At 35.1% G+C, this 115343-nt stretch carries 105 protein-coding genes, 1 tRNA gene and 1 pseudogene (1 of these 107 running past the window's edge); 48 read left to right on the forward strand and 59 right to left on the reverse strand.

What is annotated here, in order from left to right; translation table 11 throughout:
* The 12 genes from EZ428_RS09795 to EZ428_RS09850 form a co-directional block, all read right to left on the reverse strand.
* A complete protein-coding gene (locus EZ428_RS09795; RefSeq protein WP_131552961.1) occupies positions 1 to 1407 on the reverse strand; it encodes a glycogen synthase in 1407 nt (468 codons plus the stop codon).
* Between the two features lie 190 nt (positions 1408 to 1597).
* Entirely contained in the window at positions 1598 to 2395 is a 798-nt protein-coding gene (gene cobA, locus EZ428_RS09800) for a uroporphyrinogen-III C-methyltransferase (protein ID WP_131552962.1), read from the reverse strand.
* 343 nt (positions 2396 to 2738) lie between these two features.
* The gene (locus EZ428_RS09805) at positions 2739 to 3989 is read right to left on the reverse strand and encodes a sulfate adenylyltransferase subunit 1 (RefSeq protein WP_131552963.1); all 1251 of its coding nucleotides are present in this window, start codon (positions 3987 to 3989) and stop codon (positions 2739 to 2741) included.
* Between the two features lie 118 nt (positions 3990 to 4107).
* Positions 4108 to 5013, reverse strand: a complete 906-nt coding sequence (cysD, locus tag EZ428_RS09810) for a sulfate adenylyltransferase subunit CysD (protein ID WP_131552964.1) — start codon at positions 5011 to 5013, stop codon at positions 4108 to 4110.
* 81 nt (positions 5014 to 5094) lie between these two features.
* Positions 5095 to 5820 (reverse strand): phosphoadenylyl-sulfate reductase, encoded by a 726-nt coding sequence (locus EZ428_RS09815; RefSeq protein WP_131552965.1) that lies wholly within the window; start codon positions 5818 to 5820, stop codon positions 5095 to 5097.
* Positions 5821 to 5822: 2 nt separating this feature from the next.
* Positions 5823 to 7334 (reverse strand): TSUP family transporter, encoded by a 1512-nt coding sequence (locus tag EZ428_RS09820; RefSeq protein WP_131552966.1) that lies wholly within the window; start codon positions 7332 to 7334, stop codon positions 5823 to 5825.
* A complete protein-coding gene (cobA, locus tag EZ428_RS09825) occupies positions 7318 to 8094 on the reverse strand; it encodes a uroporphyrinogen-III C-methyltransferase (protein WP_131552967.1) in 777 nt (258 codons plus the stop codon). Before cobA (EZ428_RS09825) ends, EZ428_RS09820 begins: the two co-directional genes overlap by 17 nt.
* Entirely contained in the window at positions 8094 to 10178 is a 2085-nt protein-coding gene (locus tag EZ428_RS09830; RefSeq protein ID WP_131552968.1) for a HEPN domain-containing protein, read from the reverse strand. The genes cobA (EZ428_RS09825) and EZ428_RS09830 overlap by 1 nt, the downstream gene beginning before the upstream one ends.
* 572 nt (positions 10179 to 10750) lie before the next feature.
* Positions 10751 to 11194, reverse strand: coding sequence for an RrF2 family transcriptional regulator (locus EZ428_RS09835; RefSeq protein ID WP_131552969.1), 444 nt, complete (start codon positions 11192 to 11194; stop codon positions 10751 to 10753).
* Positions 11195 to 11322: 128 nt separating this feature from the next.
* Positions 11323 to 14484 carry a glycoside hydrolase family 2 TIM barrel-domain containing protein gene (locus EZ428_RS09840; RefSeq protein WP_131552970.1) on the reverse strand — a complete coding sequence of 1054 codons (3162 nt, stop codon included), beginning with the start codon at positions 14482 to 14484 and terminating at the stop codon, positions 11323 to 11325.
* 1591 nt (positions 14485 to 16075) lie between these two features.
* On the reverse strand, positions 16076 to 16537 hold the full coding sequence (locus EZ428_RS09845) for a hypothetical protein (RefSeq protein ID WP_131552971.1): 462 nt from the start codon (positions 16535 to 16537) through the stop codon (positions 16076 to 16078).
* A gap of 715 nt (positions 16538 to 17252) precedes the next feature.
* Positions 17253 to 17984 (reverse strand): arylesterase, encoded by a 732-nt coding sequence (locus EZ428_RS09850; RefSeq protein ID WP_225871032.1) that lies wholly within the window; start codon positions 17982 to 17984, stop codon positions 17253 to 17255.
* Between the two features lie 43 nt (positions 17985 to 18027).
* Between EZ428_RS09850 and EZ428_RS09855 the strand changes: the two genes are divergently transcribed.
* From EZ428_RS09855 to EZ428_RS09865, 3 genes are all read left to right on the forward strand, one after another.
* Entirely contained in the window at positions 18028 to 18717 is a 690-nt protein-coding gene (locus tag EZ428_RS09855) for an ABC transporter ATP-binding protein (RefSeq protein WP_131552972.1), read from the forward strand.
* The gene (locus EZ428_RS09860; RefSeq protein ID WP_205945659.1) at positions 18710 to 21247 is read left to right on the forward strand and encodes an ABC transporter permease; all 2538 of its coding nucleotides are present in this window, start codon (positions 18710 to 18712) and stop codon (positions 21245 to 21247) included. Before EZ428_RS09855 ends, EZ428_RS09860 begins: the two co-directional genes overlap by 8 nt.
* 242 nt (positions 21248 to 21489) lie before the next feature.
* Complete coding sequence (locus EZ428_RS09865; RefSeq protein WP_131552973.1) at positions 21490 to 21906, forward strand: hypothetical protein; 417 nt, start codon at positions 21490 to 21492, stop codon at positions 21904 to 21906.
* A 76-nt stretch (positions 21907 to 21982) separates the two neighbouring features.
* On the opposite strand, the gene EZ428_RS09870 is transcribed toward EZ428_RS09865, so the two are convergent.
* Entirely contained in the window at positions 21983 to 22480 is a 498-nt protein-coding gene (locus EZ428_RS09870; protein ID WP_131552974.1) for a very short patch repair endonuclease, read from the reverse strand.
* A 212-nt stretch (positions 22481 to 22692) separates the two neighbouring features.
* Here EZ428_RS09870 and EZ428_RS09875 point away from each other — a divergent pair, with 212 nt between their 5' ends.
* Together EZ428_RS09875 and EZ428_RS09880 are read left to right on the forward strand one after the other, a co-directional pair.
* A complete protein-coding gene (locus tag EZ428_RS09875) occupies positions 22693 to 23094 on the forward strand; it encodes a caspase family protein (protein ID WP_131552975.1) in 402 nt (133 codons plus the stop codon).
* Entirely contained in the window at positions 23088 to 25490 is a 2403-nt protein-coding gene (locus tag EZ428_RS09880; protein ID WP_131552976.1) for a tetratricopeptide repeat protein, read from the forward strand. The genes EZ428_RS09875 and EZ428_RS09880 overlap by 7 nt, the downstream gene beginning before the upstream one ends.
* 26 nt (positions 25491 to 25516) lie before the next feature.
* Here EZ428_RS09880 and EZ428_RS09885 read toward each other — a convergent pair whose 3' ends face one another.
* Positions 25517 to 26599, reverse strand: a complete 1083-nt coding sequence (locus EZ428_RS09885) for a glycoside hydrolase family 88/105 protein (protein ID WP_131552977.1) — start codon at positions 26597 to 26599, stop codon at positions 25517 to 25519.
* A gap of 130 nt (positions 26600 to 26729) precedes the next feature.
* Between EZ428_RS09885 and ku the strand changes: the two genes are divergently transcribed.
* Positions 26730 to 27503: a non-homologous end joining protein Ku gene (ku, locus tag EZ428_RS09890; RefSeq protein WP_131552978.1), complete on the forward strand. Its 774-nt coding sequence runs from the start codon at positions 26730 to 26732 to the stop codon at positions 27501 to 27503.
* 272 nt (positions 27504 to 27775) lie between these two features.
* Here the strand turns inward: ku and ligD are convergent, their stop codons facing one another.
* The gene (ligD, locus tag EZ428_RS09895; RefSeq protein ID WP_131552979.1) at positions 27776 to 30457 is read right to left on the reverse strand and encodes a DNA ligase D; all 2682 of its coding nucleotides are present in this window, start codon (positions 30455 to 30457) and stop codon (positions 27776 to 27778) included.
* A gap of 153 nt (positions 30458 to 30610) precedes the next feature.
* Here ligD and EZ428_RS09900 point away from each other — a divergent pair, with 153 nt between their 5' ends.
* Positions 30611 to 31513, forward strand: coding sequence for an SDR family oxidoreductase (locus EZ428_RS09900; protein ID WP_131552980.1), 903 nt, complete (start codon positions 30611 to 30613; stop codon positions 31511 to 31513).
* 96 nt (positions 31514 to 31609) lie between these two features.
* On the forward strand, positions 31610 to 31774 hold the full coding sequence (locus EZ428_RS23980; RefSeq protein ID WP_165501748.1) for a hypothetical protein: 165 nt from the start codon (positions 31610 to 31612) through the stop codon (positions 31772 to 31774).
* A gap of 3 nt (positions 31775 to 31777) precedes the next feature.
* Here EZ428_RS23980 and EZ428_RS09905 read toward each other — a convergent pair whose 3' ends face one another.
* Positions 31778 to 32137, reverse strand: coding sequence for a response regulator transcription factor (locus EZ428_RS09905; RefSeq protein WP_131552981.1), 360 nt, complete (start codon positions 32135 to 32137; stop codon positions 31778 to 31780).
* Between the two features lie 103 nt (positions 32138 to 32240).
* On the opposite strand from EZ428_RS09905, the gene EZ428_RS09910 reads away from it, so the two are divergent.
* The 4 genes from EZ428_RS09910 (at position 32241) to EZ428_RS09925 (ending at position 35433) form a co-directional block, all read left to right on the forward strand.
* Positions 32241 to 32435 carry a KTSC domain-containing protein gene (locus EZ428_RS09910; RefSeq protein ID WP_131552982.1) on the forward strand — a complete coding sequence of 65 codons (195 nt, stop codon included), beginning with the start codon at positions 32241 to 32243 and terminating at the stop codon, positions 32433 to 32435.
* A gap of 154 nt (positions 32436 to 32589) precedes the next feature.
* Positions 32590 to 33126, forward strand: a complete 537-nt coding sequence (locus EZ428_RS09915; protein ID WP_131552983.1) for a YciE/YciF ferroxidase family protein — start codon at positions 32590 to 32592, stop codon at positions 33124 to 33126.
* Positions 33127 to 33297: 171 nt separating this feature from the next.
* Positions 33298 to 33858 carry a pyridoxamine 5'-phosphate oxidase family protein gene (locus EZ428_RS09920; RefSeq protein WP_131552984.1) on the forward strand — a complete coding sequence of 187 codons (561 nt, stop codon included), beginning with the start codon at positions 33298 to 33300 and terminating at the stop codon, positions 33856 to 33858.
* Positions 33859 to 33960: 102 nt separating this feature from the next.
* A complete protein-coding gene (locus EZ428_RS09925; RefSeq protein WP_131553388.1) occupies positions 33961 to 35433 on the forward strand; it encodes a glycoside hydrolase family 130 protein in 1473 nt (490 codons plus the stop codon).
* 14 nt (positions 35434 to 35447) lie between these two features.
* On the opposite strand, the gene EZ428_RS09930 is transcribed toward EZ428_RS09925, so the two are convergent.
* Complete coding sequence (locus EZ428_RS09930; protein ID WP_131552985.1) at positions 35448 to 37727, reverse strand: glycosyltransferase family 4 protein; 2280 nt, start codon at positions 37725 to 37727, stop codon at positions 35448 to 35450.
* Between the two features lie 225 nt (positions 37728 to 37952).
* Here EZ428_RS09930 and EZ428_RS09935 point away from each other — a divergent pair.
* From EZ428_RS09935 to EZ428_RS09950, 4 genes are all read left to right on the forward strand, one after another.
* Positions 37953 to 38032, forward strand: a tRNA-Leu gene (locus EZ428_RS09935).
* Positions 38033 to 38535: 503 nt separating this feature from the next.
* Positions 38536 to 42072, forward strand: coding sequence for a chemotaxis protein CheB (locus EZ428_RS09940; RefSeq protein WP_131552986.1), 3537 nt, complete (start codon positions 38536 to 38538; stop codon positions 42070 to 42072).
* 395 nt (positions 42073 to 42467) lie between these two features.
* Complete coding sequence (locus EZ428_RS09945) at positions 42468 to 44015, forward strand: glycoside hydrolase family 28 protein (protein ID WP_131552987.1); 1548 nt, start codon at positions 42468 to 42470, stop codon at positions 44013 to 44015.
* Between the two features lie 426 nt (positions 44016 to 44441).
* The gene (locus EZ428_RS09950; protein ID WP_131552988.1) at positions 44442 to 45470 is read left to right on the forward strand and encodes a LacI family DNA-binding transcriptional regulator; all 1029 of its coding nucleotides are present in this window, start codon (positions 44442 to 44444) and stop codon (positions 45468 to 45470) included.
* 362 nt (positions 45471 to 45832) lie between these two features.
* Here EZ428_RS09950 and EZ428_RS09955 read toward each other — a convergent pair whose 3' ends face one another.
* From EZ428_RS09955 to EZ428_RS10020, 14 genes are all read right to left on the reverse strand, one after another.
* Positions 45833 to 46123: a DUF3817 domain-containing protein gene (locus EZ428_RS09955; RefSeq protein ID WP_131552989.1), complete on the reverse strand. Its 291-nt coding sequence runs from the start codon at positions 46121 to 46123 to the stop codon at positions 45833 to 45835.
* 83 nt (positions 46124 to 46206) lie between these two features.
* Positions 46207 to 47370 carry a threonine synthase gene (locus tag EZ428_RS09960; protein ID WP_131552990.1) on the reverse strand — a complete coding sequence of 388 codons (1164 nt, stop codon included), beginning with the start codon at positions 47368 to 47370 and terminating at the stop codon, positions 46207 to 46209.
* Between the two features lie 77 nt (positions 47371 to 47447).
* Entirely contained in the window at positions 47448 to 48323 is an 876-nt protein-coding gene (locus EZ428_RS09965) for a LysR family transcriptional regulator (RefSeq protein WP_262711785.1), read from the reverse strand.
* An 83-nt stretch (positions 48324 to 48406) separates the two neighbouring features.
* Positions 48407 to 48955: a Fe-S protein assembly co-chaperone HscB gene (gene hscB / locus EZ428_RS09970; RefSeq protein ID WP_131552992.1), complete on the reverse strand. Its 549-nt coding sequence runs from the start codon at positions 48953 to 48955 to the stop codon at positions 48407 to 48409.
* 12 nt (positions 48956 to 48967) lie between these two features.
* Positions 48968 to 50350: an RIP metalloprotease RseP gene (rseP, locus tag EZ428_RS09975; RefSeq protein ID WP_131552993.1), complete on the reverse strand. Its 1383-nt coding sequence runs from the start codon at positions 50348 to 50350 to the stop codon at positions 48968 to 48970.
* A 39-nt stretch (positions 50351 to 50389) separates the two neighbouring features.
* Positions 50390 to 51535: a 1-deoxy-D-xylulose-5-phosphate reductoisomerase gene (locus EZ428_RS09980; protein ID WP_131552994.1), complete on the reverse strand. Its 1146-nt coding sequence runs from the start codon at positions 51533 to 51535 to the stop codon at positions 50390 to 50392.
* Positions 51536 to 51549: 14 nt separating this feature from the next.
* Entirely contained in the window at positions 51550 to 53058 is a 1509-nt protein-coding gene (locus EZ428_RS09985; protein WP_131552995.1) for a GH3 auxin-responsive promoter family protein, read from the reverse strand.
* A 115-nt stretch (positions 53059 to 53173) separates the two neighbouring features.
* Entirely contained in the window at positions 53174 to 54049 is an 876-nt protein-coding gene (locus EZ428_RS09990; protein ID WP_131552996.1) for a hypothetical protein, read from the reverse strand.
* The gene (locus tag EZ428_RS09995; protein ID WP_131552997.1) at positions 54046 to 55014 is read right to left on the reverse strand and encodes a glycosyltransferase; all 969 of its coding nucleotides are present in this window, start codon (positions 55012 to 55014) and stop codon (positions 54046 to 54048) included. The genes EZ428_RS09990 and EZ428_RS09995 overlap by 4 nt, the downstream gene beginning before the upstream one ends.
* Positions 55015 to 55090: 76 nt before the next feature.
* Entirely contained in the window at positions 55091 to 56041 is a 951-nt protein-coding gene (locus EZ428_RS10000; protein ID WP_131552998.1) for a glycosyltransferase family 2 protein, read from the reverse strand.
* Positions 56042 to 56180: 139 nt separating this feature from the next.
* On the reverse strand, positions 56181 to 56732 hold the full coding sequence (locus EZ428_RS10005) for a DUF4199 domain-containing protein (RefSeq protein WP_131552999.1): 552 nt from the start codon (positions 56730 to 56732) through the stop codon (positions 56181 to 56183).
* Positions 56733 to 56749: 17 nt separating this feature from the next.
* Positions 56750 to 57424 carry a hypothetical protein gene (locus EZ428_RS10010; protein WP_131553000.1) on the reverse strand — a complete coding sequence of 225 codons (675 nt, stop codon included), beginning with the start codon at positions 57422 to 57424 and terminating at the stop codon, positions 56750 to 56752.
* Positions 57414 to 58679: a dihydroorotase gene (locus EZ428_RS10015; RefSeq protein WP_131553001.1), complete on the reverse strand. Its 1266-nt coding sequence runs from the start codon at positions 58677 to 58679 to the stop codon at positions 57414 to 57416. The genes EZ428_RS10010 and EZ428_RS10015 overlap by 11 nt, the downstream gene beginning before the upstream one ends.
* Before the next feature lie 29 nt (positions 58680 to 58708).
* Positions 58709 to 60769, reverse strand: coding sequence for a BatA domain-containing protein (locus EZ428_RS10020; protein ID WP_131553002.1), 2061 nt, complete (start codon positions 60767 to 60769; stop codon positions 58709 to 58711).
* Positions 60770 to 61108: 339 nt separating this feature from the next.
* On the opposite strand from EZ428_RS10020, the gene EZ428_RS10025 reads away from it, so the two are divergent.
* Positions 61109 to 61879, forward strand: coding sequence for a murein L,D-transpeptidase catalytic domain family protein (locus EZ428_RS10025; protein WP_131553003.1), 771 nt, complete (start codon positions 61109 to 61111; stop codon positions 61877 to 61879).
* A gap of 50 nt (positions 61880 to 61929) precedes the next feature.
* Here the strand turns inward: EZ428_RS10025 and EZ428_RS10030 are convergent, their stop codons facing one another.
* Positions 61930 to 63465, reverse strand: a complete 1536-nt coding sequence (locus tag EZ428_RS10030) for a L,D-transpeptidase scaffold domain-containing protein (protein ID WP_131553004.1) — start codon at positions 63463 to 63465, stop codon at positions 61930 to 61932.
* A 38-nt stretch (positions 63466 to 63503) separates the two neighbouring features.
* The gene (locus EZ428_RS10035; protein WP_131553005.1) at positions 63504 to 65081 is read right to left on the reverse strand and encodes a L,D-transpeptidase scaffold domain-containing protein; all 1578 of its coding nucleotides are present in this window, start codon (positions 65079 to 65081) and stop codon (positions 63504 to 63506) included.
* Between the two features lie 272 nt (positions 65082 to 65353).
* Between EZ428_RS10035 and hisG the strand changes: the two genes are divergently transcribed.
* From hisG to EZ428_RS10080, 10 genes and pseudogenes are all read left to right on the forward strand, one after another.
* A complete protein-coding gene (gene hisG, locus EZ428_RS10040; protein ID WP_131553006.1) occupies positions 65354 to 66205 on the forward strand; it encodes an ATP phosphoribosyltransferase in 852 nt (283 codons plus the stop codon).
* Between the two features lie 67 nt (positions 66206 to 66272).
* Entirely contained in the window at positions 66273 to 67556 is a 1284-nt protein-coding gene (hisD, locus tag EZ428_RS10045; RefSeq protein ID WP_205945660.1) for a histidinol dehydrogenase, read from the forward strand.
* 79 nt (positions 67557 to 67635) lie between these two features.
* Entirely contained in the window at positions 67636 to 68706 is a 1071-nt protein-coding gene (hisC, locus tag EZ428_RS10050) for a histidinol-phosphate transaminase (protein WP_131553389.1), read from the forward strand.
* A 3-nt stretch (positions 68707 to 68709) separates the two neighbouring features.
* Positions 68710 to 69897, forward strand: a complete 1188-nt coding sequence (hisB, locus tag EZ428_RS10055; protein WP_131553008.1) for a bifunctional histidinol-phosphatase/imidazoleglycerol-phosphate dehydratase HisB — start codon at positions 68710 to 68712, stop codon at positions 69895 to 69897.
* Between the two features lie 82 nt (positions 69898 to 69979).
* Positions 69980 to 70573, forward strand: coding sequence for an imidazole glycerol phosphate synthase subunit HisH (gene hisH / locus EZ428_RS10060; RefSeq protein ID WP_131553009.1), 594 nt, complete (start codon positions 69980 to 69982; stop codon positions 70571 to 70573).
* Position 70574: 1 nt separating this feature from the next.
* Positions 70575 to 71324: a 1-(5-phosphoribosyl)-5-[(5-phosphoribosylamino)methylideneamino]imidazole-4-carboxamide isomerase gene (gene hisA, locus EZ428_RS10065; protein ID WP_131553010.1), complete on the forward strand. Its 750-nt coding sequence runs from the start codon at positions 70575 to 70577 to the stop codon at positions 71322 to 71324.
* A 116-nt stretch (positions 71325 to 71440) separates the two neighbouring features.
* Positions 71441 to 71773 (forward strand): annotated as a pseudogene (locus EZ428_RS24220) (endonuclease domain-containing protein); the annotation flags it as partial.
* A gap of 48 nt (positions 71774 to 71821) precedes the next feature.
* Complete coding sequence (gene hisF / locus EZ428_RS24225; RefSeq protein WP_225871045.1) at positions 71822 to 72583, forward strand: imidazole glycerol phosphate synthase subunit HisF; 762 nt, start codon at positions 71822 to 71824, stop codon at positions 72581 to 72583.
* On the forward strand, positions 72580 to 73167 hold the full coding sequence (gene hisIE / locus EZ428_RS10075) for a bifunctional phosphoribosyl-AMP cyclohydrolase/phosphoribosyl-ATP diphosphatase HisIE (protein WP_131553012.1): 588 nt from the start codon (positions 72580 to 72582) through the stop codon (positions 73165 to 73167). The genes hisF and hisIE overlap by 4 nt, the downstream gene beginning before the upstream one ends.
* A 68-nt stretch (positions 73168 to 73235) precedes the next feature.
* Positions 73236 to 74141 carry a WD40 repeat domain-containing protein gene (locus tag EZ428_RS10080; RefSeq protein WP_131553013.1) on the forward strand — a complete coding sequence of 302 codons (906 nt, stop codon included), beginning with the start codon at positions 73236 to 73238 and terminating at the stop codon, positions 74139 to 74141.
* Here the strand turns inward: EZ428_RS10080 and EZ428_RS10085 are convergent.
* Positions 74125 to 74925 (reverse strand): carboxypeptidase-like regulatory domain-containing protein, encoded by an 801-nt coding sequence (locus EZ428_RS10085; RefSeq protein ID WP_131553014.1) that lies wholly within the window; start codon positions 74923 to 74925, stop codon positions 74125 to 74127. The two genes, EZ428_RS10080 and EZ428_RS10085, sit on opposite strands and share 17 nt — an antisense overlap.
* A 41-nt stretch (positions 74926 to 74966) precedes the next feature.
* Between EZ428_RS10085 and EZ428_RS10090 the strand changes: the two genes are divergently transcribed.
* Entirely contained in the window at positions 74967 to 75620 is a 654-nt protein-coding gene (locus tag EZ428_RS10090; protein WP_131553015.1) for a YceH family protein, read from the forward strand.
* A 46-nt stretch (positions 75621 to 75666) separates the two neighbouring features.
* Here the strand turns inward: EZ428_RS10090 and EZ428_RS10095 are convergent, their stop codons facing one another.
* Together EZ428_RS10095 and EZ428_RS10100 are read right to left on the reverse strand one after the other, a co-directional pair.
* Positions 75667 to 76071: a GxxExxY protein gene (locus EZ428_RS10095; protein ID WP_131553016.1), complete on the reverse strand. Its 405-nt coding sequence runs from the start codon at positions 76069 to 76071 to the stop codon at positions 75667 to 75669.
* Between the two features lie 195 nt (positions 76072 to 76266).
* Positions 76267 to 77046 (reverse strand): C40 family peptidase, encoded by a 780-nt coding sequence (locus EZ428_RS10100; RefSeq protein WP_131553017.1) that lies wholly within the window; start codon positions 77044 to 77046, stop codon positions 76267 to 76269.
* Between the two features lie 98 nt (positions 77047 to 77144).
* On the opposite strand from EZ428_RS10100, the gene EZ428_RS10105 reads away from it, so the two are divergent.
* Positions 77145 to 77588: a universal stress protein gene (locus tag EZ428_RS10105; RefSeq protein ID WP_131553018.1), complete on the forward strand. Its 444-nt coding sequence runs from the start codon at positions 77145 to 77147 to the stop codon at positions 77586 to 77588.
* A 112-nt stretch (positions 77589 to 77700) separates the two neighbouring features.
* On the opposite strand, the gene EZ428_RS10110 is transcribed toward EZ428_RS10105, so the two are convergent.
* Positions 77701 to 78051, reverse strand: coding sequence for a 4Fe-4S dicluster domain-containing protein (locus EZ428_RS10110; RefSeq protein ID WP_131553019.1), 351 nt, complete (start codon positions 78049 to 78051; stop codon positions 77701 to 77703).
* A gap of 77 nt (positions 78052 to 78128) precedes the next feature.
* Here EZ428_RS10110 and EZ428_RS10115 point away from each other — a divergent pair, with 77 nt between their 5' ends.
* From EZ428_RS10115 to dnaJ, 6 genes are all read left to right on the forward strand, one after another.
* Positions 78129 to 79148: an acyl-CoA reductase gene (locus EZ428_RS10115; protein WP_131553020.1), complete on the forward strand. Its 1020-nt coding sequence runs from the start codon at positions 78129 to 78131 to the stop codon at positions 79146 to 79148.
* A gap of 126 nt (positions 79149 to 79274) precedes the next feature.
* Entirely contained in the window at positions 79275 to 81173 is a 1899-nt protein-coding gene (locus tag EZ428_RS10120; protein ID WP_131553021.1) for a T9SS type B sorting domain-containing protein, read from the forward strand.
* Positions 81174 to 81789: 616 nt separating this feature from the next.
* Positions 81790 to 81993 carry a fructose-6-phosphate aldolase gene (locus EZ428_RS10125; protein WP_131553022.1) on the forward strand — a complete coding sequence of 68 codons (204 nt, stop codon included), beginning with the start codon at positions 81790 to 81792 and terminating at the stop codon, positions 81991 to 81993.
* A 2-nt stretch (positions 81994 to 81995) separates the two neighbouring features.
* Entirely contained in the window at positions 81996 to 82679 is a 684-nt protein-coding gene (locus EZ428_RS10130; RefSeq protein WP_131553023.1) for a cell division ATP-binding protein FtsE, read from the forward strand.
* A 128-nt stretch (positions 82680 to 82807) separates the two neighbouring features.
* On the forward strand, positions 82808 to 83389 hold the full coding sequence (locus tag EZ428_RS10135; RefSeq protein ID WP_131553024.1) for a nucleotide exchange factor GrpE: 582 nt from the start codon (positions 82808 to 82810) through the stop codon (positions 83387 to 83389).
* Positions 83390 to 83392: 3 nt separating this feature from the next.
* Positions 83393 to 84562 (forward strand): molecular chaperone DnaJ, encoded by a 1170-nt coding sequence (gene dnaJ, locus EZ428_RS10140; RefSeq protein WP_131553025.1) that lies wholly within the window; start codon positions 83393 to 83395, stop codon positions 84560 to 84562.
* 219 nt (positions 84563 to 84781) lie between these two features.
* On the opposite strand, the gene EZ428_RS10145 is transcribed toward dnaJ, so the two are convergent.
* Positions 84782 to 86158: a DUF3472 domain-containing protein gene (locus tag EZ428_RS10145; protein ID WP_131553026.1), complete on the reverse strand. Its 1377-nt coding sequence runs from the start codon at positions 86156 to 86158 to the stop codon at positions 84782 to 84784.
* A gap of 143 nt (positions 86159 to 86301) precedes the next feature.
* Complete coding sequence (locus EZ428_RS10150; protein ID WP_131553027.1) at positions 86302 to 86814, reverse strand: hypothetical protein; 513 nt, start codon at positions 86812 to 86814, stop codon at positions 86302 to 86304.
* A gap of 293 nt (positions 86815 to 87107) precedes the next feature.
* On the opposite strand from EZ428_RS10150, the gene EZ428_RS10155 reads away from it, so the two are divergent.
* The 4 genes from EZ428_RS10155 to EZ428_RS10170 all read left to right on the forward strand — a co-directional run bounded on the left by EZ428_RS10155 (position 87108) and on the right by EZ428_RS10170 (position 91141).
* A complete protein-coding gene (locus EZ428_RS10155) occupies positions 87108 to 88019 on the forward strand; it encodes an ABC transporter ATP-binding protein (RefSeq protein ID WP_131553028.1) in 912 nt (303 codons plus the stop codon).
* Positions 88012 to 89343, forward strand: a complete 1332-nt coding sequence (locus EZ428_RS10160) for an ABC transporter permease (protein WP_131553029.1) — start codon at positions 88012 to 88014, stop codon at positions 89341 to 89343. The genes EZ428_RS10155 and EZ428_RS10160 overlap by 8 nt, the downstream gene beginning before the upstream one ends.
* A gap of 177 nt (positions 89344 to 89520) precedes the next feature.
* On the forward strand, positions 89521 to 90234 hold the full coding sequence (locus EZ428_RS10165; RefSeq protein ID WP_131553030.1) for an SDR family NAD(P)-dependent oxidoreductase: 714 nt from the start codon (positions 89521 to 89523) through the stop codon (positions 90232 to 90234).
* Position 90235: 1 nt separating this feature from the next.
* Positions 90236 to 91141 carry a Ppx/GppA phosphatase family protein gene (locus EZ428_RS10170; RefSeq protein WP_131553031.1) on the forward strand — a complete coding sequence of 302 codons (906 nt, stop codon included), beginning with the start codon at positions 90236 to 90238 and terminating at the stop codon, positions 91139 to 91141.
* Here EZ428_RS10170 and EZ428_RS10175 read toward each other — a convergent pair.
* From EZ428_RS10175 to msrA, 10 genes are all read right to left on the reverse strand, one after another.
* Positions 91138 to 91806: a carboxypeptidase-like regulatory domain-containing protein gene (locus EZ428_RS10175; protein WP_131553032.1), complete on the reverse strand. Its 669-nt coding sequence runs from the start codon at positions 91804 to 91806 to the stop codon at positions 91138 to 91140. The genes EZ428_RS10170 and EZ428_RS10175 overlap by 4 nt on opposite strands.
* 59 nt (positions 91807 to 91865) lie before the next feature.
* On the reverse strand, positions 91866 to 92432 hold the full coding sequence (locus EZ428_RS10180) for a Maf family nucleotide pyrophosphatase (protein WP_131553033.1): 567 nt from the start codon (positions 92430 to 92432) through the stop codon (positions 91866 to 91868).
* Between the two features lie 70 nt (positions 92433 to 92502).
* Positions 92503 to 92916, reverse strand: a complete 414-nt coding sequence (locus EZ428_RS10185) for a Spy/CpxP family protein refolding chaperone (RefSeq protein WP_131553034.1) — start codon at positions 92914 to 92916, stop codon at positions 92503 to 92505.
* Positions 92917 to 93156: 240 nt separating this feature from the next.
* On the reverse strand, positions 93157 to 93684 hold the full coding sequence (locus tag EZ428_RS10190) for a KdsC family phosphatase (protein ID WP_131553035.1): 528 nt from the start codon (positions 93682 to 93684) through the stop codon (positions 93157 to 93159).
* A gap of 65 nt (positions 93685 to 93749) precedes the next feature.
* The gene (gene iscX, locus EZ428_RS10195) at positions 93750 to 93995 is read right to left on the reverse strand and encodes a Fe-S cluster assembly protein IscX (RefSeq protein ID WP_131553036.1); all 246 of its coding nucleotides are present in this window, start codon (positions 93993 to 93995) and stop codon (positions 93750 to 93752) included.
* A 95-nt stretch (positions 93996 to 94090) separates the two neighbouring features.
* Complete coding sequence (locus EZ428_RS10200; protein ID WP_131553037.1) at positions 94091 to 94423, reverse strand: 2Fe-2S iron-sulfur cluster-binding protein; 333 nt, start codon at positions 94421 to 94423, stop codon at positions 94091 to 94093.
* A 41-nt stretch (positions 94424 to 94464) separates the two neighbouring features.
* Complete coding sequence (locus EZ428_RS10205) at positions 94465 to 95226, reverse strand: Rossmann-like and DUF2520 domain-containing protein (protein ID WP_131553038.1); 762 nt, start codon at positions 95224 to 95226, stop codon at positions 94465 to 94467.
* Positions 95226 to 97691, reverse strand: coding sequence for a heme lyase CcmF/NrfE family subunit (locus tag EZ428_RS10210; protein ID WP_131553039.1), 2466 nt, complete (start codon positions 97689 to 97691; stop codon positions 95226 to 95228). Before EZ428_RS10210 ends, EZ428_RS10205 begins: the two co-directional genes overlap by 1 nt.
* Positions 97691 to 98107 carry a cytochrome c maturation protein CcmE domain-containing protein gene (locus tag EZ428_RS10215; protein ID WP_131553040.1) on the reverse strand — a complete coding sequence of 139 codons (417 nt, stop codon included), beginning with the start codon at positions 98105 to 98107 and terminating at the stop codon, positions 97691 to 97693. Before EZ428_RS10215 ends, EZ428_RS10210 begins: the two co-directional genes overlap by 1 nt.
* 221 nt (positions 98108 to 98328) lie before the next feature.
* Positions 98329 to 98970: a peptide-methionine (S)-S-oxide reductase MsrA gene (gene msrA / locus EZ428_RS10220; RefSeq protein WP_131553041.1), complete on the reverse strand. Its 642-nt coding sequence runs from the start codon at positions 98968 to 98970 to the stop codon at positions 98329 to 98331.
* A 151-nt stretch (positions 98971 to 99121) separates the two neighbouring features.
* Between msrA and EZ428_RS10225 the strand changes: the two genes are divergently transcribed.
* On the forward strand, positions 99122 to 99577 hold the full coding sequence (locus tag EZ428_RS10225; protein WP_131553042.1) for a hypothetical protein: 456 nt from the start codon (positions 99122 to 99124) through the stop codon (positions 99575 to 99577).
* Positions 99578 to 100004: 427 nt separating this feature from the next.
* Here EZ428_RS10225 and EZ428_RS10230 read toward each other — a convergent pair whose 3' ends face one another.
* The 4 genes from EZ428_RS10230 to EZ428_RS10245 all read right to left on the reverse strand — a co-directional run bounded on the left by EZ428_RS10230 (position 100005) and on the right by EZ428_RS10245 (position 103136).
* The gene (locus tag EZ428_RS10230) at positions 100005 to 101426 is read right to left on the reverse strand and encodes a Glu/Leu/Phe/Val family dehydrogenase (protein ID WP_131553043.1); all 1422 of its coding nucleotides are present in this window, start codon (positions 101424 to 101426) and stop codon (positions 100005 to 100007) included.
* 144 nt (positions 101427 to 101570) lie between these two features.
* Positions 101571 to 101792: a CcmD family protein gene (locus EZ428_RS10235; RefSeq protein ID WP_317126452.1), complete on the reverse strand. Its 222-nt coding sequence runs from the start codon at positions 101790 to 101792 to the stop codon at positions 101571 to 101573.
* Positions 101792 to 102451 (reverse strand): cytochrome c biogenesis protein, encoded by a 660-nt coding sequence (locus tag EZ428_RS10240; protein ID WP_131553044.1) that lies wholly within the window; start codon positions 102449 to 102451, stop codon positions 101792 to 101794. The genes EZ428_RS10235 and EZ428_RS10240 overlap by 1 nt, the downstream gene beginning before the upstream one ends.
* A 22-nt stretch (positions 102452 to 102473) precedes the next feature.
* Complete coding sequence (locus EZ428_RS10245; protein ID WP_131553045.1) at positions 102474 to 103136, reverse strand: heme exporter protein CcmB; 663 nt, start codon at positions 103134 to 103136, stop codon at positions 102474 to 102476.
* Positions 103137 to 103285: 149 nt separating this feature from the next.
* Between EZ428_RS10245 and EZ428_RS10250 the strand changes: the two genes are divergently transcribed.
* The 3 genes from EZ428_RS10250 (at position 103286) to EZ428_RS10260 (ending at position 104965) form a co-directional block, all read left to right on the forward strand.
* On the forward strand, positions 103286 to 103768 hold the full coding sequence (locus EZ428_RS10250) for a methylated-DNA--[protein]-cysteine S-methyltransferase (RefSeq protein WP_131553046.1): 483 nt from the start codon (positions 103286 to 103288) through the stop codon (positions 103766 to 103768).
* Positions 103769 to 103895: 127 nt separating this feature from the next.
* Positions 103896 to 104411 (forward strand): DUF421 domain-containing protein, encoded by a 516-nt coding sequence (locus tag EZ428_RS10255; RefSeq protein ID WP_131553047.1) that lies wholly within the window; start codon positions 103896 to 103898, stop codon positions 104409 to 104411.
* Positions 104412 to 104464: 53 nt separating this feature from the next.
* Positions 104465 to 104965, forward strand: coding sequence for a lipocalin family protein (locus EZ428_RS10260; protein ID WP_131553048.1), 501 nt, complete (start codon positions 104465 to 104467; stop codon positions 104963 to 104965).
* 1 nt (position 104966) lies between these two features.
* On the opposite strand, the gene EZ428_RS10265 is transcribed toward EZ428_RS10260, so the two are convergent.
* From EZ428_RS10265 to EZ428_RS10280, 4 genes are all read right to left on the reverse strand, one after another.
* A complete protein-coding gene (locus EZ428_RS10265; protein ID WP_131553049.1) occupies positions 104967 to 105374 on the reverse strand; it encodes a hypothetical protein in 408 nt (135 codons plus the stop codon).
* Positions 105375 to 105441: 67 nt separating this feature from the next.
* Positions 105442 to 105777, reverse strand: coding sequence for a gliding motility protein GldC (gene gldC / locus EZ428_RS10270; RefSeq protein ID WP_131553050.1), 336 nt, complete (start codon positions 105775 to 105777; stop codon positions 105442 to 105444).
* A 64-nt stretch (positions 105778 to 105841) separates the two neighbouring features.
* On the reverse strand, positions 105842 to 106111 hold the full coding sequence (locus tag EZ428_RS10275) for a hypothetical protein (RefSeq protein WP_131553051.1): 270 nt from the start codon (positions 106109 to 106111) through the stop codon (positions 105842 to 105844).
* On the reverse strand, positions 106111 to 107454 hold the full coding sequence (locus tag EZ428_RS10280) for a DEAD/DEAH box helicase (protein WP_131553052.1): 1344 nt from the start codon (positions 107452 to 107454) through the stop codon (positions 106111 to 106113). The genes EZ428_RS10275 and EZ428_RS10280 overlap by 1 nt, the downstream gene beginning before the upstream one ends.
* A gap of 318 nt (positions 107455 to 107772) precedes the next feature.
* Between EZ428_RS10280 and EZ428_RS10285 the strand changes: the two genes are divergently transcribed.
* Positions 107773 to 109107 (forward strand): dihydroorotase, encoded by a 1335-nt coding sequence (locus tag EZ428_RS10285; RefSeq protein WP_131553053.1) that lies wholly within the window; start codon positions 107773 to 107775, stop codon positions 109105 to 109107.
* A gap of 3 nt (positions 109108 to 109110) precedes the next feature.
* On the forward strand, positions 109111 to 110211 hold the full coding sequence (locus EZ428_RS10290) for a DUF3810 domain-containing protein (protein ID WP_131553054.1): 1101 nt from the start codon (positions 109111 to 109113) through the stop codon (positions 110209 to 110211).
* Between the two features lie 36 nt (positions 110212 to 110247).
* On the opposite strand, the gene miaE is transcribed toward EZ428_RS10290, so the two are convergent.
* Positions 110248 to 110829: a tRNA-(ms[2]io[6]A)-hydroxylase gene (gene miaE / locus EZ428_RS10295; RefSeq protein WP_131553055.1), complete on the reverse strand. Its 582-nt coding sequence runs from the start codon at positions 110827 to 110829 to the stop codon at positions 110248 to 110250.
* Between the two features lie 450 nt (positions 110830 to 111279).
* On the opposite strand from miaE, the gene hscA reads away from it, so the two are divergent.
* Complete coding sequence (gene hscA / locus EZ428_RS10300; RefSeq protein WP_131553056.1) at positions 111280 to 113142, forward strand: Fe-S protein assembly chaperone HscA; 1863 nt, start codon at positions 111280 to 111282, stop codon at positions 113140 to 113142.
* A gap of 59 nt (positions 113143 to 113201) precedes the next feature.
* Here the strand turns inward: hscA and EZ428_RS10305 are convergent, their stop codons facing one another.
* The gene (locus EZ428_RS10305) at positions 113202 to 113639 is read right to left on the reverse strand and encodes a DUF4395 domain-containing protein (RefSeq protein WP_165501749.1); all 438 of its coding nucleotides are present in this window, start codon (positions 113637 to 113639) and stop codon (positions 113202 to 113204) included.
* 54 nt (positions 113640 to 113693) lie between these two features.
* On the opposite strand from EZ428_RS10305, the gene EZ428_RS10310 reads away from it, so the two are divergent.
* Both EZ428_RS10310 and EZ428_RS10315 read left to right on the forward strand, forming a co-directional pair.
* Positions 113694 to 114128, forward strand: coding sequence for a hypothetical protein (locus EZ428_RS10310; protein ID WP_131553058.1), 435 nt, complete (start codon positions 113694 to 113696; stop codon positions 114126 to 114128).
* Positions 114129 to 114236: 108 nt separating this feature from the next.
* On the forward strand, positions 114237 to 115343 hold the 5' end (the start) of the coding sequence (locus EZ428_RS10315) for a DUF2339 domain-containing protein (protein WP_131553059.1). The gene runs 1263 nt beyond the window's last position; only the first 1107 of its 2370 coding nucleotides appear in the window; it begins with the start codon at positions 114237 to 114239; the stop codon falls past the right edge of the window.

A 115343-nucleotide genomic window follows, 5' to 3' on the forward strand; every position in this document is an offset into this window, starting at 1 on the left:
TTACATTTGGTATAAATCAATGTACTGTTGTGCCGCTCTATCCCAAGAGTGATCCAAAGTCATTATAAACTTACGAATTTCTTTTACCTTTTTTTGGTCTAGGTACAAGTCATAAGCTCTGCCTATGGCATGACCAACATCCCAAATGCTGGTTTGATCATGGCAAATTCCAAACCCCCCATCTCCAATGTCAGTTACCGTATCTTTTAATCCACCAATGCGCCTTACAATTGGAATTGTTCCATAACGTAAAGCATACATTTGGTTTAAACCACAAGGTTCTACTCTCGATGGCATTAACAGAAAATCTGCACCTGCATAAATTTGATGTGACAATACCTCATTATAACCAATATAGGCATTATACTTGCCAGGATGATAATGAGTTATTTCATTTAATCTATCTTCAACAGCTGGGTCTCCAGAACCTAATACCAAAATATTAATCTCTCCCTCACTTTGTTCTAGTGCGTTCCAAAAAATATCAGGTAATAAATCAGCTCCCTTTTCTCCTACCAGTCTACCAATAAATGTATATAAAGGTTTAGTTTTATCTAAATTAAAAACATCACAAAGTGCGTCTTTGTTTGCTTTTTTTCCACTTTCTACAGTTCTATTTGCAAAAGCTTTGGTAAGCATTGGGTCTTTCTGCGGATTCCAAACTTCGTTGTCTATTCCGTTTAAAATTCCGAATGACTTTCCTCTCTCTTGGGCTAACAAACTTTCTAAGCCATTTGCCTTATAACTTATTTCATCTAAATAACTTGGCGAAACCGTTGTTACTCTCCAAGCACATTTTATAGCAGATGCTAACGGATTAATCGAATTACTCCAATCCAATTTACTCGAATTACGCAAATCATAAGCTGGCAAATAATGTAATTTATCCCAGCCAAATTGACCTTGATATTGTGCGTTATGAATGGTTAAAACAGTCGGAATGTAACTTAAATGACGATAGTTATTACAATTACCAATCATAAAAGGAATTAACCCGGTATGGTGATCATGACAATGTATAACGTTAGGTTTATGTTCCCATTGAGCAATCCAATCTAAACTTGCAATTTGAAATGCCATGAAACGTTCCACATCATCATCATAACCATAAACTTTTTCACGGTCCAATAATCCTGCAATATGAACTAGGAATAAATCAAAACCTAACTTATTTGTTCGTTCTCTAAATATCCTAACGGTATGATTATTATATCCCAATCTTACCCAACCATCATATACAACCTCAAATTCGTTTTGATGAAGGAACTTTGTATCATAAGCAGGCATAACCACTTTTGCAACATGACCTAGTTTATTTTGATATTTAGGCAGTGCGCCTACCACATCGCCCAAACCGCCAACTTTTGCTACTGGATAACATTCTGCACTGAAGTGTATTATTTCCATACGATACCTTTGAAAAACTTACTTAAATTAGGCATTAGATTGAGTAATGCAAACATTTAGTAAAAAATAATTTTGATTATTTAATTGTGTTCAAATAATTCTTATCCTAAGAAAATTTATTTCTATAAAAGAAAAGGTTGGATATTGCTACCCAACCTTTTGCTCCAAAATAAAAAATAAAATATGGTTACTAATATTCTTCCTGAGCCATAATTGCATAAAACTCTTTTATGGTATTAAATTGAGGATGCAATGATACAACATTACCAAAAACAAGTAAAGCTGGAGAACTCAATTTCTTTTCTTCTATTAATTCTTCAATGGTATCTACAATACCAACTACTACATTCTCTTCTTTAGACGAACCATTTTCGATTACCGCAACAGGCAAATTATCTTTACCCTCGGTTCTGAAAATCGTTGCTATTTCTTTAATTTTTTCGATTCCCATTAACACCACAATCGTAGCATTAGATTTAGCGGCAACATATAAATCTGGCGAAATTTCTCCTTGTGAATTTGTACCGGTAACTACCCAAAAGCTTTCGCTTAAGTTACCATAAACCATAGGGATTTTTTGCAAACCTGGCACACCTAATGCGCTTGATACACCTGGAACAATTTCTGTTGGTATACTATAAGATTCTGCTACATCAATTTCTTCGAAACCACGAGCAAAAACAAATGGGTCGCCGCTTTTTAAACGCACAACGTGACCATAGTTTAAAGCGTAATCAATCATTAACTTATTAACTAAGTCTTGAGAGAATGATTCGTCTCCTGAACGTTTACCCACATAAACCTTAATAGCATTCTCTGGTGCGTGATTTAATAAAGCTTCATTTACCAAAGCATCATAAAGAACCACATCTGCTGTCTGCAAGGCTTTAACACCTTTTAAAGTCAACAAATCTGGGTCGCCCGGACCTGCACCTACTAATGTAATTTTTGGTTCTACTTGAGTTTTCTCTATCTTATTTAAAATCATCGCTCAGGGTATTAAGTATATCAACAAAACAAATTTATATAAAATCTATAGAAATAGTAGAATTTATTTTAAAATAAATTTAAAACACTGTCTGGATTAAGATTTAAGCGATTTGAGGATGGCAGGATTCATCTGGAATCAAAATATTGCGTAATAATAGTTTTGAGATTTGCTGTTTGTCTCCTGCACAGCTTTAAGTTCTCCAAACCCGATTGAAGTGAGCACGAAGCTGAGGAACGATAGCGAAGTAAAACGAAAAGCGGGGCTATCGTAACCGACGCCCCGCTGAAATTGCTTTACTAGTTTATTCTAAAATAATGAACTATTGAACCAATGAACTAACCTATTCTACCGAAGCTCTAAACATCAATGCTCCTACAGTTAAGTTGGTACGACTATCAATTAATATTGCTGAACCATTTGCCCTATTATCTCCATATAAATCGAATGCCAAAGCATCTGCAGTTTTAATGATTACACGACCAATATCATTCAGTTTAAACTCATCGGCAGCGTGTTTTTCTAACGTATTGATATCTACCTTGTACAAAATCTCGTTGATTTTACATTTGGTCGTTTTGCTGTTATGTTGAATTAAATACATAATTGATGGGTCTAATGCTCTCCCATCCATCCAACATAAATCTGCTTCGATTAACTTAGATTCCATTGGCAAGGCCGATGAATTAACCAAGGTATCGCCCCTACTGATATCGATGTTATCTTTTAAATGGATGGTAACCGATTGACCAGCTAAAGCTTGGTCTAGTTCATTTTCGAAGAATTCTATTTTACTAATGGTAGAACTTGTTCCCGCAGGCAAAACCGTAACGTTATCGTTAACCTTAAAAGTCCCACTTAAAACCCTACCTGCATAACCTCTGTAATCGTGAAGTTCATCTGTCTGTGGCCTGATTACCCATTGCACAGGCATACGAGCTTGTGTGGTTTTATCTTGCAAATCTGTATCTACTTTTTCTAAGAAGTGCAGCAAACTTTCTCCTTCGTACCAATCCATATTTGCTGATGGTTGTACAATATTATCTCCTTTAAGTGCGCTTACAGGAATATAGGTTACATCTTTTAAACCTAGATTAAGTGCTAAAGCCTTATACTTCTCTTTAATAGCAGAAAAAACAGTTTCGCTATAATCCATCATATCCATTTTGTTAACTGCAACAACAATGTGTTTAATGCCCAATAAAGAAACCAAATAAGAATGGCGAATGGTTTGCTCTACAACACCATTTCTAGCATCGATTAAAATGATGGCTAAATTTGCTGTAGACGCACCTGTAACCATATTTCTGGTATATTGAATGTGACCCGGAGTATCGGCTATAATAAATTTTCTCTTCTCGGTCTGAAAGTATTTATAGGCCACATCAATAGTAATTCCCTGTTCTCGTTCGGCTCTTAAACCATCGGTTAAAATGGCCAAGTCTATTGTTCCATCATCGTTTTTTCTGTTAGAGCTTTGCAAAGCTTCCAACTGGTCTGCCAAAATAGAATCGGTATCATATAACAAACGACCAATGAGGGTACTTTTACCGTCATCTACACTGCCCGCTGTGAAAAATTTTAATATGTTCATTTTTTTATATTTAGATATTAGTAGTTAGATGTCAAATCGTCTAAAACCAAATACTTCATTTAATAATCTGTAGTTAAGCATATGTCTAAATACTATATACTAACTACTCTGTACTTCCTTAAAAGTATCCCCCTTTTTTTCTGTCTTCCATTGCAGCTTCAGAAACCTTATCGTCCATACGAGCGCCACGTTCTGATATTTTCGAATCGCTGATTTCCTGAATAATATCATCAATTAAATCGGCATCAGATTCTACTGCAGCTGTACAAGACATATCTCCTACCGTACGGAAACGAACTTTTTTGCTTTCTACAATATCATCACTATCCATATTTAAAAATGGTGAAGCTGCCATTAATTGTCCGTTTCTAGTAATACAATCGCGTTGGTGTGCAAAATAAATGCTTGGCAAAGCGATGTTTTCCCGACGGATGTAATTCCAAACATCAAGCTCGGTCCAGTTACTTATTGGAAATACCCTAACATTTTCGCCTTTGTGGATTTTACCATTATAAATGTTCCATAATTCTGGGCGTTGGCGTTTTGGATCCCACTGGCCAAACTCATCTCTAACCGAAAAAATACGTTCTTTAGCACGAGCTTTTTCTTCATCTCTTCTGGCACCACCAATACAGGCATCGAACTTATTTTCTAAAATAGTATCTAAAAGCGTAACCGTTTGTAAGGCATTACGACTAGCATTTTTGCCTGTTTGTTCAATTACTTTACCTTCATCAATAGATTTTTGAACTGAACCAATAATTAGTTTTTCGCCGATTCTCGCTACCATTTCATCACGGTATTCAATGGTTTCTTCAAAATTATGTCCAGTATCTATGTGTACCAAAGGGAAAGGGAATTTACCTGGTCTAAATGCTTTTTCTGCTAATCGCACCAATGTTATCGAATCTTTTCCTCCAGAGAACAACAACGCGGGTTTCTCAAATTGCCCTGCTACTTCACGTAAAATATGAATCGCCTCGGCCTCTAATTCGTCTAAATAATCAAAATTGTATTCGCTCATTTGTAGATGTTGTAATGTTTAAAAGTTGTAATGTTTCATTCCAAACTTTCTTAATTCCTTGCTCCTGTTCTTTTCTCTCTTTTATTCCTTGCTCGCCACAATCTCTTCAGCAGTATTGTGTAAGCCACACTCTTTTTTACTTTGGTCTTCCCACCACCATCTTCCTGCTCTAAAATCTTCACCTGGCTGCACCGCCCTAGTACATGGGGCACAGCCGATGCTTGGGAAACCTTTATCATGTAAAGTGTTGTAAACTATATTATTGTCCTTAATATATTGTTTTACTTCTTCTAAAGTCCATTCGAAAATTGGATGGAACTTGATCAACTGATTTGAAGCATCATATTCCAAATCGTGCATATCTTCTCTATTCGGACTTTGCTCTGCCCTAATTCCAGTTACCCAAATTTCGTTCCCGTACAAAGCTCTTTTTAGAGGTTCTATTTTACGGATATGACAGCACTCTTTTCTATTTTCTACAGATTCATAAAAACTACTCGGTCCTTTTGCATTAACCATTGCTTGCAATAAATCTGCTTGTGGGTAGTAAGCATGAATAGTTTGTTGATAAACTTCTAGCGTTCTGTTCCACACATAATAGGTTTCTGGAAACAACCTGCCTGTCTCTAATGTAAAAACCTTAATAGGAATTTTATTAGCGAATATGATATCGGTAACTACTTGGTCTTCCCAGCCAAAACTTGTACTAAACACTATTCTGCCTTCGTACTTTTTAGTTAAGTACCAAAGTTTATCTACGATGCTTAAGCCAGCTAATTCTTGCTTTAAATTTTCTAATTCTTCCATCTCTAAATCAGCTTTAAAATAAACATAATAACGCTACGCAAACTCACTATCATAACGATGATACCTACAGCCACCATGATTGTTTTTGCAGATATTTTATTAGAAACTCTTGCTGCAATTGGCGATGCTAAAGCACTTCCAATAATTAATCCCAAAACTGCTTCCCAATACCTACCACCCAACATTGTAAAAAATGTAAGCGAACTTAAGGTTGCAATAAAAAACCTCGAAATCTTAACTGTTCCCAAAGAAAACAATGGATGTCTTCCTCCGGCGATTAAACTTGACAATACAATCGAGCCCCAACCACCGCCAAATGCGGCATCTATAAAACCACCGACAAAGCCCAAAGGGCCAATCTTTTTTATTTTATCTCCAGCTGCTTTCTTTTTCTTAATATTGAAAGCTTTCTTTAAAATAATCCCACCCAAAACCAAGGTATAAACTCCAACAACAGGCTTTACATAAGCACTGTAGTGTTCTAAGGATGATAAAATATAAGCACCTAAAACTGCTCCAATAATGGCTGGAATAATTAATAACCTAAAAAGTTTCCAGTTTACATTACCCATTTTGTAATGCATCCAACCAGCAATTCCATTACTTAAAACTTCAGAAATGTGTATGGCCATACTGGCTGATGCAGGTGGTAATCCCATAGCCAATGAAAAAGAAGCAGTAGTTACGCCATAAGACATTCCAATTGCCCCATCAACCATTGCAAATACAAATCCAGCTCCTAAAAACCAATAGAATAATGGGTCTATGTCTATTAAAAAGGTTTTAAATTCCGGCTCAGTATTCCAAAGTGTTAAACCCGCTGTATAAATAAATAATATAATAGAAAGCCAGATTAGCCATTTAATATTTCGCTCTGCAAAACTCTTTTTATTGTTGATTAAATTTTCTGTAACCTTATTTAATGTTTTAACTTTTGAAGCAAAATCTCCTTTTAAAGTCTGGCGCAAGGCACTCATGTTTTGCAAAGTCTCATCCAACTCTGCAGGAATGCCATCATTTAAAATCTCTTTTAAACGTTTTGCAATTGTAGGCGATTTTCCATTTGTAGAAATTGCAATCTTTAAATCTCCTTTTTGAACAATGGAACCTAAATAAAAATCACATAGTTCTGGTTTATCGGCAACGTTGATCAACAAACCTTTATCGTGTGCTTCTGTTCTTATTTGCTCATTTAAAACATTATCGCCTGTGGCCACAAAAACAATATCCACATCATTTAAATCTGAAGCATCATAACGTTTCTGTTTAATCTTAACATTCGGATAACCTACAATTAAGTCAACAATTACGGGATTTATATTTTCAGCAACAATGGTAACATCAGCTTGAAAGCTGTTGTTAACTATTGCTGTTAATTTTTCTAAGCCAATATTTCCCCCACCAATTAATAAAGTACGCAACTGATTCAGTTTTACAAAAACTGGAAACAGCTGGTTTCCTTTCTCCTCTTGAGAAAAAGGCACATTATTATTGGTTTTAGGAGATTGAAGCATATGGTGCAATCAAAGTTTTAAACGATGGGTGTAATGATACTACTTCTCCAAAAATAAGCAAAGCTGGCGCTTCTATATTTTCTTTTTTTGTGATTTCTAAAATCGATTCTACTTGACCAACTACCAACTTTTCATGATCAGATGAACCATTCTGAACAACTGCAGCAGGTAATTGATGTTTTCCTTCGGCTTTAAATATTTCTACAATCTCAGCTAATTTCTTTAAGCCCATTAAAATGATAACCGTAGCATTAGATTTTGCAGCTTGATAAATATCATCAGATACCTGTCCGTTTGAAATTGTACCTGTAATTACCCAAAAACTTTCGCTCAATCCACGATGTGTAACTGGAATTTGTTGCAAACCCGGTACGCCAATTGAACTAGAAATACCTGGAATTACGGTTACTGGAATGTTATACGAATCCGCATAATCTAGTTCTTCATAACCTCTACCAAAAACGAAAGGGTCGCCGCCTTTTAAACGTACTACGTGACCATAGTTTAAGGCATAATCTACCATCAATTTGTTAATTGCATCTTGTGCATAAGAATGTTCGCCAGAACGTTTGCCAACATAAACTTTAATCGCTTCCGCAGGTGCGTGAGTTAATAAAGCTTCATTGGTTAAAGCATCATAAAGTACCACATCTGCAGCTTGCAAAGCCTTTACGCCTTTTAAAGTCAACAAATCTGGATCTCCAGGACCAGCGCCTAATAAGGTTATTTTTGGTTCTATATTTAAATTTCTTTCTCCCATTATACAGTCGCCCTTAGGACTTTTATTTCATTTAAAAATTCAGCTGCTTCTGTAAAATATTGCTTAGCAAAAACTGCTGATGGTTCGTTTTTATTAATTTGAAGCACTAAATCTGCAAAACTGGTATTAAAAGTAAATTCACCACTTTCTACAAAATGATTATCAAATTCTCTAATTACACCTGCTTGGGTGCTACTGCTAACGCCTTTATCTAACAATAAAGATTTTGCTGCATTTACCATAGTGCTATAGCTGTGGTAAATAGAATCGGCATAAGCCTGATTTTCTAATGCCTCATTTGCCCAACCTAATTTCTCCTCTGCTTCTAACAATAAAGTAGCTACCAAATCAATTACAACACCAGCACATTCGCCCACACCAATTGCAGTTACAAATGTTTCTTCGTGACCCCAGTCGACAAACTCTTCAGCCTTAAGGTTAGTTAAGTCGCCAAGTGGCTTTAATAATTGATAGAAATAATCCTTCCCTTTTCTATCATAATATTGATGGAAGCTTTCATGCTCTTGGTTATTCGCCTTAAAATCGTTTAACAAGAAATGTAAAACTTGCGTAGCTCTTTTTGAAGGCACTTTGATTACTCTTTCTGCAACTCTACCTACACCGTTTCCAACCGTTCCGCCACCTAACATCACTTGTACAGCTGGCACTACTTTTCCTTCTGCCTTTACCGAACTACCGTGAAAACCAATTTCTGCTAAACCATGCTGACCACAAGAATTCATACAGCCACTAATCTTTATTTTGATGTTTTTCTCGTAAATAAACGCTGGAAAATCTTCGTAAACCACTTCTTCCAAAACCTCAGCCAAAGTCATGCTGTTAGAAATACCCAAGTTACAAGTATCTGTACCTGGGCAAGTGGTAATATCAGCTAAACTATCAAATCCTGCATTGGCAAGGCCAATGTCTGATAACGCTCTATATAAAGATGGCAAAGCATTTTCTTGCACAAACTTTAACAAAAACCCTTGATTTTGAGTTACACGAATCTCATCAGCAACATAAGGTCTAATGGCATTAATGAATTCTCTTGCCTTATCTGTTTTAATATCACCTACTAATATTTTTACATAAACGCCAAACAACCCACTTTGCTTTTGTTCAAAAACATTTGTAGCTAACCAATGCTCGTAATGATTTTCATTTTCTAAAGCAACTTCAGGATAGTCTTGCGTAAATGGATAACTTGGTAGAGGAACAGTTGTTAAATCTATTTTAAAAATTTTCACTTTATTGGCTGTTCTTTCTTCCTCAACCAATCTCAAAACTTCTTCTAAACCTAACTTCTGAACTAAATATTTTAAGCGGGCTTTATTTCTATTGTTACGTTCACCATAACGGTCAAACACTCTCAAAACAGATTCAGAGAACGGAATTAACTGGTCTTCTGGTAAAAAATCATTAATTGCACTTGCTAAAAAAGGTTGTGCCCCTAATCCGCCAGCAAATAAAACTTTAAAACCACGTTCTCCTTTCTCATTTACTTTAGGAATGAAACCTAAATCGTGGATATAGCTGTATGCTGTATCTTTATCGCTTGATGAAAAAGAGATTTTAATCTTTCTTCCCATTTCTTGGCAAATCGGATTACGCAAAAAGTAAGCGAAAACTGCTTGTGCATAAGGCGAAACATCAAAAGGCTCGTCTGGGTCAATACCCGATGTTGGCGACGAGGTTACATTACGAACAGTGTTTCCACAAGCTTCTCTTAAAGTAATATCGTCTTGTTCTAGTTTAGCCCAAAGTTCTGGCGTTCTATCTAAACTCACATAGTGAAGCTGAATATCTTGACGAGTTGTTAAGTGTAAATTCCCACTTCCGTATTCATCAGCAATATCCGCAATGCGTAATAATTGCTTGAAACTGACTTTACCAAAAGGCAGTTTAATACGAATCATTTGCACGCCTGGTTGGCGCTGACCGTATATACCCCTCGCTAAACGCAAACTTCTAAAACGTTCGTCGTGAATTTTTCCCGAACGAAAATCATTAATCTTTTTTTCAAGGTCAATAATATCTCTCTCCACAACAGGATTTTCTAGTTCTGTTCTAAAACTTTGCATATAATAAATTTGGTTTACGTTTTGTTTAAGAGTTGCATTTAACCGCCTCTCTCGCCATATTATATTTGCCTTGACTATAAAAATAAGCTCTCAAGCAAAATAATATTATACAAATATACAAAGTATATAGACTTAGTAGTCTTATTTTATAAACTTTTTTAAAATAATTATTGAAAGAGAGCATAAGGAGAACGTTTTATCGTTGAAAATGAATTGGAGCAAGCTTTTGGCAGCCTTCAGCCCTGCTATCGCTTATAGTCCTCACCCGATGAAAAATCGGGTTGCGGGCTATTTGGCTCTATCAGGTTTAAGATTATGGGAAGTGGTTCTTGATAAACTTTTTCCTGTTCTGTTTCATAAAAGCACTGATTTTGTATTTTAGCCCCGGAATACGCGGAAATATCCCGATTCTTCATCGGGAATTGCAGTATTGGCTACAAAGGAGTGCCTTTGGCACGGGACTAGCCTGAACCAATAACCACAAGCTTTGCACTTCAAATCCCTTCTAATACACTACCTCAATGAATCCGCTAGCTAGCGGATCGGTACACGTAAGGATGACTAGAAAAACTTTAAATGATAGGTAAATTTAAAGCTGTTTGTTCGCGTTCGATGATATTAGCTATGCTTGTTTCGCTTAAAACCTTTAAAGAAGCATCTCTAACATCGATAAATGCCTTACGAATACCACAAGTTACTTCATCATGGCACTCTTCACATTTATGATAAAATTTCAAACTTGCACAAGGAACCATGGCAATTGGCCCATCAGTAATGCGTAAAATATCTACCAAATAAATGTCTTCTGGATTTTTATTAAGGCTATAACCGCCTCCAGCTCCCTTTTTACTGTATAAATATCCAGCGTTGCGCAGGTCTAACAGAATTTGCTCTAAGAATTTTTTAGGAATATGCTCTTCTTCGGCTATACGAGCGATTTGCATTGGTGGTTGGGTCATATTTTTACCCAAAATTACCAATGCTTTTATAGCATACTTTGTTTTCTTTGATAGCATATAGTAACAAAGCTAATAAAAAGTTAGGAGTTTAAAAATGTGCAACAAGATTTTTAATCAGCAGATTTTTTCAACTTAACTTTAGGTAAAAAAAGAGCCTTCAAATTTACATCTGAAGGCTCACCTTTTTACTTGATTGGTTTTATCCAATAACTGTATTGTTGATTTTTATAGGGGATTTGATATTCACTTAATGGCATTGAACCCCAACTGTCTATACCTTGAACGCCAAGTTGCTGTAAGTCCATGTGCACATAAATTTTATCTCTCTGCACCAATTCGCCTGAGTGGTATTGTTTCTTCTCTGCCTCTGGATCTAAATCTTCAATGGTATATGGCAAGGCCGAAAAACTCAATAGATTATCAGCATATTCAAATTTTAAACCTTTACCTTTTGCATTGGTGAAAGAAACCCAACGTACATCAGTTTTATTTCCACTTTCTTGCGGACGAGCATAAGGAAAATATTGCTCATCGACTTTGCTCTTGTATAAACCAATTAATGATGCTGTTTTACGGTCCCAATAATTTTCACCTGGTCCACGACCATAAAAATTAATGGCGTTAAATTGTTTGTTCAATTGCAAGTCATTTCCTACTCTCATTAATGCTCTGTATTTTCCTTTTACAGCAATTAATTTGTTATCAACTTTTATAGCACCATCTGCATGAATAGTAAATAGTTGTTCAGTTTCGGCATCACCATTTAATAAAGATGAACGGAAAAATATAGTTAACGATTTAGGGTTTGATTTATCTACTTTCTGAGATAACAATGTGCTCTTCTCATCATAAACATTTCGCCACATGCGCAATGATTTATTTAATCCTGCACCAATATCATTATCGGTTGGTGCTCTGTAAAATGCAGGTTTTGGACCTTGAGCAAGTAACTCTTCTCCTTTTAAAACATAACTTGTTAACAAGCCTTTTTTCAAATCAAAACTGGCTGTAAAATCTTTTCCCTTAACCACAACTTTATCAGCAGTTTCTTCAACCTTTAAATCTCCATTTTGTATTTGAGCTTGATAAGGAGTAGCGCCACCACCATAAACAAATTGTTCTGTTGCCAGTTCATAACCTTTTTCTAAAAATGGTTCATCGGTTTTAAGTAAATACCTTAAGGTTAAGAAATATTCTTTTCCAGCTTTTACAGTAGTCTTAATAGGTAAAGTAAATGTTTGAGTAGCACGAGGTCCGATTGGCAAATCATTTAACAAACCTGTTTCAATTATTTTGCCATCTTCTAACACCTCCCATTTCAATTGGAAATTACTAATATCCCTGAAGAAATAGCTATTGTTAACACTAATCTGCTTGTTACCTAAATAACTAGATTTAATAAATTGATAAACTTTTTTAGCTTCAATTGCCATAGGTGTTAAGCCACGATAAGCAGTAACCACACCTTTAACACAGAAATTATTATCGCTAAAATCTTCGTTAACTGGACCTTCTAATGGAAAATCTCCGCCATAAGCTAAAATTCGTTTTCCATTTTTTACGGTATCAATGGCTTGGTCTATCCACTCCCAAATAAAACCACCTTGTAGTTTAGGATTATTTTCTATGGCATCCCAATATTCTTTAAAATTACCTAAACTGTTACCCATGATGTGCGCATACTCACTCATGATCAATGGCCTTTCGCTTTTTCCTTTCGAATACTTGATTAACCAATTTGGATCAGGATATTGAGGAACAATCATATCCGTATTAAAGTCGTTTTCTGCCCTTTCGTATTGCACAGGACGAAAATCTCTTTGTTTTAACCACTCATAGGCCTCGTAGAAATTCACGCCATTTCCAGCTTCATTCCCTAGCGACCAAGTGATTACTGCTGTATGATTTTTATCTCTTTCATACATTCTGGTTATGCGCTCTAGATGCGGAATACGCCATTGTTTATCGTTACCAAAAGTTGTTTCTAAACTATAATAACGACCGTGAGATTCGATATTGGCCTCATCAATCACATACAAACCATATTCGTCACAAAGTTCCATCCAATAAGGATCTGGCGGATAATGAGAATGACGAACTGCATTTACGTTCAGTTTTTTCATCATTTCCATGTCCTTTCTCATGTCTTCATGCGCAAGAGTATGGCCTTGAGTTGCATTATGTTCATGGCGATTTACACCTTTTAAAAACACACGTTTTCCATTAACCAATAAATCGCTTCCTTTAATTTCTACACTACGGAAACCGATACGCTGAGGAATAACTTCAATTACATTTTCGTTTTTATCTTTAAGTGTGATGTATAAAGTATATAAGTAAGGTACTTCGGCCGACCAATTTTTAACGTTACTGATTTGAGTTTTAAAAGAAAGATTAGATTTATAATTACCTAAAACCTTTTGCAAGCCTGTTGCGTCTTTCCAAATGCTATTTCCTTTTGCATCTACCAAGTTTAATGCTACATAAAAACTATCTGGCCTGCTGTGATTGGTACGTTGATCTATTTTATAGTTTTCTACAGTTACATCTACATTTAGCAAACCATTTGTGTAGGTAGGGTCTAAAGTACCAATCGCTTTAAAATCACGGATATCTAGTTTAGGAGTTGAATATAAATACACATCTCTTTCTATGCCCGAAATGCGCCACATGTCTTGGCACTCCAAATAACTTCCATCACTCCAACGGTAAACCTGCAAGGCGATGGTATTTTCTCCTGTCTTAACATATTTAGTGATATCAAATTCAGCTGCAAGCTTACTATCCTCACTGTAACCAACTTTTTTACCATTTACCCAAATGTAAAAAGCAGATTTTACAGCGCCTAAACTGATAAATACTTGTCTATTTTTCCAGTTCTCTGGGATGTTAATTTTTCTACGGTAAGAGCCAACTGGGTTATTATCTTCTGGAATATCAAAAGGCGGATTCATTCTATTGCCAGTATTTTTTCTCCCAGCAAATTCGTAAGGCTGATTTACATAGATTGGCAAACCATAACCATTCACCTCCCAGTTAGCTGGCACTTTAAAGTTATCCCAGCTTGCATCATTGAAATCAGTTTTATAAAAATCTAAAGGTCTTTTTCGTGGGTCTTTAACCCAGTTAAACTTCCAAGTTCCATTTAGCGACAAAAAATATGCTGACTTTTCTTTGTTCCTTTTAGTCGCTAAATCTGCGCTTTCATAAGCAAATGCTGATGCCCTCATTGGCATTCTGTTCACTGAAACTACTTCTGGTGTTTGCAGTTCTACTGGTAATTGTTGCGCTTGCGTATTTAAGCAAAACAATAAAATGATAAGTAGGATGATTGTGTTTTTCTTCATTTGTGGTTAATTGGTCTAGGTTAATTGTGCTTAGATTAAAGTTATTACCTAACAATAACAATCTATTAGCATACTAAAATAGTGATGTAAAGCCAGCTATAGCTATTTTATAAAACACAAACGTTTGCATTTTTTAGTTTATCCGATTAACATTTGTTTTAATAAGCATTACACTGTTATTAATGATTTATTTTTTTAGGCAAATTGTCCTTATTTATTGCTAGAGATGTTTTTGTGAGATTATTTTTGATAGATTGCTTAGGGTTTTGCGCAAATGTTTTAATAAATCAAACGTTTGTGCTGCAATAGCTTGCTTTTGAAACCAAGTTGACCCATTTTGCAAAAGCGTTAGGATTTCTGATTATTAAATTTCCAAAATTTAAATTATAACTTCTCCAATGCCTGAAAATTTCCTTATCTTAGTTAATCATTGCAATTCTGGCAATCCCGCTTGTTCAAAGCGTTTCATCCCCCTTAATTTCATTTCACTTAGTCCACATTAAATCCACCTTAAGTCCACGTTATATCCACCCTTCCCTTCGTTCCTATTCCATTGCTATCCTATTCCTATCCCAGTCCTACCCTAGGATACTTGCTTCCAACCCTATTCTTAGCGATTAAAGTATGACTAAGAGACACAAGGATAGATATGCAAGGGATATGCAAGCATGGTGCGAGGAACAAGGAATGGTTACTAAATGATTATATAATGTAAATAGGAAAGATTAAGATTTATTACGAGTGTATCTTGACTTAACCTGTTCATTTGAAGGGTAGAGACTTCCCTTCCTAAATCTTTTGTGGCTAGCCAGACGAAAAATAGTACTTAAAGAGGCTGAAATGATAATTCAAAAAAGAGAAAAACCTCCAAAGTCTACCGTGCCTTCTCCCACATTCCTCCCAGATTCCTTCGGAGAATTGGCCTTTAAAGCAACGTTTCTCGAACAACACTGGGAGAAGTCTCGAACAACCTACCTATTTAGCTAGATATTTCCGGACATTCGAGGACATTTTTCAAGCAATTTTTTCGGGTTTCCTTCGGGAATTCATTTAGGTTTCTTCGGGAACTGTTCGGGAAGCGTTCGAGTCTGCTTCGGGAAGGCTTCGGGAAAGCTTCGGGAAACGTTCGGGACCGACCCGAAGAAAAGACGAAGCGAAGTCGACTACTTCTGCATCCAATTATGATGCAGACACGACCCAGTTTCGATCAAATGGCGGAGAAATGCCGAGGCGCTAGTAGATTAGAAATTCTTATTTTTTGGTTTTCCTTTAACAGATTTGCCGCCCCCTAAGCCCATCCCTTCCGCCATAAGACCTCGATTCTAGCGATCTGCTAGGCAAAAACATACCTTAATCGGCTAAATTAGCATCATCAGCCGTGTTTTCTAGGCCTTTTATCGAAGCAGTACCCTAGCAGGTGCCTACTAGGTCCCTATCTGGTACCTTGTTGCTATAGCTCGTGGTATGACTGCGACTAGACAGCGACTGAATAGAAAAAAGTAAACCTGTCAAACAGATCCTTCGCGATGCTCAGGATGACAAAACCCCTAAACTCTAATCTGCTTCGCTGCGCTATGAATAACAAGACTACCTACTTACAATCGGCTACCTCAAAAATAAACTTTCCTCTCTCGTAATCAATCTTTCTTTTATCGTCAAAATAGGCTGAGCCAAAATACATATAGAACTTACCAACGCCCATGGTCAATTTTCCATCACGTTTAAGGAAAGCAACTGGATTTCTGTACCATTTATTAGCTTTGTTTACTTTAAAGTCGTAGTGGCCTTTTAAAGTATCTCCATACATTTTTCCCTTAAACTGCCCATCGTAGTTTTTTCCGATGCCATAATTAAAAGTTAACAAACCAATAATCTGACTTTTAGAAGTATCTATCCTTAACCATCCAGTATCTTTTTCGCTAATAGATTGATAACAGATGGTACTTTTCTCAACCATTAGGTCTTTAATTTCTTTTTCCGGTTTTTGGCTACAGCTGTAAAATAGGGTGGTTAGTGTTAATGATGATAGGAGAAGGAAGGATTTAGTTTTCATTTGAATAATTTTAGGCTTATCTAATTTACTAAATGATGTTGGTATTTGGGGAATTGCATGAGAGAGAATGTATTTTTTATTCCCTCAATATTTATTGAAGAAACCAATGAACATATTAGGTGGTTGGTTTAACCGCAAAGAACGAAGAGAGCACAAAGTTTTTTAACCACCTAAGCAACCTAAGAACACCTTAGGTGATTGGTAACCGCTCCATAGGAGTCCCTTTTGGGCAAAGGGCGCAGAGAACGCAAAGGGTAGTTGAACCATATAAGAGATGATAAGGACATATAAGTTTGTAGTACTACTTATATTATCTTAAATGCCTTATATGGTTAATGTTTTTTGCTGCTGGCTTTTTCCATCTATTATTCTTAGGTTTTCTAAGGTGCCTTAGGTGGTAATTCTCCTTGGACTTTAAACCAGCTAAGAAACCTGAGAGCCCCTTAGCTGTGGGTTTTACCATCTAAGAAATCTTAGTACATCTAGTGTGATGGGTTTTTAACAACCTAAGAAACCTGAGCGCACCTTAGCGTTTTTTTACCATCTAAGCACATCATAGTGTGATGGGTTTTTAAACCGCCTAAGAAACCTGAGCGCACCTTAGATACATATATCCTTAGATTTTCTAAGATGTCTTAGCTGGTTAATTTTTGATTTGCTGCTTATATACTTGTTCTTTCAACTTAGGTTTTCTAAGGTGCCTTAGGTGGTGAAACTATAAAACCCCTTCCAACTTAGCCCAAACATTTTCTGCTAAAATCTTTGCGCCTTGTGCTGTTGGGTGTATGCCATCTTTTTGGTTCAATTTGGCATTCCCTCCTACTTTATCCAGTAAAAAAGGAATTAAAACCATTCCATTTTTGGAAGCTAGTTTTGGAAATACCTCTCTAAATTGATTGGTATAAGTTAATCCCATACTTGGTGGCATTTGCATTCCTGCTAATACCATTTTTGCATTTGGATATTTTTTCTTCACCTGATCTATAATAAATTGTAAGTTTTTAGTGGTTTCTGCAACTGGAATACCTCTTAATCCATCATTTGCGCCTAGCTCTAATACAAAAACATCAATTTTCTGCTTCAAAAGCCAATCTACCCTACCTTTACCACCTGCAGACGTTTCACCACTTAAGCCTGCATTAATTACTTTATAAGGTAGTTTTAACGAGTCTATTTTTTGTTGGATTAAGGTTGGATAAGCTTCTGAAGGGTCTAAACCATATCCGGCAGTTAAACTTGTACCAAAAAACAAGATATTTCTTAGCTTAGTTTCAGTCTGATTTTTCACCGCAGCAGCTTCGCTTTTTTCATTTTCATCCTTTGTGTTTCCGCAGGCTGCAACAACGCAAGCCAAAACAATTATACCCATTAAACGTTTTCGTAACATATCTATCAATTCTTCCTCTAATAATTTAAAAGCCTTTATCTTTAACAGGACAAGCGGCATAATGTTTCATTCAAATATAGCGAAAACTTAAAATAGGAAATCATTGGAAACCATTCTCGAGATAAAAAATGTGAGCAAGGCTTATCAAAGCGCAAATCACGAATTAACTGTTTTAGACAACATCAATTTCTCTATCAATAAAGGCGATACAGTTGCCATTACTGGCCCATCAGGTAGCGGAAAAACAACCTTGCTGGGTTTATGCGCTGGCTTAGATAGGGCTACCTCTGGCTCCGTAACTTTAAACAACATCGCTTTAGATAATTTAAATGAAGATCAAAGAGCAGCTGTCCGCAATCAATATGTGGGTTTCATCTTTCAGAATTTTCAATTGTTACCTACATTAACAGCTTTAGAAAACGTAATGGTTCCTTTAGAATTAAGAGGGGCAAAAAACATAAAGGCTACTGCGATGACCTTATTAGACAAAGTTGGCTTGGCAGATCGTTCACATCATTATCCTGTTCAATTGTCTGGCGGAGAACAGCAACGAGTTTCTTTGGCTAGGGCATTTTCTAATCAACCTGCTTTACTTTTTGCTGATGAACCAACAGGTAATTTAGATGCGGAAACGAGCGAGAAGGTAATTAAACTGTTGTTCGATTTAAACAAAGATGCCGGAACAACGCTCGTAATTGTAACCCACGATTTAGAATTAGCAGCTAGAACCAACCGAATTATTAAAATTAAAGGCGGTATCATCATTGCCGATGAAAGTCCGAAATATGTCTAAGTCTGCATTTAACCAACCCATTAGCGTTGCATGGCTTTTTAAGATGGCCTGGCGAGATAGCCGTAAAAATCGCTCTCGTTTATTCCTTTTTATCTCTTCCATTGTATTGGGCATTGCCGCTTTAGTGGCCGTTTATTCTTTTAAGGATAATTTGCAACGCGATATAGACTCACAGGCCAAAGAATTGGCTGGGGCCGATTTAATTGTAGAAAGCAGGCGACCATTAGAAAAAGCCAGACAAAAGATGTTAGCCCAATTGGGCGATGACAGAGCTGAGGAGAGAATTTTTGCCTCGATGCTTTATTTCATCAAGGGAGAAGGGAGCAGATTGGTACAAATTAAAGCTTTGCAAGGTAAATATCCATTTTATGGGAAGATAGAAACTAGCCCAGCCGCAGCAGCCACACAATTTCAAAGTGGCAGAAATGCACTAGTAGACCAGACCTTGATGTTGCAATTTAACGCCAAGGTTGGCGATTCTGTTAAAGTTGGCGCATTAAATTTTAAGATTGCGGGCATACTAAATAAAGCACCCGGACAAACAGGCATCCAAGCCACCATTGCCCCTACTGTATTTATTCCCTTAATTTATCTAGAAAAAACTGGTTTAACTCAAATTGGAAGTAGAATTACCTATCGTTTTTATTATCAATATTTAAACGATAGTGAACTAGAAAAAACACTAAAGAAAATTGAAGCTCCTTTTGAAAAAGAAGGATTGGATATTGAAACCGTAGCCTCCAAAAAAGAAAGTACTGGCAGGTCTTTTAGAGACATGAGCCGCTTTTTGGCTTTGGCAGGATTTATTGCCTTGTTGTTAGGTTGTATTGGTGTAGGTAGTGCCATTCACGTTTACATTCAAGAAAAACTAAGTACCATTGCCACTTTACGCTGTTTGGGTTTAAAAGCAAGAGCAGCCTTTTTAATTTACTTGATACAGATTTCATGCATAGGTCTAATTGGTGCCGTTTTAGGAGCTGCATTAGGCACTGCAATACAGTTTTTACTGCCTGTTGTACTTAAAGATTTTCTGCCCATTGAAATCAGTATGCAAATTTCTTGGTTGGCAGTTGCACAGGGGGTGGCTTTAGGTTTGTTGATTTCTATCTTATTTGCATTGCCTTCTTTATTGGCAGTTAGGAAAATATCGCCACTAAATGCTATTCGTGCTTCATTTGAAAGTGCAACAGCGAAAAGAGATCCGCTAAAATGGTTGGTTTATGTATTGATGATTCTTTTTGTATTTGGCTTTACCTATTTACAAATGAAATCAATGGCACAGAGCATAGCTTTTACCATCGCTATACTGATTGCCTTTTTATTGCTAATGGCTTTTTCTAAGGGATTGATGTTTTTGGCCAAGAAGTTTTTACCGCTTTCATGGAGTTATTTATGGCGACAAGGTTTTGCTAATTTGTACAGACCAAATAACCAGACCTTAATGCTTACGGTTTCCATCGGACTATCTACAGCGTTTATTTGCACCTTGTTTTTTGTACAAGCGATATTGATTAATCGCGTAACACTTTCTTCGAGTGCCAATCAACCTAACACCATTTTGTTCGACATTCAGAATACACAGAAAGATGATTTGAATAAATTAACAAAGTCTTACAAACTGCCTTTAATGAATCAAGTGCCCGTGATTACGATGCGAATTGAACAAATTAATGGCAAAACATTAGCAAAAGACACTAGCAATGCCAATGCATTTAGGGGAGAAATTAGGGCAACTTATCAGGATAGCCTAACTGCTGCAGAAAAAATTACCGATGGAGAATGGATTGGAAAGGTGGAATCTGACACTGCCCCTATCTACATTTCGTTAGAGCAAGGTTACGCCAAAAGGTTGAAGGTAAAACTGAAAGATAAGATTGTTTTCAATGTACAGGGAACGCTTATTACAACAGCTGTTGGCAGCTTTAGAGAAGTGAATTGGGGAAGGATGCAAACTAATTTCAGGGTTGTTTTTCCGACTGGTGTATTAGAAGATGCACCTCAGTTTCACGTATTAATGACAAGGATTCCGTCTAAAGAGGTCTCGGCGAAATATCAAGGAGCAGTTGTTAGAAAATTCCCTAACGTTTCTGTAATAGATTTAGACTTGGTTTTAGAGTTAATAGATGAGCTGTTGAGTAAAATTGGTTTCGTAATTAGGTTCATGGCAGGTTTTAGCATGGCCACGGGATGGATTGTTTTATTATCAGCTGTGCTTACCAGTAAAAACCAACGAATCAAAGAAAGCATTTTACTGAGAACATTAGGCGCAAGTGGCAAACAGGTTTTAATCATCAATGCGATTGAATATTTCTTTTTAGGTGTTTTAGCTGCAGGTGCAGGATTGATATTATCCATAAGTGGAAGTTGGTTGTTGGCTAAATATAGTTTTGATGCTACATTTACGCCACCACTAGTCCCTATACTTGTGCTATTTTCAATTGTTGTTGGATTAGTTGTGATAACAGGTGTATTAAGCACCCGAAATATACTGAACCAACCACCATTAAAGATATTAAGAAACGAGGGATAATTTCCCCAATTACCGTATAAGTGGGAAATTGTTAGGTAAATAATTCCCCACTTTTCTACAATTCTTAAATTATGGATTTATATAAAAAACCTTAATTAAGACACTATATGGTCATATTTTAACTTATATATATGTTTAAACATTAACAAGGCTATTTAAAAGAACGTTACATTCCCATAAGGAGTAAGAAGTGGTGGATGGCATAACCATTGACTAATGAGGCTTGAAGAACAAGACTCAGAATGAAAAAATATTTTAAATACATAGTTGCTGTAATCCTAGTTTTAATTAGCGTATTCATGGCTAAGGCATCAACAGGGTGTAACCTAGGAAATCAAATTTTTCCAAATGCAACAGGCGGTGTAAACGCTACTGGATATCCAACCTATTATAACACCAGCCCAATTACCATTAGATGGTGGGATGGCGATACAAATTGTGGCATTTTAGATTCAAAAATCCAGAAGCGATCTAACAATCAAGACAAGTGTGAAGTAATTGGCAATAATTGGGGAGTGGTTTACTTATATGAGAATGCAAATAATAATTGCACAACCCCTCCAATGAACTTGCCTTTAGATGATTATAACTGGGCAATCATTTTAGTAGTAGGGATCATCGGTGGATTTGTAATCTCTAGAAAAGGAATGTTAGTCTAATTGGTTCATTGGTGTCATTGGTTCATTGGTACAGCCATTCCATATTCCATTTCCCATCTTCCATCTCCCATCCCACTTATTCTTTCGCCGGCACTTCTATTTCCCTAGCCGCTTCTATGTAAAGCTTAACTTGGTTTACACAGGCTTTTAAGTTCTGCCTCACTTCGTTTTCCCAAAAACGCATTACTGTATAGCCCATTTCCTTTAAACTTTCATTCACAAACTGGTCACGTTGTATGTTTCGCTTAATTTTTGGGATCCAAAATGTTCGGTTATTTTTATGCCTATTTTCATCCCATTGGTAACCATGCCAAAAATCGCCATCTACAAAAATTGCGAGCTTATATTTATCAATCACTAAATCTGGCTTACCTGGCAAATCTTTCCTATGTATGCGAAAGCGAATGTTATTTGACCAAAGGGCCCTACGCAACAACATTTCTGGCTTACTGTTTTTACCCCTTATTTTAGACATGATCTTACTTCGCTGCTTGGTGGTGTAATAACCTGCACTTTCCTCAAATTTGGGAACTTGAATTTTGTCTTGCTCTGCGGGATAAGGTTTCCGTTTCATCGTTATAGGTCTACGAAATTAACGATTTGAGGATAAAATTGTTTGTTTATTCTTAAACCTAGAAAGGTAAATAGACTATCATTAAATAATTTAAAATCATCGATTTTCATCTTGAAAACCTTTCAAAATACCAACTTTTAAGTATATACAATATCAATGGCATTGGTTAATTTTAAAAATCGTTTTTTTCGTTTCAATCAATCCCATTACCAATGAAAAAGTGGTTTTACATTTTCGCTAGCATAATTTTGTCTGCTCAGCTTTGCTTGGCGCAAGGAGAAAAAGGTATAATCGTAACCAACAAGGAAAAAGATGGCCCTACAGGTAAAACTTGGGCGGTTGTGGTAGGGATATCTGAATATCAAAACATTTCAAAATTAAGTTATGCCCATAAAGATGCTGAGGCATTTTACAAATACTTGAGGACACCGCAAGTTAATGTACCTGCAGAGAACATCAAGATGTTACTTAATAAAGATGCCATCTCGGGCGAAATCTATGGCACTCTAGAATGGTTGGCAGAAAGCGTTAAGGAAAATGACAAGGTAATCTTCTACTTCTCTGGCCATGGAGATGTAGAGAAGAAACGATTCATCAAAATGGTTTTTTGTTAGCTTATGATGCACCAACTGCTGCCTATATGACTAAAGGAACGGTAAGCATTAAATTTTTGCAAGATTACCTAGAAACTTATATTGCCAACAATAAAGCGAAAGAAGTTTTATTAATTGTTGATGCCTGTAAATCTGGCAAGCTAGCAGGCGGAATGGAAGGTATAAAAATGACCATGCAAGCACTAGGCAAGGAATGGAGTGGGCAAATCACCAAAATACTGTCTGCACAAGAAGGAGAGCTTTCTTTAGAAAACCCTAAATGGGGAGGTGGAAGGGGTGTTTTTTCTTACTATTTCATGAAAGGCATACAAGGTTTAGCGAACAGAAATACTGATAATGTGATTACCGCTGGCGAGCTTGCACTTTACCTACCGCTCAAAGTTGGTGATGAAACGGCTAATAGCCAAAACCCTAAGATTGATGGAGATGCAAAAAGACAACTATTTACCTTTGACAATATTTTATTGGCAGATGCAAAAAAAGATGAACTGATTATCCCCGCTGGGCAAATGATTGCTGCAAATACCAAAAAAGGTTTTGCAGATGAAATTACTCCAGCAGTAGCTGATGCTTATGCCAAATACAACGAATTCGTTAAAAAAGGATGGTTGTTATGGGGAGAAAAGGAAACTGACACTGTTAATTCGGCACTTCATATTTATAACAGATTATTAAACGATCCTAGTGCTATTGCAATTCGGCCTTCATTAAAATCCTCTTTTTTTGCTGCACTGCAAAAAAGATCTCAAAATAAATTGGATGATTATATTAAAGGTATACCAGATTTATTCACAGTTAAAGATTTAAGAACCATAAAGGAAATCATTTTCGCGAGCACAATGGTTGAAAAGAATCATATTTTACATGATTACATAAACGCAAGAGCATTATTTTTCAATTCCCTTCAAGTTGATGATGATTTACAAGCCATTAAAATACTTAAATCCGCATTAAAACTAGAAGAGGATGCTGCCTACATTTACAATAGGATTGGATTGAGATTTTCAGATGCAGGAATGACTGACTCCGCTATCTATTATTGCGAAAAAGCAAAAGAACTTGCCCCTAAATGGCTATTTCCCTACAATAATCTAGCTATTGATTATAACACATTAAAACAATATGACAAAGCCTTAAAAAATTGTGAAGAAGGCATTTCAATTAACCCAAATTTTGGTGGAATATACAATGTGATGGGCACCGTTTATGAAAAAAAGGGAGAACTTGATAGGGCGCTAGAACTTTATAACAAAGCAATTGCTCTTGATAGCCTACAGTCCTTACCGTACCTAAACGCATCTAAGGTATTAATTGAGAAAGGATTAGCCAAAGACGCGTTAACATTTGCAATGAAGTCATCTGCTTTAGACCCTAAAAGCGGAGATGCTTATAACGAAATCGGCAGATGTTATCAATCTTTATATAATTATGATGAGGCTATTAAATTTTATAAAAAAGCATTTAGTTTAGATACAACAGAAACAATTTACTATAATAATGCAGGCAATTTATTGTACAATCAACATAAATATGAAGAGGCATTACTAATATATAAAAAAGCCATAACCATTAACCCACAGGAAGAGGAGACTTGGATTAATTTATCAGATACGTACCATGCATTAGCAAAAAGGAGTGATGCCATTTCTTATTACCAAGAATACATTAAATCTAATAATAATAGCAACTATCCATATTTAAGACTGGCCGAATATTATAATGACAATGGCGACAAAGCCGAGGCTTTAAAACTTTACACAAAAGCACTAAAATACAATTCGAATTTAGATGAGGTTTATATAGCCATTGCCAATACAAACATAGAATTAGGTAACTTTATAAAAGGCTATGCTTTCTGCATAAAAGCCGCAGAAATGAATGTCTATGAGTCCTATCCAATGTTAAATAAAGCAATCAGAGAAAATCCTTTAATCTTATTGGAATCTTATAAATTTTATACCGATTCACTTTCTCCAAAAATTAGCAACGATCGGTATTACCTCCATTTAGGAGACATCTTTTTTGCGAATAAGCAATATGCCAAAGCGCTAGACTTTTATGAGAAAGGTATAGCTGTAAGCAATTCTAAACTCATAAAAATCTATCATCAGGCAATTAAGTCTAGCATATTTCTTAAGGATTATAAAAAAGCTATAATTTATTCAAATATGGCTATTAATAAGTATCCGTCTAACTTTGATACCTATTACTTACTTGCCAGCATTTATTCTTTAGGCAATGATATTCCTAATGCCCTAAAATATTTTTCATTGGCAATAGATAATGGCTTCGACGACCCCAGTCAAACCTATGCAGACGCAAACTTGATTAACCTAAGGAAGTCTCAAAAATTTAAAGAATTAATGAAAAAGAATTTTCCAAATGGGATAAAATAAACGTGAGTTCCCACAAGATGAACATGTTATTTCATTTTCAATAATTCTGTGCCTGCCATTAAAAAGGCACCTGAACCATATTCTTGGTTATCTTCACTTTTTACCAATTCGGGTTTTGCACCAATTTGTTGTACCCAAGTTAATTTTCCTTCCGAATTAACCTGTTCATTAAGTGCCTTCCATCCTTTTAATACTTGAGGCAAATAAGTTGTTTTATCTAAATAACCATTATTAATACCCCAAGCCAAAGCAAATACGAAGAAGCTAGAACCACTTGTTTCCTTGTTGGTGTATTCTAACGGATCAACCAGATTTGGTCTCCATAACCCATCTTCCTGTTGTATTGAAGCTACTTTTTTCGACATCTTTAAATACAGCTCCTCAAAACGCTTGTAATCTGGGTGGCTTTTAGGCAAGTGTTCTAAAACTTGAACTAAGCCCCCCATAACCCAACCATTTCCTCTCGACCAAAATATTTTCTTCCCATTGGGAGATTTGCGCTCAAAGAAACTCTTATCTCTATAAAAAAGGTTCTCTTCCTTATCGAATAAAAAGTCTGTGGTATCCCACCACATTTTGCTCATGAAATCATTATACTTCTGCTCGCCAGTAATTTCTGCTAAACGCACTAAAACAGGCGGCGACATAAACAAGGCATCGCACCACCACCACTCTACCCTTCCAGCCTTGGGTGTTTTTAACAAAGAATCGTAAACAGACTTTGTGCCGGCTATCATATTTGGGTCTTTTTTGATATTGTAAATCTCTAAGTAAGCTTGTCCACGAGTATGGTCGTCTGCATGGCGCAAACGATTAGCTAATTTGTAATTTAAAGCTTCGGCCCAACGAACAGCCTCATTTAGATACGATTTATCCTTTGTTTGGTCATAGGCACGCATAATGCCCGAATAAAAAACACTTCTTGCCCAATCATCTCCATTTCTAGCATTACCCACAACAGGATGTGCAACCTGCCATTTGAAAACATTTTGCATGGCTGTTTTTACAGCTTCTTTGCCGGGAACTGCTGATTCATTTTTACGAACAGCACAGGCTGATAGAAGAATGAAACTTAGGAGGACTAGTGTGAGTTTAGGTTTTTTGTTCATAACAAGGGTATTTTTTACAATTTGGATGGAATAAAGCTAATAAAATATGTTTTTATAAGATAACAATAGCCGCAAATACATTTCAAACAATACAATCTTCAACCTTGTTATTATTAAAAAATGATTTGATATGAGATCGATTTGGAAAGGTGCTATTGGCTTTGGATTAGTTAATATTCCTGTTAAGTTATATTCTGGTGTGCAAAACAGCAATTTAGATTTAGATATGCTAGATGAACGAGACCATGCTAAAATCAAGTTTCAACGCATTAATGAAGATACAAGAAAGGAAGTTCCCTACGAAAAAATAGTGAAGGGCTATTTCTTAAAGGATAAATATGTAATTTTAGATGAGCATGATTTTGAAGAAGCGGCTCCAGAAAAAAACAAGGTAATTGAACTAGAAAACTTTGTAGACATTCAAGATATTAACCCTATTTATTATGAAACTTCTTATTACACTGAACCAGAAAAACAGGGAGCTAAAGCTTATGCCCTACTTTTAAAGGCATTAGAAAAATCTAAAAAAGCTGGGGTTGGGCGTTTTGTTCTGCGTAGCACGGAAAACTTATGCGTAATTCACCCAATGGATGGCGTAATTGTGATTACAAAAATCAGGTTTCAGCAAGAGATTAGAACGATGGATGAAATTAAAAAAGTTGACGATAAAGCCATTTCAAAAAAAGAGATGGAGGTTGGCTTAGCTTTAATTAAACAATATAGTTCTGATTTTGACATTGCAGCTTTTAAGGATACCTATAGCGATGAGTTACTAAAAATCATTAAAGCTAAAGCAAAAGGCAAACACGCAGTGGTTAAAAAATTAAAACCTCAAAAAGCAACTAGCGACAATTTATATGACCAGTTAATGCAAAGTTTAGGCGGGAATAAAAAGAGAGCTTAAGGAGGGGAAAAATGGAAGATGGAAGATGGGGAATAGGAAATAGACAGGGAGAATGGGAAATATAAGAGGGGAGAAATAAGATGGAAATGCAGACACTAAACATCTTGTGCACAAATTTAAACAAAACCTAAACTATGTTTTCTATGTACCTATGTGGTAAAAACCAAACTAACCGCAAAGACAAATTGAACCAAGCTTAAACAAACCTAAGCTATGTTTTCTATATACCTATGTAGTAAAAAAACTTCCAAGAACTGTAGATTATTAGCTTATTATTCTTTATTGGTAATTGCCTTGATAATTTTCTTTAAATCGATGCCTTTTTCTAACACTGGTTTAAAGATATCACCTAAACTTTCAATGCGCTCTACAGCATTAAAAATTGTAAAATCTTTCATTTTTAATCCCTTCTTCACCTCATCCCAAGCCAGAGGCATGGATACGGTTGCACCAGGTTTTGGCCTGACAGAATAAGGAGCGGCAATAGTTGCTTGTGCCCTATTTTGTAAAAAATCCAAATACATTTTCCCTTTCCTATCGGCAACCGTACGTTCTAAACTGGTATATTTTGGCAACTCTCTATTTACGAGGGTTACTACAATTCTGGCAAACTCTTTTGACTGTTCATACGTATATTTTGCACCTAGCGGGATGTAAATGTGTAGGCCAGTTGAACCGCTTGTTTTGCAATAACATGGCACACCCATATCGTCTAAAATCTGTTTAGTTACTTGGGCGGCTTCAATAACTTGCTCAAATGAATTTTTATCAGGATCTAAATCTATGATACACCAAGTAGGATGGTCTGGTTTTTTAGTGGTGCTACTCCAGGGATTAATCTCTATGCAGCCCAAGCCTGCCATATAAAGTAAGGTAGCTTCATTGTTGCCCAAGAGGAAATGTTTATCCTCTGGACTATCGCTACTATGGTACAAATAAGTATCCATCCAATCTGGCACTTTACCAGTTACATCTTTTTGGTAAAAACTTGGCCCATTTATGCCTCCTGGGTGGCGGTTTAATGATTGTGGACGATTTTTAAGATAAGGCAACATGTAGGGCGCAACCTGATAATAGTAATTGATTAGGTCTCGTTTTGTTATCTTTTCTATTGGCCAATAAACCTTACTAAGGTTAGTAAACTTTAAATCGTGTCCATTTACCTTTCTAACCTGTGTTTCGTCTTTCGGGTTTAATAAAGTCTTTCTTTTACCACTTTTTGGTGGCGTCAAATATTTATCAACGGCTGTTTCTTTTACCACATCTTCTGTATTTGCTTCTCTTTCCAAAACTACCTCCTTTGCTTTTTTATCTTCACGCATCCCTTCAAATGATGGGTGGCGCATGACACCGTCTGTTGTCATTTCAGTAAAACTAACCTCACAAATTAATTCTGGCTTTAACCAGGTTGCTTTTGCCCGTGGCGGGTTTGGCCTAAACCTGCTTGGCTTATTAATATCTGGCTCTTCACTAAATTGAGGTTTATCAGTAATTAATGGCCCGAATAATTTAAGCATCTCCTTTTGCGTTTTGATGTTAAAACCTGTACCAATTTTACCAGTATAAACAAATTTATCCTTTTCAAATACGCCAACTAATAGCGCACTAAAGGGTTTGCTCGTATCATCATTTTTAGTGAAACCACCAATTACAACTTCTTGTCTTTTGTTCGATTTTATTTTTAGCCAATTGCCTGTTCTACGACCTACGTCGTAAACGCTATCTTTTCGTTTAGCCATGATACCTTCTAAACCCATCTTTTTAGCAGCAGCTAAAAATTCAGTGCCAGAAGTATCAAAACTCTTGCTTAATTGTATCAATGAATCATCTGGAATGATTTGTTTCAAAATGGCTCTTCTTTCTGTAAGTGGCAAACCTTTTAAATCATAGCCATTGTACCACAAGACATCGAAAACATAATAAATTAAATCGCCATCTGCCTCGCTACGCCAGTTTTGCAAAGCCCCAAAATTTGCCATTCCTTTTTCATTTACTACCACTACCTCTCCATCTACAACAGCGTTGATGTTCCACTTTTTTAATTCATTGTAAACTGGATAGAACTTTTCGTTAAAAGACTTATCGTTACGGGATTTTATTTCTACTTGATTTTTATCCATAAAAGCAACTGCACGATAGCCGTCCCATTTTATTTCATATAGCCAATTATCATCATCAATTGGTTTATCTACCAAAGTGGCAAGCATTGGTTCTATCTTTGTGTAAAACGGAGATTTTTCGGCATTTGCCACTATAGCTTTTTCACTTTTTAGTGGTGCTTTTTTTGAAGTTTTTTTTTCCTTCACTACTTTTTCAACCTTTTTGATTGGGCCTTTTTTAACAGTCGACTTTTTATTGTTTTCTTCGTAAATACTGTCTGATGTTTTTTCTACTTGTTCGAGTGTTTTTTTAGAGATTACTGATTTGTCCTTTTTGGTAATATCCTCTTCAGAAGCATATTTATCTTTATGCTTAATGAGCAACCAAGAGTTTTCTGCCATTCCGTGAGTTTTCACTAAGGCAAATTCGCCTTTTAGCTTCTTACCTTTCAAAACCATTTTAACAGAGCCCTTTTTTAGTTCTGCCAATAAATATTTTTCTTGCGCAGCAATACCATCAATTTCTTCAATAGTTGTATAAGTTCCTTCATCCCATACTATAACTGTTCCACCACCATATTCTCCTTGCGGGATAATCCCTTCAAACGTTCTATAATCATAAGGATGATCTTCTACCATCATTGCCAATCGTTTAACTTTTGGGTCTGTTGATGGGCCTTTGGGAACCGCCCAACTTTTTAACACCCCCCCCATTTCTAATCTAAAATCGTAATGCAGGTGCGATGCGGCATGTTTCTGAATAACAAAACGAAGTTCCTTTCCTGTCCCCTTACCACCTTTTGGCTCAGTGGTTTTGGTAAAACTTCTTTTCTTTTTATAGGCTGTTAAACTCATCTTAATGTAGATATATGGTTCAAGCTGTTAACAATTGTGGTTTTAAAATGTTTAACTTTTAGTTCATAGGTTCACTAGCATCATTAGTTCATTAGGTAGAAAATATGACAAACATTTTTTCTTCGGAGGTGTTTTTTAGAAAAACCTAAACCTATGGGAAAGATTAAAAAACAAGAACCCCCTAAAAAACCTGATACAAAATATCCTGTACCACCATTTCCCAAGCAGAGTCAAAATCCGCCTGGGACAGAGGCCGATTTGAAACCTTTGGCAGATCATGGTGAAACATCTTATAAAGGTTCTGGAAAGTTAAAAGGCAAAAAAGCAATCATTACTGGTGGCGATTCTGGAATAGGAAAAGCAGTTGCCATAGCCTTTGCTAGAGAAGGTGCTGATGTTTTAATTAGCTATTTAGGTGATGAAGAAACTAAGGATGCAGAAGATTCTGCTAAATATGTAACGGAAGCAGGACAAAAAGCTGTACTGGTTAAAGGTGATATTAGAAAAGAGAGTCATTGCAAAAAAATCATAGAGAAAGCTGTGAAGGAATTTGGCCAGATTGATATTCTGGTTAATAATGCAGCGTTTCAAATGGCAAGAGAAACTTTACTTGAAATTCCGACAGAGGAATGGATTAGAACATTTGACACCAACATCCATCCAATGTTTTATTTAAGTAAAGCAGCGGAACCCTTTATGAAAAAAGGAAGTAGCATTATCAATACCACATCTGTAAATGCTTATAGCCCTACTCCTGTTTTATTGCCTTATGCTGCAACAAAAGGTGCCATACAGAATTTTACGGCTAATTTAAGTCAGATTTTATTAACCGCGGGAAAAGGAATTAGGGTTAACGCAGTAGCACCAGGCCCCATTTGGACACCCTTAATTCCATCTACTATGCCAGACCCTGAAAACTTTGGTAAGGACACGCCAATGGGAAGACCCGGACAGCCAGTTGAAGTGGCCCCAGCTTACGTTTTTTTGGCATCTGATGAAGCTAGTTATATCTCTGGAGCAACGATTCCAGTTACAGGAGGACGAATTACGATTTAAGGCGGAAGGTTGAAGGCATAAAGGTAAACGGCAAAACCGAACAATCTAAGGTTTGCTTAGGTTTCTTAGGTGGTTTAAAAATTAAAAATCAATATTATGAAAAACGAGAAAAAAACTAAACACGAAAATCCAAAATCATCTGGTGATGCCAAAGGAAAAGCAAGTTTCGATCAAAATGGCAAAGGTGCATCACCTAAATATGGTCAAGCTGGGGTAGACCCAAGTGAAACCAAGGAAGGTGCAAAAAAAGGGAAATTGTAATTATTAGTTTAGCAGTTTTCTCACTCTACTTACTAAATCATCAATATCGAATGGTTTACTTATAAAGTCATCCGCTTTGCTTTGGCTACTTATTATGGCAATATTTGTATTTGCAGACATTAATAAAACAGGAATGTTTTCTGTGGCAATTGTTGATTTTAACTTATTGCAAATATCAATCCCATTACCGTCTGGAAGCATGATATCTAGCACCACGGCATCTGGAGTAGAGTTTTTAATCTCAGCATTAAAAGTTGTTGCATTTGGAAAACCCGAAACTTTGTAGCCTTCTATTTCAAGCAGGTATTCTACCAGTTCCCTGATGTCATCATTATCTTCAACTATGTAGATTATTTTATTCAATTTATAGTGTTTTTAGAGCTTTTGCGAATATAAAAATTAACTAATGATTAAAGCAAAATTCTAAAACCATTTTAAGAGGATAATGTTTTTCAAAAAACAAAATATGCCCTCCTCAGTTATCAATCATTTTATGTACGATGAGAAATCGCATACATTGACCATCACTTTTGTAACGGGATTGATTTACCATTATAAAAATGTGCCGAAAGATGTTTATAAAATGTTTAGGGCGGCAGGCTCTAAAGGAAGGTATTTTAATCATTTTATTAAGGATAAATTTAGGTTCAAAAAAAATTGATGAATAATTTATTCCCGTTTTTCAATCCATAAAATTGATTTTTCATTTAAACATTCCCATTTTCTCTATTATTATTTTTTTAAAACATTCTCAAAAACCGAATGTTGAGAGCCTGTAAAACAAATCATTACATCACCCTTAAAAACAAAATAATATGAAAACGACTAAAAAACCAACAGGAAAGACAGGCAAAATGGAAGATTCAGAATTTCATGAATTTTTTGTTGATGAATTAAAAGACATTTATTGGGCAGAAAAACATCTTGTGAAGGCTTTGCCTAAAATGCAAAAGGCAGCAACTAGTCCAGAATTAGCTGCAGCTTTTGAAAAACATACGCAAGAAACAGAACAGCACATTACCACTTTAGAGCAAGTTTTTGAACTATTAGGGGAAAAAGCTGTTGCGAAAAAATGTGATGCAATGGCAGGTTTACTAGAAGAAGCAACAGGTATTATTGAAGACACTGACAAAGGCACCATGATACGTGATGCTGGTTTAATTTTAGCTGCTCAAAAAGTTGAACATTATGAAATTGCTACTTATGGCACTTTGCGCACATTCGCTTCAAACATGGGACATACAGCTGTTGAAGAATTATTACAGCAAACATTGGACAATGAGAAAGAAACTGATGTTGCCCTAACCACAGTTGCCGAAAGCTTCGTAAATGAAGCTGCAACACAAGAATAGAACTAAAAGACCAAGTAAAAGCTTGGTCTTTTTAAAATCATTTTATGCTCTCATTATAATATAAACCTCAATCTCAACACAGAGATTTAGTTTTTGCTTTAACACCTAATTTGTCTAACAGCAAAACATTCACCTCAAACTTATTGTTAATAAAATATTCATTTCTTGATTATGGAAAATAAAGATATTTCACGCGATAGTACCAACAACACACAAAACACTCAAGACCATATTAAAACTTTAGAAGGTACAGCAGCGGTTAAAAAGTTAAAAGATTTGGCAACAAGTGCAGAGAATTGTTTTTTCTGTACCAATATTAAAACCGGTTTACCGTTATCTGTTAGACCAATGTCTGTTTTACAAGTAGATGATGCTGGTAATTTATGGTTCATGAGCCAAAACGATAGCAACAAAAATGCTGAAATAGCAAAAGACCCTTTTACTCATTTATTCTTTCAAGAAAATAAAAACTCTGGCTTTTTAAATATTTATGGCATAACTGAAATTATAACTGACCAAGCGAAAATTGATGAGCTATGGAATCCATTGCTTAAGGTTTGGTTTCAAGGAGGTAAGGATGACCTAAAAATTAGTTTACTAAAGGTTGAACCTACTAACGTTTATTATTGGGATACTAAGCATGGAGAAGCTATTGCCTTTATCAAAATGGCAGCCTCTATCATTACAGGTAAAACAATGGATGATTCTGTAGAAGGAAACCTAGAGTTTTAGAATAGCGTATATTAAAAATTGGCTAATGGATAATAGTGTAGAATTTTTCTTACTATTAATCATTAGCCTTTAACCATGATATAATTAAATACAATTCTTATGATGCGAATTCCGATAGAGCGCAAGCATGTTAAAGTTTATCCAGATCCAAAACGTGTTATTGCCAGATTCTTTTTTAACGGCGACGATAGAGCTAAGGATTTAATTACCAAGGTGATGACATTGAGCGACGTCCAGGTTTTTCAAATCATTTCGCCGCTTTTACAGGAGTATTCAAAAAGACATAGAAACATTACGAAAATCTTGATTCGCCATTGCAAGAAATTGAAGTCGTTATTTGAAACAATGGAAATTGATTATAAAGAGCTTGATGAACGGAGACGCCTGTTAATCGGTTCTTATTTTACACACGAGTATTCTATTGAATCAGCTGCTTTTTTTAATCCATCTATTGTCGAAGACCCAGATCAAGCGGATTTAGAAGAAGGTGAAAAACGTCTAATTATTAGTTTTAGAGCAGTTGGAGAAGGACATATTTCTTCTATTGTGTTTAGGAGAGCGCTAATTGACCGACACAATAATATCACGGTTATGCCAGTTGGTGATTACATTGATGAGGCTGAAATTATTAGAAATGCAACCTACAACAAAAAGCTTTTTTTGGATAAGGGACTCATATCTCTCATTAATGAAGATGTGTTAAAAATGTTAGATGCTAAACTGGAAGACCAATTTGATTATGCAACTTTAAAAAAAGTAATAGCTGAAACTCAAGAATTTGAACCTAATCCTGAAAAAGATGTAGAATTGGAGAAGGTTTTATGGCTTTCTGATTCTTATTACGAAATCATTTTTTCATTAGACACAGATATTTCTGACCGAGTAATTTTCCCTATTTCTGAATTTGAGAGAAAAGGCATTGAAGACGCAAGATTTACAAAATTCACCAATGATGATGGCTCTTACACCTATTATGCCACTTACACCGCGTATGATGGGCAAATCATCATTCCTAAACTTTTAAAAACTAAAGATTTTTACGATTTTACAATAGGTCCTTTATTTGGAGATGGTGCACAAAATAAAAACTTGGCACTTTTTCCTCGTAAAATTAATGGCAAATACGCCATGTTATCTCGTATAGATGGGATAAATAATTACATCATGTATTCTAGCAAAATTAATGTTTGGGAAAACCCAATTAAATTGCAGGAGCCTCATTACAGTTGGGAATTTGTACAAATTGGCAATTGCGGATCTCCTATAGAAACTGAAGATGGCTGGTTAGTAATTACTCATGCTGTTGGCCCAATGAGAAGATATTGTTTAAGTGCTACACTTTTAAATTTAGAAGATCCAACTATAGAAATTGGCAGATTGTCAGAACCATTGCTCATTCCAAATCCAGATGAACGCGAAGGTTATGTTCCTAATGTAGTTTATTCTTGCGGCTCTATTATTAACAATGATCAATTGATCATCCCTTACGGTTTATCAGATTATTCATCATCTTTTGCTACTGTAGATCTAAAAGTCTTGCTAGATAAATTAAAGTCATCCCCAACGCCCAATTAATAAAAAAGCTTGGTTTATTTAAAAACCAGGCTTTTTTGTATTTTCAATCCACTTAGCTGTTGGTCGTATTTAAAAGCTTTAAGCACAACCAAATGTGATATTAAGTAAGCAAGTGTACTTTCTGCTCCCTGATTTCTATTTACACCACCTTTGTGTAGTCCATCCGCACAACCTTTAGTTTCCGAATCATATAAAGGAATTCTCAATGAATTCTCTCCCAAGAACCATAAATAACTAGAGAACATTTTCTTTAAGTATTCAGCTTCGCGAGTAACCACAAAAGCTTGCAAATACATCAATACCATTGCCATAATTTCTATAGCTTGTTGATCATACAATGGCATTACTTTATTACCTCTGCTATGCCAACCATCGTTTCCAACCGGATTACAAGAGTTAAAGTTAAAAGTTAATTTCTCTAAATAACTTAATGATTCAAGTGCAATATTTTTCACCTCCTCATTACCAGTTATCTCTGTCGAATGAAATAATGCCAATGGGAAAATTGCATTGTCATAAGTCATTTTATCTTCAAACCAATGCCAATCATCACCTTTGGTACCATGATAAGACACTACTAATTTATCAGTTAAAAATTTAAGTTCATTTAAAATCACTTCATCATAAGGATGAGATTGTAAATAATAACTCAAACCAGTTATGGTATTAGCCACACCTCTTAGGTGAGTTAACTTTTTAAAATGTGGTACAGCCTTAAAAAACAATTCCCTCCCAAACTCTATATAAGAACGATTTGGAGCGGTGTGTATTAAATAGCCTAAAGCCCAAATGGTTCGTCCAAATGAATCATCTGTACCTTCCTCATCTAAATACTGCCTACTGAAACTCATGAAATTCCTGAAATTTCCATCTTCCAATTGCATGTCATGGGTAAAGCTTAAATAAATTGGCAAAAGCTCTAATGCTTCGGTATTATTGGTCTCTTCATAGGCCATTAAAGCCATGATGATTGCCCTAGAATTATCATCTACGCAATAACCTTCTTTCCTATTCGGCACACCAAATTTTGCATGCTGAAAAATTCCAGTATCATCCGTTAAAAGTTTAACGTAGTCGATATTAAACTCAGGCATTAAACCTGGGTCAATAATTTGTCTTAATATTTTTTCGCTATAATCCTGATGTTTGATTGCTTTTTCAATTGTAGAAATGAATGATTTCCCAATTTTTGGCCACCTTAATTGAAGACCATATTGATAAGCGTTATTTTTTAAAGCAGCTAGCTTTTCAGGAAAATCTAATAATTGATTTACAATTTCAGCTAAACCAATATCATCTTTGAAATTAAATAGTCGTCCACGATTATTGTCTAATAATTCTTGTGCATGCCAATACGGGGTAGATACAACTGCTGCACCAGCCCCAACTGCATAGGAAAGTGTACCACTAGTAATCTGTGCCTCATTAAAATAAGGGGTAATGTAAACATCTGCTGCTGCCAAATAATTAATCAACTCTTCTTCTTCAACAAATCTGTTTAAGAACACTAAATGTTCACTTACATTTAACTCTGCAGCCAAGCTTTTAAGATAGTCACGGTATTCTTCGCCAGAATTTTTAACAACTCCTGGATGTGTATTTCCCAAAACCACATATACCGCATCTGGATGTTTTTGTACAATTTTTGGCAAGGCTTTCACAACAGTTTCTAAACCTTTATTTCTGCTAATTAAACCAAAGGTCAATAATATCTTTTTGCCTTTTAACTGTGGCAATTCTTTAACAGGATTGATGACTGGAGCCTCCAAATCTGGCACCCCGTGCTCTATTAATTGGATTTTTTGCTTTGGAACTTGATAAATATCAGTTAAAAAACCAACTGCTTTTTGCCCCATCACAATTATTCTCGATGATTTTTTAGCAATTTCTTTAATAATGGTTTTTTGTAAAAAAGTTGGCGAATTTAAAATGGTGTGTAAAATAGAAATGATAGGTTTTTCAATCTGATTTAGAAATGGAAGAACAAACAATCCACTTTCACCACCATAAATTCCAAATTCATGTTGTAAAATGCAAGCATCAACATCACTGTTATTAATAAAATCTGCTGCTGCAGCATAATCTTCTTGTATATTTTGTCTAATTACAAACTTGACCTCATCTGGATATTTATATTCATTAATATCATCAGAATTGTTCATTGCAATAACCACACTAGTTTCTAGTAGTGATTGATTATCGAAATTGCAACAAATGGCTTTAATCAGGTTATGATTAAAAGTTGCTAAACCACACTCACGTGGTGGGTAAGTAGAAATATACGCTATTTTCATATCTCAGAGGAATAATGCTTAAAAAATAAAGAACCTTAGTTTTTTGAGAGATTATGTGTTTAACAACGAGCAGGTTAAGTTGTTTTGGATGAACAGCATATTTTCGCCTAAAATCGTACTCCTAAAAGGAGAAATGATAATTTGATTACTTTTTAAATATTTAAGAGAAATATTTTGCTTTTAAGCCTCTAAATCCATAAGTTTGCGTCCCGCTATTAAGCAAATGCCCAGTTGGCGGAATTGGTAGACGCGCTGGTCTCAAACACCTGTGGGAAACCGTGCCGGTTCGACTCCGGCACTGGGTACAATTGAAAGAATGCCTCCTAAAGGCATTAACCGGACTTTGAAGTGTTCAAAGTCCGGTTTTTTATTGCCTGAAAACTTTTTTAAGTATCCTAAGTGTGTTCAAACTACTCCCGTCCAACCCATTCATTACTAAGGGAGATGACCGTAGGTTCTTGAACCAAAATGGATAGATTTCTTATCGAAAACTGAATACTAAATTTAATTAATGATCATTTCAATGGCTATTTTCATGTCATTTCACTTAAATAAATAGGATATTTAGTACGCTGGTTGCAACCACAAATGATTTTTTATTCTTTCCAGAGGATGTACCGCCGTACTCCTTTTAGCTCTTTTACCAAACAAACATAGTTGGGTTATTATGACTACCTTTATAAAACACCTATGACCTGAAAAGCCAATGTGGATGATCTAGTCTTAAGATATATTACGCCGTACTTGCTTATATTTTTCTTCCAAAGCGTTTTATTTTTGATTGAATCTTACCCTCTACTATAAATCTATGTCAACAATAAAACCACACCATGTCATTGCAATTGGTGCCTCTGCAGGTGGTATGGAAGAGATTAATTCTTTTTTTGACCATACACCTTTAGATGGGGTTTCCTATGTTATTGTTCAACATCTATCTGCCGATTTTAAAAGCAGGATGGTCGAATTGCTTGCAAGGCACAGTAAACTTGTTGTTAAACAAGCTGAAGACGGCATGAATGTTCAATGTAACCAGGTGTATCTTATCCCAAGTGATAAGTTTATGACCATACAGAACAATAAGTTATATTTAACGGATAAGGAAAAAATTAAAAGCCCTCATTTAACGATCGATACCTTCTTTAATTCACTTGCAAAAGATTATGGTAAAAAGGCAATAGGTATTGTTCTATCTGGCCTGGGTTCTGATGGAACAGAAGGTATTAAGGCAATTAAAAAGGCAGGCGGTATGGTAATGGTCCGTGACCCTGAAACTTCGGAGTTTGGCAGCATGCCCTCCCATGCCATCGCTACCGGCTTGGTAGATTTTGTAATGGAACCTATAGCCATGCCCGATGCGATAGAAAATTACGTTAAAAACGAAGAGAATTTAACGGTTGACCAGGGAGACGATGAAGAGAACCTCGCGGCAATTGTGGAACTGATCAAAGAAAGCTCGCCACTTGATTTTACAGATTATAAATTACCTACGATATTAAGAAGGACTAAAAGAAGGGCCTCCTACGGAAATTTTACAACGTTGGGGAATTATCTTGATTTTCTGAAAACTACCCCAAAAGAAGTTGAGGCACTTACCAAAGAATTTCTGATCAGTGTTACTTCATTTTTCAGAGATGAAGAAGCGTTTGATATTATAAAAGACAAAGTATTACCCGACATTCTAGAAAATTTAACCATAAATGAAGAGTTGAAAGTATGGGTGGCTGGTTGTGCAACAGGTGAGGAAGCTTATTCTGTAGCAATATTAATAGCAGAGCAGTTAACAGGTAGATTAGCAGATACTGTAGTGAAGATTTTTGCAACTGATATTGATGGTCCTGCATTAGCCCTAGCGGGCAAAGGAGTTTATAACAAGAGTATTTCAAAAAACATATCTCCTTATTTGCTTGGAAAGTATTTCTTAAAAGAAGGACACAATTACCGGATAAAACCTGTCCTACGCAAAATGCTGATCTTTGCCCAGCATGACCTAGTTAAAAACCCGCCCTATTGCAATATGCATTTGATCAGTTGCCGTAACCTATTGATCTACATGGCGCCGGTTTTGCAAAAGAAAATATTTACCATGATGCTCTTCGGGCTCAAAAAGAATGGCTACTTGTTTTTAGGCTCCAGCGAAAATCCGATGCCGATAATAAAAAACCTGGAGGCAATACATAAAAAATGGAAGATTTATAAAAACCTGGAAACAAAACGAGCTGTAAGCTTTGACGCATTCTCAATGCCTGAATTTTTGGATGCCAAAACTAAACCCTCCCGATTTTTACAAGAAAATATATCTAAAACCGTAAACCACACATTTGCCGAGGCAATGCATGAAAGCCTTGCAAAAAAAATAGATTATTTTGCAGTTTGTATTGATGAAAATAATCAGGTTATAAAATCTTATGGAGATACAACAAAGTATTTACTTCATAAACATTTCAGTTCAAATCTTCCAGAGCTCTTACCAAAGTCACTTGCAGTTGCTTTTAACACTTTGAGCAAAAAAGCTTTAAAAAGGAATGAACAGGTTACCCTAAACGGGATAAAAATCAGACAGGGTGGATTTATAATTAAGGTAAGCCTTTCTGTAAGCCCTTTTATGTTAAAAGGCGAAGAGAACTTATTACTAGTAATATTTAGTGAAGATAAATTAGATAATTCCCTGCAAAGCGATGTCGTATTTGATGAAAAAATATATCTGGATCAATATGTGGTTAACTTGGAAGAGGAGTTAAAGGAACTCAAAGATAAGCTTCATATTGCTAATGAAAAACTGGATGCCTCTAATGAGAACCTCCAATCCTTTAATGAAGAGCTGATCTCTGCCAATGAAGAAATGCAAAGTACCAACGAGGAAATGCAATCTGTAAACGAAGAACTTCATACCATAAATTCAGATTATCAGCTAAAAAACAAAGAGCTGCTCGAAATCAATGACGACCTGAATAACTATTTCAGGAGTAACATCAATGGGCAACTATTTATTGATAATGAAATGCGGTTAATGAAATTTTCCCCAGGCACCACTAAGCAGATCAACTTATTGGAAACTGATATTGGAAGGCCACTTAGCAATATTTCTACCAATATCAAATTTGAAACTATTATTGATGATATTAAAAAAGTACTGCATGATGGAAGCGTAATCACAAAAGAGATTGAAACTAACAATGGTAAATGGTACCAGATCATGACGATGCCTTATGTGCAGCAGTCAGAGCATAGAAATACAGGTGCCATTATTACCTTCAATGACATCACAGAATTAAAAAAAATACAGCAAGAACTTAACGTAAGCAATAAAATGCTTGGTATTGCTATCGATTCTGCAGAAATGGGAATGTGGTCTATAGACCTCAAAACACGTGAGTTTGTTCCTTCTCAACGGTATAAGCAAATATTTGGTTTTTATCCAGATGAACAGATGACCTACGAGGCATCTATAGCACAAATCGACAAGGAATATCAAACTTTAGTAATAGATGCCGTTGAATCTAATATCACCAATGGAGTGAAATGTGATGTGGAATACCCATTAATGGGTTTTCACGATGAAAAACTACGCTGGGTAAGAAGTGTTGGTGACCTCTCTTATGACAACGAAAATAAGCCAGGTTATTTTACAGGAGTTCTGCTTGATGTTACCGTACACAAACAGGATGAGCTTCGGAAGAACGATTTTATAGCTATGGTGAGCCATGAGCTTCGCACACCCTTGACATTACTTCAAGCCCATGTCCAGATGCTGACATCTAGGGCAAAAAAAGCAAATGATGAATTAAATATCATCAGCCTTGATAAGGCAAATATCCAAGTAAAGAAAATGAATGCATTGATTAACGGCTTTCTTAATGTATCAAGCTTTGAGGCAGGCAAAATTTATTTGAATCCGCAGATTTTTCAGATTGATGCCTTACTAGATGAAATAGTAGAAGAAATGGTATTGATAACCACAAGCCATAACATTGTGTTGCGACACCGTTCAGCACTAACCGTTAAGGCAGACCGGGATAAGATTGGACAGGTGATCAATAACTTTTTGAGCAATGCAATAAAGTATTCTCCAAAAGGCGGAAATATTGAGGTGTCCTGTAAAGAATTAAATGGCATAGCACAGGTAAGTATAAAGGATGAAGGTGCGGGAATAAAGCTAGAAGACCAAAAAAACCTGTTTGATCGATATTATAGAATAGAAACTGCGCATACTCAAACCATTTCAGGTTTTGGTCTTGGTCTTTATCTGTCTGCTGAAATCATTCAGCGTCATGATGGGAAGGTATGGGTTGATAGTGAAATGGGCAAGGGTTCAACATTTTACTTTAGTTTGCCCCTTACTAATTAATCGTTGTATAACATTAACCAAATCTTCAAGAAACAAATTCTATTCAATACGACCGAGCGTACATAACTTGTTTTAATCATTGCACCCATTTATTAAATAGCTTGTTGTAAAAAACTGCTCTTTCTAAAGACATTACAAGAAACTAAAATAGAATTAACCATTTCGGCTATTTGATCAAAATTTTCACCTTTAAATCTTGGATTATAAGCTCAATAAGCTGTAAATAACTCTCTAAATGTTGAAAGTATTCTTGTTGAACGATACTTTGGAAGCTTTAGATTTCTCCAAGGCTTTTTTGTTTTAACAACAGCACAACACAGGACAGTTAATTCCTCAAACCAACTATATTTGCTTAGGTAACACATCAAAATTACCCACTAACCAATTATATCCTAATGGCCAAGTTCAACACTGTTCGCATAGTCCATCTTTTCATATTATTGACCATTGCTTTTTGCTCCATCCAGTTATCTGCTGCAACTGCTTATAAATTTAATTTACTAATAGCTCCAGGAACAGTTTCTGAAAATGAGGTAACACTTTTATGGGATAAACAATATGCTGCGGTTAATCCAGCTTATGTAATTTCATTAAATGATAAAGTAGTTGGCAATACTACTAAAACCAATTATACAGCAAGTAATTTAACACCTAATACTTGGTACACTGCTAAAATTAGTATACAGTCAGTAAAAGACAAGAAGTTAAACACCTTAAGTACCGTTCGTTTTAAAACAAGGGCAAAAGGTAAGATCTATAATGTATTGGATTATGGAGCAAAGGCAGATAGTACGCTCAATACTAAAGCCATTCAATCGGCAATTGATGCTTGCACTCCAGGTGGAACAGTTTACATTCCAAAGGGAACATTTATTTCTGGCGCCTTACATTTAAAAAGCAACATGACACTTTATATTGAAGAAGGTGGTGTTCTAAAAGGTTCTACCAAAGTAGATGATTATCTGCCAATGATTTTAAACCGTTTTGAAGGTTGGGAAATGAAAACCTATGCCAGTTTATTAAATGCTGGAACACTTAATCGTAATGGGACTTATAATGTAAAAAACTTACGCATTAATGGAAAAGGAACCATTAGCGGTGGCGGTAAAAAACTAGGTGATGCAATGACAAAAGCGAGTGGAATTCGTAGCAGGGGACGTTTAATTTGTTTAATGAATAGTGAAAATGTAAGCTTATCAAACTTAAGCATAACAGAACCACCTTGTTGGACAATTCATTATATCTACAGCAATAACATTACTTGTAATAACTTAAAAATTACTACAGTTAACATTCGTAATGGCGATGGAATTGACCCTGATTCTTCTACCAACTCTTACATTTTCAATTGCACTTTTGATACTGGCGATGATTGTATTGCAATTAAATCTGGCAAAAACCCTGAAGGTTTTTTTGTAGCCAAGCCAACCAGAAATGTTCGCATTACAGATTGCGATTTTAAAAGAGGTCATGGTATCTCTATTGGCAGCGAAATGTCTGGTGGTGTAAGTGATGTTTTGGTACAGGATTGCAAAGCAGGAAAACTACTTTATGGCATGCAGATTAAAGGCACCAAAGACAGAGGTGGCTACGTAAGAAATGTTACCGTTGCAGATTGTCAGTTGCTTCAAATCACCATATTCTCTGCTGTTAATTATAACAACGATGGTGAAGCTGCACCACAAATACCAACATTTGAGAATTTTGTATTTAAGAATATAGATTTATCATTGGCTCCATTAGAAAAACCAGCAATTGATATTAATGGCTTTAAAGATCCTGCCCATCTTCTAAGAAATGTAAGTTTCACGAATATTGTTGTAGCAGAAAATGCAAAGGTTAAAGTAAACGATGCGCAAAAAATAAACTTTACAAATGTGAAATCTGCAGCAGGGAATAGGCCCGTATATGTGTTAAATAACACGAGTGAGGTAGTTTATTAATTGTGCTTTAAGCGCAAGTTTCTGCTTTCTTTAAGGTCTCTCCAGCTTTTCATTATAAACCCAATATAGAATTGGGTGGTACCATTTCAACCAGGACTATCTAATAGCAGAAGTGCAAGTAAACCGTACATGATAGCGCAGAACTTTGGTCTTAAACCTGAGTATAACGATAGCTATTGAGCTGAAAGCGAAAAGACTAAAGTAGAAAGAGCAAGACAGGCTTTATCCATTGCATTGTAATTGTTCCAACGGAACTCCTTCGGAGCTTTCCAAAAAATATATTTTCAATTCCAAGTGGTAGCTGGACCACCAACCACGGAAAGAAAACACAATCATTTAAGATATAAGACGCTGAAAATTGGATAACTATTAAAATGTAATTACCTTAACCACAATTTAATTACCTCCAGTTCCCTTTAAATTAAAATGACTAAGAAAACGACGATAAAAGATATAGCAAATGAATTAAACCTATCAATTACAACTGTTTCATTTGTAATTAATGGACTGGCCGACGAAAAAAACATCAGCAAGATAACAGCAAAAAAAATTCTTGATTTCGTTAAAAAAATAGGTTACCAACCCAATGCCTTTGCTAAAGGTTTAAGAACGGGTAAGTCAAAAATCATAGCTTTTCTTGCAGATAATATTTCTCAACCATTTTATGCTCAGGTTGCCAATTATATAGAGCAAATAGCTGCCAATAACGATTACAAAATCATTTGCAGTAGCACATCCGATGATATTAAGAAAACGAAAGAGCTGATAGATAGCTTTAATGAAAGACATATTGATGGATTTATCATTGCACCTTCGTTAAATCTTAAATCTATTATTGCAAATTTGGTATCAGGAAAAGTACCAGTTGTACTTTTTGATAGTTATTTTACTGCTATAGATTGCGACCATGTGATAACCGACAATTATAACAGTACTTATAACGGTACTACACACTTGCTAAATAATGGCAAAAAGAATATCGGTTTCATTACCATAAAAACAACAGAAATTCAGATGGAACATAGGTTAAGCGGCTATCTTAAAGCTATGGAAGACGCCAAATTACAACCTCTAACATTAGAAATAGACTACAGTACTACTGAGTATAGCATTAGTCAAATTACCGAATTTATTACTGCGCATAAAAACCTTGATGCTGTATTTTTTGCTGCAAATTATCTTTGCTTAGATGGGTTGAGGGCTTTTAAAATAAAACCTTCAATAAGCAAAAACCTATCTATGTTATGTTTCGATGATTTTGATGTGTTATCATTCTCCAGCCCAACTATTTCTGCAATTGCACAATCGCCAGAAAAAATAGCGGATGAAATTATTAGAACATTGCTTTTTAGGCTTAAGGAAAAATCAGCTAAGGTTAAGCCTATACATACCATAATTCCAACCGAACTGCATATCAGAGAATCGACATTAACAAACCCTACCAACTTAATCTAATCTTTTTATTTCCTAGGGTTTGAGTAGTCTATCAGAAATAAGTAATTATTAATTTTTGCAGCGCAATAACACTGTTATCGTTTAAGTATCTTCCTGTCACAAATGGACTTCGGAGCTTTTACGCTATATCCCGATAAAAATCGGGATGCCGTTTCAATCATGGCTATTTAACAACAGAAGTCCAGGTAAAACCATACATAGCCGCAGAGAAACACTGTTCCTAAACCTGATTGCAGCGATAGCTCTTGGGCGGAAAGCAGGACTAGGCTTTGTTTATTACAGTGCAATCGCTTTTCAAAAACACTTCACAAAGTGAACAACTGAAAGTATAGGTAAGTGTATCAGCCGACAGAAAAAATAATTTATTTAGATCTTTCGTCTTTCAACTTTTTATCCACAATAAAAGGAGCGAAAGGCAATAAGGAAGCTATAAAAATTAAGACTGCTTTACCAAATTTCCATTTTTGTTCTTGCCAAGCCATAATTAAACAAGCTGCATATAATAAAAACAATAATCCATGTGCCCAACCAGTATACTTTACAGCTAATGGCATATCTGCTAAATATTTCAGTGGCATTGCAACCAATAATAACAGTAGATATGAAATACCTTCGGCAACGGCTACTTTTCTAAAAAGGTTTAAAGAAGTCATAAAATGGATTTGAACAAAAGTAAAAAAAGCTTGCTCGTTACAGACCTATACTTTTAATTTTTACATTTCACTTACTACTTGCTTTAAAACTCAAAGCTGTCTAGGTATTTATAACAAGAACCCGTGTTTAATAAAAGGATTTTTTCGTCTCGTCTTACCTCTCCGTTTTTTAACAGTTGCTTTAATGCAGCCAATAATGCAGCTCCTTCTGGAGCTACTAACATCCCTTCTAGGGCAGCAATTTCTTTAACACTCGTTACAATCTCTTTTTCTGAAACAGAGATTGCTAAACCTTTAGACTGTTTCAAAACGTCTAACATCATTTTTTCTGCAAAAGGATGTGGCACGGCAAGGCCATTTGCTATAGTTGGGGAACCTTGATAACCTGATGAATTTAATTGTAGCCCATTAAAGGTATCTACTAATGGTTTACAATTGTCGGCCTGTACCGCTATCATTTTAGTTTGAACATCTTTAATCCATCCCATGCTTTGCATTTCTTTAAAAGCTTTCCAAATGCCTATTAGTCCGGTACCTCCTCCAGCTGGGTAAAGAATAACATCTGGCAATTTCCAATCTAGTTGTTCTGCAATCTCATAACCTAAAGTTTTTTTACCCTCAAGTCGATAAGGTTCTTTCATTGTAGAAATATCGAAGTAACCATTATCTTTTTTAAGTTCGGCGACTACTTTTGCGCAGTCATTAATTAACCCATCAACCAAAATGAGTTCTGCTCCAAAAGCCTTACATTCTTTTTTAAATGCTTCTGGTGTATGCCTAGGCATTACTACAATAGATTTTATTGCTGCTTTTGCACAATAAGCGCTTAATGCACCGCCCGCATTACCAGCCGTAGGTACAATGCAAGCATCAACATTTAACTCCTTAGCCTTTGAAATGGCCATACTTAGACCTCTAGCCTTAAAAGACCCTGTAGGGTTAAATGATTCGTCTTTGATTATTAGTTCGTTTAACTCTAATCTTTCTGCTAGTCTTGAAAGATGAAGTATTGGTGTCCAACCTTCACCTAAAGTAATACGGTTATTTTCATCCAGCAATGGAAGAAAGTTTCCATAGCGCCACATAGACCTCACATTTGATAGGATGCTATTTTTAGCAGTAGAAGGAGTTAAATCAAAATGAACTGTTATTGGTGATTTCCCACACTGGGTGCAGAAACTATTTAATTGATTTTTATCATACATGTAATTGCATGAATAACATCTTAACTCGTAATTAATGGGCATAGCTTTATTATTTCTGTTATCGTTTTAACAAAACTAGTGCGATAAAAACTTTAAAGCCAATACTGTTTTTGAATAACCTATAACAAAAAGTTATAATGATTTTTAGCGAATTTGATGAATGCTTTGCTAATGCCACTATTTTCTTCACCAATTCTCTGAATAAAATAAAAGTGTCTATTAATGATTAAATCTTCTATTTCTAATTGTACGAGTTCTCCTCTTTCTAGTTCTTTTGCTACGGCTTTTAATGGTAAAAAACCTAGGCTATCATCAGCCAAAATGAAATTTTTTAAAGCTTCCGTACCACCTAGTCGCATACAAATATTTAAATCGGCAATTTTTACTCCATGTGCTGATAGTGCATGGCTTACAGCAATGAGTGTTCCGGATCCTCTTTCTCTAAGCGAGATTGGTATATTTTTGAGCTCGGCGATTGTGTAGTTATTTTTTGCAGTTAAATAGCTAGTAGCCGAACAAACTGGAATTACCTTTTCAGTTAAGAAATACTGGCTATTCACATCTGCCATTTTATCCTTACCTTCAATTATGGCTAAATCGATTTCATGATCGATTAATGCTTGCATCACATTCTCTGAGTTGCGATTTACCAAACTAATTTTAATTGCTATATTTTTTTTGCGGAATGCAGATAACACTGCGGGAATAACGTATAATGCAATTGTTGTACTGGCACCAAGCTTAAGTTCTCCATTTAACATTTGTTTATTGTGAATGCTACCTATTTCGAACTCAATTTGTTTACTAAGCTCAGTTGCCCTCAATAAATGTTGCTGTAGTAAAATGCCTGCCTCGCTAAGTAACACTGCCCCTTTTTTACGTTCAAACAGCGGGGTTTTATAATGTTCTTCTAGGTTACGGATATGCTTGCTAATTGCTGGCTGGCTAATAAACAATATCTCGCTGGCCTTAGTGAAACTAAGGTGTTTTGCCACTTCAATAAAAACAAGGTGATTAAAAGACAGCATATATTACATTTCCTGTTACCTAGAAATTAAAACACTGCTTAAAATGTCTATTAACCATTTGTTGCAAATTTATTAAGGCTGTCTCTAATTCGCAACAGGTATTTATTTCGATAATAGATATCTTTTATCGCTTTTAGGACATTTTCTTGTTCAGCGGCACCACTATTATCAAATGAAGATGCTAAAGCTGTCAGCTCCTTATTTAAAGCATCTTCTATTTCTGCTGTCTGATTTTTTAATTCGGCCAGTTTTTCGGGATCAGTACCAAACTCTAATTCCATTAAAGCTTCGTTAACATCCATCATTTCCATTAAGAAACTTTGTGGTAGAGCATAGTTTTCACCTTCAACTAATTGATCTTTAAGCTCAAGAATATAATGTAACCTTTTTTGTGGGTCTTTTAAAACCTGAAACGCTTTGTTGTTAACTGTAGAAAGCTCTAAAACCTCATCTTGTTTCTCCTGACCTTCATTGATATAAAAATCTGGGTGAAACTGCTTGCTCAACTGGTAAAACTTTTGCTTTACCAATTTTTGGTCTGGATTAAAACTTACTGGCAGCTCATAAAGCTCGAAATAATTTAAGGGTTCATTAGCCATTGGTTCATTAGTTTATTTGCCTAACAACTTCAGAATATCATTACCAAAGGCAAATACCATTAAACTCAATAGGATAACAAAACCAACAACTTGTGCCCTTTCCATAAATTTATCGCTTAATGGTCTTCTAATGATCATTTCGATAATTAAAAATACGACGTGACCTCCATCTAAAGCTGGAATTGGCAATAAATTCATAAAGGCAAGCGCCATAGAAATTAATCCTGTTAAGCGCCAGAAGTTTTCCCATTCAAATTCAGAGCCATAAACTTGTGCAATACCAATTGGGCTGCTAATGTTACGGGCACTTACTTTACCGGTAATCATTTTCCAAATTCCTTTACCATTATCGGCAAAAGTTGTCCACGCTTTTGTGGTACCAACTGAGAAAGATTCTAAGAAGCCATAACTAACGTGTGTTTCATGTAATGCTTTAATCCCAAATACAACCCCTAAAGTTCCATCTGCTGCAACTTTAGGTTTAAGGTCTAAGGCTTTACCATTACGCCAAACTGTTAAAGTAATTACCTTACCAGCAGACTTCTCAGCTGCAGCAACTATTTCATCTCTAAAACGAACTGGAGTTCCATTAACAGCTAACACGCTATCTCCAGCTTTAACACCTGCATCAAATGCTGGCGCTACACTTTTAGCTGGCTGTACTCCTCTAATCTTTTTCCAAAAAGAAACCTTTTCTGGTGTATGATCTGCAACGCTTTTGATTTTTTTAGTTTCCATCCTTGGCGCCACAAATTCTTGAATGCCATATTCGCTAATGCTATTTAACACCGTTTCAGGAACTTTTAAATCTACTGCCTGGCCATTACGAGAAACAGTTAATTTTGGACTTCCCAGCAAAACCTTCGAGCTAATTAATTCATTAAAACGAACAACTTTGTTTCCGTTAATTGCTAAAATTCTATCACCAGTTTGAATGCCTATTTCCTTACCAATTATCCCAGGAGAAACACCATTTACTAATTTATCGTTAGTGATATAGTCTTCACCATATTTAAATGTTAAAATCCAGAAAATGAAAATACCTACCAAAACATTAACGATGATACCTCCTAACATTACGATTAAACGTTGCCAAGCTGGTTTAGAGCGAAACTCCCAAGGTTCTGCAGGTAACGCCATCTGTTCGGTATCCATAGATTCGTCTATCATACCAGAGATTTTTACATAGCCACCTAAAGGCAACCACCCCACTCCATATTCAGTTTCGCCAACTTTAAAGCTAAAAAGCTTAAAGCCCCAAGCATCAAAAAAAAGATAGAATTTTTCAACTTTTATTCCGAAGGCACGTGCCGCTAAAAAATGTCCTAATTCGTGTAAAATTACTAGTATCGATAATCCCAGCAAAAGCTGGCCCGCCATAATCAGTCCGTTCATGTAGTGTTTTTATGTTAAGTCTTTTAGATATTTTAAATTTTATTTTGTTACGAGTTGACTTGCAAATATACGTGTCTCCTTGTCTGTTTCTAAATAATTTTGGAGCGTAGGCAGACTAACGAAAGTCATTTTTTGCATACATTCCTCAATCACATCACTCATTTGTAAAAAGCCAATTTTATCCTTCAAAAATGCATCTACTACAATTTCGTTAGCTGCATTGATGATACAAGGCATATTACCACCTTTTTTCATTGCCGTAAAGGCAAGCTCAAGGTTACGAAAATTTTCTGTATCTGCCTGTAAAAATGTGAATTCTGGATGGTTTAAAAAGTTAAATCTTTCGAAATTACTGCTAACCCTTTGAGGATAAGCCAATGCATAATGAATTGGTAATTTCATATCTGGCAAACCCATTTGCGCTTTAATGGAGCCATCTGTAAATTGCACCATCGAATGAATAATTGATTGTGGGTGAACTACCACTTCAATTTGTTCAGCTTCTAAACCGAACAACCATTTTGCTTCAATAGCTTCTAAACCTTTATTCATTAACGAAGCAGAGTCGATGGTAATCTTTGCCCCCATCACCCAGTTGGGATGTTTTAGTGCCTGTTCTTTTTGTACAGTTGCTAAGAAGGATAAGTCTTTCCCTCTAAATGGCCCGCCAGATGCGGTTAAAAAAATCTTTTCAATTGGATTATTTTCTTCGCCTACCAAACATTGAAAAATTGCTGAATGCTCTGAATCTACTGGAATTATTTTTACACCATTTTCTTTAGCCAATTGCATCACTAATTCTCCTGCAACCACTAAAGTTTCTTTATTGGCAAGGCCGATGTCTTTTTTGGCTTCAATAGCAGCGATGGTAGGTTTTAATCCTACAGAACCCATAATTGCTGTTAATACAAACTGAGTTTGAGGCAATTGAACCGCAGCAATTAACGCTTCTTCGCCACAAAGAACCTCTACATTTGGCAACGCATTTTTAACTTTTGTATAATGGTCTTCACAAGTGATGACCACCATTTTAGGATTAAATTCTAAAGCTTGCTGTATTAACAAATCAGCATTATTTTGCGCTGTTAAAACATCAATCATATATAAACTTGGATTGGCCCGAACTACTTCCAAAGCTTGTGTTCCAATAGAACCTGTTGAACCTAGTATTGATATGTTTTTCAAGAGATGTTGTAATGTTAAAACGTTGTAATGTTGTAATGTTGCAGTGAGTCCGCTATCTTCCTGTCATTACTTAATCTAGGCACTTTATTTTGCCCACCTAATTTCCCTTCTGACCGCATATAATCTACAAAAGCATCTTTCTTTAACGAACGGATAATCAGCTTTTGCAAAATCTTTCCTTCGATTAAATCAAAGTAGTAAATATTTTTCTTTTGCAACGCTAAATCTACTTTTTCGCTAAACGCTTTTAAATCTTTTGGTTCACTGGCAAATTCTACAAACCATTCATGAAAAGGTAATTCGCCCGCTGGTGGATTAACTTGTGGGGCAACAGTAAACTCTGTAATCTCTACTCCTTCTTCATTAGCAACTAACAAAATCGCTTGTTCCACTTCTTCGCCAATAACGTGTTCTCCAAAAGCAGAAATGAAATGCTTAATCCTTCCTGTTACTAAAATTTTATAAGGATTTTTTGAAACGAACTTAATGGTATCGCCAATGCTATATCCCCACAAACCAGCAGTCGTATTCAAAATTAATGCATAATTGGTATCTAATTCTACGTCTGCTAAACTTAACCTTGTTGGTTTATCATTATAATATTCATCAGCAGGGATAAATTCATAAAATATTCCGGCTTTTGCCAAAAGCAATAAACTTTTATCTTTTTGAGAATCTTGATAGGCAATAAAACCTTCAGAAGCTGGATAGGTTTCAATGGTATCTATTGTTTTACCAATGCTTGCTTCAATCTTTGCACGATAGGGTTCGTAATTTACACCGCCATAAACAAACAAGCTAAAATTCTTGAAGATATCCTTTATCTTTTTACCATTAGATTTTTCGCTTAACTTATCGAAATACATTTGAACCCAAGGTGGAATACCCGAAATCAATGTCATATCTTCTGTTATCGTCTCTCCTACTATGGCATCAACCTTTTCTTCCCAATCTTCAATACAGTTAGTTTCATAAGATGGCAATCTGTTTTTTTGCAAATAAGCTGGCACTAAATGAGCCACAATACCAGATAAACGACCAACATTAATTCCGTTCTTTTTAGTTAAAATCGGGCTTCCTTGTAAGAAAATCATTTTACCATTCACAAAGTCGGTCTTACCCGTTTCATGTATGTAAGTTAATAATGCATTACGAGCAGCTTTGATATGCTGAGGCATAGATTCTTTAGAAATCGGAATATATTTCACACCAGATGTGGTACCTGAAGTTTTAGCAAAAAATTGAGGTTTACCTTTCCAAAGCACATCTTTTTCACCTGCTACAACCCTATCAATGTAAGGCCTTAAAGCTTCATAATCCCTAATTGGAACATTAGCTTTAAAAGCTTCGTAATTTTTGATGTTAGAAAAATGATGGTCCTTACCGAAAGCTGTATATGACGCAGATTTAATTAAAGAATGAAAAACATCATCTTGTGCTTTTATCGCATCCTTTTTCCACTTGTTAATTTTTTTAACCACCCACGCAGCAAATGGCTTACTTAGTGCCGCTTTTAATCCCATAAAGCCCAAACCCCTAAAGGGGCTTCTCCTTTCTAGCGTTAATATTTAGTTGTTTCATTATTCTACACATAGTATTTGGCGATTACATAAAAGTCCCCTTTAGGGGATTTAGGGGTTAAACGATATTATGAATAATGTCTGGATGTTCATCCCCCTTATATTCACTCATAATTTTACGATATGCCACTGTAAAAAATGCAGTGGTAAATGGTACAATTACAAACGAACTAAATACCACAACAATTAAAGAAACATATTGATTGATATCATAATCAAAAAAGTAATTAACCAATCTAAAACCTGTTAAAACTACTACATAGAAAAAGCCAAATACCACAGCTTGCACCAACACCAAGCCAGCCAAAATGAATAACAGCTTAATAAAGTTACCTTTTGTAGTCGCCAAACTTAGCTTGATAGATTCAAATGGTGTGCTCTTTTTATCAATAATGAAAAATGGGAAGAATACAATCCTGATGAAAGTGAAAAAGATACTTAAAACAGCAATACCAACAGCAATATTTACAATTACCTTTCCTGCATAAGTGAAATTATCTATCACACCTTGATCAACTGCAAATTTTAAAATCAAGTCTAAAATGTAAAGAATAGGCATTAACAATATGCCCACTAAAAATATACTGATACCAAAATAAACCGTTCCAACCAAAAACCTAGCAATTTCTGAACGTGTAGGTAAGGTTTCGATTATCTTTATCTCTTCAGTTTCGTGGTCTAATAAATGGAATATGTATTTAATTAGACAAAGTTCCACCACACAATAACTTAAAATAAACATCAACAACATTATTATCCTAATTCCAATATTAAGCTCTCCCATAAAAAAAGCCATAAAGGTTGATGTTGATGCGGTAATGAATATTAAAAAGCAGAGCGTTGCGATAGAAAAGTAATTATCACGGGTTACCTTCCATGCTTGCATAATTACATCTTTAACTGCAAAAGTGCTTTCCTTTAAATAGTCTATCATGATTGTTTAAATATTATTCTTTTAAAAAAATCTTGTATAAAACCTAAGCCATAGGCGAAGAGTTGTATAAATGATGCAACAACACTCAAAAATGCAATTTTTATTGATTTATTAACTTGCCAAGCGTGAAAAAATATCAACAAAAAGAAAAGCAAGAAAAGAAAATTACAAATATATGCCAATGGTGGATAAAATACATTTAACAAAAGCATAACACCCAAACCAACAGTGAATGCAGCTGGGAAGAAGTGAACTAATTTTAACTCTGATGGGAAATGTTTGTAAATATTAATGCGAGCCCTTCCAAAAAAATGCAGCTGTTTATAAAATTGAGCAAAACTTGTTCGCCTTTTATGATAAACCTTTGCAGCTGGAATTAATCCGATTTTAAATCCATTTTCGTGAATACGGATACTATATTCGATGTCTTCTCCTAAACGTGTTAAAATAAAACCACCAACCTTTTCATAAACTTCCCTAGACACACCCATGTTAAAACTACGTGGATGAAATTGACCAATGTGTTTTTTATTACCTCTAATCCCCCCTGTTGTAAAAGGAGAAGTCATAGCATAGCTAATTGCTTTTTGAACTGGGGTAAAAGTTGTATGTGCTGCATCTGGGCCTCCATAAGCATCAAGCTGATGTTCGAAAAGATTAGCCGAAACTATTTCTAAATAATCTTCAGGGATTAAACAATCAGAATCAAAAATAATGAAATAATCGCCCTTTGCACGTTCGAAACCAAAATTACGAGCAAAGCCTTGTCCGGCATTTGGCTTAACAAAATACTTGATGTCTAGCCTATCTGTATAAGACGCAACAATATCGGCAGCATCATTTACAGAACCATCTTCAATAACCAACACTTCAAACTGCATGTAAGTTTGTTGGGTTAAAGTTTCTAAAAGCTCATCAATTTCTTGTGGGCGATTATAAAGAGGAATGATGATGGAGAAAAACATAGTAGAGATGTAAAATGTAAAATGGCAAATGGCAAATGGACCGTTATATCTTCCATCATACCTCTTCCATTTTACATCAAATTATTTCCTTTTCTATTAAATACCGATTTCTTTCTGTTGCATTACGGCCAACCAATTCAGCAATAAATCCTGCTAAGAACATTTGTGAACCTACAACAATAGCAACCAAAGCCAAATAAAATAAAGGTTGGTCTGTTGAGTCCCTGTAAGGCAAGCTATTCCAAATCAGGATTTTCTTTTCTATCATAATGTATAATGCCATTATAATACCTACCACAAAGCTCAGTACGCCTAAAGAACCAAAAAAGTGCATCGGACGTTTGCCAAATTTACCTACAAAAAAGATGGAAAGTAAATCTAGAAAGCCATTGATAAACCTACTCATACCAAATTTGGTAGTGCCGTATTTTCTAGCCCTATGCTCTACAACTTGCTCTCCTATTTTGGTGAAACCTGCCCATTTAGCAATTACCGGAATATAACGGTGCATTTCTCCATAAACTTCTATGGTTTTAACTACATCACTCCTGTATGCTTTTAAACCGCAGTTAAAATCGTTTAATTGAATACCGCTCATTTTACGAGTTGCTGCATTAAATAATTTAGTGGGGATTGTTTTGGTTATTGGGTCGTAGCGTTTCTTTTTCCACCCAGAAATGATATCGTAATTTTCTTCTTTAATGCGACGATATAATTCTGGAATTTCATCCGGACTATCTTGTAAATCGGCATCCATGGTAATAATTACATCGCCTTGCGTAACTTCAAAAGCTACGTTTAAAGCTGCAGATTTACCATAATTTCTTCTAAACTTAATGGCTTTAACACCTGCAAAAGTTTCTTTTAATTGTGTAATTACTGACCAAGATTTATCGGTACTACCATCGTCAACAAGAACAATTTCGTAAGAAAAATTATGCTCATTCATTACCTTATCTATCCAAGTAACTAACTCGGGTAGCGATTCATCTTCATTATATAGTGGTACTACAACTGATATATCCATTTATTGAGTATCGAGTATTTAGTATCAAGTATCAAGACTTATGCCTTAAAACAAAAATACGCTTAAAAAACAACGTGCAAATTTCATCAAATTATATGACAAAACCTGCACGTTGAAAAATTTATGTTAAACCTAAATATTAAGCCTCATTAAAATGCGCTGGGCGTTCTTTCTTTAATATTGCAGCAGAAATTAAACTTATCACTAATCCAGCAAGAGTGAATACAATAGCCGAGCTAAAAGGAACAAAGTATCCCATGTATTTACCCATCATTTCTATACCTTTAATTTGTTGTTCATTTCCATTTGCTTTTGCTATTGCGGTATCCATCATTTGTGTAATGGCTGATGGGTCGATAAATTGATAATAAATTATCAAAAGTATCATCATAAATAAACCTGAATAAGCAGCAACTTTGAAACCTGTAGAGAATGCTCTTCCATAGGTTATAAAACCACCTAGATCTTTTTTATGTTTATTTTGAGCATAAAAAATCGCAAAAATAAAAGCTCCCCATGTTAAAATTGATGAAACCACAATTTGATAAATTGGAACATCAATTCCCTGAGGGTCAATTTTTAACATTCTCATCACAATAGTGAGAATCAATACATAAATTGCAAAGCTGATACCAACCTGAAATGCTAACGCATTAGGTTTTTTTTCTTCTTGTAAAATTTGTTGTTCCATTTTTGTTTGTTTTAGGTTTATCTATTTTTATTAAAGTTAGTGATTAAAGCATAAACTGCAACATCAAAACTTTTGTTATTACTGTACTCAATCAATTCTTGTTGTGTTTCTTCGCTCGTTTTCGGTTGCAAGAAGAAAGTCATGAATGGTACAAAAAGCTCTTCCATTTCTTCACTCATTTCTATGATATCTGCATTGCTACAAATATCCGCTACACTGCTTTCGGCTAATTGTTGATTACTAATTAAATCTTCATAGATGTGAAATTCATCTTGAAACTCATCTTCTTCAACTAATAAAAACTCTTTCAAAAAGTCTTCTAAACCTGGTTTAATCTGCTCATCATGACATTCATTAATATACAATAACAAGTTCAATAACTCAGTACCGCGTTCAATGGTTTCATCCTCAATTTTTTCCCATTCTTTCGATTCTAAATAATCTTCTTCTAGTTTATTTACATCGCTGGTAAAAAAATTAATCATTAGCAAATCGAAGAATACCTCCCTCAATTCATCAAATTTTGGATATTCATCAAAAACCTCATCAAACTCAGCAACCTTCTCCAAAAAGTTCATGTCTTTACCAAAAACCTCAACCAATCTTTGCTCAACGGCAATTGAATCTATACTATTAACTGCTGCATATTGGTCTAATGCCGCAACCAGCGCCTGTTCTACACTACTGTTCATATTTTTGAAATTGATTGTTGTTATACACTAATTCAACTTTTCCTGTTAATGTTTTGCCCATTAAAGGCGAGTTGCTAGATTTTGAAGCATTATTTGTAGCATTATACTCCCATTTTTTAGTAGGATTATAGATTACAAAGTTAGCAACCTCTCCTTTTTTGATTTTTGGAATTGTTAAATTTAATATCGACCTCGGATTAATTGAAAGTTTTTCTGCTATTAAATTAGAATCTAAACCTGCTTGTAAAAGTAAAGGGAGAACAGTTTGTAGGGCGATGATGCCATAAGCTGCAATTTCAAATTCTACATCTTTAAATTCTATTTCGTGTGGACGATGCTGTGAAGAAACCGCATCAATCGTACCATCTTTTAAACCCGCCAATAATGCTTTTTGGTCACTCTTACCACGTAATGGTGGTTTAACTTTATAATTGCTATCAAAATCGTTTAACAAATCTTCTGTAAACACCAATTGATGCGCTGCAACATCACAAGTTATTTTAACGCCATCCTTTTTTGCTTTTTTAATTAAAGCAACTGAACCTAGTGTAGAGATATTGCTGATGTGGATTGGTGCGTTATGATAAGTTGCTAAAAATATATCTCTAGAAACCTGCATTTCTTCGGCCAATGCCGGAACACCTTTCATTCCAAGTAGCACATTATTCTTGCTCTCGTTTACTTGTGCCTTACCAGCGATAGATTTATTTTCTGGATAAAGCATTAACAAACCATCAAAACCTAAACTATATTGCAATGCCCTACTTACAAAACCGTCATCGCTAATAGCCTTACTTCCATCAGAAAAAGCAACAGCACCCGCATTTTTCATGTCAAAAAGTTCGGCTAATTCTTTTCCTTCTAAATCATGGCTAATTGCACCTATTGGAAAAACATCTACTAAGTTATTTTTTGCTCTGTTAAGGATGTATTCTACTTCGCCTTTAGATTGAACAACTGGCTTTGTGTTTGGTAAAACTGCCAATCCAGTAAATCCTCCGGCTTTTGCTGCTGCGGTACCAGTTTGAATATCTTCTTTTGTTTCCAGACCTGGGTCGCCTATCATGCAGTTTAAATCGAAAAAACCAGGTGAAAGCACAGCGCCATTTGATTCGAAAATTGCCTCGTTTTTTAAAGGCAATAAGTTTTTCTCAATAGCTGAGATTTTTCCTTGTTCAACTCTCACATCAGCAGTTTGTTGATTAAACTCGCTGTTAGGATCGGCAATTGTAATTCCCTTGATTAAGAGGTTCATGAATTTGTATGTTTATTGATTAGTATATTTTATTTTTTGGCATCAATGAGCTCGCCAGCTCGGTTTCTAATATTATAAAATCGGACCAATAATATTTCAATCGCTATAAAAACTAATGCCAAAATTAGGCAAAGTTTCCATAACTCTGTTCCATTATTTTTTGCAGAAACAGCAGAAGCAATACTATCAGATTTTGGGTCTAAAAATGCGACTTGCTGTTTACCAAACAACTTTTGTAAATCTGTTTGAGCACTGTAATGCATATCAGATTCTGTTCTATTATCATTAAAAGCGACAACCGCTAAAGTCGAATCACCTTTTTTAACATCATAAAAACCAGCCCGTTTAACTTGGTCAGCAATGTATAACAAGGTTTTACCATTACTTTGGCGCATTTCTGGTATCACTTCAAAATTATCAGCTACCAATTTTAAAGATTGGTTAGCGCCCAATTCTATTTTTTCGCTTTCTAGCACATTATCTTTTGTCGCAGTATAATAAACGGGCTGTTCTTTCGCACTTGCAAAAGCAATTTTATACATTAAGGGCACAAATACAGGATGTTTGGCAAAGTTGCTGTCTTCATTTTCTAAATCAGTTGCTGATAAATAAATCTGTCCATTTCCAATCGGATACCTGGCAAAAAACAATTGATTAGCTGGCAGTTGTAGTAGGTTTTCTTTGTTGCTGTTATTATTTTCTGCAAAGCTGAAATAGCGATTAACCTGAGGCAAATCTAAATTTTGAGGCAAGGTTTCAAATACATCCTTAAATAATGGATGTTTCAATTCTATGCCGCTAACTTTTGTTGGTGTTGTATATAAATTCACCAATGCCGGAAGATTAATAGCCTTTAAAAATGCTGAATAAACTTGTTTTTCTGCATCTAAATCCGGAAAAACAACTACAGAACCACCATTCGATACATAAGATTTTAACTCTTGCGCTAAACCACTTGAAGGATTACTTAAACCATTTAATACAATTAGACTATAGTTTTGCAAAACAGAATAATTAATATTCGCCTCTAGCATTTCGGTTAATTTGAAATAATTATCAGCCCCAAATAATGCTTTGATGTATTTTCCGCCTTGCTGCCCATTAATGCTCAATATTTTTTGGTCGGCGCTAACCTTAAAACTGAAGTTGAGGTCATCATCAAAAGTTAGAGGAAAATCTTTAATGCTTATTGTTCCCTTTTGCCAACCTAAGTTTAAGCCGCTGTAAGAAAGTGTATCGCTTGCTGTTTTACCTGCGGGAATATTTAAACTGCTAATTGCCTTTTGTTGTTTATTGATATTCAGTTTTACTGATATGTTTTTAGCATCTTCATCTCCGTAATTACGTAATTTGACAATGAGCTTTTCTGTAGCATTAGCTTGATGAACAGGCGATAACAACCAAACACTATCTACAGCAACGTTTGGCAAATCGTTAGCATTTAGTTTAACTAAAGAAACATTTGTGTTTGCATCCGTTTTAATTGGCTCTTCGCCAGCAAATCCTTTTTGGAAATCAGAAATCACATAAGCAAATCGATTGCTTGCCCCGGTAAAAACACTTTGTTGCCTATTAATTACCTGCTGTAATTCTCTACTGGCAGATGAAATTTTAACTTCATCAACTGCTCGCAATAATTCATCAGCGTTTAACAATCGTTGGTGTTTACCTTCAAAATCATTGGTTAATAATTGAAACCTATCATTAATTTGAAAAGCTTTAACTACTTCCTTTGCCTTGCGTTTGGCTTCATCTAATAAACTCCCCTCTTTATTTACAGCTTCCATGCTATAAGAGTTGTCTATATAAATGCTTACAATATTGCCTTTGCTTTGGTCAATTTTACTGCCAGAAGGTAAAAAAGGACGAGCAAAAGCCAATACTAAAAAAGTAATTGCTAAAATACGGCTAATTAAAATGAGGAGATTTTTAAGCTTTTCTTGAGAAGATGTTTGCTCTTTAATCTCTTTTAAGAAAGCAACATTGCTGAAATAAACTTTTTTAAACTTCCGGAAATTGAATAAATGGATGATGACCGGTATAACGACCGCAAAAAGCGCAAAAAGAAAGCCCGGATAAAGGAAATTCATTAAAAATCAAAGATAGAAAAATTATACAGTTTAGCGAATTGGTAAACGAAAACTTACTTAGTTCAAAATAAATAGGCATTTTAAGCCAAGTTTAGGATTGTATTAAATTATCATCAATAAACAACAGCAAAAACCTTACTCTTTTGCGGAATAATAAATTTTAAATTACATAATTAACTATAAATCAATAAAATATAAAAGTCACAGAAAGGTAACCAAACAATCAAAATTAAATTAGTTCATAACAATTTAGTATATTTGATTATTAATTACACTTAAACTAAAAGCTTATAAAAAGAAACTCATACTAGATTATTGTGAACGAGATACCGAAAAACTATGAGAAAATACATTTTAGGAATAACTGGATTATTATCCATCGCATTTTGCTTAACCATTAGCAGTTTTAAACCAACAGAGAAAAGCGAAAAACCGAAACAAGGTAACATTACAACAGACAGTATTTATATGAATTACATAAATACGTTGTACGTTGCTGTGCATTTGAAAGAAGCAGGACTAAGCTTTCCAGTGTTCGAAAAAGCCATTACTGGTTTTTACAATTTGAAAAAATCTGGTCAGCTTTCTAACAAGTCTATTTTAACTATTGCAGATTTTGACCAATCGAGTACAAAAAAGAGATTGTACATTATCGATTTAGATAAAAAAGAAATCTTGTTAAATACTTGGGTGGCTCATGGGCAAAAAAGTGGAAATGATGAAGCTATCAATTTCTCCAATAAAAACGATTCTTTTACTAGCAGCTTAGGCTTTTATGTAACAGGAGAAGTTTATAGAGGAATTCATGGCAGGTCGCTTAAGCTAGACGGAATGGATTTAGGCTTTAATGACAATGCTAGAAGTCGTTCTATTGTAGTTCATGGCGCACCCTACGTAAGCGAAGGAACTATTAGTGCATTAGGCCGATTAGGACGCAGCCAAGGTTGTCCGGCTGTTGCACCAGAAGTGGCAGATAAAGTAATCACTACCATTGGTGACAAAACGGTGTTATTCATCAATAAAAGTGTGGAGAACTATTCATCTAAATATTTGGATGAAGCATTGGCTGCAAACTTTGCCTTAGATACTACAACACATTTAATGGATTAACAATATTCATTTTAAAAACAAAAAGGAGGAATTTAACATTCCTCCTTTTTTTATGCTAGTCTTTGCAAGTAAGTAAACAAAACTATATCCAATCCATAAACATCTTTCCTGAACTGAAGTTTTCCTGCTGCATCCGCCCAACATGTAAAATAGGTTAAATAAACTGGAACTTGTTTTGGCAAGCCAATATCAGTAGCCACCGGATTTTCACTTTGCATCCCAGTTTTTATTTTATCGTACTTAGCTCCTCTTCCAAACAAAGCTTCAGCTAATTCCAATGGTTTTTCTACACGCACACAACCGTGGCTAATGGCTCTCATTGGCAATGCGAATGCTGCCTTTGCAGGTGTGTCGTGTAAGTAAACGCTACTTTCATTTTGAAACAAAAACTTGATTTTACCTAAAGAATTATCATCACCCGGTCGTTGCTTAAAAGCATATTTTTTTCCCACATTACCGTCCGAAAAATCAATTGTTTCAGGATCTTCAATTATTTGGCCATTCTCAAAAACATCTATATTATTGTTGGCCAAATAGTATGGATCTTTAGCAGCTAGTTTTGAAATTTCATTTGTTGCAATACTTTCGGGAATATTCCAAACTGGATTAACCTGAACACTGTGAATCATACTTTTTAATTGAGGGGTTTCTCTATTGAACGGCCTATCCTTTTTCAAGTCATTTTCATCGTACTCAACCAAGTTATCAGTGTTGTTTTTATTTCTACCCTCGCCCACACAAACCTTCATGTTTAATACTGATTTGCCATCTTCCATCACGTCCAGTTTAAAATCTGGAATGTTTACCCAAACATATTTATCTTCGGTAGGCAAATTTTTCCATCTTAACCGTTCTAAATTAACCTTTAAAACCCTTTCAGTTTCTTCTGCACTTGTTGCAGGTAAAACAACTTTTTCTTGTAAAGCTTTTTGCAAAGCAACATACTGCGCTTCTTTTGGCTGAATACTATCTAAAAAGTTTTTAATATCTCTGGTTTCAAAAACTTGCAGAAAACTTAAACTGTCTGGTCTTTTTGTTGCCGTATAATATTGCGCATAAATCTTTCTGGGACTAATAATCCCGAATTGTAGTGCATTACCATAGTTCGTTAAAGAATTAGCAGCAGAAAGCTCTAAATCAATCAAAACCTGATAAGCCTCATCTAGTGTTTTAATCTCTTTTTTATTGTAAGTTTTCTCTATTAGTTCATTTAACTCATAGGTTTTAAATATTGCTGGGTCTAAACCATGAACAGCAGAATTATTAAGAACGGCAATTGCCTCTTTTAGCTTATCTTTTGACAGGTTCTTCATTAGTAGAACTGGCTCAAAATCATTAGCCTCATAAAGCGCTCTTAGAAATTTGGGGTTTCTGTATTGTTTTTCTTGCTTTTCGAAAGTTGCTTTGAATTTCTCAACAAAGGTTTCAGTTTCTATGTCTTTAAAGATTTTATTTCTAGTTTCTTTAAAAACTACTGCACCAATATCAGAGTGGCTTTTTTTACAAGATTGCAGGATAAATAACAAGAAAACGCCAAGCAAAATAAATTGCGGAGCGTATAATTTAGGGTAGATTGTAAACTTCATATAGACCAAATGAAATTAAGCCCATTTTGTTTGAAAATTTACATATATTTTTTAACGGCATTCCAAAGAACTCCATCATAGTCATATACATCTGGTCTAAATTGAACTTTTCCATTCTCTGCCCAAGCAGTATAATAACCAATTACCACAGCTACGTTTTTCCTAGTTGAGAACCAAGATGGTTTAAGTTGGAACACGTTTGTAGTATCTGCTTTTTTAGCCAATATTTTCTGATACTGCTTATTTCTATTGGTATCAATTGGCGGAAGGTTTACCTCCATTCGCAACTGGTCGTATTGATATTTATCTTTAACCATCAGCTGTGCAAACTTCAGTGGGTCTTCAATGCGCACACAACCGTGACTAATTGCTCTATTTGCTAGTTTGAAACCATATTTATTATTCGTGTCGTGCAAATAGATACTCGAACTATTGTCAAAAATAAATTTGAATTTCCCTAAAGCATTTCCTTCTCCAGAGCCTTGTTTAAAGGTAAAAGGTAATTTTTCCCTAGCATATTTATTCCATTGAATGGTATCTGGGTCATAAACTTGTTTGCCTTTATAATAAACTTTGATGTTACTATTAGAGAGGTAATATGGGTCTTTTCTAGCCATCCAATAAATTTCACTTTGTGCAATGCTTACAGGAATATTCCATATTGGGTTTACCTGTATTGCGTTAAAAACACTTACCAATTGAGGCGTTTCGTGATTTTTTGGTTTATCATCCAAATTGCCTGACTTTAAGAATAACTTCATTTTCTCAGTATAAGTCGCTTCTCTTTTACCGCCAACACATACATTCATGTGCGCCAAAGTATCTCGCTTATTAAACCAAGTCAGCGAAAAATCTGGAATATTTACAGCTACAACTTCATCTGTTTTTATAGGCAATTGCCAGCGCAAACGCTCCATATTCAATTTTATGGTTTTAATTGCTTGGTCATTTTCATTTCTAATGCTATCTCGATAAAAGGCTAGCATGGCTTTTAAATCCAAATAGCTTTTTGAGCTTGGTTGAGCACTTTTTAAGGATGCAACAATATCAGTCGTATTTAAAAGCGAATCCATCCTCAAACTATCTGGCCGGTGAACATTGATGTAATAACGATTGTATATTTTACGTGGGTTAACAATTCCGTATTTAATAGAACTTGCATAGCGTAAAAATGCATCAGCAGTTTTAATTTCTAATTCAGCTATAAGCGAATAAACTTCATCGATACTTTTAAACTTGTTCGCATCTAATGTTGCTATCAACTGCGTTAATTCTTTAACCTTAAATACTTCCGGATTAAAACCATCAGCATTACTCCTTTCAATATAGCTTGTTAAAGTATCTAACCCACCATTGGTATAAAATCTTGTTATTAGCGATGGATTATTTTCGTGAGTTAAATAAAATGCTTTGGTTGTTTTGGGATTGGATAGAGAACTACTCAATTCGTCCAGTTTTTTACTGAAAATGGGATTATAAAATGCAGTATCGAATTTATTATAAAGTTTGTTCTCGAAATGTTTGGCTAATAATGTAGCAATTTCTGGTTTTTCCTTAAACCACCCACAAGAGCACAAAAACAGACATAACAGGGAAAAAAGGAGCGTTTTCTTCAATTTTTTATTGGTATTTAACAGGCTAACCACATTGATTAGCAGTGAATATACTTCAAATTAAATGCCATATTGTTTTGATTTTAAATTTACAAAGCTATATTTGCATTATCTTCTCAACAAAATTACGGAAAGATAAGCAATATAATGATTCAAGTTTTAAACCATCACGTACATTTACACCATCGCCATTGTGGCGATATATAGTAGTATGTTTTGTACGCAAAACGGTTTTTAGACAGATTCAATATTTCTTATTCCTAATTTTATAACAAGTGAAAACACTTAAAATCGCTATCCAAAAGTCGGGTAGGTTAAACGAAAAATCAGTAGAAATTCTTAAAAATTGTGGCCTTTCTTTCGAAAACTACAAAAGTTCACTGATAGCAACTGTTGCTAATTTCCCTCTAGAAATTCTTTTTTTAAGAGATGATGATATCCCAGAATACGTTCAAGATGGCATTGCCGATTTAGGTATTGTTGGTGAAAATGTAATCATCGAAGCAGGTGCTGATGTATCCTATTTACAGCCTTTAGGATTTGGAAAATGCACCCTAAAAATTGCTGTTCAAAGCACCAGTAATATTACCGAACTTTCGCAATTAAATGGCAAAGCAATTGCCACTTCTTACCCTGTAATTTTACAAAAATACCTTTCAGAAAACAATGTTGATGCGCAGATTAGAAACATCTCTGGCTCGGTAGAAATTGGTCCAGGCTTAGGATTAAGTGATGCGATTTTCGACATCGTTTCTACAGGTGGAACTTTAAAAAGCAATGGACTAAAAGCATTCAAAAATGTAATGGATTCGCAAGCAGTTTTAATTGCTAGCAAAGGGATGGAACTGAATCCAGAAGTGCTAGAGTTATTGCAAAGAATTCAATCTGTACTGAGAGCTAAAGCTACAAAATATGTTGTACTAAATGTGGCTAAAGAAAACTTACAAGCTGTGGTAGATTTATTACCTGGCGTAAAAAGTCCTACTGTAGTTCCATTGTTCGAAGAAGGTTGGGTTGCTGTACATTCGGTAATTGCAGAAGAAGATTTCTGGGAAAAAATCAATGGCCTAAAATTAGCCGGCGCAGAAGGAATTGTTGTAATGCCGATTGAGAAAATCATTACATAAATCAAAAAAAATAGATTTAAACGCTATATTTTATATTAACTAATAGTTAAATTAAAAACATAACATATTGAAACTCTATAACTATAAAGATTTAACTGCACAAAAAATTGAAGAGTTGTGTTCTCGCAAAGTTGAAGACGATAATTTGGTCTTTTCACGGGTAGAAAACATCATTGCCGCTGTTAAATCGGAGGGTGACGCAGCACTCCTCTCCTATGCCGAACAATTTGATAAGGTTAAATTATCTTCTTTGTTTATTGGTAAAGAAGAACTAGTCGAACTAGCCAAACAAATTCCTTTATCGGTAAAAAATGCTATTGATGTAGCTTACCAAAACATCTACAAATTCCACGAAGCTCAGCTTAAAACTGAAGCTAAAATTGAAACAATGCCTGGCGTAAATTGCTGGAGAGAAGCTAGAGCAATTGAAAAAGTCGGGCTTTATATTCCAGGTGGAACAGCTGTTTTACCGAGTACTTTTTTGATGCTTGGCATACCTGCAAAAATTGCAGGTTGCAAAGAAATTGTGGTGTGCTCTCCGCCACAAAGTGATGGAAAAATCAATACCTATATTGCTTATGTTTCTACCCTGCTTAACATAAAAAAAGTTTACTTAGTTGGAGGTGCGCAGGCTGTCGGAGCAATGGCATTTGGAACCGAAACAATCCCGAAAGTTAACAAGATTTTTGGACCTGGAAATCGCTATGTAACAGAGGCAAAAAAACTATTGCAAAACACAGTTGCAATCGATATGCCAGCGGGTCCATCTGAGGTTTTAGTGATAGCTGATGAAACCGCAAATCCTGCTTTTGTTGCAGCTGATTTATTGGCTCAAGCCGAACACGGAACCGACAGTCAGGCGATATTAGTTGCTACCTCTAAAAAGTTGATAAACGAAGTAATAGTTGAAGTTGAAAAGCAGTTACTTGATTTACCCAGAAAAGACATCGCTCAAAAAGCAATTGAAAATTCTTACGCTGTATTTGCTGAAACTTTAACTGAGGCAATGGACTTTAGTAATGCCTATGCACCTGAACATTTAATTCTAGCGACTGAAAACTTTGAACCACTTATTCCATTAATCATTAATGCAGGTTCGGTATTTTTAGGAAATTTAACTCCAGAAAGCGCAGGAGATTATGCTTCAGGAACAAACCATACTTTACCTACAAGTGGTTTTGCAAGAGCTTTCTCAGGTGTTTCAGTTGATACTTTCCTTAAGAAAATTACTTTTCAGCACCTTACGGCTAATGGTTTACAAAATATTGGCAGCACAGTTGAAGTTTTGGCAGAAGCAGAAGGATTACAAGCACATAAAAATGCGATAACAATAAGATTAAAAAAGATGTGAGAAGTTAGATATGAGATTTGAGGAACTAGAAGGTATCCAAATCTCACTACTCAAATCTCACTACTCAAATCTCAAAAAAATGGACATTAAAGATTTACAAAGAGAAAATATAAAAACCCTTAAACCTTACTCTACAGCTAGAGATGAGTTCAAAGGACAAGCAAGTGTCTTTTTAGATGCAAATGAAAATAGTTTTGGTTCACCACTACCTGCAAATTACAACCGCTACCCAGACCCATTGCAGTTAGATTTAAAAGATGCGATTAGCAAAATTAAAGGTGTACCAATAGAAAATACCTTTTTAGGAAATGGTAGTGATGAAGCAATCGACCTTTTATACCGAGCTTTTTGCAACCCTGGGAAAGACAACGTTATCATTCTTCCACCTACTTACGGAATGTATGAAGTTTCAGCAAACATAAATGATGTTGAGATTAGAAAAGTTGATTTGCTGCCAAATTTCCAATTAGACCTAGAGAAAATTGCTGAGGCTATTGACGCAAATACTAAAATGATTTTCATTTGTTCACCAAACAACCCTACCGGGAATTCCATCAATAGAACAGACATTGAGACAATCTTAGCCAATTTTAAAGGTTTGGTGGTAATTGATGAGGCTTATATCAATTTCGCAAAGCAGAAGACCTTTATTCAAGAATTAACCGAATATTCAAATTTGGTTATCCTACAAACGTTTTCTAAAGCTTGGGGATTAGCGGCTTTACGTTTGGGAATGGCTTTTTCATCACGACCCGTTATTGATATTTTAAACAAGGTAAAACCACCATACAATATCAATCAAGCTACACAAGACCTAGCTTTGGCTGCTTTAGAAAATATACAGCAGGTAAATGATTGGATTAAAATCACTGTCTCAGAGAGAGAGAGATTAAGTAATTTACTCACTAAACTTCCTTTGGTTAAAAAAGTCTATCCATCCGATGCTAACTTTATATTGGCAGAAGTGCATGATGCCTTAGGTACTTACAATTTATTGGTGGATAAAGGCATAATTGTCCGCGACCGCTCGAAAGTATCGCTTTGCGAAGGATGTTTGAGAATTACCATAGGAACCGTTGAAGAAAATGATGAATTGATTAGAGTATTAACCCCCCAACCCCCTAAAGGGGGAGCTGAAAACCGAGCTTAATTTATGGAGCAGAATATAAATAACAAAGATTTAGTAGCCTCAACTCCCCCTTCAGGGGGCCGGGGGGTATTGTTTATAGACCGTGATGGCACATTAAACATCGAACCAGCAGATGAACAAGTAGACAGCTTTGCAAAGCTGAAATTTTACCCAAAATCATTGTATTATCTTTCTAAAATTGCAACAGAGTTGGATTTTGATTTGGTAATGGTAACCAATCAAGATGGCTTGGGAACTCCATCAAATCCAGAAGAGAACTTTTGGCCAATACACAATTTTATGCTAGATACTTTCGCTGGCGAAGGTGTGGTATTTAGGGAAGTTGTGATTGATAGAACTTTTGCAAAGGATAATGCTCCTACACGCAAACCTCATACAGGCTTATTAACACATTATTTTGGCGAAGATTACGATTTGAAAAACTCTTTCGTAATCGGTGACCGATTAAACGACGTTATTCTAGCCAAGAATTTAGGCGCAAAAGCAATTTTCCTACGTCAGAATGATGCATTAGGAAGTACAGAAGCATTGGATAAACACGAAACTTTATTAGATGTAATTGCTTTGGAAACTCAAAAATGGGAAGATATTTATACCTTTTTAAGAGCTGGTGCCAGAAAAGTTCATCACGTTCGTAAAACGAATGAAACAGACATTACCATTGGTTTAGATTTAGATGGAACAGGGAAAGCAACCATTAAAACTGGCTTAAACTTCTTCGACCATATGCTAGACCAAATTGCCAGACACGGCAGCATGAATTTGGATGTAATTGCAAATGGCGATTTACATATTGATGAACACCATACCATTGAAGATACTGGAATTGCTTTAGGTGAAGCTTTTGCACAGGCTTTGGGCAATAAATTAGGTATTGAACGTTATGGTTTTTGTTTACCAATGGATGATTGTTTAGCACAAGTTGCAATAGATTTTGGTGGCAGAAACTGGATTGTTTGGGATGCAGAATTTAAACGTGAAAAAGTTGGTGATGTACCAACAGAAATGTTTTTCCACTTCTTTAAATCCTTTAGCGATGCCGCAAAATGCAACTTAAACATAAAAGCAGAAGGCGAAAACGAACATCACAAGATAGAAGCTATATTTAAGGCTTTTGCAAAAGCAATTAAAATGGCGGTAAAAAGAGATGCAGAGAAAATGGTTTTACCGAGCACAAAAGGCGTTTTGTAAATGAGTAATGAGCAAGGATTAAAGAGCAAAGATTAGCTCAATATCTTTTCATCCTTGTTCTTTATTCTTTAATTTAAATAATATGATTGGAATAGTTAACTATGGAGCAGGAAATATTTTTTCCTTAACCGCAGCTTTAGAAAGACAAAACATAACTTATGGAATGGTAAATACTGAGGCTGATTTAGAAAAATACAGTCACATTATTATTCCAGGAGTTGGGCATGCAGGTGCAGCCATGAAAAAACTAGAACAGACTGGTTTAGTAGCTGCCATTAAAGCTTTAACAAAACCTGTACTAGGCATTTGTGTGGGTATGCAACTCATAACCCAACATTCTGAAGAAGGAGATGCTAATCTTTTGAATATCATTCCATTAAATACAAAATTATTTAACAAGGAATTAGGCATCAAAATCCCACACATGGGATGGAATAACATTGACTTTAAAAACAATTCTTTATTTCAAGATGTTCCTGTAGATACACAGTTTTACTTTGTACATTCTTATTTTATTGAATATAACCCTACTTTTGATATCGCGTCTGTGAATTATGGAAACAAATTCTCAGCTGCCATACAAAAAGATAACTTTTATGGCGTTCAGTTTCATCCAGAAAAATCTGGTGAAGCAGGCGAACGTTTATTGAAAAACTTCTCAAACCTTAGTTTATAAAATGTACATTATACCAGCAATAGATATTTTAGATGGAAAAGTTGTCCGCTTACGTGAGGGCGACTATAACCAGAAAACAGAATATGATGTTTCTATTAAAGAAATGATTGAACGTTATCGCTCAAATGGAACTGATTTTATTCATATTATTGACTTAAACGGCGCCAAAGGTGATTTCAGCAATCAAAAAACCTTATTCGATATCATTAAAAAAACCGATATGCGGGTTCAATATGGTGGTGGAATAAGAACAATTGACCAAGTAAATAACCTTTTAGATTCGGGAATTCACCGTGTAATTGTTGGAACACAAGCCATTAGTAATCCTGATTTCTTACCTGATTTAAGCAAAGCCTTTGCTAAAAAAGATGATTACGCGAATAGAATTGTAATTGCAATTGATGTTTTGGATGAAGTAATCAAATACTCTGGCTGGATGGAAAGTTCGCCAATAAAATTAATGGATTATGTTGACAAGTGCCTTGCCTTAGGTTTCTTCCGTTTTTTATGTACAGATATTAGCAAGGATGGAAAACTGGGTGGTGCAGCGGTAGATTTATATAAAAAACTGCTTGACCATTCGCCAATGATTAAACTTATCGCATCAGGCGGAGTTAGCTCAATGGAAGATATTTATGAGTTGGCTAAATACGACATTAGAAGTGTGGTGGTTGGTAAAGCAATTTATGAGAACCGTATTTCTATCGAAGAGATTAAAGAGTGGAATCTGAAGGCGCTAAGTTCGATATAACCCCTAAATCCCCTAAAGGGGACTTTGCCGACAAAGTTTGAAAAACATAACATTTAGAAAAAATGTATCCAGAAGCTGATGATGATTTCGAATTATTAAGATTAGAAGAACCAAATATGTTTTATGGGGCTTCGAACTTGATTTTTGAAAATGCAAGGGCTTTAAGAAATAGGGTTACAGAAAGTGAAAGCTTACTTTGGGAGCAATTAAAGGGCAAACAATTAGGATTAAAATTTCGAAGACAACACCCAATTTCTATTTATATCGCAGATTTCTATTGCCACGAAATTAAACTCTCGATAGAATTAGATGGTGGAATTCATAACGAACCTGAAGTGTTAGCTAATGATATTGAAAGACAAAGAAATCTTGAAGAGCTTGGCATAACTGTAATAAGATTTACAAATAACCAATTACATAATAATTTAAATTCTGTTTTGGACAAAATAAAACAAGCCATACAGGCTAAGCAATTAGCACCTCCCCCTTCAGGGGGATTGAGGGGGTTAAGCAAAAGAATTATCCCTTGTCTTGATGTAAAAGACGGCCGTACGGTTAAAGGCATCAACTTTGTTGATTTGCGTGATGCTGGCGACCCAGTTGAATTAGCGGCACAATATGCCAAACAAGGTGCAGACGAATTAGTATTTTTAGATATCACAGCTACTCACGAGCGTCGTAAAACGATGATTGAGATGGTTAAATCGGTAGCGAGACAATTGAATATCCCTTTTACCATTGGTGGCGGAATAACTGAAATTGCTGATGCTGAAGCATTACTAAATGCTGGCGCAGACAAAATCAGTATTAACTCTGCAGCAGTAAAAAACCCACAACTAATTGAAGATTTAGCTAAGACTTTTGGGGTTCAATTTGTGGTTTTAGCAGTAGATACTAAACATATTGATGGCAAAAATATAGTCCACCTTAATGGAGGTAGATTAATTACCGAACTAGAAACCGAGGCTTGGATTAAAAAAGCTGAAGATTTAGGTGCTGGTGAAATTCTGCTTACTTCAATGGATCACGATGGAACCAAACAAGGTTTTGATTGCAATTTGTTAAGCAAAATAAACAAGATGATTAATATTCCAATCATTGCATCGGGCGGGGCAGGGAAAACTGAACATTTTACAGAAGTTTTTCAAAAAGCTGGTGTTGATGCCGCATTAGCCGCGTCAGTATTTCACTATGGAGAAATATTAATACCAGATTTAAAACAAGAATTAAAAAGACACAATATTCCAGTTAGGATATGAATATAGATTTTGATAAAAGTGATGGGTTGGTGCCTGTAGTTATACAAGACGAACAAACTTTAGAAGTTTTAATGTTAGGTTACATGAACGCCGAAGCATTTGAAAAAACGCAAGCTGAAGGTAAAGTAACCTTTTATTCTCGCTCCAAAAGCCGTTTATGGACCAAAGGTGAAGAAAGTGGCAATTTCCTTTTCGTAAAATCTATTCATATCGATTGTGACAATGACACCATTTTAATTAAGGCGAATCCAGTTGGGCCAACTTGCCACACCGGAAGTAGAAGTTGTTTTAAAACAGATTATAACCAGAACTTTATTTTTGAACTAGAGAACATTATTAATGATAGATATGAGAATCCTGTAGAAGGTTCATACATTAATAAGATGAGGGCTAAAGGTTTAAATAAAATAGCTCAAAAAGTAGGCGAGGAAGGTGTAGAAACTGTAATTGCCGCACTTGTTGAAACCGAAGAAGAACTAATTGGCGAAGCATCTGACCTTCTTTTTCACTTAATGTTCTTGTTAAAAGAAAAAGGATTATCCATTCAAGATATTGCTAAGAATTTAGAAAGTAGACATAAATAGATGTGAGATTTGAGTATTGAGATTTGAGACAGTTCCAATCGCAATACTCTTTACGCAATACGAAAAAAATGCTCAAACATCTCCATACCTTCCCTGGTCACCAAAATCCTGTATATGCTTTAGCAAATGCTGATGAAGAAGGTGTTTTTTTTAGTGCTGGAAATGACAAAGGGATTGTAGAATGGTCATTAGAAAAACTGGCTTTTGTGAAGGTTAAAACACCTGCACAAAGTTCTGTTTATAGTCTGCTTAGTTACAATAATTTGTTATTTATTGGAGAAAGAAGTGGTGCATTTAGTGTTTATGATTTGGCAAAGCAAGAAATCATCATAAGAGTTAATGCCCATCCAAAACCAATTTTTGATATCCAAGTAGTTAAAAGCAAAAATGAATTGTTGACTACTGGAGAAGATGGAACTGTTGCCGTTTGGTCTTTATCGGACTATTCTGAAATCTATCGCTTTCAAGTAGCTTATGATACGGTTAGGTGCATTGCTATTTCTCCAGACGAAACTGAAATCGCCTTTGGCTGCAAAGACCACCTGGTTAGAATTTACAATTTAGCTGATTACAGTTTAAAACAAACATTAGAAGGGCATTCTTTACCTGTAACATCATTAGCTTATCATCCTACTGGGAAGTATTTAATTTCTGGCAGCAGAGATGCGCAATTAAAAATATGGGTTTTACCAACCTATGAATTGGTTCAGACCATTCCAGCCCATATGTTTACCATTTATAACATTGCTTTTCATCCAACACTACCCTATTTTGCAACGAGTAGTCAAGATAAGAGCATTAAACTCTGGGATGCGGAAAACTTTAAACTTTATAAAATTCTTAGTTTAGAAAAAGGCGAATACGGGCACACACATTCTATCAATAAAATCATTTGGTCTAGAGATGGTAAATATTTGATTTCTACCGGAGATGATAGAAAAGTTATGATCTGGGAATTTAGTAGCGACCTGTAAATACTTTTTTAAAAAAGTATCCAATCTTATTTGTCAGAGACCTTTTAACAACTATGCCACCGGCCATAATAGTTGTTATTTCACCCAATACACTTGGAGTAATTTTAATTTTTATTTCAAAATTTTGAGCGGAAGCTAAATCAATCTCAGTCTCCATAGTTTCGTAACCTAAATATTTCGAAACCAAAATCAGCTTTTGATTTGAACCAGATTTAATTTGAATCTTAAATCTTCCGTTTACATCCGTTGTGGTTAAACTTTGCCCATCTTTTACCAATATGCTTGCACCAGGTATTGGTAAACCATCACTACTATCTTTTACTACGCCAGAAATTGTAATTAATGTATCTGTTTTTTTAGCAGAATTATCTGATTTTCTAGATTTAACATCGTCCTGGTAAATATTCTGATTTCTAAAGATTTCTTTTGAATAACCTTTAGTGCTCGTCAACAGTGTTAAACAAGATGCAACAAATATTTTATAACTTAAATTTTTAAATCTACTAGATTGGTTTTGTAGCGGAATAGAATTTTCTAATTGCACCTTAGTCATTCTCCCACAAACATTTCCTTTTGGGTATTTAAAATAGTCTATCAATTCATTTGTGCTAAACTTAGTAAAGTCTAAAACCTGTTTTTCGCAACTATCACAAAACCTACCTTGTTCAAGTGGCTTCATATTTTCCCAGTTCTCAGCGCATGGTTTTGGAATAGTAATTTTAAGATTTGGCATAAGCGTTTGTAATAAGATACATAGAGGATAATTTTTTTCTACATTTTCCATAACAGCAACGATTTTTAATTTGGATATTTTATCTTAGCCTTATGGACACACCAAAGAATTTACCAGTTTTAGATGCAACGCAGATTAGAGTTTTAGGCGCTTTAATGGAAAAAAGCAAAACTACTCCAGATTATTACCCAATGACTTTGAATGGTTTAGCTGCTGCTTGTAACCAGAAAACATCTCGTAAACCTGTTGTTCAATATGATGAGTCTACAATCTCAACTGCACTAAATTCTTTAAAGATTGCTGGTTTAATTTCTACTGCAACTGGTGGCTCTATCCGAAATATTAAATACAAGCATAACTTTGCCATTGTATTTCCGCTACTACCATCAGAAGTTGCGGTAATGTGTTTATTGTTTCTTCGCGGACCGCAAACTCCTGGCGAAATCAACACCAATTCTGGCAGGCTATACGAATTTGAAACCTTAGAAGAAGTACAACAGGTTTTAGAAAAACTAGCCTCCGAAGAACCTGCCTACATTAAACAATTACCTCGCAAACCGGGGCAAAAAGAACAACGTTACATGCATTTATTTGCCGGAGACATTGAAACCTTTGAGGAAGAATATGTTGCTGAAGAAAGCCCTAAAAACAATAATGAATTAGAAGAGCGTTTAACCAAAGTTGAAGAAGAATTGGCAGAGCTGAAAACCAACTTCGATAAATTGATGAAAGAGTTGATGGGATAGTCTTAACCATATAAGAAATATAAGTTTCATATAAGCTAGCAGCCCATCAATAAATATCCTCGTAGAGTTCGTTTACATAGGTCTTTTGCCCTTCCTTGAAAATATGAGTACAATTAAAATTTATCATTAAGCCAATTGGCAATTTTAATAATTTCATATAAGTCATTAATTGAGCAATATGAATTGGAAGAACTTTTTCAACCGATTTAAATTCTACTATTAGAGAATTCTTTATTAACAAATCACATCTTAAATCAACATCAATATTCAATCCTTTATAATTTATAGGAATAGATAATTCAGATTTAAAATCGATGTTTCTTAATTGTAATTCGCGTATCATACATTTATGATAAACACTTTCTAAAAGACCTGGGCCGAGAGCTTTGTGTATCTCAATGGCAGCACCATTAACTTTATAAATTAAATCTGTGAGGTAAGCTTTTGTCATTTCATATCTTTAAATAAACAATATAGAAAGATAAAACCGTACTTGTCACCTACTCAAGTTCATATTTCACTAAATTAACTATCTAGTTAATTTAGTATTGTCAGGCAAAATTTATTTAATTTTTAGTTTCTTATTATCTCTTTTCAAAAAAATATAACCCTTATATTTCCTTAAATGTCTTATATGGTTTAAACCTCAAACAAACCTCTTAATTATCCTCAATTTATGGGTATATCTTCCTAACTCAGCGTTATAAATTCCTTGGTCGTCTATTGGGTCTATTCGAACCTTACCAGCGGAATGAATTATTTTGTCGTTACTTAACATTAAACCTACGTGGGTAATTTTTCCATCTTGGTTGTCAAAAAAAGCTAAATCTCCTAATTCAGCCGATGCTAAAAAATCTACTATTTCCCCTTGCTCTGCTTGTTGCGAAGCATCACGCTTGATTTGGATTCCATTTAATTTATATACTATCTGCACAAAGCCCGAACAATCAATACCAAACAGAGTTCTTCCACCCCATAAATAAGGTGTGTTTTCAAAAAACTTAGCAATTGCTTCAACTTCTATTTTAAATTTCGTCTTATCTGCAATTATTGGAGTAGATTTCACTTCAAATCTTTCATCACCTAAGTAACAAAACCTGTCTTCAAAATATGGCAAAGTACTACCTGGACTTAAATAATATTTAGTTCCATTATTGGCTATTAAAGTATTGTCTAATTGCAATGGTGTTAAAGCTGTATAAGCTTTCTCATCGTGAAATTGTAATTCAGAAATTTTCTGTAGTTGTTTGTAATCCATCCAACCCTCATAATTATCATGATGAGTTTTAATTAGACACCACTTCTCGGTCTTTTCTAATACCTCAACCCTGTCGCCAAATAATAATTGAGAAACAATTTCGCTTCTATCAGATGGTTCTTTTCTTATTGGCGCAACTGCAAGCCTACAAACGTGGTAGTTATTCATATATAAAATGTATCCTCAAAAATAATGATTAACATCACAACATAAACATTTAACCCTTTTATTTGTTATTTTTATATATAAATCTAAATGCTTGTATCATGGACTTTAAAAAAATATTAATTGCTGTAGATAACAGTATTTGTTCCGAAAAAGCAGCAAAAACCGGCTACGAAATGGCAACAAAATTCGGTGCCGAAGTAGCACTTTTAAATATTATTGAACCAGCTCCAGCTACGGTTAATCCAGATTATACATTAGCGCCAGTTTTTATGGAGATGTATGAGAATAGTGAAGAAAATAGCCACACTCTATTACAAGAAATTTCAAATAAATATGGAAATGGAACTCCTACAACTTACTTAACTAGCCTTGATACTGCAACACACGGTATCATTCAACAAGCCGAAGAATGGGCTGCTGAGTTAATCGTTATTGGAACCCATGGTCGTGGTGGCCTATATCATTTTTTAATGGGAAGTGTTGCCGAACATGTGGCTAGAAAAGCTGCTTGCCCTGTTTTGATCGTACCTAATAAAGACTAATTCAGTTTTCAGTTAACAATTTTCAGTTGTCAAAATACTGAACATAAAAAAAGGAGATTTAAATAAAATCTCCTTTTATATTATAAATTAACTGAAAATTGTTAATTTGAAACTATCCTTCTTGGTGTAACCAAGCTTTTTTAGCTAATAATTCTTCTTCAGTTTCGCGAACATCTTCGTCGTCAACACAACAATCTACCGGGCAAACCGCAGCACACTGAGGCTCATCATGAAACCCCTTACATTCTGTACATTTATCAGAAACAATGTAATAAACTTCATCAGAAACTGCTTCTCGAGCAGCTCCTGCATCCATTTGTTCACCGCCAAAATCAATGATACCATCTAAATTTGTACCATCAGAAAATCTCCAGGCTGTACCTGCATCATATATTGCATTATTTGGGCATTCTGGCTCACATGCTCCACAATTAATACATTCGTCTGTTATTTTAATCGCCATGTCTTCGTGTATATCTATTGCTAAGTTTAACTTTGCACTGCAAATATAACAATAATCGATTTATAATAGTTCTAAATATGTCATCACTTACCAAAGGAAATTTAATTATTGCATTACAAAAACTAAGTGAGTTCATGGCTAATCCTAGCAATGAGTTTAATGATGTGATGGAATCTGCAAGTCATCATAATGCTTGGTTTACTTTTGAAGAGGTTAAAAAAGCAATGATTTCCTTAAGTAAAATGCTAAATAATGATGATTTAGGTAAATGGTTTGAAGAAATTCAACTTAACAAAAAACCTAAAAAAGTTGGATTAATCTTAGCAGGAAACATTCCATTAGTAGGTTTCCACGATGTGCTTTGCGTTTTAGCTACAGGGAATATTGCATTAATAAAAATGTCATCAGCTGATGATAAATTATTACCCGCACTTTTAAAACAATTGATTGCTTTTGAACCAGCACTAGCAAATCGTATTGAATATGTAGAACGATTAAAAGATTTTGATGCCATTATCGCCACTGGCAGCAACAATAGCTCAAGATACTTTGATTATTATTTTTCAAAAGTCCCTAACATTATCCGTAAAAACAGAAATAGTGTTGCAGTTTTAAACGGAAATGAAACTAAAGAAGAGCTTGAAAACTTAGGCCATGATATATTCGATTATTTTGGTTTGGGATGTAGAAATGTGTCTAAAATTTATGTTCCTGCCAATTATGATTTAAAGAATTTCTTTGAGCCAGTTGAAAAATATCAGCCAATCATCAATCATTTTAAATACAATAACAATTACGATTACAACAAATCTATTTATTTGGTTAATGGCGTAAAACACTTTGATAATGGCTTTTTGTTAGTTAAGGAAGACGAGAATTTCGTATCGCCTTTAGCTGTACTTTTTTATGAAGAATATACATCCATTAAGAATGTTGAAGAAAGATTGAATACACAAGATGAGCAAATTCAATGTGTAGTTTCAAAATCACCTTTAAATATCAATAAAGAAAAAATTGGCTTTGGAGCTAGCCAGAATCCAAAACTTTGGGATTACGCTGATAATTTGAATACAATTGAATTTTTGAATAAATTATAGGCTATACTGGCAACCCTTTGATATTTGACAATTAAAACAATAATACCCCAACATTAACACAACATAGCTATTCTAATACCCTTAGCTCGTAAAAAATTGTTACTTTGTTTAAAATTACCAAAGCAATTGACATATACAATTCGCAAGTACCTTATTGCACTCATTTTAATTTTTTCCATTTCAGAAATTAATGCTCAGGTATGTACTGGAACATTAGGCGATCCCGTAATTAACATAGATTTTGATAGAGGGACTAGCAATATCGGGCCACAAATAACTGAAACGAATTATTTTTATGTAGCTGGCAATCCAAATGATGGACAGTATACCATTGTTAAATCAAGCGCAGGGCTAAATGGCGGTTGGCATCAAAACATAGTAAACCATACGCCAAATGACCCAAATGGTTATATGATGCTTGTAAATGCAGATTATAACAAAGGTATTTTTTACCAAAAAACAAACATTAATAATCTTTGCCCTAATACTACCTATGAGTTCGCAGCTTGGGTTATAAATATATTGCGTGGGTCTGGGATTAAACCTAATATCAAATTTACCATTGAGAACAATGGTATACCCATTAAAGAATTCTCTACTGGAGATATTGCTGAAGGTAGCGCCAATAATTGGATTAAATACGGCACCATTTTTACTACACCAACAAATGTTGGTGTTATTACTTTAAAAATGACTAATGAAAATCCGGGAGGCTCTGGAAATGATCTTGCTTTAGACGACATTACTTTTAGGGCTTGTGGACCAACTATTGCAACCTCTATTAATAGTAGTACCAGTGTTAATGCAGATTTGTGTGTAGGGCAAAGTGCTAATTACAACCTCACTGCAAGTGTATCTTCAGGCTACAATGACCCTGTGTATCAATGGCAGTTATTTAACGGCACAATCTGGGCAGATATTAGTGGAGCAAATGCAACCCAGACCACAATAAATTTTAATAATGCTATTGTAGGCACCTATAAATATCGTTTATCAGTTGCCGAGCGACCAAACATCAATTCACCAAATTGCAGGACATCTTCAGCCATTTTAACCATCAATGTAAATGATAAACCCGCTCCTATTGCCAGTAATAGCGGTATTGCTTGTGTTGGCTCAAACATTCAATTAAGTGCGTCTGGTGGCACAAGTTATAGTTGGGCTGGTCCTAATTTCACTTCTACACTTCAAAACCCAATCATACCAAATGTAAATATAAACTCGGCTGGAACTTATACAGTTACTGTATTTAACGCAGCTGGCTGTTTCAACACAAGTCAAACAGATGTTCAAGTTCTACCAGTAGTTATAGCGAGCACAAACATTACAGCTGCAACAATTTGCGGGAGCGAAAGTGTTGCTTTAGAAGCAAGTGGAGGTTCTTCTTATACCTGGTTACCCGTTGATGGATTATCCAATCCAAACATTGCAAACCCAATTGCTTCTCCCAAACTAACAACCACTTATAAAGTATCGGTTTCAAATGGCACCTGTTCTGTTACTAAGGAAATCACAATTACTGTGTTAAAAAATGCATCAGCCAATGCTGGAGAAGATAAAAAAATGCTTTTTGGCCAATCAGTTACTTTAAATGGGAAAGCAACTGGAGACAATGTTACTTATCTATGGTCGCCATCAAACTATTTAGATGACCCTACAAAACTTAACCCAATTGCTACACCACCAAATGATATCACCTACACCTTAACCGTACAATCAAATTGCAATGTAAGTACTGATGAAGTTTTTATTAAAGTTTACCCAAAAATAGAAATTCCAAACACATTTACTCCAAATGGTGATGGTATTAACGATACCTGGAATATACCCTCTATTTCTGCCTTCGATAAACCTATGTTAAAAGTTGTAAACAGGAATGGCCAATTAGTGTATGAAAATAGGAACATACAATCTTGGGATGGAAAATCTAATGGCAAGAATTTGCCTACCGGAATATATTATTACACTCTTTATTTAAATGAAGATTTCAAAATCTATTCGGGTTGGGTCTTTCTCTCTAGGTAATCCCAATAGTGGGCTATGCTTTCTAAATAGGTACTGGTAGCTATGCGATCTCGATCATTTATATTTGAAAGAGATCCATAAAGAATAAGGAATCTCTTTCCTTCTCATAACGTATTCCAACAAAATACCTCCCTCCCAGTTGCCCTCGCTACCTAATGGTAATAAAATACCCCTGCTTTCTGGTTATGTCATAGGCCAACAGCATCAACTAGTAATTCTGTAGGGAATCTGTAGCTTTTCGAATGCTTGAATAATTTGAGTTACCATCCTAAGAAAATTTCATCCTACATAATCCTTTACCACCCAGTTAAACATATCTTCTGAGTTAGGAAAGAATAATAAAGGGTTTAAGTTTAAAATGTATTATAGTTGTATGTTAAACGTAGTTTGGTCGTATACATTTGTCATAACTACGTCTTAACTTCGACCAAACTACGTCTAAAATACGACGAAACTATGAATACAAACATACTCTTAAACGATTGTGATTACTATGTGTCTCGATGAGAAAGCGAAGTTTGCTGCATAACTAAGCTACATTGATGTTTGACTACATTGCTTGATAAAATCTTAACATTTCAATTCAACTATCAGCTAGAAATGCTATTTTTGAACAATGTATATCATTAAAGTAAAAGGCATTGCCAAAATACCAGATTACGTACAACTTAGAGATGAGAAGTTTACCTTACTCGCCTATTTTAGAGTTGATAGACCTGATAAATCTCTAGATAAATTAGGTTTAGGTGATAAACAAGACCAAATCATGAACATTATTAATGACTTGCCTTTTGGACAGGTTACTAAATTAGATATTTAATTATGGCAGAAAACATAGTAATCAACTTGCAAAATGTTGATGTTTTTCAACAAAAACACTTGGTTTTATCAAACGTAAACCTAGATATTGCCAAAGGCGAATTTGTTTTTTTAATTGGTCAAACGGGTTCAGGAAAAAGTAGCTTGCTGAAAATTATTTATGGCGATTTGCATATAGGCAATGGTGCTGGTGCAGTTGCTGGTTTCGACCTTAAAAACTTGGCTGATAAAGATGTGCCATACTTGCGCAGAAAGCTAGGAATCGTATTTCAAGATTTTCAATTATTAAGTGATAGAACGGTTGAGCAAAACTTAGAATTTGTTTTAAAAGCAACTGGTTGGAATGACAAAAACCTAATTAACGAACGCATTAAGGATGTTTTAGAAAAAGTGGGCTTACGTTCTAAAATTAAAAAAATGCCTCATGAAATTTCTGGTGGCGAGCAACAACGTGTGGTTATTGCAAGAGCATTGTTAAACAATCCGGAGATTATTTTAGCTGATGAGCCTACTGGTAATTTAGATCCAGATACTTCTGAAGAAATTGTTTTGCTATTGAAACAAATCAGTCAAAGTGGAACTGCTGTTTTAATGGCAACACATGATTACCATATCATCCGTACCTTCCCTTCTCGTATCATTAAATGCGAAAGTGGTGTAGTACACGAGGATGCGCAAATTGCCTAGTCAATTCTGACAAAATATTATATTTCAGCCATTCTGTTCGGTTATTATTAATTTAAACTGACAGCATGGCTGATTTTAGTTATTGGCAAAACTTTTGAGTTTGAACAGAAAAAACACGCATACAAAACATGTTTAATAAGAAGAAAAAGGAAGAAGAACCGATTATAGAGAATAATCAGGCTGAGCAAGAAGTAGAAACAGCACAAGGCGAAGCAACTAATGATACAGAAAATGCAACTGCAGAGCCTGTTGTAGAACTTTCAGTTGAAGAAAAATTGCAACAAGAAAATGCTGCATTAAATGATAAATACTTACGCTTATTTGCTGAGTTTGACAACTACAAACGCAGAACTCAAAAAGAACGAGTAGAATTATTGCAAACTGCTGGTAAAGATGTGGTAGTTTCTATGTTACCTGTTTTAGATGATTTTGAACGTGCTTTAAAAGCAACTGAAAATGCAACTGAAGTTAGTGCAATTCGTGAGGGTGTAATGTTGGTTCAAACTAAATTAAAAAGCATTTTAAGCCAAAAAGGATTAAAAGAAATGGAAAGCATTAACACTGTTTTCGACACGGATATTCACGAAGCAATTACTAAAATACCTGCTCCATCTGATGATTTAAAAGGTAAAGTAGTTGATGAATTAGAAAAAGGATACACACTAAACGACAAAGTAATTCGCTTTGCCAAAGTAGTGGTAGGTGCATAAAAAATGAGCAAGAGAGATTTTTACGATATACTTGGCGTAACTAAAAGCGCATCGGCGGAAGAAATTAAAAAAGCTTACCGCAAATTGGCTATTAAATATCACCCAGATAAAAACCCTGATGATAAGGCTGCAGAAGATAAATTTAAAGAAGCTGCAGAAGCCTATGAGGTATTAAGCAACCCAGAGAAAAAACAACGTTATGACCAATATGGTCACGCTGGCGTTGGTGGTGCGGCAGGTGGTGGTGGCTACGGCGGTGGCGGTATGAATATGGATGACATTTTCAGCCAATTTGGAGATATTTTTGGTGGTGGCGGAAGTCCTTTTGACAGTTTCTTTGGTGGGGGTCAACAATCTCGTGGTGGCGGTGGCCGTAGAGTAGCTAAAGGAAGTAATTTACGCATTAAGGTTAAATTAACTTTAGAGGAAATTGCTAACGGTGCTGAGAAAAAAATTAAAGTAAATAAACAAATCACTTGTAAAACTTGCGATGGTTCTGGCGCAAAAGATAAAGGTTCGGTAAGTACTTGTAAAACTTGTGGCGGTAGCGGTGCAGTTCGTAGGGTTACCAATACCATTTTAGGTCAAATGCAAACCACAGCAACCTGCCCTACTTGTCACGGTAGCGGACAACAAATTACTGCAAAATGTGGGGCTTGTCATGGAGAAGGAACTGTACGTGGTGAAGAAACCATAACCATAAATATTCCTGCAGGCGTGAGTGAAGGCATGCAATTAAGTATGGCGGGTAAAGGTAATGCTGCTCCAAATGGTGGCGTTCCTGGAGACTTGATTATCTTGATTGAAGAATTACCTCACGAAACTTTAAAACGCGAAGGCAACAATATCGTTTACGATTTACATGTAAGCATTGTTGATGCGGCTTTGGGTTACAGTGCAGAAGTACCAACAATTGATGGAAAAGCCAAAATTAAAATTGAGCCAGGTACACAAAGTGGAAAATTATTACGCCTAAAAGGCAAAGGTATTCCGGAAATAAATTCTTACCACAGAGGTGATGAAATTATTCACGTTAATATTTGGACACCAAAAGCGTTAAGTAGTGAAGAAAGAGCAATTTTAGAAAAACTAAGAGAATCTCCTAACTTCAAACCACAACCTAATAAAAATGATAAGAGCTTCTTCGATAAAATGAAAGAATATTTTGAATAAGATAAATTAATATAAAACAAAGAAACCGATGCCGAAAGCGTCGGTTTCTTTGTTTACAATTAGCTCGTCATTCCTACGCAGGTGGAAACCACGAAGTGCTCAGCGAAGCTAAATCTTAAAGAGCCTATCTATATCAGCCTACTAAGCCCTACCATAGCATTACGATTGCCAGTCAAGCTGGCAATGACGCTCTCTATACAAATTTAACTAAGATTTGGGCTATTTGGTTTTCTTAAACTTTTCTTGATTACTGGCTTCGTTTTTTATTGCCAATGAAATACGTTCTTCAAAAGGTTTTAAATCAACATCAAATGACTTAGAAGACAATGGAATTTCGTTCGCAGTTTTAATAGTCGTTGTATAACCACCAGATGACATGTAAAATCTATCTGCAAATTGGGGTGAAACACCTTGCTCAAAATCTACACGTTGCCCAACTTTACCATCGGTATTAGAAAATCTAACTTTATTAAAATTCATCCATTTTCCAGTGGTTGCTTCTTTTCCCCAAGCATTGTAATAATATGCCTCGCGACGTAACTGTCCATTGGTATAACCAAAGTTTTCTATAAAAGAATAAAAGCCATCAAACATTCGGTGTTCTTTTGGTGCTCTCCAAGTCGCAACATATTTCCAATCTTGCCCTTTCAATTGGTACCAAGCAGATAAAAGTACCGAATTGTTATCTTCTGCTTTTACATTCATTATAAATTTGACAGGCTCGTCAGTTTTCCAATCTGCTGTTTTTACGTATGATTGTCCGCCAGTACCTTCGCCACCAAAACTATTTACTGTTGTTGCCTCATCTTTATCTACAAATGAAACAAAATCCTGCTTAGTTATAGATTTATCATTTTCTGCATCCTTACTGTCCCAAACAGAAAACAATACTCTCCTTTCTGTTGGAGAATTAGTTTGTATGCCCATATAACCGCGATAAAAACCCAAACTCATGTAATAAGTTGCTAAAGGGTCTGCACCTTTTGGTACTAAAATCTCTTGATAAATCCAGTTATAAGATTTAGTTGTTGGTGCAGTTGTGCTGAAACTCAGATGTACAGATGGCGATGATTGATAATCAGTTTGATTTACCTGCCCATTAGGTTGAAGTGATTTAAATACTAATGAGTTAATTTTAATTGCAGATGCTGGATTTGAAATAGGCTTTAGTTCGTATTTGAAATATCCAGTATTTGGAACCACGATTTTAGCAACGAATAAACTATCTGATTTACCTGTACCCTTAAAAGTTAGTTTTTTCTTTAAGTTTTTAAAACCTGCTACTGGATATGTTGGTGTAACAGTCAGTTCAAATTCTAAAGTTTTACCCTCATCTACAATATTGTTAAAAGAGAAATCATAACTACCAGTTTTTTGATAGAGATACCAAACGACGCTTTTAGTTTGGTCTCGCCAATTAGATATTATTCCTTTATTCTCAGGATAACCTACCGGAATGGAAACTCCAGGTCGTCCAGGTGCAAAAGGTTCAGCATAGGCCTTATTTGCTGGGATTACAAATACTTGGTTTTGTTGTGCTACGCTAACATTAGATAAAATAAGCAGAGTGATAAGTAAACTTAAAATAGGTTTCATATTTGTTGATTTTGTGTCTAACAAATTAACCTATTATTAAATTTAAAAACTATGGTTTTGGTACTCACACACAAACGTTTGCGTGAACATAATTGGGAAAAAGACTAACATATATCGCTTACTCTATACTGAAAAACAATAAACTACAGGTTTAAATAATAAATATTCATTCCGTAATAAGTTGCAACCTTACCCGTTTCCTTAGGCACTTCTTTTTTATCAATCAGAACTTTTTCTACTTTACTCAAATTGCTATTTACTTGCAAGTTAACTTCGTAAGGAGCTTGATTCCCTAACTTTAAATAGTAAGTATTATCTATAGACTTAGCTAAAATTGCAATTTCTTGAGACATTAATTGATAATAATCAAACTGATTACCTCCATAAGAAAATGGTGGTCGAATGGAAAAACTGATTTGTTTTATAATGCCATTTGCATCTTTTGAATACAAAAGAATTTGACTTTGGCTGAAAGAACCGGTTGTCGTCGAGCTCAATAAATCTTCTCCACCAGCATTTTTGATAACCAAATTTAAATAAGCAGTAGACTGTACAGGAGAGCAAGCACATAAACCACCTCCGTTATTTTCATCTATTTTTTTACAACCAAAAATTATAACAAACAATACGGCAAAAGCGATGGTAAATTTTTTCATAAGTAGTTTTTATTACCAATACGCACAAACATAGGAATTCGCTACAAAATCTGATATTAAAGATTAAATCTTAATTTACAGCCTGCAACATTACAAAAGAATTACTGCCTTTAAAATTTAAACCTGATTGTAGTGAACACGAACGCAGAGAGTAAAACGAAAAGCAGGGCTGAAAACCCCTATGAAATGCTGCCATTCTTTTTCAAAAAAATAAATTTGCTCTTAGGCTGTTACTAAGTAACATTTTAATCAACCTTGCATCTTATATTTACTAAACTAAAACAACATCGTAAATGCTAAGCGTAAAAAATATTGTTAAACAATATGCCACGCACCGTGCTTTAGACCAAGTTAGCTTGGAGGTAGAAAGCGGAAAAATATTTGGACTATTGGGTCCGAATGGTGCAGGCAAAACCTCTTTAATTAGAATTATTACTCAGATTACTGCTCCAGATAGTGGCGAAGTGCTTTTTAATGGCGAACGTTTAAATGCAAATCACATTTCGCAGATTGGCTACTTACCAGAAGAACGTGGCTTGTATAAAAAAATGGAAATTGGAGAGCAGGTTTTATACCTATCTAAACTAAAGGGATTAAGCACAGCTGAAGCCACTAAACGCATTAAATTTTGGTTCGAGAAGTTAGAAATGGGCAGTTGGTGGAATAAAAAAGTAGAAGATTTAAGTAAGGGAATGCAACAGAAAGTACAATTTGTAGCTACCATTTTGCACCAACCTGAACTGATCATTTTAGATGAGCCTTTCTCTGGTTTCGACCCAGTTAACGCCGATATCATTAAAAATGAAATCTTGGAGTTGAACAGACAAGGGGCAACTTTCATTTTCTCTACCCATAGAATGGAAAGTGTAGAAGAACTTTGTGACCATATTGCTTTAATTGACCGCTCTAAAAAGATTTTGGATGGCAGCGTTGATGAAATCAAGGGAACCTATCGTAACAATACTTACTGGATAGAATATGAAGGAGATTATAATACGGAAAGTGCAAAAGACATTTTTGATGTATTGCAAACTGAAAATATAAAAGGTAAAACTTTATTAAAAATTCAATTACAGAAAGACAAAACTGCCAATGAGGTTTTAGCAACTTTATTGCCTTATGTTGCCATTCATCGTCTAGATGAGGTGATACCAACAATGAACGATATTTTTATTGACAAAGTTAAAAGACAAGATTATGAATAAGGTTTTACTCATTATACGTAGAGAATATTTATCAAGAGTGAAGAAAAAATCGTTCATTATCATGACTTTTTTAACGCCACTTTTAATAGCTGGTATTTATGGTTTGATTGGTTATTTTACTTACAAAGGCATAAAAGACACACACGATAAAATAGCTGTGGTTAGCACTAACAAAACACTTACAGAAAAACTAGTTACAGATAAAAACATTGAATACGAGTATGTAAATCAGTCTTTAGAGGAGGTGAAAAAATCACTCAAAAAGTCTGATTTCGACTATGTTTTATATTTACCCGAATTTAGTTTAGCTGAACCGAAAGGTGTTGAGTTGTTTGGAGAGAAACAAGCTGGTTTATCTTTAAACAACAGGATTTCTGGAGATATTGAAGAATTAATTCGTAATCAGAAGTTGAAGGAATCTGGTATAGCACAAGCAGATTTAGACCAATTGAAAACATCGGTTGATATTGAAACCAAAAAGATTGCAGATACCGGCAAGGAAGAATCTAGCAGTGCTGGAGCAAGTACAATAATTGCCTTTATTGCTGGTATTTTAATGTTTATGTTCATTATGCTTTATGGTATACAGGTGATGCGTGGTGTAATTGAGGAGAAAACAAGTAGAATTATTGAGGTAATGATTTCTTCGGTTAAGCCTTTTCAATTAATGATGGGTAAAATCATTGGGATTGCCTTGGTAGGTTTAACTCAGTTTATTTTGTGGATTGTATTAACACTCACTATCAGCACCGTTGCATTAAGTGTTTTTGTAGACAAAGCTGACGTTAAAAAGATTGCAACTTCTGCACAAGGTGGAACTCAAATTTCTACAGGAACTACCGTTGTTCAAGCACCACAAGGCCCTATGGTTGATATTCAGAAAAGCTTAGCAGGATTAGATTTTGGAAAAATTGTTTCTGTATTTATCTTTTTCTTTATAGGTGGTTATTTATTTTATAGTGCTTTGTACGCTGCAATCGGCTCTGCTGTAGACAGTGAAACCGAAACACAGCAATTCATGATGCCCGTTATGATGCCTTTATTGCTAGGTTATGCATTATCGTTAAGTGTTGTTACCAACGACCCTTATGGCAATGTAGCATTTTGGCTTTCGATGATCCCATTTACCTCTCCTATTGCAATGGTGGTTCGTTTACCTTATGGCGTTCCAGGATGGGAATTGGCATTATCTATGGCAATTTTAGTGGTAGGCTTTATTGGTACTGTTTGGGTGGCTAGTAGAATTTACCGTGTTGGCATTTTAATGTACGGCAAGAAAACAACTTTCAAGGAAATGTTTAAGTGGTTTACTTATAAGAATTAATTTTTAGTTATAACCCACTAAGGCACCAAGACAGAATGCGACTAATTGCTTTGAAAAAATAATAACCATATAAGGCATTAAAGGAAATATAAGTAATAGTTAAACTTATATTCTCTTATATTTCTTATATGGTTCAAATCATTTTGTGTTCTTCGTGCCTTTGTGGTTAATATCGATATGAAAAAAGCAATAGTTATTGGCGCAACTTCAGGCATTGGAAAAGCTTTAGCTTTACTACTAGCAGATAATGGCTATAAAGTTGGAATAACTGGTCGCAGGGAAAATTTATTGGCAAAATTAGACAATGAAAAGCCTGATAGTTTTTACTATTTGCCTTTTGATGTTACGGCCGAAAACCTAGAAGAAAATCTAAATATCATTACCGAACAATTAGGTGGACTAGATTTATTGATTTACAGCTCAGGAGTTGGAGAGTTAAACTCAAACTTAAAAATAGATATAGAACTGCCAACAATTGATGTTAATGTCGTAGGATTCAATAAAGCTGTAGTTTGGGCATATCAATATTTTGAAAAGCAAAAAAGCGGACAAATTGCAACTATCAGTTCCATTGCTGGCTTAAGGGGAAGTGCTTTTGCTCCTGCTTATAATGCAAGTAAAGCTTATCAAATTAATTACCTAGAAGGATTAAGGCAAAAAGCTAAAAAACAAAAATTAACCATTTCAATTACAGATATAAGAGCAGGTTTTGTTGATACCAAAATGGCAAAGGGACCTGGTAAGTTTTGGGTCGCAACTACCAAAAAAGCGGCATTACAAATATTTAATGCAATTAAAGCTAAAAAAAGCGTTATTTATGTAACCAAGCGTTGGCGAATAATTGCGTGGTTATTAAAACTGATGCCACGCTTTTTATACGAAAGAATGTAACATGAGATTAGCCGTTATCGATTTAGGAACCAATACTTTTCATTTAATAATTGCCGAACAAAACGCTGGTGAACTTCAAATTATCTATAAAACTAATCAGCCAGTTAAGTTAGGCGAAGATATAACCAAAAATAATTTAATCATCCCAACAGCATTTGAGCGTGGCATAACATGCCTGCAAGACTTTAAGGCAGAGATAGACAAATATGAGATTGATGTAGTTAAAGCAACCGCAACTTCTGGTGTTCGCAGTGCGAAAAACGGAATGGATTTCGTAGAAGCAGCTAAAGAAAGGGCAGGAATTGAAATTGATATTATCGATGGAGATGAAGAAGCACAATACATATACGAAGGAGTAAAGTGGAGCGGTGCAATTACTGGAAAATCACTCATTATGGATATTGGGGGTGGAAGTACTGAATTTATCCTTTGTGATGAAGAAAGTTTGGTTTGGAAAAAAAGCTATAATATCGGCGCAGCAAGGTTGATGCAGGCTTTTTTCAATTCAGACCCAATAAATGAAACAGACACCAGCTCAATCATCAATCACTTAGCAGAAGAATTAAAAGCACTTAAAATTATCTGCAATGAATATGCACCAGAAACCTTAATTGGTTCTGCTGGCGCTTTTGAAACCTTTGCAGGGATGATTAATGATGATATTGACATTAAAACCATAGCCACAGCTGATATTCCCTTGTTAGATTACAAAAACCTTGCTGCGCAACTCATCCAATCCACTCATCAAGAAAGAGCAAATATGGAAGGATTAATACCTTTACGTGTTGATATGATTGTGATGGCCAGCATTTTAACAAACTATATTTTAGATGAGTTTGGCATCAAAACAATCAAATTATCTACTTACGATTTGAAGATGGGTGTTTTGCAGAGTTTGAAGAGTTAGGGATTAGTGGTCATCGCTATTTTACCCATAATCATATACACGCAATTCACCGCTAAATCAGCTTGTTTTTCTTTTGCGTAATTAGCTTTAAGCGACCCTTCAAATCTTAGCGAGTTTATTTTAATAATATTGTTTTTGGTGTCAAAGTTTTTGGTAAGCAATATTTCATATCTGCCATTATTATCAGTTGTTGCAAATAATTTTGTGTTTGTAATGACTACCCTAGCACCAGATATTGGCTTTTGATTTTCATCATAGACATAACCATAAATCATTTTTATCTGATTTGTTTTAGAAATAATTTTTCGGTTTAGTGGAGAGTTAGCAAATTCTATTGGCTTTTTTAAATTAATGGCATTCGCTTCACTTACAATCATACTTATTCCGATTGCTAAAACACCTAAATATTTAAGCCAATTTTTATTTGAAGGTTTAATCAGAGAATAGTAGTTGAGTTGATTAAGTTGCGTATTAGTAAGGCGACCACAGACATCATTTTTTGATGATGATAAAAATTTGATGATTTCGGAATTGGTGTGATTAGAAAAATCGACTACGCATTTATTACACGATTCGCAAAAACGCCCATCGTTTCTGCTATCCATTAATTCCCAGTTTTGATTACAAGGTTCTGCAATTTTTATTGCTATAGCTTTATTCCTCATCTTTTTAATTTTTATAGATGATGGAAAATTTATGGGGATTCCACAAATATTAGAAAATTTTATAAATTGCTTAAAGCTTGATACAGTTTTTCAGTTGGCAAACCCATCACGTTGGTATAAGAACCTTTAATACGCTCAACTACAACTAAACCCCACCAATCTTGCACACCATAAGAACCTGCCTTATCGAAAGGTTTAAAATTGTCTATATAGTATTCGATTTCTTCTTCGCTAACTTCTCTGCAAAACACCTCACTTAAATCATAAAATGATATTAACTCATTATCTTTTATTAGCGTAACGCCAGTATAAACTTCGTGTTTACGACCAGATAATTTCCTTAACATTTCTTGTGCGTGAACCCTGTCATCAGGTTTTCCTAAAATTTCGCCATCTAATGCCACAATGGTATCTGCCGTAATGGTAATTTGATTAGTAGAAGAGCCAAAAGCTTTTGCCTTTTTCTCTGAAATATAAACAGCCACTGCCGAAGGTTGTAAGCCATCAGGAAAACTTTCATCAACTTCTTTTAACTCGATGGTAAAATCAAGCCCTAATGCTTTCATTAATTCTTGTCGACGAGGAGATTTTGAAGCTAAAACGATTGGATGTTGTTGTTTGTACATGTGCTAAATTTGTGCTAAAATAACAAAAGCGACCATAAGTCGCTTTTGTTATTGAAAATATTGTTAGTGATTATTTACCACCACCGCCTGCTTGACGTTCTTTCATTGCTTTTTCTCTAGCAGCTTTAACTTCATCTTGCCAAGTTTTGTAAGCTGTTTTTTGCTCAGCCGTAAAAATTGCGTTTAATTTAGTGTCAGTTTCTGCTGTCATTTTGGTCATTTTTTCCATCATTGCAGCTCTATCTGGAGTACCACCACCAGCCATCATCTCTTCACGCATTTTTTTCTGAGCTTCTGCTGCTTCAGCATAAACTGCAGTAGCTTTAGTTTTTTGCTCGTCAGTTAATTTTACTTTTTCATCTAACTGTTTTACTCTTTCTTCTGGAGTAGCTTGAGGACGACGTTGTCCGCCACCACCTTGTTGTGCATTTGCTGCAAATGCTAAACCTGCAACAAGTACTAATGACAATAATAATTTTTTCATGTTTTTGTTTTTTAAGTGTTTTTGAAATTCTTAGATAAACCAAAAATCTCTGGATGTTTTGTTTTAACGAATCTTAGAGCATGAAATTATCAGAAAGTTTAATCGATTAATATAAATAATTGTAACATTTTTAAGCAACTGATTATTAGAGAGAATACATTGAATTTAATTCTCAACATCAATTTAATCGTGCAATCGCATTAGGATGCCCAGTTAAGCTGAGCATGACGACAACATTAATTATTTACTTGCTTCTGCAGCAGAAGGATTAAGGTCGAACCAATTTTGTTGAACCTTTAACACTTTTTCAATTACATCCCTAACAGCAGAATCGCCGCCTTTTTTAGGAGAAATGTAGTGCGATATTTGTTTAATTTCATCAACCGCATCAATTGGGCAAGTAGCAATACCTACCAATTGCATTACATAATAATCAGGCATATCATCGCCCATATATAAAACCTGTATTGGCGAAATACTTTTTTCTTTTAAATATGCTTCAAAAACCTCAACCTTGTCCCCTACTTTTAAAAAGACATCTGGTAATCCTAAGTTTTCGAAACGTTTTGTAGTAGCTGGACCACCACTTCCAGATATAATGCAAATGTTATAACCTTTTTTCAAAGCCAGTTGCAAAGCATAGCCATCCTTGATATTAAAACTACGTAAAAGGTCTCCAGATTCTGACGCAATAACAGTTCCATCAGTTAACACGCCGTCAACGTCAAAAATAAAGGTTGTTATGTTTTTTAGATTTTCTAGGAACATATCTAGGTATGGTTTATACCCTTCGACTACACTAAGGGTCACAATTGCAAACTGAAAACTGTTAACTAGTCTTGGTTATCTCTCCATTCGTAAACCCAAGCAGATTGGATTTGCTCTAAATGGCCTTCGTTACTCTCTTCACGAGTACCTTTAAAGTTAGGTAATGAAAGTACCCAATCTAGTAATTCGGTAAACCTGATGCGGTAAATTTTCGCTTCGTTAAATTCATCACCAAATTTCTCATAAAGTTCTTGAGCTATATCTTCGTGGTCGTTCCAGTAAATTGGTAATGCAAATTTATCGTTGTTCATAAAAGGTTAATTGTTGTAATTGTTTAAACTGGTTAACTGTCCTTCAACTACGCTCAGGATGACAAGTAACTGAAAATTGTTACCTGCAAACTGAACTAGTGTCCTAAAAATTCTGATTGGTCTGGAATGGTTACCTCAATATCTCCATCTAAAACCACACACTGACAAGCTAAGCGTGAAGTAATTCTTGGTCTTACGGCTCTATCAATAAAATCCTCTTCCTTATCAGATATTTCTTGGATATTATCCATACCCTTGTTCACATAGATATGGCAAGTACTGCATCCGCAAACACCACCGCAGTTATGTTGCAATTCAATTCCGTTATCTAAGCAAATGTCTAATACATCTTCTCCAGCAGCAATTGGCAACTCAACAGGTGTTTTACCCGCTTCTTCAAAATTTATCTTTAATTTAAAAATACTCATAATTATTTGCAAAAGTAAGTAGCTAAAACCGCAATTAAGAATTAAATAGTTTTTTTAATGCTATCACTTAATATTTTATATATTTCTAGTAATTGTGGCTGTTGCAGCAACAATTCTTGGTGTTTAATTAATGTTTGTTCATCGTTTCTAATTGCAGGTCCAGTTTGTACATCTAATGGAAAAGCATTTTGAACCTTAGCAGCAGTTTCAACGATTAATGGTCTTAAAATATCAAATTCAAGTTGATTGGCCTTTAAAATTTCATCCGCCAATTCATATAAATGATTGGTGAAATTACAAGCAAATACGGCTGCTAAATGCAACATCTTACGTTTTTCGCTATTTATCTCAACTATGTTTTTACTCAATTTGCCAGCTAATTCTTTAAGCCTAGTTAAAGAACTTTCATTATTTGCTTCTAAACAAAGTGGAATATCTGCAAAGCTTATATCTTTACTCTTGGAGAAAGTTTGTAATGGATAAAACACGCCATAGTTTTCAAAATGATTAGCAAATACCTCTAAATTAACTGCACCAGAAGTATGTGCAATTAAACCTCTAAAGTCTTTTAGTTGATTGGCAATATCAGCAATTGCGTCATCCTTGATAGAAATAAGACAAACATCGGCATCTAAATCTATCTCGTTTAAATTAGCTATTGCTTTTGCATTTATCTGATTAGCTAAGGTTTGTGCATTTTGATTATGATAAGACCATACTTGCGTTACTTGCACATTAGCAGCATATATCGCTTTAGCAAGATGTGTAGCAACATTTCCAGCTCCTATAACAACAACCTTCATTAGCTCGTTTTGAGTTCTTTTTTTCTCCTGAAAATAGAGATTAAGAAACCAACAACCATTATAATTGTTCCAACCCAGTACAAATTGATGAGCGGAAACTCTATAGATTTAAATACAATCCAATCTTTAGCTTGTTGCGGTTTTTCATACACCTGTACTTCAAATTTGTTTTGGTCAGGCAATACTTTTGTAAATCTTAATCTTAAGCCGAGCTCTTCAATGTTTCTAGCAAAGTCAAATGTGTTATTTCCTTTTACCAAAAATAATGGTTCGGTTTTATAAATTTTACCACTCACATTAACGGCTAATGGTAAACCTATAGCCAAATCGCCAGGTGCTAATTTTAAATCTTTTACTACCGGGTTTCTATTTATCGGGTTAACCGTTAAAACACCACTACTTGTATGAATTGTATCGCCCACAGCTAAAGTAACTATCCTTGGTGCTTTAAAATTTTCTTCTTCAGCATGCCCTTCATGGTCACCATGTTCTTCTTCATTAGCCTTTACACTAGTCATGTGTGTATAGATATCGGACGTTAAATAATGCTTGGTATCTGGAGAAGATATTAAACCCATTTTTTCATTTTGTTGAACATTTGGATTTACTTCAAATTCTTCTTTCACTTTTCCAGATTCATCAATAACTTTAAAATTAAGCTTGTAGAATGTATTTGGTGCTATTGTAGTATCACTGATGTAAGTTACCGTATACTTACCCATTTTTTTAGGCTCATTTTTATACAACATGATATTTTCGCCAGGCTTTTGATTTTTTTCGAAATCCCTAACGTCTATTTGATTTGTTGCATTAATTGAAACTACCTTACTTGTAGCTGCAGCTACCAATGCACCTAAGAGTAAAATGGCAAAGCCGATGTGCGCAATTGCAGAACCAGCCAATTTACTTCCTTTTGAGCTGAAAATTCCTGTTAACAATCTTGCATTTGATAATACGGCAAAAAGGCAGCTAAAGGTTAAAAGGATAAACATTAAATTGGTATATACTTTTGTAAAATACACAAACAATGCTGTTAAAACTAAGCTGAATACAATTGATGAGATTAAACTGCTATAAAAACGACGCGGGTCTGTTCTTTTATATTTTAAATACTGAGAGAAACCAGAAATTAAGGTCACTAAAAATGCAAAACCAGACTGCCATTTGTTGTAATATTCGATAGGATTGCTAATCAATTTCGATGTGCCAAAAATCTTATTAAATACTGGATAAGAAGTGGTGACAATTACTTGCAAACAGGCAACCGTTACTACCAAAGCACCAATAAACATCCAAAATTCGCGAGAATAAGTTTCTTCGTCTTTATGGGTTATTGGTAATTCATTCCATCTTGTGGCAATAAAATAAACGCTAATGATAACGAATGCTAGGATGTATGCAATTAGGTGACCGAACATCCCTAAATCTGTAAACGAGTGCACAGAGGTATCGCCCAAAATACCACTTCTGGTTAAAAAAGAAGCATAGAGCACTAAGATGAAACTCATTAACATTAAAGCCATCGCCGTAAAAAATGCGTGGCCAGTGTTTTTATAAGCAATTAAAACGTGTACACCTGCAATTAAAGTTAACCAAGGAATGATAGATGCATTTTCTACGGGATCCCAAGCCCAAAAACCACCAAAGTTAAGTGCTTCATAAGCCCAAAAAGAGCCCATGATAATACCTGTTCCTAAAATCATTACTGCAAATAATGTCCAAGGCAAAACAGGTTTAACCCAATCTTTATAACGTCTGGTCCACAAGGCTGCAATACCATAAGCAAAAGGCACCACCATACTTGCAAAACCTAAAAACAAGGTAGGTGGATGTATCACCATCCAATAATTCTGCAACAATGGATTTAGTCCCTTACCGTCTACGATAAACTTTAAATAGTTCTTAAAATTTTCTGGGTCTGCAAAAACTACAGGAGCCATTGATTTTAAATCAACAGCGTCTCTTAACAGGATAAAAGGTGAACTTCCAATTCTTTGTCCGAAAATTTCAACGCCCAATAACATTGATGTTAAAAACACTTGTGAAAAAGCAATAACAGTCATTACACCATTTTCCCAAGTTTTCCCTTTCCAAATTAGAATGGTACCTAAAATAGATTGCCAAAATGCCCAAAGCCAAAAACTTCCTTCTTGCCCTTCCCAAAAAGCAGAAACAATGTAGTAAACTGGCAATTCTTTCGAAGAGTGAGAATAAACGTAATTGTATTCGTTATAATGATTTAGGATTAGATAAAATAAGGTTACTCCTATACCAATAATAGATATTATATTTACTATAAAACCAATACGACCTAGTTTAGTCCAAGATTTACCTTGTTCGTCTTTATTTTTAACAGCGAAGAAATAAGCGATAGTAGATAGTAGAGATGCTGTGAAAGAGAGCACAATAAAAAACTGCCCTATTTTACCAGGAAGGAGGTTTTCTCCTATAAATTGAATATCCATTAAGATTTTTTGTATTGTTTAACCTGACCGTCTTGGCTTACCTCAACCATTTCATCGTTATATTTAGAAGGGCATTTCATTAATATTTTAGAGGCATAAAAGGTCTCATTTTCCATTTTTCCAATGACAACCAATTTCTCAGAACGTTCAAAATCTTGAGGTTTTGTACCATTTAAAACTACTTTTTTTACTTCCCCTTTTTCATCTTTCATGTAAAAAGCAAAATGATTTGGGTCCTTTATTGCATCGTAATGTGTGCCCTTGGTTTTTTCCCAATGTCCAATTACGTGTTCTTCTTTATTTGAAGATGAGGCTTCGATAAAATTAGAATAGGTATCTGTCTCTGCGTTTAAGCTTACCAAAAAGCCAATGCAAATGGCAATTGTAATTAAACCGATAATAGCACTTTTTCTCATGTAGGTTTTAAATTAAAAATCTAGACCACAAAGATAAAAAATTAGGCGTAGCTAAGGCATTTTGGGGCTTCCCTAATGCGCATCTTGACAATTAATTGATAGTTCTATTGAAAAATGTTCATTGGTTCAATTGTTCATTAGTATAATTAGTTCACTTGTATCATTAGTTCGATAGTTCATTGTCAACTCAACAAATTAACAACTCAACAGCTCAACTAAACTTACTTATACTCATCTTGAAGAAGGTTAGGCAAAGCAAGCCTCAACTTCTGAACTTTTGGTCCGCAAACATTAGTGATATAACCTTCATCAGGGTGTAAGCGATAATAATTTTGGTGATATTCTTCTGCCGGATAAAACTTTTCAAGTGGTTTAATTTCTGTAACTACTGCTTCACTATGTAACTTTGCTCTATTGTATTTAAGAATGGCTTCTTCAATCTGTTTCTTTTCGGTTTCATCGCTGTAAAAAGCTACAGAGCGATAACTGGTTCCAAGATCTGGACCTTGCCTGTTTAATTGAGTGGGGTCATGCATTACAAAAAAGGCTTCCAATAATTGGCTAAAGCTAATCACATTTGGGTTATAAATTATTTGAACCGACTCTGCATGACCAGTTCTATCAGCACTTACTTCTTCATAAGTTGGATTATCTTTTGTTCCACCCGCATAACCACTAGTAGCTTTAGAAACTCCTTTTAACTCAGAAAACCCTTCTTGAAGTCCCCAAAAACAACCACCAGCAAAAACGGCAACTTGTTCTTTAGCATTAGGTTTTGGCAATGCTGCTTTTTTCTGCTCGCCATCATTACTACAAGATGAAAAAACAATTGCTGCGAATAAAATTCCAAATAAGTACTTCATAAAATTCCTTTTCTACAATATACGCAATGGTATGATTTTTTGTTTTTAAAGATTGTCATTACTAAATAATATTGATAGCAAATAAAATACCCAATGTTAGGTATATAGGTTATGTAACCACTAGACTATTTTTGATGAATAAGTAGTCTAAATGCAAAACACAAAAAAAGACATTAGCCTAACCTTTCTTTATTTTTTATTATCAACTTTAATTACGGGTTGGTTTATTCACCAAAAGTATGCTCTTTATGAAAATACCCAGCAAATGTTATTATCTGGCAGTATTGCTGGCGCAAAATGGGGGATTCAAATTTTAGCTGCTTTACTTTTCCTCGGCAAAAAGAAATTTGAATTTATCCGTAGAATTAGTTTTGTCTGTTTTATAGGTTCTGCCCTATTGCTTTCTTATTATTTAATAGCATACTTACCCATTTCAAATGCCAATCAGTTTTTATTGGCACTTGGCTTATGTGTTAGCGTAATGATCTTTTTATATTTCAAGGCGATAAATCACACCCATATTAGCTTAAAATGGCATTTCGGATGGGTTTTATGCCTTAGCATTGCCATTACTTTACAATTAACTATTGTTTTTCATATCATCTAATTTTTTGAAGCGCGGTTGTAGCAATTTTTTAATTGTGCGTCATGCTCAGCTCAACTGGGCATCTTAATACAATTTTACTTCTATATTTAATAACTTCTCTTACCTTCCCTTCGCTTTAAGGTTCCCGTTTGCACGGGAATGACGTTAGATTTTCGGGATTGGGACCAAACGTTAGGATAATCGGGATTGAGCTATTTTACTAAGACTTGTGCAAGGAAACCGCTCATAGTTGCAAAAATTTCGTTTTCTAAACCCGATTGCAGCTTATAGCCCGAAATTGAGGAACGAGATGAGGTCTTGAAGCGCAAAGCGGGACTGCTTTAACCAATGAAATACTGAATTTGCTTTTCAAACAAAAAACCCTTCAACTAATACGCTGAAGGGTTTTAATATTTATCCTAAGACTAGCAAAGGAGATAGATTGTTGTTATGGCCAAACACCCAAATTCATATAAGAAACAGCAATTTTATCAATTGAATTCACAAAAGCTGCAGTTCTTAAAGTTTTAACCTCTGGTTTGTTAAGCCAAGTTTCCCTGATTTCACGATAAGAATGAATCATGGTGTCTTCTAAACCAGAGTTTACCAATTCCATTTCAGATGCACCTTTAACAATCATTAAACGATTTTCGGCAGGAATGGTTTTCCCAGTTAAGCTTTCTAAAGTGTTAATCAAGTTAGCGTTAGAGTTTTCTGCATAACGACTTTCCATGCGACCAAATGCTACGTGAGAAAGATTTTTTAACCATTCGAAATAAGAAACCGTTACACCACCAGCATTACAATACATATCAGGAATAATCATTCCGCCCATTTCTGTAAAGATTTCTTCAGCTTCTGGAGTTGTCGGTCCGTTTGCACCTTCAGCAATAATTTTTGCCTTAATATTACGAATATTCGATTCCGTAATTTGGTTCTCTAATGCTGCTGGAACTAAAATATCGCAATCTTGTTCTAAACCTTCCATTGAGTTCTTGAAGCTTGTAGCGCCTTCAAAATCTAAAATAGAGCCACTGTTTTTACGATGGGCAAAAACTTCGTCGATATTTAATCCATTTGCGTTGTAGATAGCACCTTCAAATTCACAGATCCCAACAATGGTAGCACCGAATTCCGCCAAGAATTTAGCTGAGTGATAACCTACATTACCTAAACCTTGAACGATTACTCTTTTACCATCTAAGCCAGCAGTTAAACCAACTTTGGCCATATCTTCTGCAAATGAAACGCACTCACGTACGGCGTAAGCCACACCACGACCAGTAGCCTCTTTTCTACCACGAATACCATGCAATGCAATTGGTTTACCCGTTACACAACCTAATGCATCTAGTTGACCAGGATTCATGGTCATATAAGTATCTGCAATCCAACTCATTTCACGTTCACCAGACCCATAATCAGGAGCAGGAACATCGATACCAGGACCAATAAAATTCTTTTTAATTAATTCTGTTGTGTAACGACGAGTGATTGTTTCTAACTCGGCAACAGTATAGTTTTTTGGATTGATGCAAATTCCGCCTTTGGCACCGCCAAAAGGAACATTTACAATGGCACACTTATAAGTCATTAATGCTGCAAGCGCCATTACCTCGTCTTCGTTAACCATTTCGCTATAGCGAATACCGCCCTTTGTTGGGCTCATGTGATGCGAGTGTTCTACACGCCATGCATCAATTACTTCGAAACCGTTTCCTCTGCGGATAGGAAATTGAAAACGGTACACACTGTTACATGCTTTTATTTGAGCCAATAAACCTTCTGGATGATTGGTAAATTGTGCGGCACTATCAAAGTTCTTACAAACATCTTGAAAGAAACTTGTCTCGTTTGCTGTATTAGCCATTATTTGTAGTTTTATAAATTGTAGTTAGTATTTACGGCTGCAAAATTGCAACTAAATAAACCATTAATGCAAGTATAAATTTGCTTAGTGTACTAAAAACACAGTTGTAAAAACATTAAAAGAGTAGCGCTATGACGTTTAAAATTAGTTTTTATCAGAAGATTTTTTTTCTAACATTTTTAATCTTTTGTCGAGAGTGAAGAGATAGACTAGCAATCCAACTAAAATTATGACGATAACAGCTACCACAACATAAATTTTTCCATTACTTCTAAAAGCATCGGCCATTTCTACCTCATTGTTTTGAGCGAACAAATTAAGGGTAGTCATTAACATCATTAAAGTAAAAGCGATTTTCTTCATCATTATAAATTTGATTTGTTTTCTAAAACACGAGTTCTGAAACGAATGGTATAAATCCAGTAGCCAATTAGTATCCAGCCTAAACAAGCAGGGTAAAATACCATTCGCATTCTGCTATCTAAATCGTAACTGTTAAAACCTGGATTACCGCCATTGCCCGGGTGCAAAGATGATTGTAAGCGTGGCAAAACAAATAGCAGAACCACCATCATTGGAAAGGCGAAAATATTATAGATGGCAGATATTTTAGCACGTTTTTGTTCTTCATCTATCGCATTGCGAAGTACTAAGTAAGCAAAGTATAATAAGATAGAAATGGCAGCAAAGTTTTGTTTTGGGTCGAAACTCCAAAATTGCCCCCAAGTAAATTTGGCCCAAACAGCACCTGTTATTAACCCTAAAATACCAAAAATTATTCCTGCATTTACAGCTTCAACAGCTCTAATGTCGTCTATTTCTTTTTTAGAACTAAGTGAAATAACACTGTAAACCACTGAGATTGTAAAAAGAACAATCATGGCAAACCACATGGGCACGTGGAAGTATAAATTTCTAATGGTTTCATTTAAAATATTAAGGTGCGGCACGCCAAGTAACAAACCCGCAATAGTAGTGTAAATCACTAAAACAGCACCTAAAATCTTCCACCAAGTTTTTCGCATTTTTATATTTTGATTTGGTTATTTAATCTCGCCACAAATATGGGAATAATATTAAAGAAACGCCCATTACCATTGCATTAATCAACAATAAGAGGCCAACATCATCTAAACTTACACTTCTATCTAAACCGTCAATTGCATTTTTAGCCAATTTAACCAACACAATTAATACGGGAATTATAATAGGAAAACTTAAAATTGCCATTAACATACCACCATTACCAGCTTTAGATGCAATTGCAGACACCATGGTAAATATGGTAGCAAAACTTAAGCTACCCACAATTGCTGCCACTAAGTACATTAGGACATCAGTTCCTTCTGGAAATTCGAAAACCATACTGTAAAACAGCAAAGCAATGATAGTTAGTACAATCATCAATAGCGAATTGTAGACTGTTTTAGCTATGATTAAAGAAATTGGGCTTACCAAAGTATATATATATAAATGTCTGCCTTTGCTTTCTTGCAAGAAACTTTTAGCCACAGCATTTATGGAAGCGAAAAGCATGATAATCCAGAACAACGCATTCCAAGTTAATTTTTCTACGGTAACAAAAGATAAATAACAGACAAAAACGGTAGAGACTACATAAAGCAAAACCCCATTAAGTGCGTATTTGTTACGCCATTCTAATAACATTTCTTTTTTAATAAGATGTTTAATCTGGTTTGCAATTTGCATGGCCACAAAGATAGTTTTTTGAGCCTAAAGCCGAAAGACCAAAGCTTAAAGTGACAAAACGTTGATTTGACATTTAAAATATTTAGAAAATGTATCTCGATACTTTCTACTTGATACTTGATACTATTTTATTGTAATATTGTATTGAAATGGAAAAATATTGCAGTGTAGTTAAATCACCCATAGGGGATATTATCATTTTAGCTGATGATCATGCTGTAAACGTAATTACTTTTGGTTCTAGAGACATTGAAGGTCTTCAAGAAAATTCCATCAGCCAGTTGGCGGCAAAAGAATTAACACAATATTTTGAAGGAAATTTGCAAGAATTCTCCTTCCCTATGGCTCAGGAAGGAACCGAATTTCAAAAAGAGGTTTGGCAAAATCTATTAAAAATTCCTTATGGTGAAACTACGTCTTACGCTAAGTTTTCGGCGCACAAACCTCTAGCTATTAGAGCTATTGCAGCAGCAAACGGAAAGAATAATATTGCCATAGTAGTGCCTTGCCATAGAGTTATTGGCAGCGATGGAAAGTTGGTTGGTTATGCCGGCGAACTATGGCGCAAAAAATGGCTATTGCAACATGAAATAGAAGTTGCTCAAAAGGGGCAAACAGAGTTGAAGTTTTAAGAAAGTCCGAAAGTTATTAGTCGGGAAGTCGGAAAATTTAGCACAATAATTGTAAATTGTAATTTGATGGCTGTTAAGAAGGCGGTTTTAAATTTTAACAATCGTAAATCTAAAATCGTAAATTAAAATGAACCCATATTTAGATATAGCATTAAGAAGTTTAGCTGTTTATGCATTTATGCTGATTGCCATTCGTTTAACAGGCAAAAAAGAATTTTCTCAGCTCAATACAATTGATGTGGTGTTGATTTTATTAATTAGCAATGCCGTACAAAACGCAATGGTTGGCAACGATACAAGCTTACTCGGCGGATTAGCCGCAGCTGCTGTACTTTTTATTCTCAATTACATCCTTAAAAAAGTAGCTTTTAAAAGCAAAAAGGTTAGAGAGTTGATTTTTGAACATCCAGAAATTTTAATTCACAACGGTAAGTTAAACTTTGATAAGTTAAGTCACTTGGGAATTAGTGACGAAGAATTAAAAGAGGCAATGAGAGAACATGGCGTTGAACATTATAAAGATGTAAAACTAGCCATCTTTGAAGTCGATGGAAATATCAGTATTATTTCTGGTGATAAAAGTTTAAAGCAAACTCATTTTAAACGAAAAAAGGCGCACAAAACTTTGGTTTTAAATAGTTAACTCCTAAAATCTTCTGATAAATTGTTTTCGTAAATAAGATTAAATCATCTTATATGAAAATTTTGTTTGCAGTTTTACTTATCGCTTTTAGCAATTCTCCTATCGAAAAAAATGTGCCAGTGGCCAAAGTAGATATGAAAAAATATGCTGGCACCTGGTATTCCTTATATTCAATTCCAACTATGTTTGATAAAGAAAGTAGAGAAACCACAACAAAATACACCCTAAATAAAGACGGCTATTTTAATGTGCTAACTTCTTATAAAAAATCGAACGACGAAGCAACTTATTCTAGGACTTCAAAAATGTTTCCACCAGAAGAGGGAAGCAATGGCGAATTAAAAGCGCAATTTATTTGGCCAATTAAAGTAGATTATTGGATTATAGAGCTAGCTGATGATTATTCTTACGTTGTTGTTGGTCACCCAGAACATAAATTTTTGTTTATCATGAGCCGAATAAAAAAAATGCCAAAGAAAACCTACGATGAAATTGTAGCTAGATGTAAAGCAAAAGGTTATAATGTAACCAAGCTTACATCGCAACAGCACTAACTTAGGTAGTAGGTATTTTTAATTGCTCTTTTTTAACGCTGGTTAACAGCAACAAAACAGCTACTAATAAAACAATCCATCCCCATTGGTAATGAACAACCTTACCAATAAACTTATTTGCAAATGCAGATTTAGTATAGTTATTAGATTGAAAATATACAGCGCCAGCCATTAATACACTCCAGATAAAAAATACAATCGAGAACAACTTGAATCCTCTTAGTTGTCTAATTAACAGACAGAATGTAGCTATTGCTAGAATTGCAAAAGAGATAAAAAACAACCTGGTATCGGTTTGATATAAATTCCAATTGCCTTTAATTGGCACCCTTAACATTGGAGCAACGCTGATGGCAATGATGGCTAAAATTAAGCCGATGTATGCATTTGTTTTTCTTACGATTAACATATCTAAAGTTTAAAGTGGAAAGTTAAAAGTTATGCAGGAAACTGCAAACTTAAAATTGCCAACAGAATTATTTCCTAGGGTCGATACCCATTTTATCTGCGAAGTGTGCGCAGTAATCACGCAAATCTTCCACAATGTTTTCCTCTCCAGTAGCTTTCAAAAAGCTATCACCCATAGTTTGTAAGGTCTCGTAGAAAAAACGTTTCATTTCATCAACAGGCATATCTTTTGTCCATAAATCTATGCGCATAGAATTTTTGTAATTATGGTCCCACAGAGCTAAAATCATAGATTTTACAGGCACTTGGTCTTTAGTTTCAGCATCTGTACTTTCCCAAAGAATATTCTCTGGCATATTCTGGTCGTCTAACTCTACGGTAATTTTTATTTCTGCTTGTCTCATTGTATTCAATTTTTTCGGTTGCAAATATGCTGATTTTACAAAGCATATTTAAACCAGCATCGTTTTACTTTTGTAATATTAAGAAAAGAACAATTGTTAAAGCAATAAAAAACAGCTCCACAAACCAAATGCGTTTTAATTCTTTAAAGATGAATCTAAAAATCATATCAGTTATAAAAGCAACAATCACTAAAGCTCCCAAAACCATTTTGTAAAGGCTGCTTACATCAACGTGTCCCTTAGAAATTGGTTTAGGTTGAAAAAAAGAAACAATAAAGAATGCAAGTGCAAGTGCAGCTACAATATTTAAAGGCGTTATCCTAAGCTTCCTCATTACTTCTTTTTATCAAAGCGTTTTTTGTTCTTAAATACTTTTGTTTTGTGCGCTTTATTTCTAGCCTTCTCTCTTTCGCGGTCTTCAATCTGTTTTGCATTTTTCTTTTCGTGGAAAGCACCTTTAAAATCAGGGTCTTCCTTACGTTTTTGCAAATCTATCTCCTTGGCTATTTGCTGTTTTTCTTCATAAGGCGTTTCCTCTACAAAAACTCCTTCAGGAATTGGTTCAACAGGAATAAACTGACGAGTTAATTTCTCAATTTTACGGATGTAATATTTCTCTGCTTCCGTACAAAAAGTAATCGCATCTCCTTTAGAAAACGCTCTTCCAGTTCTACCAATTCTGTGCACATAATCTTCAATAATAATCGGCACATCAAAATTAATTACGTGACTTACCTCCGTAACATCAATCCCTCTTGATGCCACATCTGTAGCTACTAAAACCCTAATATTCCCTTCCTTAAAGCTATTTATGGAGTTAATCCTAGTATTCTGACCTTTATTGGCGTGAATAACACGAACAGACTCTTCTCCAAATTTACGAACCACGTAACTGAAAATATTATCGGCTACTGCTTTCGTTTTACAAAAAATAATCAACCTATTAAAAACTTCAACATCTTTTAGTAAGTGCTGTAAAAGGTTGATTTTTGTTTTAAAGTTTGGCACTTCATATAAAACCTGCGTTACTGTTTGTGCGGGAGTTGCTTGCTCAGATGCCTCAATTATAGTTGGATGTTTCAAGAAGTCTCCCGCAATTTTCTGCACTAAATCGCTCATTGTTGCTGAAAAAAGTAAGTTTTGACGTTTACGAGGTACTACTTCTAAAATCCTATGGATTGAGCCAATAAATCCCATATCCATCATTTTATCAGCTTCGTCTAAAACCAAGAACTGTAAATATTTTGTGTTGATTTCTCCCGAAAGGTAGATATCTAAAAAACGACCAGGTGTTGCAATAATAATGTCCACTCCAGCTTTTATCTGTTCCTTTTGTGCTTTAGGTCCAATTCCACCAAAAATAACTACCGAACGTAAATCCGTATAAGTAGAAAAACGTTTCACTTCTTCGGCGATTTGCATGGCTAATTCACGTGTTGGCGCTAAAATTAAAGCTCTGGCTGCCTCGCCCTGCGCATATTTTAATTTCATTAACATGGGCAAAACGTAGGCAGCTGTTTTACCAGTTCCAGTTTCAGCAATACCACAAATATCCTGACCAGATAAAACCGGTGCAATTGCTTTTTCTTGTATTGGTGTGGCAACAGTGTAACCAGCATCGGCAACTGCGTTTAATATTTGCCTATTTAAATTAAATTCTTCGAACGATTTTGCCATAGCGCACAAAGATACGGAATAAGGTTGAGGGTTTGAAGGTGTAAGGCAGAAGGTTAATATACCCACCTTATAATAGCTTATATTACTTATATGGTTTAAAATAATTTGAAAAGCAATTTCAGTGCTAATCGGTTGCGGTAGTCACGCCCTCGCTGCAATCTTTTTGCACTGTCATCCTGAGCGTAGTCGAAGGACCAGTGTGACAAAAGGATTTCCGCTAAATCAGGTTTAAAGAACAAAATGCTGTGCTCAATACTTCTGGCCTCATTTCTCAAATCTCATATCTCAAATCTCAAATCTATCTTTATCTTTACCACCATGAATACTTACCTCATAAAAGGCGCTACTTTAGTAAACGAAGGACAGCAATTTATAGCTGATGTTTTAGTTAAAAATGGTTTAATTGAGAAAATCGGTCAATCACTATCTGCTCCCGAAGCACAAGAAATTAATGCCGATAGGCTTTACCTTTTACCAGGAATGATAGACGACCAAGTTCATTTTCGTGAGCCAGGTTTAACACATAAAGCAGATATTTTTACTGAAAGCATGGCCGCTGTTGCAGGTGGTATTACCTCTTTTATGGAAATGCCAAATACTGTCCCTAATACTTTAACGCAAGATTTATTAGCAGATAAGTACCAGATTGCTGCAGAAACTTCATTGGCTAACTATTCATTTTATATGGGTGCCAGTAATGATAACATTGAGGAGGTTTTAAAAACAGACCCGAAAAATGTATGTGGTATAAAAGTGTTCATGGGTTCATCAACTGGTAATATGTTGGTTGATAATGAAAAAACTTTAGAAAATATTTTTAGCAAAGCACCAATCTTGGTGGCTACACATTGCGAAGATGAGGCAACTATTCGTGAGAATTTGGCGATTTTTAAAGCAAAATATGGCGAAGATTTAAGAATCGAAATGCATCCATTAATTCGAAGTGCAGAAGCTTGCTATAAATCCTCTTCATTAGCTGTTGAGTTGGCCAAACGCTACCAAACTAGGTTACATATTTTACATATTTCTACTGCTAAAGAAATTGCTTTATTTGACAATACCATCGCCCTAAAAGACAAAAAAATAACGGCTGAAGCTTGTGTGCATCATCTTTGGTTTAACGATCAAGATTATCCAACAAAAGGCAATTTCATTAAATGGAACCCTGCCGTTAAAACTGCTGCCGACCAAGCAGGAATTTTAGCAGGAGTTTTAGCAGATAACATAGATGTAATTGCAACAGACCATGCCCCACATACTTTAGCAGAAAAGCAACAATCTTATGCTCAAGCTCCTTCTGGTGGACCATTAGTCCAACATGCTTTACCAGCATTGTTAGAAATGCACTTACAAGGCAAAATTTCCTTAGAAAAGATTGTCGAGAAAACTGCGCATAACTTAGCTATCTGTTTTGACATTGAGAAACGTGGCTTTATTAGAGAAGGTTATTGGGCAGATTTAGTGCTTGTAAATCTAAACGACCCCTTTAAAGTAACGCCTGTAAATATCTTTTATAAATGTGGCTGGAGCCCATTTGATGGAGAAACTTTTCAAGCTAGCATTACCCATACTTTTGTATCTGGGAATTTGGCTTATCAAAATGGAAAATTTGTAACGAGTGAGCTTGGTAAGAGATTGAGTTTTACTCGCTAGTTTATGCAAACTACAACGCCTAGAAAGTTATTCATTAAATCTGCCATTATAATAGGTATTGCTTTACTTATCTTTCTTTTTGGTTTATTTCCTGAATTAGTTTTAGATGTTTATGTCAAAGGGTTTTACCCAATTATCTCTTCTGTTTTAAGATGGGTTTCTTCGTTATTTCCTTTTGCTGTTGGGGATATTTTATATGTGATATTAATCCTATATCTTCTTCGATTAATCGTTAGGTTCTGTTGGCGGCTTAAAAAGAAAGGTTGGCAAAAGACAGACAAACTCACCATCCCTATTTATATTCTTAATGCATTTCTGATTTTATTTATCAGCTTTAAATTGCTTTGGGGTTTAAATTATTCAAGGCCAAGCATAACTAAACAACTGAATATAAGTGATAAAAAATATGACGTTAAGGAATTGGTAAGCTTAGGCAATTATTTCATTGATAAATTAAATAAACTTCAACCACAAATTTCTTCTAAGCTTACCTATGACATCAATCAGCTTCGTGAAAAAGCAGTGGCAGATTATAAGGATTTGGTGCTAAAAAATCCTTTTTTTAAATATAATGTTCCATCAGTTAAACCTGTAATTAATGGCTGGCTCATAAGTAAAATAGGAATTGAAGGTTATTATAATCCTTTAAGTGGCGAAGCCAATGTTAACATGAAGTTACCTGCTTGGGTTTTGCCATTTGTAACCTGCCATGAAATCTCTCACCAAATGGGTGTTGCCAGAGAAGATGAAGCTAACTTGGTTGCTTATTTAGTGGGCATTAATAGCAAAGATGTAAATTTTCAGTATTCTGTAAATTACAATATGTTGCGATATATATTATTTGAAATCAGATTTAAATCTCCTGAGGATTATTTGGAGCTTAAAGACAAAATTAGTCCTGGTGTTTTAGCTAATTTTAAAGCTGAAAATGAATTTTGGGCTAAATACAGTGGCCAAATGTCTAACTACATGGGTATTGCCTTTGATAAATTCTTAAAGTTAAACAATCAGAAAAAAGGAATTAAGAGCTACCAGAATATTGTGGTTTGGTTATGGAATATACATAAAGATGAATTAAAGAAGTCCGAAAGTCTGAAAGATTAAGTCGCCATCCTAATCCCCCATTTTCCCTTTTACCTTTTAGCCGTGTATCGCTTCTTTATTACCGAAGCTCATGATTAATTCGCCTTCAAATTCCAACCATTCTTTCCAACGTTTATCTACATCTACATCGATGGTGTATTTACGGGCAAAGTTTAAGAATGTGGTGTAATGCCCTGCTTCTGAAACCATTAAATCGTGGTAAAATTTAGCTAATTCCTTATCTTTAATATTCTGAGATAAAACTCTGAAACGCTCACAACTTCTAGCTTCTATCATAGCTGCAAACAGCAGTCTTTCTATAAAGCTATTGTTTCTTGAACCATCTCTTTTGCAGAATTTCATTAACTGGCCCACATAATCATCCTTTCTACCACGACCTAAAGTATAACCTCTTTTCTTGATGATATCTACCACTTGCTGAAAATGTTGCATTTCTTCTAGAGCAATAATGGTTAATTCGGAAACCAAATCGATGTGTTCGCAATTATCTGCAATCAAATTAATAGCATTTGTAGCTGCTTTTTGTTCACACCAAGCGTGGTCGGTTAAAATCTCTTCTAAATTAGATTCTGCAATATTGGCCCAACGTGGGTCAGTCAATAATTTAAGTCCTAGCATGTGTCAAAATTACGAAATTAGTCGGGAAGTTGGGAGTTTTGAACCACCAAGAAACCAAAGAACACCTTAGTCTAAGTATAAACCTTAAAGCTCGCTTTACCTTTCTATCGCATTACGATACCCAATCGAGTTGGGTATGACGAACCGAAAGAGATCCTTTGTCAAAGTTCTAGGAGTCTTGCAAGTACTTTGACAAAGTTCATTCCCAAGAGCTACTGGCTTTGTTCAATAAACCTGATTTAGCGAGATGCCGATTTTATCGGCAGAAGCGAGAGCAGGACTGCATTTCCCGATAAGCACTAACAATCGTTTTCAAATTTTTAACCAGCAAAGAAACTAAACCAGGGAAGAGATTGATTTTCAAACTTTATCTTTCCGACTTTCGGACTTTCGGACTTTTTACATCTTTTGGACTTTAACCTTACAACATTATTGTAAATTTGCGCTGTTATGGCAAAAATATCCATCAACCTAGCAACAGGTTCGTTTCAAAAAGAAGAAATTATAGTTGGTATAGATTTAGGAACCACAAATAGTTTGGTTGCTTTTATCAATCCAGATAAAAACCCACAGGTAATTAATGACACAGGAAAAGGTTTTTTAGTGCCTTCTGTAGTACATTTTAACGAACATGGAGATGCAGAAGTTGGTAATGAGGCCAAAGCATATTTAACAACAGATCCTGCAAATACCATTTTTTCGGTAAAGCGTTTATTGGGTCGTTCTTACAAGGATGTTGCTAGTTACCAAGATATTTTTAGCTATAAAGTTATTGATGATGACAGCGATGCTTTAGTAAAAATTAAAGCTGGAAATAGATTTTATACACCGATTGAGCTTTCGGCAGAGATATTAAAAGAGTTAAAAGCAAGAGCAGAACACGCTTTGAAAACGCCAGTTAACAGAGCAGTTATCACAGTTCCAGCTTATTTTAACGACAGTCAGCGACAAGCAACTAGAGATGCTGGAAAATTAGCTGGATTGGATGTTTTGCGTATCGTTAATGAACCAACCGCCGCAAGTTTAGCCTATGGTTTGGGATTAGACCCTACTCAACAAAAAACAATTGCAGTTTACGATTTAGGTGGAGGAACTTTTGATGTTTCTATCCTTCAAATACAAAATGGAATTTTCGAAGTTTTGTCTACCAATGGCAATACATTTTTAGGTGGTGATGATTTTGATAGAGCAATTTTAAACTACTGGATTGAACAGAATAAATTAGATTTTGCAACCGTTGCACAGGATAACATTTTGATGCAAACTTTACGTTTACAAGCTGAGGCTGCTAAAAAAGCATTGTCGACCCAAAACTTATACAATGAGCAATTAGGAGAAATTTGGTGCACTTTAGACAAGCAGACTTTCGAGAAATTGATTGCGGATAAAGTTGCTGAAACTTTAACTTGCTGTAAACAAGCACTGGCTGATGCAAATTTAACTGTTGCCGATATTGATGAAGTGGTTTTAGTAGGTGGTTCTACACGTACGCCTTATGTAAAACAAGCTGTAAGCACCTTCTTTAATCGCCAACCACACGATCAAATTAACCCAGATGAAGTTGTGGCTTTAGGTGCTGCCATCCAAGCTGATATTCTGGCAGGCAACCGTTCTGATATTCTATTATTAGATGTTACACCTCTTTCATTAGGTATAGAAACCATGGGCGGATTGATGGACGTGATCATTGCTCGTAATAGCAAGGTTCCTACAAAAGCTGGTCGCCAGTATACTACTTCTATTGACGGACAGGTAAACATGAAAATATCTGTTTACCAAGGTGAGCGTGATTTAGTGAAAGAAAACAGAAAGTTGGCGGAATTTGATTTAAAAGGAATTCCGGCTATGCCTGCAGGTTTGCCAAAGGTTGACATTAACTTTTTATTAAATGCTGATGGAATTTTAACTGTTCAGGCTATTGAGTTACGTTCAGGTGTAAAACAAGAAATAGATGTGGTGCCGAGCTATGGTTTAAGCGATGATACCGTTGAGAAAATGTTAATCGACAGTATAGAAAATGCCAAAAGCGATGTGGAGCAACGAATGTTGATTGAAGCAAGAAGTGAAGGCGAACAATTGGTTTACACCGCAGAGCGATTCATAACTAAAAACAGTGAAATTTTAACCGAAGAAGAAATCAGTTCTACAAATGCACATATTGCAGCTTTAAAAGATGCTTTAGCTGAAGGGGATAAGGATATTATCCTTAAAAAAGCTGATGAATTAAATGAGTTTACTCGTCCTTTTGCAGAGCGGTTGATGGATATGGCAGTTGGACAAGCGATGAAGGGGAAGAGCATTGATAAACCGTAGTCAGTTTTCAGTTGTGTAATTGAAATTTGCCTTATCAGGCAAAGCTGAAGCTTATCACCCTATTTTCTCTTCGAAATAGATTGCCAAAGACTGTAAACATAACAGCCAACACAAATGGCAAATACGCTTTCCAATACGGCAAATAGGAGTAGCACAGTTGTTAATGCAATGGCGATGTATATTTGGTTAAATAAATAAAACGCTCCAATAACTAAGCAGAAAACAAAACCCAATGTAGCTGCAAATTTCTTTGGTGCTAGATCGGTTAATTTTGCGGGCAAGGAGAATAATTTAAAAAGCTTTAAGGCTATAAACTTCAATAGACTGAATTTTCCTGAGGTAAAAGCTCTTATTGCAAAATCTATCATCAAGAAAACAATGGCATAAAAATTCACAAACAGCAGGCTCACAGCGCCAATAATTGCCACCATCAATGCTATTAAACGAACTACATTTTCATTAATTCTTTCTGAAGATACTGGACAAGATATTTCCATTTGCTGATTTTTAACAAATGTATGGAATAACAGGATTAGCCGCATCCATAGGATATGAAATTTACAAAACTCGTATTATTTTCGTTTGCATTTAATTTTGTGATTATAGGTTTTGCAAGTGCTTATTATTTTGTCATTCCGCAAGCGTTTTTCTCTCAACGTAAAGATATGGCAATGATTTATTATAAATGCACAAGCTGTTCAGTTGCAATAGAAAACGCAGTTTCAGATTTCAATGGGGGGAATTATCAAATTATTTCTTGGGGGCTGCCCGATGGAAATCCCAAAAAATTAATAACAGTAAATTCAATTTTAGAATTAGACTACAATATCAAAAGCTTTCATGGTGGATGTATGTCAATACCATTAATAAACTGTTATAATAATAAAATGTATCAGCTTTTATTTAAAAAATATGGCAACCATTTCATCGGAGATGCATTTCGAAAAGCTGTAAAATTGAATAATGGAAGCATCCCTCCCCAATAATATTTTACCCTCCTATCAAATTCGTTCTTATATTTATTAAAGTGTTAGTCATCCGATGAATTGAGCAAAATGCCTATATTCATCGGATAACCATGAAAATTTAACTGAATGGATAATAAGGACGAGAAATTAAACTTACTGTTAATAAAGCTGGAAAATCTTTCCATCAGGCAACAAGATTTTGGAACAGAAATAAATATTTTAAGGGAAGAAATAAGGCAATTACAAGGGGGTATAGTACCAGCAATTCCGCAAAGCGAATATCAATCTAAACCTGTTGAGAAAATTAAAACTACTCCCGTAAGTTCTGCTCCTATTACCACTCCCCCACCTTTCCAAGCTAAGCCACAGCCTCAATTTAAACAGCCAAGTTTTACAGACAAGTTTAAAAGAGAAAATATTGGCAAATCTGATTTCGAGAAGTTCATTGGCGAAAATCTAATCAGCAAAATCGGGATTTTAATATTAGTCATCGGCGTTGCCTTTGGCGCAAAACTAGCCATCGATAAAGGACTGATTAGTCCGTTAACCAGAATCATTTTAGGGTATTTAGTTGGTGTTGGCTTAATGGGGTTTGCGATTAAACTCAAAGCAAAATACGAAAGTTTTAGTGCTGTTTTATTGAGCGGTTCTATAGCCATTATGTATTTCATTACTTATGCAGCTTATGGCTATTACCAGCTCATTCCTCAAACAATGGCATTCGTGTTGATGGCTGTTTTCACCTCATTTACAGTCGTCGCTGCTATAAAATATAATCAACAAGTTATTGCACATATCGGGATGGTTGGCGCTTATGCAGTTCCATTTTTGTTAAGCGATGGCTCTGGAAAAGTGGTTATCCTCTTTTCTTACATGGCCATCATCAACCTTGGTATTTTGGTTTTAGCCTTCAAAAAACATTGGAAACCTTTATTTTATTTATCGTTCGGCATTACATGGCTCATCTTTTTAGCTTGGCGAATTCCGCTGAGCGATGGTTTAAGTTATGCTAAGATAACCCTCCTATTTTCTGGCATTTTCTTTATTACTTTTTATATTACCAATCTGGCGTATAAAGTAATCAAGAAAGAACAATTCAACATTACCGATGTAATTATTCTATTGTTAAACTCTTTCATTTTCTATGGCATCGGTTATTATGCCTTAAATGAATCCCCAAATGGAAGTGAGTTATTAGGCTTATTTACTTTAGGCAATGCCATCATTCACTTT

It is taken from the genome of Pedobacter frigiditerrae (assembly GCF_004331645.1).
Lineage (GTDB): Bacteria > Bacteroidota > Bacteroidia > Sphingobacteriales > Sphingobacteriaceae > Pedobacter > Pedobacter frigiditerrae.

Coding starts and splice junctions, on each gene's coding strand:
- EZ428_RS09845 (WP_131552971.1), bottom strand. CDS start 16,537: ATGAAAACTAAATCCTTCCTTCTCCTATCATCATTAACACTAACCACC.
- EZ428_RS10310 (WP_131553058.1), top strand. CDS start 113,694: ATGAAATTTACAAAACTCGTATTATTTTCGTTTGCATTTAATTTTGTG.
- EZ428_RS10095 (WP_131553016.1), bottom strand. CDS start 76,071: ATGACAAAAGCTTACCTCACAGATTTAATTTATAAAGTTAATGGTGCT.
- hscB (WP_131552992.1), bottom strand. CDS start 48,955: ATGGCTAATGAACCCTTAAATTATTTCGAGCTTTATGAGCTGCCAGTA.
- EZ428_RS09960 (WP_131552990.1), bottom strand. CDS start 47,370: ATGCCCATTAATTACGAGTTAAGATGTTATTCATGCAATTACATGTAT.
- gldC (WP_131553050.1), bottom strand. CDS start 105,777: ATGAGACAAGCAGAAATAAAAATTACCGTAGAGTTAGACGACCAGAAT.
- EZ428_RS09865 (WP_131552973.1), top strand. CDS start 21,490: ATGAAAAAATATTTTAAATACATAGTTGCTGTAATCCTAGTTTTAATT.
- msrA (WP_131553041.1), bottom strand. CDS start 98,970: ATGAAGTACTTATTTGGAATTTTATTCGCAGCAATTGTTTTTTCATCT.
- EZ428_RS10255 (WP_131553047.1), top strand. CDS start 103,896: ATGAACCCATATTTAGATATAGCATTAAGAAGTTTAGCTGTTTATGCA.
- EZ428_RS10010 (WP_131553000.1), bottom strand. CDS start 57,424: ATGAACAGTAGTGTAGAACAGGCGCTGGTTGCGGCATTAGACCAATAT.
- EZ428_RS09870 (WP_131552974.1), bottom strand. CDS start 22,480: ATGAAACGGAAACCTTATCCCGCAGAGCAAGACAAAATTCAAGTTCCC.
- EZ428_RS09995 (WP_131552997.1), bottom strand. CDS start 55,014: ATGTTTTTCTCCATCATCATTCCTCTTTATAATCGCCCACAAGAAATT.
- EZ428_RS09930 (WP_131552985.1), bottom strand. CDS start 37,727: ATGAAAATAGCGTATATTTCTACTTACCCACCACGTGAGTGTGGTTTA.
- EZ428_RS10130 (WP_131553023.1), top strand. CDS start 81,996: ATGGCAGAAAACATAGTAATCAACTTGCAAAATGTTGATGTTTTTCAA.
- EZ428_RS09815 (WP_131552965.1), bottom strand. CDS start 5,820: ATGGAAGAATTAGAAAATTTAAAGCAAGAATTAGCTGGCTTAAGCATC.
- EZ428_RS10305 (WP_165501749.1), bottom strand. CDS start 113,639: ATGGAAATATCTTGTCCAGTATCTTCAGAAAGAATTAATGAAAATGTA.
- EZ428_RS10290 (WP_131553054.1), top strand. CDS start 109,111: ATGCAAACTACAACGCCTAGAAAGTTATTCATTAAATCTGCCATTATA.
- EZ428_RS10110 (WP_131553019.1), bottom strand. CDS start 78,051: ATGGCGATTAAAATAACAGACGAATGTATTAATTGTGGAGCATGTGAG.
- EZ428_RS10125 (WP_131553022.1), top strand. CDS start 81,790: ATGTATATCATTAAAGTAAAAGGCATTGCCAAAATACCAGATTACGTA.
- EZ428_RS10280 (WP_131553052.1), bottom strand. CDS start 107,454: ATGGCAAAATCGTTCGAAGAATTTAATTTAAATAGGCAAATATTAAAC.
- hisIE (WP_131553012.1), top strand. CDS start 72,580: ATGAATATAGATTTTGATAAAAGTGATGGGTTGGTGCCTGTAGTTATA.
- EZ428_RS09850 (WP_225871032.1), bottom strand. CDS start 17,984: ATGCCGCTTGTCCTGTTAAAGATAAAGGCTTTTAAATTATTAGAGGAA.
- EZ428_RS10160 (WP_131553029.1), top strand. CDS start 88,012: ATGAATAAGGTTTTACTCATTATACGTAGAGAATATTTATCAAGAGTG.
- EZ428_RS09840 (WP_131552970.1), bottom strand. CDS start 14,484: ATGAAGAAAAACACAATCATCCTACTTATCATTTTATTGTTTTGCTTA.
- dnaJ (WP_131553025.1), top strand. CDS start 83,393: ATGAGCAAGAGAGATTTTTACGATATACTTGGCGTAACTAAAAGCGCA.
- EZ428_RS10105 (WP_131553018.1), top strand. CDS start 77,145: ATGGACTTTAAAAAAATATTAATTGCTGTAGATAACAGTATTTGTTCC.
- EZ428_RS10245 (WP_131553045.1), bottom strand. CDS start 103,136: ATGCAAATTGCAAACCAGATTAAACATCTTATTAAAAAAGAAATGTTA.
- EZ428_RS10215 (WP_131553040.1), bottom strand. CDS start 98,107: ATGAGAAAAAGTGCTATTATCGGTTTAATTACAATTGCCATTTGCATT.
- EZ428_RS10285 (WP_131553053.1), top strand. CDS start 107,773: ATGAATACTTACCTCATAAAAGGCGCTACTTTAGTAAACGAAGGACAG.
- EZ428_RS10145 (WP_131553026.1), bottom strand. CDS start 86,158: ATGAAACCTATTTTAAGTTTACTTATCACTCTGCTTATTTTATCTAAT.
- EZ428_RS09885 (WP_131552977.1), bottom strand. CDS start 26,599: ATGAACAAAAAACCTAAACTCACACTAGTCCTCCTAAGTTTCATTCTT.
- EZ428_RS10260 (WP_131553048.1), top strand. CDS start 104,465: ATGAAAATTTTGTTTGCAGTTTTACTTATCGCTTTTAGCAATTCTCCT.
- EZ428_RS09990 (WP_131552996.1), bottom strand. CDS start 54,049: ATGATAGACTATTTAAAGGAAAGCACTTTTGCAGTTAAAGATGTAATT.
- EZ428_RS10090 (WP_131553015.1), top strand. CDS start 74,967: ATGGACACACCAAAGAATTTACCAGTTTTAGATGCAACGCAGATTAGA.
- EZ428_RS10235 (WP_317126452.1), bottom strand. CDS start 101,792: ATGATGAAGAAAATCGCTTTTACTTTAATGATGTTAATGACTACCCTT.
- EZ428_RS10020 (WP_131553002.1), bottom strand. CDS start 60,769: ATGAATTTCCTTTATCCGGGCTTTCTTTTTGCGCTTTTTGCGGTCGTT.
- cobA (WP_131552967.1), bottom strand. CDS start 8,094: ATGGGAGAAAGAAATTTAAATATAGAACCAAAAATAACCTTATTAGGC.
- EZ428_RS10100 (WP_131553017.1), bottom strand. CDS start 77,046: ATGAATAACTACCACGTTTGTAGGCTTGCAGTTGCGCCAATAAGAAAA.
- EZ428_RS10115 (WP_131553020.1), top strand. CDS start 78,129: ATGTCATCACTTACCAAAGGAAATTTAATTATTGCATTACAAAAACTA.
- EZ428_RS09860 (WP_205945659.1), top strand. CDS start 18,710: ATGTCTAAGTCTGCATTTAACCAACCCATTAGCGTTGCATGGCTTTTT.
- EZ428_RS10250 (WP_131553046.1), top strand. CDS start 103,286: ATGGAAAAATATTGCAGTGTAGTTAAATCACCCATAGGGGATATTATC.
- EZ428_RS10175 (WP_131553032.1), bottom strand. CDS start 91,806: ATGAGGAATAAAGCTATAGCAATAAAAATTGCAGAACCTTGTAATCAA.
- EZ428_RS10085 (WP_131553014.1), bottom strand. CDS start 74,925: ATGGAAAATGTAGAAAAAAATTATCCTCTATGTATCTTATTACAAACG.
- hisA (WP_131553010.1), top strand. CDS start 70,575: ATGTACATTATACCAGCAATAGATATTTTAGATGGAAAAGTTGTCCGC.
- EZ428_RS09910 (WP_131552982.1), top strand. CDS start 32,241: ATGCCCTCCTCAGTTATCAATCATTTTATGTACGATGAGAAATCGCAT.
- EZ428_RS10190 (WP_131553035.1), bottom strand. CDS start 93,684: ATGTTCCTAGAAAATCTAAAAAACATAACAACCTTTATTTTTGACGTT.
- EZ428_RS09945 (WP_131552987.1), top strand. CDS start 42,468: ATGGCCAAGTTCAACACTGTTCGCATAGTCCATCTTTTCATATTATTG.
- hscA (WP_131553056.1), top strand. CDS start 111,280: ATGGCAAAAATATCCATCAACCTAGCAACAGGTTCGTTTCAAAAAGAA.
- EZ428_RS09915 (WP_131552983.1), top strand. CDS start 32,590: ATGAAAACGACTAAAAAACCAACAGGAAAGACAGGCAAAATGGAAGAT.
- cobA (WP_131552962.1), bottom strand. CDS start 2,395: ATGATTTTAAATAAGATAGAGAAAACTCAAGTAGAACCAAAAATTACA.
- hisB (WP_131553008.1), top strand. CDS start 68,710: ATGGAGCAGAATATAAATAACAAAGATTTAGTAGCCTCAACTCCCCCT.
- EZ428_RS09830 (WP_131552968.1), bottom strand. CDS start 10,178: ATGCAAAGTTTTAGAACAGAACTAGAAAATCCTGTTGTGGAGAGAGAT.
- EZ428_RS09875 (WP_131552975.1), top strand. CDS start 22,693: ATGAAAAAGTGGTTTTACATTTTCGCTAGCATAATTTTGTCTGCTCAG.
- EZ428_RS10000 (WP_131552998.1), bottom strand. CDS start 56,041: ATGGATATATCAGTTGTAGTACCACTATATAATGAAGATGAATCGCTA.
- EZ428_RS09940 (WP_131552986.1), top strand. CDS start 38,536: ATGTCAACAATAAAACCACACCATGTCATTGCAATTGGTGCCTCTGCA.
- EZ428_RS09985 (WP_131552995.1), bottom strand. CDS start 53,058: ATGGGATTAAAAGCGGCACTAAGTAAGCCATTTGCTGCGTGGGTGGTT.
- EZ428_RS09900 (WP_131552980.1), top strand. CDS start 30,611: ATGGGAAAGATTAAAAAACAAGAACCCCCTAAAAAACCTGATACAAAA.
- EZ428_RS10015 (WP_131553001.1), bottom strand. CDS start 58,679: ATGAACCTCTTAATCAAGGGAATTACAATTGCCGATCCTAACAGCGAG.
- EZ428_RS10170 (WP_131553031.1), top strand. CDS start 90,236: ATGAGATTAGCCGTTATCGATTTAGGAACCAATACTTTTCATTTAATA.
- EZ428_RS10180 (WP_131553033.1), bottom strand. CDS start 92,432: ATGTACAAACAACAACATCCAATCGTTTTAGCTTCAAAATCTCCTCGT.
- EZ428_RS09805 (WP_131552963.1), bottom strand. CDS start 3,989: ATGAACATATTAAAATTTTTCACAGCGGGCAGTGTAGATGACGGTAAA.
- EZ428_RS09795 (WP_131552961.1), bottom strand. CDS start 1,407: ATGGAAATAATACACTTCAGTGCAGAATGTTATCCAGTAGCAAAAGTT.
- EZ428_RS10150 (WP_131553027.1), bottom strand. CDS start 86,814: ATGAAAAAATTTACCATCGCTTTTGCCGTATTGTTTGTTATAATTTTT.
- EZ428_RS10210 (WP_131553039.1), bottom strand. CDS start 97,691: ATGGATATTCAATTTATAGGAGAAAACCTCCTTCCTGGTAAAATAGGG.
- EZ428_RS09920 (WP_131552984.1), top strand. CDS start 33,298: ATGGAAAATAAAGATATTTCACGCGATAGTACCAACAACACACAAAAC.
- EZ428_RS10155 (WP_131553028.1), top strand. CDS start 87,108: ATGCTAAGCGTAAAAAATATTGTTAAACAATATGCCACGCACCGTGCT.
- EZ428_RS23980 (WP_165501748.1), top strand. CDS start 31,610: ATGAAAAACGAGAAAAAAACTAAACACGAAAATCCAAAATCATCTGGT.
- EZ428_RS10240 (WP_131553044.1), bottom strand. CDS start 102,451: ATGCGAAAAACTTGGTGGAAGATTTTAGGTGCTGTTTTAGTGATTTAC.
- EZ428_RS10080 (WP_131553013.1), top strand. CDS start 73,236: ATGCTCAAACATCTCCATACCTTCCCTGGTCACCAAAATCCTGTATAT.
- cysD (WP_131552964.1), bottom strand. CDS start 5,013: ATGAGCGAATACAATTTTGATTATTTAGACGAATTAGAGGCCGAGGCG.
- EZ428_RS10005 (WP_131552999.1), bottom strand. CDS start 56,732: ATGGAACAACAAATTTTACAAGAAGAAAAAAAACCTAATGCGTTAGCA.
- EZ428_RS09835 (WP_131552969.1), bottom strand. CDS start 11,194: ATGCTATCAAAGAAAACAAAGTATGCTATAAAAGCATTGGTAATTTTG.
- EZ428_RS10275 (WP_131553051.1), bottom strand. CDS start 106,111: ATGAGGAAGCTTAGGATAACGCCTTTAAATATTGTAGCTGCACTTGCA.
- EZ428_RS10225 (WP_131553042.1), top strand. CDS start 99,122: ATGCAAAACACAAAAAAAGACATTAGCCTAACCTTTCTTTATTTTTTA.
- ligD (WP_131552979.1), bottom strand. CDS start 30,457: ATGAGTTTAACAGCCTATAAAAAGAAAAGAAGTTTTACCAAAACCACT.
- EZ428_RS10200 (WP_131553037.1), bottom strand. CDS start 94,423: ATGAGTATTTTTAAATTAAAGATAAATTTTGAAGAAGCGGGTAAAACA.
- EZ428_RS09950 (WP_131552988.1), top strand. CDS start 44,442: ATGACTAAGAAAACGACGATAAAAGATATAGCAAATGAATTAAACCTA.
- EZ428_RS10265 (WP_131553049.1), bottom strand. CDS start 105,374: ATGTTAATCGTAAGAAAAACAAATGCATACATCGGCTTAATTTTAGCC.
- hisC (WP_131553389.1), top strand. CDS start 67,636: ATGGACATTAAAGATTTACAAAGAGAAAATATAAAAACCCTTAAACCT.
- EZ428_RS09955 (WP_131552989.1), bottom strand. CDS start 46,123: ATGACTTCTTTAAACCTTTTTAGAAAAGTAGCCGTTGCCGAAGGTATT.
- EZ428_RS10205 (WP_131553038.1), bottom strand. CDS start 95,226: ATGAAGGTTGTTGTTATAGGAGCTGGAAATGTTGCTACACATCTTGCT.
- rseP (WP_131552993.1), bottom strand. CDS start 50,350: ATGAACGGACTGATTATGGCGGGCCAGCTTTTGCTGGGATTATCGATA.
- EZ428_RS09925 (WP_131553388.1), top strand. CDS start 33,961: ATGCGAATTCCGATAGAGCGCAAGCATGTTAAAGTTTATCCAGATCCA.
- EZ428_RS10135 (WP_131553024.1), top strand. CDS start 82,808: ATGTTTAATAAGAAGAAAAAGGAAGAAGAACCGATTATAGAGAATAAT.
- EZ428_RS10030 (WP_131553004.1), bottom strand. CDS start 63,465: ATGAAGTTTACAATCTACCCTAAATTATACGCTCCGCAATTTATTTTG.
- EZ428_RS10025 (WP_131553003.1), top strand. CDS start 61,109: ATGAGAAAATACATTTTAGGAATAACTGGATTATTATCCATCGCATTT.
- hisH (WP_131553009.1), top strand. CDS start 69,980: ATGATTGGAATAGTTAACTATGGAGCAGGAAATATTTTTTCCTTAACC.
- ku (WP_131552978.1), top strand. CDS start 26,730: ATGAGATCGATTTGGAAAGGTGCTATTGGCTTTGGATTAGTTAATATT.
- EZ428_RS10165 (WP_131553030.1), top strand. CDS start 89,521: ATGAAAAAAGCAATAGTTATTGGCGCAACTTCAGGCATTGGAAAAGCT.
- iscX (WP_131553036.1), bottom strand. CDS start 93,995: ATGAACAACGATAAATTTGCATTACCAATTTACTGGAACGACCACGAA.
- EZ428_RS10230 (WP_131553043.1), bottom strand. CDS start 101,426: ATGGCTAATACAGCAAACGAGACAAGTTTCTTTCAAGATGTTTGTAAG.
- EZ428_RS09820 (WP_131552966.1), bottom strand. CDS start 7,334: ATGCTTCAATCTCCTAAAACCAATAATAATGTGCCTTTTTCTCAAGAG.
- miaE (WP_131553055.1), bottom strand. CDS start 110,829: ATGCTAGGACTTAAATTATTGACTGACCCACGTTGGGCCAATATTGCA.
- EZ428_RS10185 (WP_131553034.1), bottom strand. CDS start 92,916: ATGAAAAAATTATTATTGTCATTAGTACTTGTTGCAGGTTTAGCATTT.